Source organism: Methanofollis ethanolicus, from assembly GCF_001571385.1.
In the GTDB taxonomy this organism is placed as follows: domain Archaea; phylum Halobacteriota; class Methanomicrobia; order Methanomicrobiales; family Methanofollaceae; genus Methanofollis; species Methanofollis ethanolicus.
In genome coordinates this window covers 2,590,067-2,702,670 of the sequence record NZ_BCNW01000001.1, presented here as the reverse complement: position 1 = coordinate 2,702,670, position 112,604 = coordinate 2,590,067, and the positions used below count along the sequence as shown (strand labels likewise).

112 protein-coding genes, 5 tRNA genes and 4 rRNA genes (2 of these 121 running past the window's edge) are annotated in these 112,604 nt (G+C 59.4%); 42 read left to right on the top strand and 79 right to left on the bottom strand.

Annotated elements, in window-relative coordinates; all coding sequences use genetic code 11:
* The 3 genes in view from MEFOE_RS13110 to MEFOE_RS13100 are tightly spaced (each overlapping or abutting the next) and all read right to left on the bottom strand, a layout consistent with a single transcriptional unit that may run on beyond the window.
* Positions 1-1,006: the 5' portion of an ABC transporter permease gene (locus MEFOE_RS13110; protein WP_067052781.1), read on the bottom strand. Its footprint begins 194 nt before the window's first position; the window shows 1,006 of its 1,200 coding nt (coding positions 1-1,006); it begins with the start codon at positions 1,004-1,006; the stop codon falls past the left edge of the window.
* Positions 1,003-1,680 carry an ABC transporter ATP-binding protein gene (locus tag MEFOE_RS13105; RefSeq protein ID WP_067052780.1) on the bottom strand — a complete coding sequence of 226 codons (678 nt, stop codon included), beginning with the start codon at positions 1,678-1,680 and terminating at the stop codon, positions 1,003-1,005. The genes MEFOE_RS13110 and MEFOE_RS13105 overlap by 4 nt, the downstream gene beginning before the upstream one ends.
* Positions 1,673-2,833: an ABC transporter permease gene (locus MEFOE_RS13100; protein WP_067052778.1), complete on the bottom strand. Its 1,161-nt coding sequence runs from the start codon at positions 2,831-2,833 to the stop codon at positions 1,673-1,675. The genes MEFOE_RS13105 and MEFOE_RS13100 overlap by 8 nt, the downstream gene beginning before the upstream one ends.
* A 99-nt stretch (positions 2,834-2,932) precedes the next feature.
* Here MEFOE_RS13100 and MEFOE_RS13095 point away from each other — a divergent pair, with 99 nt between their 5' ends.
* The gene (locus tag MEFOE_RS13095; protein ID WP_067052776.1) at positions 2,933-3,775 is read left to right on the top strand and encodes a deoxyribonuclease IV; all 843 of its coding nucleotides are present in this window, start codon (positions 2,933-2,935) and stop codon (positions 3,773-3,775) included.
* 366 nt (positions 3,776-4,141) lie between these two features.
* Entirely contained in the window at positions 4,142-5,272 is a 1,131-nt protein-coding gene (locus tag MEFOE_RS13090; protein WP_067052774.1) for a CPBP family intramembrane glutamic endopeptidase, read from the top strand.
* Positions 5,273-6,013: 741 nt separating this feature from the next.
* Here MEFOE_RS13090 and MEFOE_RS13085 read toward each other — a convergent pair.
* Positions 6,014-6,781: a V4R domain-containing protein gene (locus tag MEFOE_RS13085; protein ID WP_067052772.1), complete on the bottom strand. Its 768-nt coding sequence runs from the start codon at positions 6,779-6,781 to the stop codon at positions 6,014-6,016.
* An 88-nt stretch (positions 6,782-6,869) separates the two neighbouring features.
* Between MEFOE_RS13085 and MEFOE_RS13080 the strand changes: the two genes are divergently transcribed.
* Both MEFOE_RS13080 and MEFOE_RS13075 read left to right on the top strand, forming a co-directional pair.
* On the top strand, positions 6,870-8,087 hold the full coding sequence (locus MEFOE_RS13080) for an FprA family A-type flavoprotein (protein WP_067052770.1): 1,218 nt from the start codon (positions 6,870-6,872) through the stop codon (positions 8,085-8,087).
* A gap of 104 nt (positions 8,088-8,191) precedes the next feature.
* On the top strand, positions 8,192-8,815 hold the full coding sequence (locus MEFOE_RS13075) for a hypothetical protein (protein WP_067052768.1): 624 nt from the start codon (positions 8,192-8,194) through the stop codon (positions 8,813-8,815).
* An 837-nt stretch (positions 8,816-9,652) separates the two neighbouring features.
* Here the strand turns inward: MEFOE_RS13075 and MEFOE_RS13070 are convergent.
* The 5 genes from MEFOE_RS13070 to MEFOE_RS13050 form a co-directional block, all read right to left on the bottom strand.
* A complete protein-coding gene (locus MEFOE_RS13070) occupies positions 9,653-10,561 on the bottom strand; it encodes a metallophosphoesterase (protein WP_067052766.1) in 909 nt (302 codons plus the stop codon).
* A 307-nt stretch (positions 10,562-10,868) separates the two neighbouring features.
* Entirely contained in the window at positions 10,869-11,444 is a 576-nt protein-coding gene (locus MEFOE_RS13065; protein WP_067052764.1) for a DUF7504 family protein, read from the bottom strand.
* Positions 11,441-12,190, bottom strand: coding sequence for a PAS domain-containing protein (locus MEFOE_RS13060; RefSeq protein ID WP_067052762.1), 750 nt, complete (start codon positions 12,188-12,190; stop codon positions 11,441-11,443). Before MEFOE_RS13060 ends, MEFOE_RS13065 begins: the two co-directional genes overlap by 4 nt.
* Before the next feature lie 4 nt (positions 12,191-12,194).
* Positions 12,195-12,797, bottom strand: coding sequence for a chemotaxis protein CheX (locus MEFOE_RS13055; RefSeq protein ID WP_067052760.1), 603 nt, complete (start codon positions 12,795-12,797; stop codon positions 12,195-12,197).
* A complete protein-coding gene (locus MEFOE_RS13050) occupies positions 12,797-13,165 on the bottom strand; it encodes a response regulator (RefSeq protein WP_067052758.1) in 369 nt (122 codons plus the stop codon). The genes MEFOE_RS13055 and MEFOE_RS13050 overlap by 1 nt, the downstream gene beginning before the upstream one ends.
* Positions 13,166-13,411: 246 nt before the next feature.
* Here MEFOE_RS13050 and endA point away from each other — a divergent pair, with 246 nt between their 5' ends.
* From endA to pheT, 4 genes are read left to right on the top strand one after another with little or no spacing between them, the layout of a single operon-like run.
* Positions 13,412-14,416, top strand: a complete 1,005-nt coding sequence (gene endA / locus MEFOE_RS13045) for a tRNA-intron lyase (protein WP_067052756.1) — start codon at positions 13,412-13,414, stop codon at positions 14,414-14,416.
* Positions 14,417-14,426: 10 nt separating this feature from the next.
* Entirely contained in the window at positions 14,427-15,680 is a 1,254-nt protein-coding gene (locus MEFOE_RS13040; RefSeq protein WP_067052753.1) for a tryptophan--tRNA ligase, read from the top strand.
* The gene (gene pheS / locus MEFOE_RS13035; RefSeq protein WP_067052751.1) at positions 15,680-17,113 is read left to right on the top strand and encodes a phenylalanine--tRNA ligase subunit alpha; all 1,434 of its coding nucleotides are present in this window, start codon (positions 15,680-15,682) and stop codon (positions 17,111-17,113) included. Before MEFOE_RS13040 ends, pheS begins: the two co-directional genes overlap by 1 nt.
* Positions 17,114-17,116: 3 nt before the next feature.
* Entirely contained in the window at positions 17,117-18,829 is a 1,713-nt protein-coding gene (gene pheT / locus MEFOE_RS13030) for a phenylalanine--tRNA ligase subunit beta (RefSeq protein WP_067052749.1), read from the top strand.
* On the opposite strand, the gene hisF is transcribed toward pheT, so the two are convergent.
* On the bottom strand, positions 18,786-19,592 hold the full coding sequence (gene hisF, locus MEFOE_RS13025; RefSeq protein WP_067052747.1) for an imidazole glycerol phosphate synthase subunit HisF: 807 nt from the start codon (positions 19,590-19,592) through the stop codon (positions 18,786-18,788). The genes pheT and hisF overlap by 44 nt on opposite strands.
* A gap of 114 nt (positions 19,593-19,706) precedes the next feature.
* Here hisF and MEFOE_RS13020 point away from each other — a divergent pair, with 114 nt between their 5' ends.
* Positions 19,707-20,933 (top strand): adenosylhomocysteinase, encoded by a 1,227-nt coding sequence (locus MEFOE_RS13020; protein WP_067052746.1) that lies wholly within the window; start codon positions 19,707-19,709, stop codon positions 20,931-20,933.
* A 377-nt stretch (positions 20,934-21,310) separates the two neighbouring features.
* Here the strand turns inward: MEFOE_RS13020 and MEFOE_RS13015 are convergent, their stop codons facing one another.
* The gene (locus MEFOE_RS13015) at positions 21,311-21,814 is read right to left on the bottom strand and encodes a hypothetical protein (RefSeq protein ID WP_067052744.1); all 504 of its coding nucleotides are present in this window, start codon (positions 21,812-21,814) and stop codon (positions 21,311-21,313) included.
* Positions 21,815-22,249: 435 nt separating this feature from the next.
* Positions 22,250-22,768, bottom strand: a complete 519-nt coding sequence (locus MEFOE_RS13010) for a winged helix-turn-helix domain-containing protein (RefSeq protein WP_067052742.1) — start codon at positions 22,766-22,768, stop codon at positions 22,250-22,252.
* 187 nt (positions 22,769-22,955) lie between these two features.
* Between MEFOE_RS13010 and MEFOE_RS13005 the strand changes: the two genes are divergently transcribed.
* The gene (locus tag MEFOE_RS13005) at positions 22,956-23,360 is read left to right on the top strand and encodes a hypothetical protein (protein ID WP_067052740.1); all 405 of its coding nucleotides are present in this window, start codon (positions 22,956-22,958) and stop codon (positions 23,358-23,360) included.
* Between the two features lie 46 nt (positions 23,361-23,406).
* Positions 23,407-24,300, top strand: a complete 894-nt coding sequence (locus tag MEFOE_RS13000; protein WP_067052738.1) for a metallophosphoesterase — start codon at positions 23,407-23,409, stop codon at positions 24,298-24,300.
* On the opposite strand, the gene MEFOE_RS12995 is transcribed toward MEFOE_RS13000, so the two are convergent.
* Positions 24,276-25,130 (bottom strand): DNA-3-methyladenine glycosylase family protein, encoded by an 855-nt coding sequence (locus MEFOE_RS12995; protein ID WP_067052736.1) that lies wholly within the window; start codon positions 25,128-25,130, stop codon positions 24,276-24,278. The two genes, MEFOE_RS13000 and MEFOE_RS12995, sit on opposite strands and share 25 nt — an antisense overlap.
* A gap of 15 nt (positions 25,131-25,145) precedes the next feature.
* Positions 25,146-26,060, bottom strand: a complete 915-nt coding sequence (gene nifB / locus MEFOE_RS12990; RefSeq protein ID WP_067052734.1) for a nitrogenase cofactor biosynthesis protein NifB — start codon at positions 26,058-26,060, stop codon at positions 25,146-25,148.
* 96 nt (positions 26,061-26,156) lie between these two features.
* On the opposite strand from nifB, the gene MEFOE_RS12985 reads away from it, so the two are divergent.
* A complete protein-coding gene (locus tag MEFOE_RS12985; protein ID WP_067052732.1) occupies positions 26,157-26,666 on the top strand; it encodes a hypothetical protein in 510 nt (169 codons plus the stop codon).
* A 12-nt stretch (positions 26,667-26,678) separates the two neighbouring features.
* Here MEFOE_RS12985 and MEFOE_RS12980 read toward each other — a convergent pair whose 3' ends face one another.
* Positions 26,679-26,951, bottom strand: a complete 273-nt coding sequence (locus tag MEFOE_RS12980; protein WP_067052730.1) for a hypothetical protein — start codon at positions 26,949-26,951, stop codon at positions 26,679-26,681.
* 166 nt (positions 26,952-27,117) lie between these two features.
* Between MEFOE_RS12980 and MEFOE_RS12975 the strand changes: the two genes are divergently transcribed.
* Genes MEFOE_RS12975 through MEFOE_RS12965 form a run of 3 tightly spaced genes read left to right on the top strand, consistent with a single transcriptional unit; the run spans position 27,118 to position 29,909 of the window.
* Positions 27,118-28,086, top strand: a complete 969-nt coding sequence (locus MEFOE_RS12975; protein WP_067052727.1) for a substrate-binding domain-containing protein — start codon at positions 27,118-27,120, stop codon at positions 28,084-28,086.
* Between the two features lie 59 nt (positions 28,087-28,145).
* Complete coding sequence (locus tag MEFOE_RS12970; RefSeq protein WP_067052725.1) at positions 28,146-28,832, top strand: ABC transporter permease; 687 nt, start codon at positions 28,146-28,148, stop codon at positions 28,830-28,832.
* A gap of 3 nt (positions 28,833-28,835) precedes the next feature.
* Positions 28,836-29,909: an ABC transporter ATP-binding protein gene (locus MEFOE_RS12965; RefSeq protein WP_067052723.1), complete on the top strand. Its 1,074-nt coding sequence runs from the start codon at positions 28,836-28,838 to the stop codon at positions 29,907-29,909.
* On the opposite strand, the gene MEFOE_RS12960 is transcribed toward MEFOE_RS12965, so the two are convergent.
* Positions 29,906-31,045, bottom strand: a complete 1,140-nt coding sequence (locus tag MEFOE_RS12960) for a putative sulfate/molybdate transporter (RefSeq protein WP_067053343.1) — start codon at positions 31,043-31,045, stop codon at positions 29,906-29,908. The genes MEFOE_RS12965 and MEFOE_RS12960 overlap by 4 nt on opposite strands.
* A gap of 105 nt (positions 31,046-31,150) precedes the next feature.
* Between MEFOE_RS12960 and tsaA the strand changes: the two genes are divergently transcribed.
* Positions 31,151-31,705, top strand: a complete 555-nt coding sequence (gene tsaA, locus MEFOE_RS12955; RefSeq protein ID WP_067052722.1) for a tRNA (N6-threonylcarbamoyladenosine(37)-N6)-methyltransferase TrmO — start codon at positions 31,151-31,153, stop codon at positions 31,703-31,705.
* Here the strand turns inward: tsaA and MEFOE_RS12950 are convergent.
* Together MEFOE_RS12950 and MEFOE_RS12945 are read right to left on the bottom strand one after the other, a co-directional pair.
* Positions 31,683-32,030 carry a hypothetical protein gene (locus tag MEFOE_RS12950; protein WP_067052720.1) on the bottom strand — a complete coding sequence of 116 codons (348 nt, stop codon included), beginning with the start codon at positions 32,028-32,030 and terminating at the stop codon, positions 31,683-31,685. The two genes, tsaA and MEFOE_RS12950, sit on opposite strands and share 23 nt — an antisense overlap.
* Positions 32,031-32,046: 16 nt before the next feature.
* A complete protein-coding gene (locus MEFOE_RS12945; protein WP_067052718.1) occupies positions 32,047-32,271 on the bottom strand; it encodes a hypothetical protein in 225 nt (74 codons plus the stop codon).
* Between the two features lie 88 nt (positions 32,272-32,359).
* Between MEFOE_RS12945 and MEFOE_RS12940 the strand changes: the two genes are divergently transcribed.
* On the top strand, positions 32,360-33,172 hold the full coding sequence (locus tag MEFOE_RS12940) for an amino acid kinase family protein (RefSeq protein WP_153015983.1): 813 nt from the start codon (positions 32,360-32,362) through the stop codon (positions 33,170-33,172).
* 20 nt (positions 33,173-33,192) lie between these two features.
* On the opposite strand, the gene MEFOE_RS12935 is transcribed toward MEFOE_RS12940, so the two are convergent.
* Positions 33,193-33,426: a hypothetical protein gene (locus MEFOE_RS12935; protein WP_067052713.1), complete on the bottom strand. Its 234-nt coding sequence runs from the start codon at positions 33,424-33,426 to the stop codon at positions 33,193-33,195.
* Between the two features lie 83 nt (positions 33,427-33,509).
* On the opposite strand from MEFOE_RS12935, the gene MEFOE_RS12930 reads away from it, so the two are divergent.
* Positions 33,510-34,322, top strand: coding sequence for an amino acid kinase family protein (locus MEFOE_RS12930; RefSeq protein WP_067052711.1), 813 nt, complete (start codon positions 33,510-33,512; stop codon positions 34,320-34,322).
* Positions 34,323-34,390: 68 nt separating this feature from the next.
* Complete coding sequence (locus MEFOE_RS12925) at positions 34,391-35,086, top strand: ABC transporter substrate-binding protein (protein WP_067052709.1); 696 nt, start codon at positions 34,391-34,393, stop codon at positions 35,084-35,086.
* On the opposite strand, the gene MEFOE_RS12920 is transcribed toward MEFOE_RS12925, so the two are convergent.
* Complete coding sequence (locus tag MEFOE_RS12920) at positions 35,062-36,465, bottom strand: P-loop domain-containing protein (protein ID WP_083523476.1); 1,404 nt, start codon at positions 36,463-36,465, stop codon at positions 35,062-35,064. The two genes, MEFOE_RS12925 and MEFOE_RS12920, sit on opposite strands and share 25 nt — an antisense overlap.
* A gap of 94 nt (positions 36,466-36,559) precedes the next feature.
* On the opposite strand from MEFOE_RS12920, the gene MEFOE_RS12915 reads away from it, so the two are divergent.
* Positions 36,560-37,333 (top strand): MBL fold metallo-hydrolase, encoded by a 774-nt coding sequence (locus MEFOE_RS12915; protein WP_067052708.1) that lies wholly within the window; start codon positions 36,560-36,562, stop codon positions 37,331-37,333.
* Positions 37,333-38,970, top strand: coding sequence for an ATP-dependent DNA ligase (locus MEFOE_RS12910; protein WP_067052706.1), 1,638 nt, complete (start codon positions 37,333-37,335; stop codon positions 38,968-38,970). Before MEFOE_RS12915 ends, MEFOE_RS12910 begins: the two co-directional genes overlap by 1 nt.
* Here the strand turns inward: MEFOE_RS12910 and MEFOE_RS12905 are convergent.
* From MEFOE_RS12905 to MEFOE_RS12820, 19 genes are all read right to left on the bottom strand, one after another.
* On the bottom strand, positions 38,957-39,745 hold the full coding sequence (locus MEFOE_RS12905; protein ID WP_067052704.1) for a hypothetical protein: 789 nt from the start codon (positions 39,743-39,745) through the stop codon (positions 38,957-38,959). The genes MEFOE_RS12910 and MEFOE_RS12905 overlap by 14 nt on opposite strands.
* Before the next feature lie 56 nt (positions 39,746-39,801).
* On the bottom strand, positions 39,802-40,956 hold the full coding sequence (locus tag MEFOE_RS12900) for an Nre family DNA repair protein (RefSeq protein ID WP_083523475.1): 1,155 nt from the start codon (positions 40,954-40,956) through the stop codon (positions 39,802-39,804).
* Entirely contained in the window at positions 40,953-41,990 is a 1,038-nt protein-coding gene (locus MEFOE_RS12895) for a DUF2117 domain-containing protein (RefSeq protein ID WP_067052702.1), read from the bottom strand. The genes MEFOE_RS12900 and MEFOE_RS12895 overlap by 4 nt, the downstream gene beginning before the upstream one ends.
* Before the next feature lie 41 nt (positions 41,991-42,031).
* Positions 42,032-43,867, bottom strand: coding sequence for a YgiQ family radical SAM protein (locus MEFOE_RS12890; RefSeq protein WP_067052700.1), 1,836 nt, complete (start codon positions 43,865-43,867; stop codon positions 42,032-42,034).
* 37 nt (positions 43,868-43,904) lie between these two features.
* A complete protein-coding gene (locus tag MEFOE_RS12885) occupies positions 43,905-44,381 on the bottom strand; it encodes a hypothetical protein (protein ID WP_067052697.1) in 477 nt (158 codons plus the stop codon).
* A 160-nt stretch (positions 44,382-44,541) separates the two neighbouring features.
* Positions 44,542-45,159 carry an energy-coupling factor transporter transmembrane component T family protein gene (locus MEFOE_RS12880; RefSeq protein WP_067052695.1) on the bottom strand — a complete coding sequence of 206 codons (618 nt, stop codon included), beginning with the start codon at positions 45,157-45,159 and terminating at the stop codon, positions 44,542-44,544.
* The gene (locus MEFOE_RS13885; RefSeq protein ID WP_067052693.1) at positions 45,108-46,523 is read right to left on the bottom strand and encodes an ABC transporter ATP-binding protein; all 1,416 of its coding nucleotides are present in this window, start codon (positions 46,521-46,523) and stop codon (positions 45,108-45,110) included. The genes MEFOE_RS12880 and MEFOE_RS13885 overlap by 52 nt, the downstream gene beginning before the upstream one ends.
* Positions 46,520-47,047, bottom strand: coding sequence for a hypothetical protein (locus MEFOE_RS14590; protein ID WP_067052692.1), 528 nt, complete (start codon positions 47,045-47,047; stop codon positions 46,520-46,522). The genes MEFOE_RS13885 and MEFOE_RS14590 overlap by 4 nt, the downstream gene beginning before the upstream one ends.
* A 592-nt stretch (positions 47,048-47,639) precedes the next feature.
* A complete protein-coding gene (locus tag MEFOE_RS12865) occupies positions 47,640-47,966 on the bottom strand; it encodes a MazG-like family protein (RefSeq protein WP_067053338.1) in 327 nt (108 codons plus the stop codon).
* 117 nt (positions 47,967-48,083) lie between these two features.
* Positions 48,084-48,704 carry a hypothetical protein gene (locus MEFOE_RS12860; RefSeq protein ID WP_067052690.1) on the bottom strand — a complete coding sequence of 207 codons (621 nt, stop codon included), beginning with the start codon at positions 48,702-48,704 and terminating at the stop codon, positions 48,084-48,086.
* A gap of 20 nt (positions 48,705-48,724) precedes the next feature.
* Entirely contained in the window at positions 48,725-49,513 is a 789-nt protein-coding gene (locus MEFOE_RS12855; protein ID WP_067052688.1) for a hypothetical protein, read from the bottom strand.
* A 116-nt stretch (positions 49,514-49,629) separates the two neighbouring features.
* Positions 49,630-50,103: a hypothetical protein gene (locus MEFOE_RS12850; protein ID WP_067052685.1), complete on the bottom strand. Its 474-nt coding sequence runs from the start codon at positions 50,101-50,103 to the stop codon at positions 49,630-49,632.
* Between the two features lie 108 nt (positions 50,104-50,211).
* On the bottom strand, positions 50,212-50,622 hold the full coding sequence (locus MEFOE_RS12845; RefSeq protein WP_153015982.1) for a hypothetical protein: 411 nt from the start codon (positions 50,620-50,622) through the stop codon (positions 50,212-50,214).
* A gap of 222 nt (positions 50,623-50,844) precedes the next feature.
* Positions 50,845-51,261 (bottom strand): hypothetical protein, encoded by a 417-nt coding sequence (locus MEFOE_RS12840; RefSeq protein WP_067052680.1) that lies wholly within the window; start codon positions 51,259-51,261, stop codon positions 50,845-50,847.
* A 6-nt stretch (positions 51,262-51,267) separates the two neighbouring features.
* Positions 51,268-52,968, bottom strand: coding sequence for a PEGA domain-containing protein (locus tag MEFOE_RS12835; RefSeq protein ID WP_067052678.1), 1,701 nt, complete (start codon positions 52,966-52,968; stop codon positions 51,268-51,270).
* Positions 52,969-53,066: 98 nt separating this feature from the next.
* The gene (locus MEFOE_RS12830) at positions 53,067-53,534 is read right to left on the bottom strand and encodes a hypothetical protein (protein WP_067052676.1); all 468 of its coding nucleotides are present in this window, start codon (positions 53,532-53,534) and stop codon (positions 53,067-53,069) included.
* Between the two features lie 5 nt (positions 53,535-53,539).
* Positions 53,540-53,737, bottom strand: a complete 198-nt coding sequence (locus MEFOE_RS13880) for a hypothetical protein (protein ID WP_153015981.1) — start codon at positions 53,735-53,737, stop codon at positions 53,540-53,542.
* Between the two features lie 40 nt (positions 53,738-53,777).
* Positions 53,778-54,233 (bottom strand): hypothetical protein, encoded by a 456-nt coding sequence (locus MEFOE_RS12825; protein ID WP_153015980.1) that lies wholly within the window; start codon positions 54,231-54,233, stop codon positions 53,778-53,780.
* A gap of 30 nt (positions 54,234-54,263) precedes the next feature.
* The gene (locus MEFOE_RS12820) at positions 54,264-58,769 is read right to left on the bottom strand and encodes a PEGA domain-containing protein (RefSeq protein ID WP_153015979.1); all 4,506 of its coding nucleotides are present in this window, start codon (positions 58,767-58,769) and stop codon (positions 54,264-54,266) included.
* 219 nt (positions 58,770-58,988) lie between these two features.
* On the opposite strand from MEFOE_RS12820, the gene MEFOE_RS12815 reads away from it, so the two are divergent.
* Positions 58,989-59,783 carry a hypothetical protein gene (locus tag MEFOE_RS12815; RefSeq protein ID WP_160329550.1) on the top strand — a complete coding sequence of 265 codons (795 nt, stop codon included), beginning with the start codon at positions 58,989-58,991 and terminating at the stop codon, positions 59,781-59,783.
* A gap of 282 nt (positions 59,784-60,065) precedes the next feature.
* Here the strand turns inward: MEFOE_RS12815 and MEFOE_RS12810 are convergent.
* Both MEFOE_RS12810 and serA read right to left on the bottom strand, forming a co-directional pair.
* A tRNA-Val gene (locus MEFOE_RS12810) sits at positions 60,066-60,139 on the bottom strand.
* A gap of 130 nt (positions 60,140-60,269) precedes the next feature.
* Positions 60,270-61,865 carry a phosphoglycerate dehydrogenase gene (gene serA / locus MEFOE_RS12805; protein WP_083523473.1) on the bottom strand — a complete coding sequence of 532 codons (1,596 nt, stop codon included), beginning with the start codon at positions 61,863-61,865 and terminating at the stop codon, positions 60,270-60,272.
* A 182-nt stretch (positions 61,866-62,047) separates the two neighbouring features.
* Here serA and ppsA point away from each other — a divergent pair, with 182 nt between their 5' ends.
* From ppsA to MEFOE_RS12770, 7 genes are read left to right on the top strand one after another with little or no spacing between them, the layout of a single operon-like run.
* On the top strand, positions 62,048-64,342 hold the full coding sequence (gene ppsA / locus MEFOE_RS12800; protein WP_067052668.1) for a phosphoenolpyruvate synthase: 2,295 nt from the start codon (positions 62,048-62,050) through the stop codon (positions 64,340-64,342).
* A complete protein-coding gene (gene mfnA, locus MEFOE_RS12795; protein WP_067052666.1) occupies positions 64,335-65,432 on the top strand; it encodes a tyrosine decarboxylase MfnA in 1,098 nt (365 codons plus the stop codon). The genes ppsA and mfnA overlap by 8 nt, the downstream gene beginning before the upstream one ends.
* A complete protein-coding gene (gene hpt / locus MEFOE_RS12790) occupies positions 65,425-65,976 on the top strand; it encodes a hypoxanthine/guanine phosphoribosyltransferase (RefSeq protein WP_067052664.1) in 552 nt (183 codons plus the stop codon). The genes mfnA and hpt overlap by 8 nt, the downstream gene beginning before the upstream one ends.
* Positions 65,945-66,907 (top strand): diphthamide biosynthesis enzyme Dph2, encoded by a 963-nt coding sequence (gene dph2 / locus MEFOE_RS12785; RefSeq protein WP_083523472.1) that lies wholly within the window; start codon positions 65,945-65,947, stop codon positions 66,905-66,907. Before hpt ends, dph2 begins: the two co-directional genes overlap by 32 nt.
* A 38-nt stretch (positions 66,908-66,945) precedes the next feature.
* On the top strand, positions 66,946-67,425 hold the full coding sequence (locus MEFOE_RS12780; protein WP_067052660.1) for a hypothetical protein: 480 nt from the start codon (positions 66,946-66,948) through the stop codon (positions 67,423-67,425).
* Positions 67,422-68,009, top strand: a complete 588-nt coding sequence (locus tag MEFOE_RS12775; protein ID WP_328585455.1) for an METTL5 family protein — start codon at positions 67,422-67,424, stop codon at positions 68,007-68,009. The genes MEFOE_RS12780 and MEFOE_RS12775 overlap by 4 nt, the downstream gene beginning before the upstream one ends.
* 1 nt (position 68,010) lies before the next feature.
* A complete protein-coding gene (locus MEFOE_RS12770) occupies positions 68,011-69,192 on the top strand; it encodes an MFS transporter (RefSeq protein ID WP_067052655.1) in 1,182 nt (393 codons plus the stop codon).
* Between the two features lie 423 nt (positions 69,193-69,615).
* On the opposite strand, the gene MEFOE_RS12765 is transcribed toward MEFOE_RS12770, so the two are convergent.
* The 5 genes from MEFOE_RS12765 to cofG form a co-directional block, all read right to left on the bottom strand.
* Positions 69,616-69,909 carry a ferredoxin-thioredoxin reductase catalytic domain-containing protein gene (locus MEFOE_RS12765; protein WP_067052653.1) on the bottom strand — a complete coding sequence of 98 codons (294 nt, stop codon included), beginning with the start codon at positions 69,907-69,909 and terminating at the stop codon, positions 69,616-69,618.
* A gap of 64 nt (positions 69,910-69,973) precedes the next feature.
* Positions 69,974-70,675, bottom strand: a complete 702-nt coding sequence (purQ, locus tag MEFOE_RS12760) for a phosphoribosylformylglycinamidine synthase I (RefSeq protein ID WP_067052651.1) — start codon at positions 70,673-70,675, stop codon at positions 69,974-69,976.
* A complete protein-coding gene (gene purS, locus MEFOE_RS12755; protein ID WP_067052649.1) occupies positions 70,672-70,917 on the bottom strand; it encodes a phosphoribosylformylglycinamidine synthase subunit PurS in 246 nt (81 codons plus the stop codon). The genes purQ and purS overlap by 4 nt, the downstream gene beginning before the upstream one ends.
* 4 nt (positions 70,918-70,921) lie before the next feature.
* A complete protein-coding gene (gene purC / locus MEFOE_RS12750) occupies positions 70,922-71,629 on the bottom strand; it encodes a phosphoribosylaminoimidazolesuccinocarboxamide synthase (protein WP_067052647.1) in 708 nt (235 codons plus the stop codon).
* Complete coding sequence (gene cofG / locus MEFOE_RS12745; protein WP_067052645.1) at positions 71,626-72,609, bottom strand: 7,8-didemethyl-8-hydroxy-5-deazariboflavin synthase subunit CofG; 984 nt, start codon at positions 72,607-72,609, stop codon at positions 71,626-71,628. The genes purC and cofG overlap by 4 nt, the downstream gene beginning before the upstream one ends.
* A gap of 181 nt (positions 72,610-72,790) precedes the next feature.
* Here cofG and cofC point away from each other — a divergent pair, with 181 nt between their 5' ends.
* Positions 72,791-73,432 (top strand): 2-phospho-L-lactate guanylyltransferase, encoded by a 642-nt coding sequence (cofC, locus tag MEFOE_RS12740; protein ID WP_067052643.1) that lies wholly within the window; start codon positions 72,791-72,793, stop codon positions 73,430-73,432.
* Here cofC and cofE read toward each other — a convergent pair.
* The 4 genes from cofE to glyA are packed head-to-tail and all read right to left on the bottom strand — an operon-like array spanning position 73,358 to position 77,035.
* Positions 73,358-74,161: a coenzyme F420-0:L-glutamate ligase gene (gene cofE, locus MEFOE_RS12735; RefSeq protein WP_067052641.1), complete on the bottom strand. Its 804-nt coding sequence runs from the start codon at positions 74,159-74,161 to the stop codon at positions 73,358-73,360. The two genes, cofC and cofE, sit on opposite strands and share 75 nt — an antisense overlap.
* On the bottom strand, positions 74,158-74,910 hold the full coding sequence (folP, locus tag MEFOE_RS12730; protein ID WP_328585464.1) for a dihydropteroate synthase: 753 nt from the start codon (positions 74,908-74,910) through the stop codon (positions 74,158-74,160). The genes cofE and folP overlap by 4 nt, the downstream gene beginning before the upstream one ends.
* Positions 74,911-74,948: 38 nt before the next feature.
* Positions 74,949-75,794 (bottom strand): bifunctional methylenetetrahydrofolate dehydrogenase/methenyltetrahydrofolate cyclohydrolase FolD, encoded by an 846-nt coding sequence (folD, locus tag MEFOE_RS12725; protein WP_067052637.1) that lies wholly within the window; start codon positions 75,792-75,794, stop codon positions 74,949-74,951.
* Positions 75,791-77,035 (bottom strand): serine hydroxymethyltransferase, encoded by a 1,245-nt coding sequence (gene glyA / locus MEFOE_RS12720; protein WP_067052635.1) that lies wholly within the window; start codon positions 77,033-77,035, stop codon positions 75,791-75,793. The genes folD and glyA overlap by 4 nt, the downstream gene beginning before the upstream one ends.
* 280 nt (positions 77,036-77,315) lie before the next feature.
* Between glyA and MEFOE_RS12715 the strand changes: the two genes are divergently transcribed.
* The 10 genes from MEFOE_RS12715 to rrf (MEFOE_RS12665) all read left to right on the top strand — a co-directional run bounded on the left by MEFOE_RS12715 (position 77,316) and on the right by rrf (MEFOE_RS12665) (position 88,699).
* Positions 77,316-77,906: a hypothetical protein gene (locus MEFOE_RS12715; protein ID WP_067052633.1), complete on the top strand. Its 591-nt coding sequence runs from the start codon at positions 77,316-77,318 to the stop codon at positions 77,904-77,906.
* Between the two features lie 11 nt (positions 77,907-77,917).
* Positions 77,918-81,358, top strand: a complete 3,441-nt coding sequence (gene smc / locus MEFOE_RS12710) for a chromosome segregation protein SMC (RefSeq protein ID WP_067052631.1) — start codon at positions 77,918-77,920, stop codon at positions 81,356-81,358.
* The gene (locus MEFOE_RS12705) at positions 81,351-82,070 is read left to right on the top strand and encodes a segregation and condensation protein A (RefSeq protein WP_067052629.1); all 720 of its coding nucleotides are present in this window, start codon (positions 81,351-81,353) and stop codon (positions 82,068-82,070) included. The genes smc and MEFOE_RS12705 overlap by 8 nt, the downstream gene beginning before the upstream one ends.
* Positions 82,048-82,530 carry an SMC-Scp complex subunit ScpB gene (gene scpB, locus MEFOE_RS12700; RefSeq protein ID WP_067052627.1) on the top strand — a complete coding sequence of 161 codons (483 nt, stop codon included), beginning with the start codon at positions 82,048-82,050 and terminating at the stop codon, positions 82,528-82,530. Before MEFOE_RS12705 ends, scpB begins: the two co-directional genes overlap by 23 nt.
* Positions 82,531-83,442: 912 nt before the next feature.
* Positions 83,443-84,909, top strand: a 16S ribosomal RNA gene (locus tag MEFOE_RS12690).
* A 63-nt stretch (positions 84,910-84,972) separates the two neighbouring features.
* Positions 84,973-85,044: transfer RNA gene (locus MEFOE_RS12685), tRNA-Ala, on the top strand.
* Positions 85,045-85,153: 109 nt separating this feature from the next.
* A 23S ribosomal RNA gene (locus MEFOE_RS12680) occupies positions 85,154-88,072 on the top strand.
* 72 nt (positions 88,073-88,144) lie between these two features.
* Positions 88,145-88,216, top strand: a tRNA-Cys gene (locus MEFOE_RS12675).
* Between the two features lie 5 nt (positions 88,217-88,221).
* Positions 88,222-88,343, top strand: a 5S ribosomal RNA gene (gene rrf / locus MEFOE_RS12670).
* 234 nt (positions 88,344-88,577) lie between these two features.
* Positions 88,578-88,699: ribosomal RNA gene (gene rrf / locus MEFOE_RS12665) — 5S ribosomal RNA — on the top strand.
* Together the 16S, 23S and 5S rRNA genes with 2 tRNA genes alongside form the textbook arrangement of a ribosomal RNA operon.
* Before the next feature lie 94 nt (positions 88,700-88,793).
* On the opposite strand, the gene MEFOE_RS13875 is transcribed toward rrf (MEFOE_RS12665), so the two are convergent.
* Positions 88,794-89,108 (bottom strand): hypothetical protein, encoded by a 315-nt coding sequence (locus MEFOE_RS13875; RefSeq protein ID WP_153015977.1) that lies wholly within the window; start codon positions 89,106-89,108, stop codon positions 88,794-88,796.
* A gap of 235 nt (positions 89,109-89,343) precedes the next feature.
* Between MEFOE_RS13875 and ppcA the strand changes: the two genes are divergently transcribed.
* Together ppcA and MEFOE_RS12655 are read left to right on the top strand one after the other, a co-directional pair.
* Positions 89,344-90,810 carry a phosphoenolpyruvate carboxylase gene (gene ppcA, locus MEFOE_RS12660; RefSeq protein ID WP_067053332.1) on the top strand — a complete coding sequence of 489 codons (1,467 nt, stop codon included), beginning with the start codon at positions 89,344-89,346 and terminating at the stop codon, positions 90,808-90,810.
* Between the two features lie 226 nt (positions 90,811-91,036).
* Positions 91,037-91,357 carry a hypothetical protein gene (locus MEFOE_RS12655; protein ID WP_067052623.1) on the top strand — a complete coding sequence of 107 codons (321 nt, stop codon included), beginning with the start codon at positions 91,037-91,039 and terminating at the stop codon, positions 91,355-91,357.
* A 7-nt stretch (positions 91,358-91,364) separates the two neighbouring features.
* Here the strand turns inward: MEFOE_RS12655 and MEFOE_RS12650 are convergent, their stop codons facing one another.
* From MEFOE_RS12650 to MEFOE_RS12510, 28 genes are all read right to left on the bottom strand, one after another.
* On the bottom strand, positions 91,365-91,646 hold the full coding sequence (locus MEFOE_RS12650; RefSeq protein WP_067052621.1) for a DUF5671 domain-containing protein: 282 nt from the start codon (positions 91,644-91,646) through the stop codon (positions 91,365-91,367).
* Positions 91,643-92,644 carry a DUF7490 domain-containing protein gene (locus MEFOE_RS12645; RefSeq protein ID WP_067053329.1) on the bottom strand — a complete coding sequence of 334 codons (1,002 nt, stop codon included), beginning with the start codon at positions 92,642-92,644 and terminating at the stop codon, positions 91,643-91,645. Before MEFOE_RS12645 ends, MEFOE_RS12650 begins: the two co-directional genes overlap by 4 nt.
* A gap of 105 nt (positions 92,645-92,749) precedes the next feature.
* Positions 92,750-94,042, bottom strand: a complete 1,293-nt coding sequence (locus tag MEFOE_RS12640) for an outer membrane protein assembly factor BamB family protein (RefSeq protein WP_067052619.1) — start codon at positions 94,040-94,042, stop codon at positions 92,750-92,752.
* Positions 94,043-94,068: 26 nt separating this feature from the next.
* Positions 94,069-94,599, bottom strand: a complete 531-nt coding sequence (locus MEFOE_RS12635) for a hypothetical protein (RefSeq protein WP_067052618.1) — start codon at positions 94,597-94,599, stop codon at positions 94,069-94,071.
* Positions 94,600-95,114: 515 nt separating this feature from the next.
* On the bottom strand, positions 95,115-96,794 hold the full coding sequence (locus tag MEFOE_RS12630) for a glutamate--tRNA ligase (RefSeq protein ID WP_067052616.1): 1,680 nt from the start codon (positions 96,792-96,794) through the stop codon (positions 95,115-95,117).
* A gap of 1 nt (position 96,795) precedes the next feature.
* The gene (locus tag MEFOE_RS12625) at positions 96,796-97,764 is read right to left on the bottom strand and encodes a polyprenyl synthetase family protein (RefSeq protein ID WP_067052614.1); all 969 of its coding nucleotides are present in this window, start codon (positions 97,762-97,764) and stop codon (positions 96,796-96,798) included.
* A gap of 13 nt (positions 97,765-97,777) precedes the next feature.
* A complete protein-coding gene (locus MEFOE_RS12620) occupies positions 97,778-99,115 on the bottom strand; it encodes an RNase J family beta-CASP ribonuclease (RefSeq protein ID WP_067052612.1) in 1,338 nt (445 codons plus the stop codon).
* Between the two features lie 20 nt (positions 99,116-99,135).
* On the bottom strand, positions 99,136-100,179 hold the full coding sequence (gene fni / locus MEFOE_RS12615; RefSeq protein ID WP_067052610.1) for a type 2 isopentenyl-diphosphate Delta-isomerase: 1,044 nt from the start codon (positions 100,177-100,179) through the stop codon (positions 99,136-99,138).
* Between the two features lie 51 nt (positions 100,180-100,230).
* Positions 100,231-100,986: an isopentenyl phosphate kinase gene (locus MEFOE_RS12610; RefSeq protein WP_067052608.1), complete on the bottom strand. Its 756-nt coding sequence runs from the start codon at positions 100,984-100,986 to the stop codon at positions 100,231-100,233.
* The gene (gene mvk / locus MEFOE_RS12605; protein WP_067052606.1) at positions 100,979-101,848 is read right to left on the bottom strand and encodes a mevalonate kinase; all 870 of its coding nucleotides are present in this window, start codon (positions 101,846-101,848) and stop codon (positions 100,979-100,981) included. Before mvk ends, MEFOE_RS12610 begins: the two co-directional genes overlap by 8 nt.
* 1 nt (position 101,849) lies before the next feature.
* Positions 101,850-102,638 (bottom strand): AmmeMemoRadiSam system protein B, encoded by a 789-nt coding sequence (gene amrB / locus MEFOE_RS12600; protein WP_067052604.1) that lies wholly within the window; start codon positions 102,636-102,638, stop codon positions 101,850-101,852.
* 12 nt (positions 102,639-102,650) lie between these two features.
* Positions 102,651-103,262: a 30S ribosomal protein S2 gene (rpsB, locus tag MEFOE_RS12595; RefSeq protein WP_067052602.1), complete on the bottom strand. Its 612-nt coding sequence runs from the start codon at positions 103,260-103,262 to the stop codon at positions 102,651-102,653.
* Between the two features lie 2 nt (positions 103,263-103,264).
* Complete coding sequence (eno, locus tag MEFOE_RS12590; RefSeq protein ID WP_067052599.1) at positions 103,265-104,452, bottom strand: phosphopyruvate hydratase; 1,188 nt, start codon at positions 104,450-104,452, stop codon at positions 103,265-103,267.
* A gap of 4 nt (positions 104,453-104,456) precedes the next feature.
* Entirely contained in the window at positions 104,457-104,627 is a 171-nt protein-coding gene (locus MEFOE_RS12585; protein WP_067052597.1) for a DNA-directed RNA polymerase subunit K, read from the bottom strand.
* A gap of 29 nt (positions 104,628-104,656) precedes the next feature.
* Positions 104,657-104,731: transfer RNA gene (locus MEFOE_RS12580), tRNA-Pro, on the bottom strand.
* Positions 104,732-104,920, bottom strand: a complete 189-nt coding sequence (locus tag MEFOE_RS12575) for a DNA-directed RNA polymerase subunit N (protein ID WP_067053326.1) — start codon at positions 104,918-104,920, stop codon at positions 104,732-104,734.
* Positions 104,921-104,952: 32 nt separating this feature from the next.
* A complete protein-coding gene (locus tag MEFOE_RS12570) occupies positions 104,953-105,354 on the bottom strand; it encodes a 30S ribosomal protein S9 (protein WP_067053321.1) in 402 nt (133 codons plus the stop codon).
* Positions 105,355-105,365: 11 nt separating this feature from the next.
* On the bottom strand, positions 105,366-105,794 hold the full coding sequence (locus MEFOE_RS12565) for a 50S ribosomal protein L13 (RefSeq protein WP_083523470.1): 429 nt from the start codon (positions 105,792-105,794) through the stop codon (positions 105,366-105,368).
* A 5-nt stretch (positions 105,795-105,799) separates the two neighbouring features.
* Complete coding sequence (locus tag MEFOE_RS12560; RefSeq protein WP_067052595.1) at positions 105,800-106,168, bottom strand: 50S ribosomal protein L18e; 369 nt, start codon at positions 106,166-106,168, stop codon at positions 105,800-105,802.
* Entirely contained in the window at positions 106,169-106,993 is an 825-nt protein-coding gene (locus MEFOE_RS12555) for a DNA-directed RNA polymerase subunit D (protein WP_067052593.1), read from the bottom strand.
* Complete coding sequence (locus MEFOE_RS12550) at positions 106,993-107,388, bottom strand: 30S ribosomal protein S11 (protein ID WP_067052591.1); 396 nt, start codon at positions 107,386-107,388, stop codon at positions 106,993-106,995. The genes MEFOE_RS12555 and MEFOE_RS12550 overlap by 1 nt, the downstream gene beginning before the upstream one ends.
* Positions 107,389-107,390: 2 nt before the next feature.
* Positions 107,391-107,930, bottom strand: coding sequence for a 30S ribosomal protein S4 (locus MEFOE_RS12545; RefSeq protein WP_067052589.1), 540 nt, complete (start codon positions 107,928-107,930; stop codon positions 107,391-107,393).
* Between the two features lie 16 nt (positions 107,931-107,946).
* Positions 107,947-108,399: a 30S ribosomal protein S13 gene (locus MEFOE_RS12540; RefSeq protein ID WP_067052587.1), complete on the bottom strand. Its 453-nt coding sequence runs from the start codon at positions 108,397-108,399 to the stop codon at positions 107,947-107,949.
* 29 nt (positions 108,400-108,428) lie between these two features.
* Positions 108,429-108,513 (bottom strand) — tRNA-Ser (locus MEFOE_RS12535).
* A gap of 96 nt (positions 108,514-108,609) precedes the next feature.
* Complete coding sequence (locus MEFOE_RS12530) at positions 108,610-109,584, bottom strand: deoxyhypusine synthase (protein ID WP_067052585.1); 975 nt, start codon at positions 109,582-109,584, stop codon at positions 108,610-108,612.
* 494 nt (positions 109,585-110,078) lie between these two features.
* Positions 110,079-110,867: a CBS domain-containing protein gene (locus MEFOE_RS12520; RefSeq protein ID WP_067052581.1), complete on the bottom strand. Its 789-nt coding sequence runs from the start codon at positions 110,865-110,867 to the stop codon at positions 110,079-110,081.
* Positions 110,864-111,703 (bottom strand): CBS domain-containing protein, encoded by an 840-nt coding sequence (locus tag MEFOE_RS12515; RefSeq protein WP_067052579.1) that lies wholly within the window; start codon positions 111,701-111,703, stop codon positions 110,864-110,866. The genes MEFOE_RS12520 and MEFOE_RS12515 overlap by 4 nt, the downstream gene beginning before the upstream one ends.
* A gap of 6 nt (positions 111,704-111,709) precedes the next feature.
* Positions 111,710-112,604, bottom strand: the 3' portion of a protein-coding gene (locus tag MEFOE_RS12510) for a CBS domain-containing protein (RefSeq protein WP_067052576.1). 47 nt of this gene lie beyond the right edge of the window; 895 of the gene's 942 nt are visible here — the last part of the coding sequence; its start codon lies off the right edge, out of view; its stop codon occupies positions 111,710-111,712.

Sequence of the window (112,604 nt, the reverse complement as noted above, 5' to 3'; positions counted from 1 at the left end):
AATACCCCCCGACAAAACTGAAGGCCCCGCCAATGAGACTGCCGGCGATGCCGAGGATGAGGGCCTCGTACAGGAACATCAGGAGTATCTCGCGGCGGAGTGCTCCGATGCTCCGCATCACCCCGATCTCCCGTGTCCGTTCGGTGACCGAGATGATCATCACATTCAGGATCGAGACTGCCGCGATGACCAGGGAGACCGCCCCGATCGCGAGGAGGAACCGTGTCATTGCAGCATAGATCTCGGTCATCTGCCGCAGGGCCTCCCGCGAGTCGGTGATGTCGACGACGTCGTCGCGCCTGTTGAGGAGACTGTCGACCTCCTCCTTGACGCCGTCGATCTCCGCAGGGTCGGCGACCCGGATCACCACATAGTCGTAGCCCTCCCTGTCCGGGAAGAGGTACCGGAACCTCTCCTCCACGATGACGACAGCATAGTCGGGGTTGATGTCGAAGGCAAATCCCCTTTCAGCGATGATGCCGGAGACGATCGTCTGCTCGTCGCCGAGACGGACCCTACTCCCGGCCCGCAGGTCGTACTCCCTGGCCAGGTAGGTGCCGACAAGGGCGCTCCTCGACCCGGTGCGCAGGTCGTTCCCGTCCTCCAGGTCGAGGAGGAAGGGGATGTCGTCGGTCGCGAGCCCGATGACCTGGGCGTACCCTCCTTCGTTCCCGACCGTGATCTCGCTGGCTCCCTGGAGGACGGGGATTACCCTGTTCCCCCCTGCCGCCCTCTCGATACGCTTGACATCGGCGTCAGGGATGGTGGCCGCGACGACAGTCCTCGGGTCGCCGACGAACCCGACGCCGCTGAGGGCGGTGTGCGGCGTGATGACGATCGTGTCCCCGACATCGGCGATGAGAGCGGCGGCAAGGAGGTTGATGGAGTTCCCCATGACGCCGAGGGACGCGATCGCAAAGACACCGATGACGATCCCGAGAGTGGCGAGGACGGACCGCGCCTTGTGGCGCCGCAGGTTCCGCACCGCGAAGGTGAGGAAGATCATGCGATCCTGCCGTCGACGAGGGTGATCCTGCGCCGTGCGTACGCGGCGACGTTCTGGTCGTGGGTGACCATGATGATCGTCCTGCCCCGCCTGTTCATATCGTCCAGAAGTTCCATGATCCCGGTCCCGGTCTTCGTGTCCAAGTTGCCTGTCGGTTCGTCGGCAAGGAGGATCTCGGGGTCGTTGATGAGGGCGCGGGCGATCGCCACTCTCTGCTGCTGCCCGCCCGAGAGTTCCGCGGGCGTGTGGGAAAAGAGTTCCTCTTCAAGGCCGACGGCGGCGAGGACCTCAAGGCAGCGCTCGGTGCACCCCCCTTTCTGTTCCTTCAGGATATGGGGGAACTCCACGTTCTCGATGACATTCAGGAGGGGGATGAGGTTGAACTGCTGGAAGATGAAGCCGATATGGTCCCGCCGGAGACGGGTGAGGTCGTCGTCGGAGAGCGTGCCGATGTCTTTTCCTTTGATGGAGAGGGTGCCGGCGGTCGGGGTGTCCAGGCAGCCCATGAGGTTCAGGAGGGTGGACTTCCCCGACCCCGAGGGGCCCATGATCGCCAGGAACTCGCCGGGCATCACGTCGAGGGAGACATGGTCAAGTGCGACGACGTCGCCTGCCGGCAGGGGGTAGACCTTGGTCACGTCCGTGAATCTGATGATTGGTTCTTCTTCATTCATGCCGCAACGCCTCGATCGGGTTTACATGGGAGGCCTTCCACGCGGGGTAAAGGCCGGAGAGGATGCTTGTGCCGATGCCGAAGGCCATCCCGTACAGGACGTAGACAAGGCTTGAAGGGACAAAGAGGTACGAGGTGTCCTGAAGCATGACGCTGACCGCGAGGTAGCCGCCGACAAAACTCATGAGACCTCCGATGGCGCTCCCGGTCAGGCCGAGGATGAGGGACTCGTACAGGAACATCAGGAGGACCTCTTTCTGCAGGGCGCCGATGGACCTGATCACCCCGATCTCCTTTGTCCTTTCCGTCACTGACATCATCATCACATTGAAGATGGAGACCCCGGCGACGACGAGGGAGATGCCGCCGATGGCCGTGGTGAACGTCGAGATGCTGTTGAAGGTCTCGATGAGGGTTTCCAGGATCGCCTTCGTGTCGAGGACGTTCACCACCTGCTCTCTCCTGTTGAGCTGGTCCTCGATGGCGGCCTTGACCGCGTCGATCTCGTTGAGGTCGCGCACCTTGACGATCACCTGGTCCCATTCGTCCACGTCGTAGAAGTCCTGGTAGAAGGTGTCTGAGACGACGAGGGCGTAGTCGGGGTTGATGTCGAAACCGACGCCCCTTTCGCTGATTATCCCGGCCGTCCTGAGCCTTTCCTCCTGGTCGCCGACCCGGATCCGGCTTCCGACCCTGAGGTCGTACTCTTCGGCGAGTTTCGCGCCGACCATCGTCGTTGTCTGGCCCCGCAGGTAGACGCCGTCGTCAAGGTCGAGGAGTTCGGGTACGTCCTCCTGGCGCATCCCGTAGATGGATGCGGCCCCGACTTCGCCGCCGATGACGATCCGGTCCCCGCCCACGTACAGGGGGACCACGATATTCGACCCGACGGCGCGCTGGATCTCGGTCACCTGCCTGTCTGAGATCCCTTTCGAGGAGGCGCCGGGCGGCCCGTTTCCTCCGCCGGTATGGGGGGTGACGACGATGGTGTCGCCGACGTCGGTGAGGGTGTCGGAGATGGAGAGCACCAGGCTGTTGCCGAGGATGCCCATCGATGCGATGGCGGCGACGCCGATGACGATGCCGATCACCGCAAGGAGGGACCGGAGCCAGTGGAGGCGTACGTTTCGCCTGGCGAACTCAAAAAAGATCATACCGACACTTGCATCCCTGAGCGGTGCGGCAATAAATGTGCCGGTCCGGCGCCTCTCCGGATCGTCACCCTCATCTCTCCTGATGCCCCACGCATCTCCATGCTACGCGTCGGTTGCCATGTCTCCATCGCCGGGTCCCTTGCCGATGTCGTTGGGCGGGCCGGGGAACGGGGGTGCACCACATTCCAGATCTTCTCCCGGAACCCGCGGGGCTGGATGTTCAAGCCTCTCACCGACGGCGAGGCCGCTGCCTTCCGCTCCCGCCTCGCCGCCTCCGGGATCGGCCCGGCCGTCGTCCACATGCCGTACCTCCCGAACCTCGCCTCGCCGAAGGAGGAGGTGTACCAGAAGTCTGTCCAGACCCTTGCCGCCGAACTCGGTCGTTGCGACCGCCTCGGCGTTCCTTTTCTTGTGATGCATCTCGGCAGCCACCTGGGTACCGGGATCGAGGGCGGGCGTCGGCGGCTCATCGACGGCGTCCTGCACGCCTTTGACAAGGCTGGGGGTGATGCAGCCCTCCTCCTCGAAAACACCGCGGGGACGAAGAACAGTCTCGGCGGGACCTTCGAGGAGATCAGGCTGATCCTGGATGCCCTCCCCGAAGAGAGGACTGCTGTCTGCTTCGATACCTGCCATGCCTTTGCGGCGGGCTATGACCTGCGGGAGGAGACTGTCGTCGGGGCGACCATCGACGCCTTCGACGACGCGATCGGACTCGGCCGCCTGCGTGTCATCCACTGCAACGACTGCAAGGGCGCTCTCGGTTCGCACCTCGACCGCCACGAGCACATCGGCCTCGGGGCAATCGGGGAGGAAGGTTTCCGGGCCTTCTTTGCGGTCCCGGCGGTCCGGCGTCTGCCCCTGATCTGCGAGACCCCGGTGGACGATCGGCGGGACGATGTTGGGAACATCGCGATGGTGAGAGAATTCGCTGGCGCATAGGAGCGGGGTCTCCGGCCTCCTGTTTTTCTGACCCGACTGTGTAAATGCTGAAAAAGGGAGCTCTGTAGAAATCTTCATTCTCGGATCGATCTCGCCTCAGAATGATCGGCCCTTTGCCTTCCAGACCCTATCTTCATCCCCCACAGACAGAGGATCGGTGGGGGCGGCGATTGAGCGAGGTCTCTACCTGTTCTTCTATCGTGAAAAGAGGGATCAAGAAACCTTCCACGCCCCGGAGATCTCTTCGAAACTGTTTTCATCCGGTATGCTTGAGGCGTGCGTTTCATGAGCGATTCTGCAAAGCCGAAAAATCGGGTGGAAGGCGGATATTTATGATCCGCGGGCGTACAGTGATCTTCTGATATCATGATGGACAGATCCACCTTCCACCCATTTTTGATCCTGCTTGCCCTCCTTGCCGGAGCGCTTGCCCTCGTCGTTGGTCTCTCCAGCGACCCGCAGGGCGACATCGGCCTCTTCTTCTCGACAGGGGCCGAGGCGGCACCGATCTTTCTGATCGCCCTCCTTGCTTTCCTCTCTTTCGACCGCCCGCGCCTGCGCCCTGTCGTTGCGGCCCTTGCGGTCATGTTCGTCCTGGCGCTTGCGCTTGTCTCCTGGTTCTTCTGCCTGGCGCCCTGGATGTCCCTGCTTGAGGTCGAAGAACCGCCTTTCGAGATGGTCCTCGCCCTCTTCGAGGGTCTGCTCCTCTCCCTGCTTGCGGCCGCAGTCAGCATGATCGGTTTTTTCAGACGGTTCCGTCTCTTCCTTGCGCAGTATATCCCGATCGATCCTGACAACTTCGTCCACACAGTGGCCCTGGTGATGATCACCGCCCTCATGATCATCCCGCCCATCCCCCTCCTGGTCATCGGCCACCCGCCCCTCGTCGACCTGATAGCCAATCCCGAGTTCGCTATCGCGCCGATGTCCCCGGCAGATGCGGCGAAGACTGATGCATATGGTCTTTTCTGGACCATTCTCGGGGCTTTCATCGCCGTCGGTCTCTTCGTGAAACGGTCTCTTCCCGAGGCCATGGACCGCCTCGGTCTCGTGATGCCGACGCTCAGGTCGGTCGCCTTCGCCCTCGGCGTCGGTGTAGCCCTCGTCCTCGTCTTCTCGGTCGTGGACCATGCGATCGCGGCAGTCTGGAATTATTTCGGCTGGTACGTCACCGACGCCGATTATACGGAGGCGCTCTTCGCCTCGTACCTGACGCCCTGTGCCGCCCTCGTTGCGGCTGTCGTCGCGGGCGTGGGCGAAGAACTCGCGATCCGCGGCGTCCTCCAGCCGCGCTTTGGTATCGCGTTCTCGGTCCTCGTCTTCGCCGCCCTCCATGCCTACCAGTACGCGTGGGACGGCCTTCTCTCTGTCCTCCTTGCCGGCCTGGTCTTTGCGTACCTCAGGGTCAGGACGAACACGACCGTCTGCGCTATCACCCATGCCACCTATGACTTCATCCTCTTCTCCCTGATCATTCTCGGGATCGGCGGTGTGTGACCTCTCAATCGGGAGACCGATCCCTTTTTTGGATCTGAGAGTTCATGTCCGTAAGATCGAACCCGGAATGGCAGACCAGAATATCCTGAAAATCTAGTTTTCCGTCCGAAACTGCTTTATTTTTTCCGTGGGCGTAGAGATATTTTGATGTTCTATGCTCCTCTGATGCCCTAATGCCGAAAAAAGTATGATGAGTTGGCTCTGTAGAATCAGGCATGAGTCTCGGGGGACTCAAGCATACGCGATGAAAATTGTTTTTTGTGGTCTGCTGGTCAACATGCCTTCCCCCACGCTCGCGCCGGGGGACTACCTCGAAGACCTTCGGTCTTCTCGTTGCCCCCGGACCCCCGCAGTGCGATAGGGCCGGGAAGGCAGAATGCGGACCTCCCATCTCGAAAAGGGGATGCTCGATGAGAGTCAGAGTCTCGTGCAAACCCGGAGAGACGTTCTCCAAGATCATTTTCATGGTAAACCCTTGCGTGAAAGTACTTCCTGACGTGATAGGGGAAAAAATTCTGTTCAGACGTGCCGGGTCCAGGGGGGCTGCCGCCCCCCATACCCCCTGCCATTACGATAGGGGCAGGGATGGCCTCCTCCTCCAGGACTCCGACCCTTTCTTCCCGGGACCAATCCTCGCGCGGGGGTCCGGGGGCAAAAGTCCCCCGGCGAATGGGAACGGGAAGGCAGAGGATCGGCACGCACTATCAACCGATGGAGGAGGATTTCTCCAAAGCCGATGAGTTATTTTTTGGGCCCGGCTTCCCTGATCACGAACCGGCAGTAGGGATCGCCCGCGGCATAACAGTGCGTCTCGGTGACCTCCATCTCCCTCCCGAACTGTGCGGAGAAGACAGTAGTGAGGATGCCGGTGTCGAAGGAGCAGGCGGGTCGCCCGATCCGCGGGAGGTCAGCGCACTCGAAGCAGTCATAGACGAAGACCTCGAAGGGCGCCGCAGGCCCTGCCTCAACCCGTCCGAGGCGGTGCTCTTCCCAGAAACAGGCGACCTTGCCGAGAAAATCTCCTGCGTTCTGGTCGGTGAGGGCCGGCGCCACCGCCTCGCCGACCTTTCTCCCTGCCTCGAAGAGGACGGGGTCGAGGTTGACGCCGGTCTGCATGAGCATCGTCCTGAGGGTCCGAAACATCAGGCGGTAGAAGGCGAAGGGGTCGCCATCCCCCTCATTGTACTCAACCGCATAACGTGCGAGTTCCTCCGGTATCCGGTCCACGGCCGAGAGCGCACCGAGGTGGTCGGCGGCGATGAAGAAGATCTTCCGCCGTGCATCTGCAGGATCCGGTCGCTCCCCCAGGATCCCCTCCTCCACCATATCTCGCAGGTGGACAGAGACCGTTGACTTCGCCCTCCCGGTCCTCTCCACGATCGTGTCGAAGGGCATCTCCCCGTCCGCGAGCATCTCCAGGATCGCCACCCTGACCGGGCTTTTGACCGCATGAACTCCTCCCCTGCTTGCGAAGAGTTCGATCTGTCCCCCTCTCCCCGTCGTGCCCATCTTTCAGAGATGAGATCGGAAGAATCATATAGTTTTTGTTCGTATACCATAGAATGTTAGTAGCGTTACGAACAAAAGGTGATAACAGATGAAAGCGACAGAACTTGCACAGGGCGTCTACTGGGTCGGCGCCATCGACTGGAACCTCCGCGACTACCACGGCTACACCCTGCCCGGGACGACATACAATGCCTACCTCGTCGTCGGCGAGGAGAAGACCACCCTCATCGACACCTGCTATCCTGGCTTCGAGGACCAGGTGCTCGGCCGGGTGGCCTCGGTCATCGACCCGAAAAAGATTGACGTGATCATTGCAAATCACATCGAGGTGGACCACTCGGGTGGCCTGCCGAAGATCGCAAAGATGCTCCCCGGCGTCCCGATCTACTGCACCGAAGTCGCGGTGAAGGGTTTTGCCCGCCACTACAACACGAAGGACTGGAACCTGAAGGTGGTGAAGACCGGCGAGACGCTCGACCTCGGCAAAAAGACCCTGGTCTTCCTGGAAGCGCCGATGCTCCACTGGCCTGACTCGATGTTCACCTACCTCGCCGAAGAGAAGATCCTCTTCCCGAACGACGCCTTCGGGCAGCATGTCGCCTCCTCCGAACGCTTCGATGACGAACTGGGAAAAGACGTCGCTCTCGGTCACGCGAAGAAGTTCTTTGCGAACCTGATCATCCCCCTCGCCCCGAAGGTGCTGAAAAAACTCGGCGAGGTCGGCGACCTCGGCATCGGGATCAGGATGATCGCCCCCTCCCACGGGGTCATCTGGCGCTCCTATGCCGCCGATATCGTCACCTCCTATGTCGAGTGGTCGAAGGGCGTCTCTAAAGACAAGGTGACGATCGTCTACGACACCATGCACGGTTCGACCGACATGATGGCGAAGGCCCTTGCCGACGGCGCGATGGACGGCGGCCTCGAGGTGAAGGTCTGCCTCCTCAAGGATGGGAGGTACGAAGGCTGCCACCGCTCAGACATCGTTGCCGAGATGCTCGACTCGAAGGCTCTCCTTGTCGGGTCGCCGACCCTGGAGGACGAAGTCCTCCCGACAGTCGCCGGGTTCCTCTCGTACCTCCGCGGTCTCCGGCCCGGACGCCTGGCAGAGAAGAAGGTCGGCTTTGCCTTCGGCTCGCACGGCGGCCACGGCGGTGCGGTGGATCAGATCGCCGGCGACATGAAGAAGGCCGGGATCGAGGTGATCGACGGGAGCATGGAGGTCTACTTCAGGCCCGACGCCGACGAGCGCGAGGCGTGCTACCGGGCCGGCCTTGCCCTTGCCGAGCGGGTAAAACGGGTGTAAATACCGGGGAAAAACTGCACATGCCTAACTTCCGGGCGGGAACCCCCCGCCCTTCTTTTTCCGGGTAGTCTTATATGGCCGGCATCCCATAGGAGCATCATCCCATGGGGCGCCGGCTGAATTTTTCCGGGATCCTCCTTGCCTACGCCGTACAGGGTCTCATCCTCCTCCAGGTCGGGTACAGCTTTGCCAGGGGGGATTATTTCCTGGGCCTCGTCGGTTCATTCGCCTTTTTTCTCACCACCGTCCCGTACCTCGTCAGGAGGAGGTCTGACATCTCGATGCCCTGGGAAGTGAACCTCCTCATCGCCCTTTCCCTTTTCCTCCATGTCGCCGGCCATGTCAGCGATTATTATCTCCTTTTTTCCCCCTACTACGACAAGGTCGCGCACTTCGTCTCCTCGATCACCATCTCGGTCCTGGGCTTCGTCCTCGTCCTCCTGGTCGACCGCTACTCGGGCCTGCAGCTCACCCGGCCGATGATCATCTTCTTCATCGTTATCTTTACGATGGCCCTCGGTGCCTTCTGGGAGATCTACGAGTACCTCTTCGACACCTTCCTCGGGACCGCCCTCCAGCACGGCCTCGACGACACGATGACCGACCTGATCTTCGACCTCTTCGGGGCGGTCATCATCGCTGCTGTCGGGAACTTCTACCTGCGGAGGCTGACGAAGGAGGAGATGGCCCTGTTGTTCATGAACCCTGCTCCAGAAAAGAAGGTATAGGATCTTTGTTGAAATCCTCTCGAAAGTCCTTCCTGAAGCGAGAGGGGGAAAATCCTGTTCTGAAGGGCCTGTTCCGGGGGACTACAGCGAAACCTTCGGTTTCTTGACCTCACTTCGGCCGTCACTCGAAAATCAGAGATTTCTCAAGGTCGCTATCGCTCTCTCCTCCCGGTCGCCCCCACCATTACGATAGGACAGTGGATGGCAGACATCTTCAGGTTGCAGGGTTTATCCGTTCAAGGTCCAATCCTGAGCGGGGTCAGGGGGCTGCGAGCGGAGTGAGCACAAGAAAATCTCTGATTTTCGGTGTAGTCCCCCGCTCTCGATGAAAGGAAAAAGGGTGATCGGCACCTCTCTTCATGGGTGGGAGGAGGCAGTGACTCGATGCATGAGAATTTCGGCTTTGGAGAATTCCTCCTCCATAGGTTGATAATGCGTGCTGATCCTCTGCCTTCCCGTTCTCCGGGGGACTTTTGCCCCCGGACCCCCGCGCGAGGATTGGTCCCGGGAAGAAAGGGTCGGAGTCCTGGAGGAGGAGGCCATCCCTGCCCCTATCGTAATGGCAGGGGGTATGGGGGGCGGCAGCCCCCCTGGACCAGGCACGTCTGAACAGAATTTTTTCCCCTATCACTTCAGGAAGTACTTTCACGCAAGGGTTTCTACAGAGCCAGAATTTCAACAGAGCCTGTATAGGAACATGGGAAAATTTCCCGGGATCCTGCGAGGAGGTAATCCGATGGGGGGCGCGGCACTCGAAATATTCCGCCATCCACGCCATCCTGGCCGGGGCGTAGCCCCCCGGCCAGGGCATTCCTGAACGAAAGTGCTCCAGAGTCTTTAGAGAGTCCCGGCCGGGCCGATCAGGACGATCTCAGGCGGGGCATTGAAACGCAGGTCTGTCCTGAGGTTGGAGGTGCCGATGCCGCGGCTGATGTACACCGGTGCCCCGCCCTTCTGGATGAGACCGGAGAGTTCGATGACGCCCCGGTCGTTCAGGTCCTTGACGCCCGGTATCATGACCTGCCCGCCATGGGTGTGGCCGGCAAGGATGAGGTCGGCGTCCCAGTCGGCCCGGCACTCAGGCTCGTGGATCATGTAGATCGTGAAGGCATCGTCATCCTCCGGCACCGCGGGCGGGTCTGCCATGCCGGCCCAGCCGTCGTCCACGCCGACGATGCGGAGCCTGTTGCCATCGATGTCGAGGGTGACATATTTGTTTCTCAACACCGTGACGCCGTTCTTTTCAAGTTCTGCCTCGACCGAGTCGGCGAATGCGACGTCGGCCGTCCCGTCCCTGAGCGTGCTCATGTCGTAGCCTGCCGCCGTCCGGGTGGTCTCTTTGATGGCTGCGACCCTCTGCAGTCCGCTGAAAGCATCTGTGCCCGACCTGTAATCGTGGTTGCCGAGGACGGCGTACACCGGTGCGTCGATCTCCTGCCAGACCTGCTGGAGGGAGAGGTCCGGGTCTTCGCCATAGACGAAGTCCCCGCCGATGAGCACGACCGAGGGATGGAGGGCGTTGATTTCATCGATCATCTGTCTGGTGTGGTCCATGGTCTCCGCTTTCAGGTGGGGGTCGGCGATGAACACGACCCCCTCGGGGGCGTCGTCGAAGGAGAGGGTGGTGACGGAGGAACTCTGCCCTTCGAGGGCCATGTACCCCAGGGTCGCAGGTGTGCAGACGAGGAGAGCGATGGCGATGAAGGCATATCCGGGGTTTTCCAGGTGAGGTAGTCCGATCCCCATGGTACTCGCGATTTTTGATCTGGTGGATATATAGGGGGTGGGGTGGTGGCATGCCGGAGGGATCCGGACGGAAATGTTTGGGTGCATTGATTGCCGATGCCTCTATTTTAAAACAATTTTTCTGCAAAAAAACTGTTATTATCTATTTTTTCCTCGTCGGAGGCTATCTATATCGGTACCTCTCCCTGATGATCCGCACCGCTCTCCCCGGGCGCGGGGGAGGACCGGTTCGCGGTGGGAATTGATGAAAACATCATCGCCATAGGGCCGCGCATCTCACGTATTCGCAGGGATTAACGGGTTGTGGCTACGAGGATGGAGCTTGTGGGGAAACCGGAGCCTCGATCCTGATCACTTCGCTGGAGAAGGTGAGCAGGTTATCGAGGAGAATGGGGCTGAGACTGTTCTCGGCGGCGAGGAAGACGAGGGGCGTGTCCATGATGCCGAGCTTCGCCGATGCGAAGTGGATGAACTTCGATACGTCCTCTGAGGAGAGGTGGATGAGCATCGTGGTGACCGAGTCGATAAGATAGCATGTCCGCTCTTCCGGGTACATCCTGAGCATCTCGGTGATCGCGATGCTGAGGCTGGTCAGGTCCCGCGGGTTGCTGACAAAGGCCGTGTTTTCCCGGGGTGGCGGTGGTGTCCCGAGTGCGTACTTCGTGATTGCGTCGATAAAGGAGACCCGCGAAGTATCGATGCCGCGGCGTGCATAGACCTGTATGAGTATCTGGGAAGGCTGGCTGACGGTGATGACGACCGCCCTGAACCCCTGTCTCACGATCTCTTCGACAAGGGCGACATTTGCGTCCCTGAGCATCTTCGGACTGGATAGGGCGAGGTAGACCGCAGCGTCTTCAAGACCGGGCAGCGAGATGCTCATGATTCGTATCCCTTTTCCAGCAGGAATTTTCTGAAAATTTCCGGGATATCCCGGCGTCCCCCGGTGGCTGCCTTGATAAGTTCTGCCAGATTCTCTTCGATCGCCCCGATCGTGCCGATCTCCACCTGGAGTTGCATCCTGATCTCCTCCGGACGCCAGTCTCCTGTATCCAGATCGCCGATGATCCCCTCCAGGTCTGCCCTGACAGTTTCTGCCGGGTGCATGACCCGCGACGCGCTCTCGATGAGATACGCGAGGAGTGCCTCCTGGGCAGCCTTCAGTTCTTTTTCTGCTTTTATCCGCTCCTCAAGTTCATGTGTGAGATTGTTTTTCGTCGCCCTGTATGCCACCACCTCGCGGGTCAGGGTGCTCACGTCCTCGCAGACGATCATGACATTTGATCTCCCTTCTTCTTCGCTGGCGACCGGGATCAGGGTGGTGCGCTGGATCCGCATTTTTCCGTCGGGAAGGCATGAGGGGATGAGGTAGTGGTGGATCTGGGAGGAGAAGACGATCGGTGCGCCCCCTTGTAGGACCTGATTGATCCGTTCAGTGATAACCGGCCTTTTCAGGGACGGGAAGCGGACGGTTATCTCCTCTCCCCGTATCTCGTCTGTGGGGATCCCGGTCCACTCCTCCAGGCAGGCATTCCAGTAACAGACCCTGAACTCCGGATCGATGATGCATATGCCGACCGGCAGGAAGTCCATCCCCTGCCATGCGCCGACAGACCCACGCGTCTCCATCCGATCAATCTCCCCTGACAGAGGCGATCCTGTCGAGGAGGACGTCCAGAGATCCGATTTCCAGGATCATTGCGATGACGCCTTCGACATTGATCTCTTCGACGAAGAACCTGGTGTTGGCGAGAAGAACCCTCTCGTCCGGGTCGAAACGTGTTGCCCGGGCGATATTTGCGATCGTGTCCTCGACATAGGTCGGGGGCGTGTAGGTGATCTGCTGCCCGAGGACATTCCCGATCGATCCCATGACCCCGTTGATGAAGATGTTCCCGACCTCCATCAGCGTCTCCGTTCTCAGTGCATCAAGTTCGGGCTGGTCCTCCTCCTCGCCGGTGATCGCCATCACCAGGGCCGCGGCACTTTCGGGAGGAAAGATCAGGGCGGTCGTGCCGGTGAAAAAACCCCTGAAATCTATCTTTACCGTTGCGGCACTTTGCGGGCCGGAAAGCCCGTCAACCCGGTCGAGTTCATCGAGGCCGATCACCTGGAGCGTCGGTACCTGCAGGGTGATATGGGAGCAGGTGATCTCGTTGAGCATCGCCGCCGCTCTGCCGACGCCGATGTTCACGAGTTCCTTTATGGCGTCGATATCTTCGGGGTCGACGTCCATCAGATCCCGCCCTGATCGAGTATATCTCTGATAGTCGCCAGAAGATCGTCTTTTTTCAGCGGTTTGTTGAGGCATGCCCTCGCGCCCATCTTACGGCATGCATCAAGGGTCGACTCCTGGATGTCCGCGGTCAGGATGATGACCGGGGCCGTCAGCCCGCGTTCACGGAGCTGCTTCATCATTTCGAAACCGTCCATCTCAGGCATCAGGAGGTCAAGGACGATCAGATCGGGTGGATTTTCGGCTGCAAGGTCCAGCCCTTCACGTCCGTTCCTGGCGCAGACCGTCTCAAAACCCTCTTTGTCGAGGATGGACGAGATGATCTTTCTCTGAAAGGATGAGTCATCGGTGATTAAAATGCGTGGCATCGTCTTCAGCTCTCTGCCCCGAATAATTTGGTATCAGGTGGTAATAGTCGTTCTGGTGAAGGAAATATTCTTCCACCATGGCTGTTTATTGGGCAGGATCGCCACCCTGAAGATCTATTCCATGATTATCATATTTTTCTCTCATAATCTTGTTATCAGGAGTAATCCTGTCCTGTCACGACAGGCTCCCTGCCCGTGGGGCAGGTCGTCTTCTATATATTCCCTGCCACCCCACGTATCTTTCACGTGAAGGCAACATTCGACGGCAGCAACCTCTATCTGAAACAGGACACCTCGCTCTATGAGAGCGGGGGATACGGGCGACCTGAGAAGGGCGGGCTCCGTCTCTCCCCGGAGGAGGGGCTGTACCTCCTCTGGAGGAAGAGGATCGACCTCGAAGGCTACGATTTCTCCGGCCTCCTTGCAGACCTCTCCCGGGAACCGGGTTTTTTCCGGCGGTACCTCGTCTACCGCGACCTCAGGGAGAGGGGCTACGCCCTCCAGACCGGGCCGCACGACTTCAGGGTCTTCAAACGCGGCGAGAGGCCGGGGAAGGGGCAGTCCCTGTACCTGATCCGGGTGCTCGCCGAACGCGACCTCGTGGACTTCGACCGGGTCGTCGCCGAGGTGGCGACGGCCGGGAACATGCGCAAGCAGTACCTTATAGCGGCGGTGGACGACGAGGGCGAACTCACCTACTATGAGGTGAAGACCAACCACCTCGCCGGTTCGGAGGCCCCCGGTGCGGCCGCGACGGTGAAAGGGGAGGCCTTCGGTGCGGTCGTCCTGGTGAGAGCCGCGGCCGCCCCCTGGCTTGAGACTGAAGGCTATGGCAAACCCCTCGACCCCGAGCTGACCATGCTCTCCCCGGTGGAGGCGCTCTTCCTCATGGATGGGGACAGGCTCACCATCGTGCAGCAGGAGTCCCCTCTCGGTCGGGACGAGTATCATGCCGTCGCCGCTGCGACCGACGGCGAACTTGCAGAGAAGGTCGTCGTCTATACCGACCTGCGCAGGCGCGGCTATGCGCCGAAGACCGGGTACAAGTTCGGCCACCACTTCAGGGTCTATGGCGAAGGGGTCAAGCACTCCCTCATGCTCGCCCATGCTATTCCCTCGGGCACCGCCCTCACCATGGCCGTCATCTCGCGCTCTGTCCGCCTGGCGCACAGTGTCAAAAAGAAGATGTTGTTTGCCTGTGTACATATAAACGGCATCCAGTATATCGAATTTGCACGAATAAAACTGTGAGATCTGACTTATGCAGCAGGGGATCAATCCATGGGCCAGCAGCCAGACGGTCGATGTCGAAAAACTCTTCTCCGATTTTGGCATCGAACCGATCAGCACCGCCACCTCAGGCCTCCCCGAGGTCCCGTCCTTCATGCGGCGGGGGATCGTCGTGGGGCACCGTGACTACGGGAGGATCGCCGACGCGATCCGGACAGGATCGCCATTCAATGTTATGACCGGGTTCATGCCCTCGGGCCACCCGCACCTCGGCCACCTCATGGTGATGAAAGAGGTGGTCTGGCACGTGCAGCATGGGGGCCGGGGCTATATCGGCGTCGCCGACCGCGAGGCCCACGCCGTCCGCGGGATGTCGTGGACGCAGTGCAGGGAGTACGGCCGGGAGTACCTCGCCTGCCTGTACGCCCTCGGCTATGAGGGGACGACCTACTACCAGAGTGAAAACACCCGCCTGAAAGACCTCGCCTTCGAGGCGGCGACGAAGATCAACTTCTCCGAACTCCAGGCGATCTACGGCTTCACGCAGGACACCGCTCTTGCCCATGCGATGAGCGTGGCGACCCAGGTTGGGGACATCCTCTTCCCGCAGCTCGACTGCGGCCCGTCCCCCACCGTCGTCCCTGTCGGGATCGACCAGGACCCCCATATCAGGCTGACCCGCGACGTCGCCTACAAACTCCGGATGTTCCTGGTCGAACGCCGGGACGGCTGCATCAGCGTCCGCTCGAAGAACGCGCCCGAAGCGGCGATCGAGGCCGTCCACCGTGCTTTCCCCGGCTCGAAGAAGTACGAGGGCCACGTGGACATCCCTGGCGCTTCCTGTGAGGCGGTCGAGGAGACGGTGCGGGCGATCGAGATCGAGCAGGGCGGCTTCGGCTTCGTCCTCCCCTCGGCCACCTACCACACCTTCATGCCGGGCCTGCAGGGCGGCAAGATGTCGTCGAGCGTGCCGGAGAGTTTCATCTCCTTCTGGGAGACGGAGAAAGATCTCAAGAAAAAGGTGATGGCCTCCCTCACCGGCGGGCGCATGACCCTCGAAGAGCAGAAGAAACTTGGCGGCGAGCCGGAGAAGTGCTCGGTCTATCTCCTCAACCTCTTCCACATGGCCCCCGACGACGAGGAACTCGCCGAGATCTGCAGGAAGTGCCGTGCCGGCGAGATGATGTGCGGCACCTGCAAGAAGGAGACCTTCGAGAGGACGAAGGAGTACTTAAAGGATCTCAGAGAGAAGATGGACGAAACAGCACATCTGGTGGATGGATAATGGCAGACCTCACCCTGAATGAAAAGCGGCTCCTTGTCGCCCTTGCCCCGATGGGCGAGGGCAGTGCAGCCGCCCTCGCCACGGCACTCGGCACGACCGAGGAGGCGGCCGTCCAGTACGCCCACCTCTGCGCCGACCGCGGCCTTGCCGCGGTGACGCGGACGAGCGCGAAGACCTATTCCCTCACCCCCGAGGGGGCGGAGTACAGGGAGCACGGTCTCCCCGAGAGGCAGATCCTGGACTCCTTCGAGGGCTCCATCTCGATGAAGGACCTCCAGGGCCATCCCCTCTCCAGGATCGGGATCGGCTGGCTCAGGAAGAAGGGCTGGATCGCGATCACGAAGGGCGTCGCGGAGAAAACGGGCGAGGCCGCGCCGGGCGAGGACGAGATCGCCCTTGCAGACCCGAAGGAGGGGATGCCGGGCATCGCCGACCTCCTGAAGAGGAACCTCGTCGAGGAGCACGAGGAGGTGGCCTATACAATCTCGATCACCCCCGAGGGCCGCGCCCTTGTCGCCACCGGCCTCGACCTCGTCGAGGAGACAGGCACCCTGACGCGGGAGCAGATCCTCGACGGTTCCTGGCGGACGGCAAACCTGAGGCGGTACAGCCTCTCGACGCCGCCGAAGCGCATCTGGCCGGGCAAGTCCCATCCGTACCAGCGGATCATCGACGAGGTGAAGAGGATCCTTCTGGACATGGGCTTTGTGGAGATGCAGGGCGAGATCGTCCTCTCCGCCTTCTGGGACTTCGACGCCCTCTTCCAGCCGCAGGACCACCCGGCCCGCGAGATGCAGGACACCTTCTATCTGGACATGAAAGAGCCCCTGCCCGCCGGATATGAGGGCGTGCGCGACATGCACGAGCACGGCGGCACGACCTCCTCGACGGGATGGGGCGGCGTCTGGAGCACCGAAGTCCCGCAGCAATGCGTGCTCCGCACCCACACCACCCCCTTCTCGATCAGGTACCTCATCGACCACCCCGAACCCCCGGTCAAGGCCTTCGCCCTCGGCCGGGTCTACAGGCGCGAGGCGATCGACCCGACCCACACCCCCGAGTTCGAGCAACTCGAAGGGATCGTCATGGACGAGGACGTCTCCTTCCGTCACCTTCTCGGCTACCTCAAGGAGTTCTACGGGCGGATGGGCTTTGAGAACGTCCGCTTCCGCCCCGGCTACTTCCCGTACACCGAGCCGTCGGTCGAGCCCGAGGTCTGGGTGGACGGCCTCGGCTGGGTCGAACTCGGCGGCGCCGGCATCTTCAGGGAGGAGGTCACCGCTCCCTGGGGGATCGAGACGCCTGTCCTTGCCTGGGGCCTTGGCATTTCCCGCGTGGCGATGCTGAAGCTGGGCCTGAAAGACCTTCGCCAGCTGTACCGGAGCGACATCGACTGGATCAGGGAAAGCCCGGTGATCAGGAAGGAGGAGTGAGCCATGGCAATCATATCTCTCAACTATGCATACCTCGAACGCCTCACCGGCACCGACAGGAAGACGATCCTTGAGCGCCTGCCGATGATCGGTTCCGACATCGAGCGGACCTTCGATGACCATGTGGACGTGGAGTTCTTCCCTGACCGGGTGGACCTGTACTCGACCGAGGGCGTGGCGCGGGCGATGCGCGGTTTCCTGGGCATCGAGGAGGGCCTCCCCGCGTACCCGGTCGCCCCTTCAGGCATCTCCTTCTCGGTCGATCCCGCCCTCAGGTCGATCAGGCCCTACTTCGGCACCGCCGTCATCCGGAACGTCTGTCTGGACGAGGCCGGGATCGAGAGCCTGATGGGACTGCAGGAGTCTCTCCACTGGGCGATTGGCCGGGGCCGGAAGAAGGTGGCGATCGGCGTCCACGACCTCGACAAAGTCAGGCCGCCCTTCAGGTATCTCGCCTCGCCCCGCGACCGCCGCTTCGTCCCCCTCGATTTCGAGGACGAACTATCGATGGAGGAGATCCTGGAGCAGCACCCGAAGGGGAGGGACTATGCCCACCTGGTCGATGCCTTCGACCGCTTCCCCCTGATCGTCGATGCCGACGAGAACGTCCTCTCCTTCCCGCCGATCATCAACGGGGAACTGACCAAGGTCACGACGGAGACGAGGAACATCCTCCTGGACTGCACGGGTACAGACCCGAAGTCCGTCCGCATGGCGGCGCACATCATCTGCACCGCCCTCGCCGAGGCAGGGGCGACTATAGAGAGCGTCGATGTCGACGGCACGCCATACCCCGACCTCTCCCCGGCCGAGCGTATCGTGAGCGTCGACGCCTGCCGCCGCCTCATCGGGATCGATATCGATGCCGGGGAGATGGCCGCCCTGCTACGGAAGATGCGCTTCGGTGCCGAACCCATCTCCAGGGGGAAACTGCAGGTGCTGGCCGAATGCTATCGAGCAGGAGCACAACGCCAGCCTCCCGAGTCCCTCTCCGACGAACAGGTGCGGGTGCTCGTGCCCCCGTACCGGGCCGACATCATGCACGACTGGGACATCTTCGAGGACGTGGCCGTCGCCTACGGCTTCGACAATATCGCCGCCGCCCTCCCGCAGACCTTCACCACCGGCAAGGAGCACCCGATCGCGGTCGTCGAGAGAGAGGTCAGGTCCATCCTCGCCGGCCTCGGCTACCTGGAGGTCATGCCCTTCACCCTCACGTCCGAGAGAGTGCTCTACGGGCAGATGCGGCGCGAGGTCTCCCCCGACCTTCTCCGGGTCTCGAAGCCGATCTCAGAGGACCAGAGCGTGGTCAGGACCGATATCCTCCCCCTGCTCATGGAGATCCTGGAGATCAACTGCCACCGCGAACTCCCGCAGCGCCTCTTTGCGACCGGCGACATCATCCGCGGCGTGACGACGATGCAGAGCGTCGCCGCCGTCTCCATCCACCCGGGTGCGGACTTCTCCGAGGCCTATGCGACGATGGACGCTCTCTGCCGCGAGTGCGGCCTCTCCCCGGAGTTCGTCGAGTCAGCGGACCCGGCCTTCCTCGAGGGCAGGCGCGGCGACGTTCTGGTGGACGGGAAAAAAGTGGGGGTCTTCGGCGAGGTCCACCCCGAGGTGCTCGTCGCCTTTTCCCTGGAGCACCCGGTGGCGGCCCTCGAACTCGACCTCAGAGCCGTACCGGGATACCCTGTCCGGCCAGGTACTCCTTGACCTGGCTGACGGTCATCTCCCCGTAGTGGAAGACGCTTGCCGCAAGACAGGCGTCCGCCTTGCCGAGGGCGAACCCCTCTCTGAAGTGCTCCAGCGTCCCGACACCGCCGCTGGCGATGACCGGGATGCCCACGCTCCCGGAGACGGCGCGGGTGACCGGGATATCAAACCCGTTTTTCGTGCCGTCCGTCTCCATGCTCGTGAGCAGGACCTCGCCGGCGCCGCGTTCCTCGACCTCTTTTGCCCACCTGACCGCGTCGATGCCTGTCGGGTGCGACCCGCCCATCGTCATCACCTCGTACCACACGGTCCGGCCGTCCGGGAGGGAGATGGGGGTCACCCCTTCCCGCATCGTCGGGTTGGCCCGCACGTCGATGGCGACGACGACGCACTGGGTTCCGAAGCGCTCCGCGGCCCTGGTGATCAGGGTGGGATCGTCCACTGCGCTCGTGTTGATGGAGACCTTGTCCGCGCCGGCCCTGAGGATCCGGGTGATGTCGTCGAGTGTCCTGATCCCGCCCCCGACGGTGAGGGGGAGGAAGAGTTCGTCGGCAGCACGCTCGATGACCGGGATGATCGTGCCCCTTCCCTCCTTCGAGGCCGTGATATCCAGGAAGACCACCTCGTCCGCTCCCTGCTCATTGTAGCGCGCCGCAAGTTCGACCGGGTCGCCCGCGTCGCGGAGTCCCTCGAAGTGCGTCCCCTTCACCACTCTGCCGTTCTTGATGTCGAGGCAGGGGATGATCCGTTTGGTGAGTGCCATGCGAACTTCTCTGACCGCGGGGATAATCAGCATTTGGGAGGGGGCCGTCAGGCCGGACCGTCACCTTTCAAGTGGATGCGCGTCCACCTATATGGGAAGACGTCAGGTGAGGCTATGAAGACCGGTCAGCAGAAGATGGACTGGGCACGGCAGTACATGCCGGTGCTCGGCAGCATCAGAAAGGAATTCGAGGAGACGAAGCCCCTCGCGGGCGTGACCATCGGGATGGCCCTCCACGTGGAGGCAAAGACCGCCGTCCTTGTCGAGACCCTGGCGGCAGGCGGGGCCGAGGTGTACATCACCGGCTGCAACCCCCTCTCTACCCAGGACGACGTGGCCGCGGCCCTCGGCGAGGTGCCGGGCGTGCACTGCTATGCGAAGAGGGCGTGCTCGAACGAGGAGTACTACGCGGCGATCAACCAGGTCCTCGACGCGCACCCGGTGATCACCATCGACGACGGCATGGACCTGATCTTCGAACTCCACACCCGCCGGCAGGAACTTATCGAGTACGTGATCGGCGGCTGCGAGGAGACGACGACAGGCATCCACCGTCTCCGCTCGATGGCGGCAGAAGGCGCGCTGAAGTTCCCGGTGATCGCGGTGAACGACACCCCGATGAAGCGCCACTTCGACAATGTCCATGGCACAGGCGAGAGTTCGCTCTCCGCGATCATGGCGACCACAAACTGCCTCCTTGCCGGCAAGTTCCTGGTCGTCGCAGGCTACGGCTTCTGCGGCGGCGGTGTGGCGCGGAAGGCCCGCGGTCTCGGCGCACGCGTGGTCGTCACCGAGGTGGACCCGCGCCGCGCCCTTGAGGCGCACATGGACGGCTTCACCGTGATGCCGATGGACGAGGCGGCAAAGATCGGCGAGATCTTCATTACGACGACGGGGAACACCTCGATCCTCACGGAGCGCCACTTTGGCTCGATGCGTGACGGCGTGATCCTCTCCAATGCCGGCCACTTCAATGTCGAGATCGATGTGAAGTGGCTTGAGGAGCACGCGGAGAGGATCGAGCGCCGCGACGGCATCGACACCTACATCTTCGGCGAGAAGAAGATCCACGTCCTTGCCGAGGGCCGCCTGGTGAACCTGGCGACGCCGAAGGGCATGGGCCACCCGATCGAGGTCATGGACCTCTCCTTCGCTCTCCAGGCCCTCTCCGCCCGGTACATGGCGGAGCACGGGAAGGACCTCTCTCCGGGCGTCTACGATGTCCCGAACGTCATCGACGAGGAGGTCGCGGAGAGGAAGCTCGCCTCTCTCGGGATCGCGATCGACGCCCTCACCGACGAGCAGAAGCACTACATGTCAGCCTGGAATATCGGGACATAATATCTCTTTTTTTGGCTCTGGTGTACCGCTCATGAAACGACGTTTCAGGCGGTTCTTTGAAAGTTACCCCGGTGGTTTTCAGGGTACATCCTCATACTGAGGGTATCTCCCGATCCTGGATCGGGACGATTTCCAACCCCTTTCCCTCCACCTCCCCGGCACAGGGAGGGGGCCGGGAGAGGAAGACATTACCTGCAATCATATCGACGACCTGAGGGCGTTGAGTCCTGCCGGATTTCATCCTGTTCTGCCCACAGACCCTGGTATGCCCGGATCGCCGGATCTCCCTGGTATGGCCCTGAACGGGAGGTAGGATCCCCTGTTTGGGGGCAGATCCGGGCGTATTTGACCCGGGCCGTGCCCTGCGGGCCACACCCTCACGCTCTGACATGCGTAGTCTGAAGAGCCTCCTGGCACTCGTTCCAGTGTCTGATACGCTCGTCTGCAACCTCTTCAGAGAGGGAATCATAGAGCGATTCGATGCACGCCGCTCCATAGCGACCTTCTGCTTCAGGGGGCATGTCTTCAGGAACGATATCGAAGGTATGCGCGTCGACAATGATCCGCTCATGCGACTCATTGCCGGGATCGAAGAGTTCGGCCATTGCTCCCATGCGTGAAGGAGCATAATCGACAGGTTTTATTGATGTGATCTTGTAGTCCGGATAGTTTTCATCTGCGAATTTCTTTGCGATTTCCTGTGCCCGGTCGAAGTCCCGGGTATGGGGCTTGAGACTGACCGAAGATACAGGTGACCCGAGTACTTTGCTTGCGGGAACCTCAACATCGCCTATCGGTGTGCCTTTTCGCTCTACCGTGAAGAGGTAATAGAGCTTCAGTCCATTCGGATCGTAGATCGTGATCGGAGACTCATCGATCATGGCACCTACCCATGTATCGTTTCCCTGGAGTGGTCCTTGTGAGACAAAATCGGAGAGAACGCTATTTGCGTTCGTTCTCGCCTGATCGATCGATACATAATTCTTTACAACTCAGCATCGACCGCGGTTACGGGGGCGGTACAACCCCACGAGATCAGCAGGATGCCGATAAAGACAAAGAGGGCTTTTTTCATGAAACACATCCTCCTCTGCCACATGAGGCCCATGGGCAGGCATTGATGAGCACATCTCTGTACTCACCATGTAGTGTAGGGAAATGTCGGAAGAATCTATCAAATATGTTCGACCGTATTCGAACGTGGTATCGTTAGGATCCGTAAGATGGATTCATAGAGTGGTGGTCATCAGAAGAGATGCGGAGAGGAAATGAACCCCTCTGGATATCGTGGTCGGTGCAGTCCTGCCTCTCACATTTTAATCGGTGGCGAGTGTTACCGAGGGTGAGGGTTTCACCCGGGCCTTTTTTTGAAGGATAGCATAGGCCGCAAGAACAGTACCGGCCCCGAGGAGACCGATGCCCCCTACCAGAAAGAGGGGGTCTGGAATATTCCAGAGCGGATGTACATCACCGGTGTACAGGACTGGCCGTGTCAGATAGAATCCGAGAAGAACCATCCCTCCCAGGAATGCGAACGGGATAGAGGTCAGGAGAAGAACAATCCTGGTCCTCTCAGATGGATGCAATATCATGTGCCCCTGAGTCGTCAACTCAAGATAGACCCAGCGATGCCCCTCGTCGATCGCTGCAACAAACCCTGAAGCAATGAGTTTTTCCACGTGGTGATGGACTGTCGACTTGGCGCACTCCATCTCCTCTGACAGTTCGGTTATTGTCATCCGTCTTTTGTCGAGGTGTTTCAGTATCTGCACCCGTTGCTCGGATGAAAGAACTTCAAGTGTTTCTCTTCTGAGTGGGATGGTGTGCGAGAGCATTTATCTGGTATATGGAGAGACAGGACATATAATATTGCTCGATTTATTTTTGGCGGATGATGTACAGATTCTCATATGGTGCGGGAGGGAATGGCATTCAATCCTCCTCGAAGCGAGTCTCTGAATTTTTTTGCTCTGTCCCCTCCACCCCACAACACCTATAACCCCTGCCGCCGAAGACCCGCCCATGCCTTTTGTCACGCGGGCCAGGAACTTCATGTTCGACCAGGGTGTCCTCTGCTCCAGCAGGTACTGCACTCTGATGGTCGAGACCGTCAGGTTCCTCCTCGACCACGCAGTCGGCCTGGAGCACGCGGTGCCGACGGCCGAGATCCTCGCCCACCTCCTCGCAGAGGGCTATGAGATCAGCCATGAGGAGTGGAAGAAGGAAATTCTCGAACCGCTGGATCATGCTGGAGTCTTCTTCGGTGTGACCAGTTCGGACAGGATGTTTCTCATCGCCGCGCCCGACGATGCACAGGCGACGCTCACCTATTACCAGAGCAGGATCCAGGAGCAGACGCAGAGGATGGCCGTCCTGAAGAGATTGCTCGACGAGGCCGGGTGGAGCAAAAAGATCCCGTATAACTGAACTGCGCAGGAAACCGTTATCCCCCTTCCCGGCGACCGCGTGAGGCATGGTGTCCTATGCCCGCCCTCTCGCAGCAGTCCTCTTCGCTCTTCTCCTTCTCCTTGCCGGAGGCCTTGCCTGCGGCGCCGCCGGGGCCGGGGACCTGACCGTCACCCCCCTCACGGTGACAGGGGTGCCCGGCACGATCGTCCTCCTCTCGGACCTCCATATCTCAGAGGGGAACCGTGACCTGATCGAGAGGACTGTCAGGGAGACGAACTCCCTACACCCCTCCCTCGTGCTCATCGCCGGAGACTTTGTCGCGGGATACGGGAGGGACGGGGTGCCTGACCTCTCCCCCCTCGCCGGCATCAGGGCACCGGTGTACGCCGTGCTTGGCAACCACGACTACGGTATCTCCAGCCGCGGTCGGGGAGAGATGTTGAAAGAGGCAGACCTCAGCGTCGAAGGCTACGACCTCTCCCCTCTTGCCGACGGCACGACCGACACCGCCCTTGCCGACGCGGTTTGTGCCCGCCTTGAGGAGGCCGGCGTTGTGGTGCTCAGGAACGAATACGCGACAGAAGAGGTCGGGAACAGTACCGTGCTCGTCGTCGGCCTCGACGACGGCCTGGCAGGGAGGGCGCGGTTCCCTGATGCCCTCCCCGACGCCGACTATCGCATCGTACTCATCCACGAACCCGAGTGCCGGGCCGCCTGGGACGTCGACCTCGTCCTCTGCGGTCATACCCATGGCGGTCAGGTCGACCTTCCCGCCCTCGGAAAACCTGCGGCATGGTTCGGCTACGACCCCTCTGCCGGCCTGATCGAGGAGGGAAAAAGGACCGTCTATGTCAGTCGCGGCATCGGCACCACGCCCCTTCTCGGCATGGACATCCGCCTCAACTGCCCGCCCGAGATCACGGTGATACGGGGTCAGGCCCCGTCCCGCACACAGTAAAGGTATTCCTGCGCCCACCCGGCGTACCTGCCGAAGTGCCCCCATGCAAAGTCCCTGATATCCCTGTACTCCTTTGCGGTCATCGCCCCCTCCTCCCTGAGGTGGGGGAGGTACGAGCGGCGCATGATCCGGCGTATCCACACGTCCACAGGGAAGGCCTCGTACTTCTGGAAGGCGAAGAGGAGGATGCAGTCCGCCGCCTTCGGGCCGACGCCCGGGAAGCGGAGGAGTTCCTCCCTCGCCTCCACGTATGGGAGTTCGGCGGCCCTCTCCGCCCACGCGGGGTCATCCGCGCAGATCGCCGCGGTCCGGCAGACGTACGGCGCCCGGTAGCCCATCACGCACCCCTCCCGCAACGAGCATTCGGTCGACGAGATGAGTTCGTCGGCCGTCGGAAAGGCATGACCGCCGCCGGGGAGGGACCGCCCGTAACTTTCGGCAAGCAGACGCACCCTCTTCCTGATCACCGGAATGTTCGCGTTCGTGGCGCAGATGTATGAAATCAGGGTCTCGAAGGGCTCCTGCCGGAGGAGGCGCAGGCCCAGGCAGCGGTCGATGGCCGCGTGGATCACGGGGTCGCGGTCGACCGAGGCGAGAATGCCGGGGAGGTCGAGGTCGAGGGCAAGGTATCGCCTGATAAATCTCTCGTCGGCGCCGTGGAAGGAGAGCAGAGGTCCGTCCTGCCTGATCCGGACCCCACGGCTGCCTGCGATGCCGTGCCACCACCCGTCGTCCATTTTTTCCCACCTGAAGGCCTGGCCGCACCCCAGGGTGGCGTCGAGGTCGAAGGGTTCGTCGTCGTGCAGAGCGATCCTGCAGAGATCTTTCATCTGAAAAAAGGAGGTTTATTCTTTCTGTTCGCAGGAACAGTTCGAGTAGATACGGGACTGCACGTCCTTGCCGAGTTTCCCGATCGCGTCCGAGCGGCAGCGGGCGCAGTGGCGCATCTGTTTGATATAGGGGGCGCAGGCGTCCTGCATCGCCTTCTTCTCCGCTGGCGTCGGCGGGGTGATCCCGGCGAACTTATACTGCGGGATCAGGGGGATCAGGTTGAAGGAGAATGCCCCCATCTCCCCAACCTTCTTTGCGATCTCGACGATGTGCTCATCGTTGACGCCCGGGATATAGACCGTGTTCACCTTCACGAACATCTTCCTCTCAACGGCCATCCTGATCCCCTCAAGCTGGTTTTTCAGGAGGACCTCGGCCGCCTCGCGGCCGGTGTGGTGCGTGCCGTGGTAGTTGACGAAGGAGTAGATCTTCTCGCCGATCGCGGGATCGACGGCATTGAGGGTGACGGTCACGTTGCCGACGCCATACTCTGCAATTTCGTCGATCTTCTCCGGGAGAAGGAGGCCGTTTGTGGAGATGCACATGATCAGGTGGGGAAAAGCCTCGTGGATAAGGCGGAGAGTCTCGAAGGTCTCCTCGTTTGCGAGGGGTTCCCCTGGCCCCGCGATCCCGATCACCTTGACGTACGGGAACTCTGTGACCACCTTTGTGACCAGGTCCACAGTTTCGGCCGGTTTTACCACGCGGGAAGTCACCCCAGGCCTGCTCTCGTTCACGCAGTCGAAATCACGCACGCAATAATTGCACTGGATATTGCAATGCGGTGCGACCGGCAGGTGGCAGCGCCCGAAGGTGTGGCAGGCGGTGTCCGAGTAGCAGGGGTGCTCCTGGATCTTCCGCAACTGCTCGGGGTCGTAGGGCACCTCCTGATCCCCGACTTTCGCTTTCCGGTATGCTTCGTCGACCATAATAAACAACACAGTATAGTCATCACCTCGCTATATTACCGTTCGGGTCGTGGCCTCTGGCCGAACACTTATATTGTCCCCAGCCGATTCTCGTCCATGAACACAACGTTATCCGTTCTCCTTGCCCTCTGCTGTCTTGCCGTCTCCCTCACGTCCGGGTGTGCGACCGCGCCGGTCGACAGGCAGACCCCGGTGCCAACGACGGTCGTGACACCGACGCCGACCCTCCCCGTGGTGGAAAGCCCGGTGCTCGTCGTCGACCCCCGCCTCTCTGAAATGACGATCGATCTTTCTGCCGTGGAGCGGAGCGATGGCTCCGGCGTCACTCTCAAACTCGCCACAGACCCGGTGGGCGCGGCGATCGCACGGGACGGCGTCGACGTCCTTGTCACATTCTTCGCCTATAACGCCGCGGAAAAACCCGGCTTTGTCCCTTCGTCGGCAGACGAGGTACGAAAGGCAGGCATCCCGTACAAGACCGTCTTCTTCTCCGTCTATGATGCCCCGGTCCGTGTGCAGGCAGAACTGCCCCGCGAGTCGGAACAGAAGAACCTGCAGATCGGGGAACCGTACGTCTATGGTGCGGTCGTCATGGTAAAGGACTAAAAAAGAGGGTTTTCAGGTGTCGCAGCTCGGGGTCTTTGGATTCCTCTCCTGGACAGCCACTCTTCCCTTCGGGGTGATGGCGATCGAGGTGAACGTATAGGGGTCTGACGATGCGCGGAGATGGACGTCGATCACGCCTTCTCTCTGGAGTTCCCGCACCGCCATGCTCACCTCGGCCGGTGCAAGGCCGGTCATCTGGGAGATCTCTTTGCCGGAATACTGGCGCATTTTGCTCCCGGCAAGGGCATACAGGACCTTTTCTGCATTTTTGCTGATCTTTTCCATGTTTCTCCTCTGTGGGATCAGGATGCTCTCAGTAGAGCCCCTTATATGATAAAACCTTCGTATTTCCCGGAATCGCCCCTCTCCGGGAGCAGTTAAACAGATCTCAGTTCCCGTCCTCGAATATGGCAACGTATATAATATGGTGAGTCCTGATAGTAAAATTACCATGAAAAAGAGCATCTTTATGCTTTTTGCAGCAGTCATGATCGTTGCTGCATTTGCATGCGGCTGTACCGGCACCGGGGACGTGACCCCAACGCCGACAGCAACGCCGACCGCGGCGGAAACGACGGCGGCTCCTGCAGAGACGCAGACTCTCCTCATCGCCACGACGACAAGTCTCTATGACACCGGACTCCTCGACGCCCTGAAAACTGATTTCGAGAAGAAGTACAATGCAAAGGTCGACATCATCTCGGCCGGCACCGGCAAGGCCCTCGGCTACGGGGAGAACGGCGACGTAGACGTGATGATGGTCCATGACCGCGCCCGCGAAGACGCGTTCCTTGCTGCAGGCCACGGCATCGACCGCCGCGTCTTCGCCTACAACTTCTTCGTCATCGTCGGCCCTGCATCGGATCCGGCAGGCGTGAAGAACATGACCCCCGAGCAGGCCTTCACCACGATTCGTGAGAAGGGCCTTGCCGACCCGGCGACGGTGAAGTTCGTCTCCCGCGGAGACGACTCTGGCACGCACTCCAAGGAGAAGGCGATCTGGAAGGCCGCAGGCTTCAACTACTCGACCGACATCCAGAAGTCGGGCGAGTGGTACATCGAGGCCGGCACCGGCATGGGTGCGACCCTGGTGATGGCCGACGAGAAGCAGGCCTATACGCTCTCCGACATCGGCACCTACCTTGCGAGCAAGGACAAGATCAGCCTCGTGCCCCTTGTCGAAGAGGGCGATATCCTCCTCAACGTCTACTCCGCGATGCGGATCAACCCGGAGAAGCACCCCGGCGTGAACGCCACCATCTCCAAGGACTGGATCAACTACCTGATCACCCCCGAGACACAGAAGATGATCGAGACCTTCGGCGTGGACACGTACGGCGAACCCCTCTTCTATCCGGCCGCAGGCAACTGGGAGAAGATGGGCGTGAACCAGTCTGAAGTGGAAGACCCGGTGGCATAAAGTCGCAGGGTTTTTCTCTTTCATCTCCCTTTTCTCTCCTATATTCCGGGGAGTGAGTGATGGGCTTTATCATCGACGGCATTCTTGAGGCTGTTCACCTCATCGTCACGCTTGACCCCGACGTCATAGAGATCACCGCCCTTTCCCTCGTCGTCTCCCTGACTGCAACCGTTGCGGCGACGCTCATCGCCGTCCCCTTCGGGGCCTCGGTCACGTTCAACGAATTTCCCGGGAAAAAAATCCTCATCCAACTTATCCAGACCCTGTACTCCCTGCCGACCGTCATCGTCGGTCTGCTGTTGTTCCTCCTCCTCACCCGTCACGGTCCTCTCGGGTTTCTCGGCATTCTCTTCACGCCGCAGGCGATGATCCTTGCCCAGACTATCCTGGTCCTCCCCATCATGACCGGGCTCACGATCACCGCGATCTCGGGCGTGGACGCGACGATCAGGGACACGATCCTCTCCCTCGGGGCGACGCGCCTCCAGTTCCTCAAGCACGTCGTCAGGGAGGCCCGGTTTGCGATCCTCGGGGCGGTCGCCCTCGGCTTCGGCCGGGCGATCTCCGAGGTCGGTGCGGCGATCCTCATCGGCGGGAACATCTACGGTCGGACCCGCGTCCTGACGACGGCGATCACCCTCAACACATCGCAGTGGAATATCGGCACCTCGATCGCCCTCGGGATCATCCTCCTCGGCATCGCCCTCGTCGTGAACACGGTGGTGACTATCTACCAGCAGCGGTGAACCATGATCGAACTCAGTCATGTTGCAAAGAATTTCGGCGAGAAAGTCGTCCTGAAAGACGTGAACGCAGCGATCCGGGACGGCGAGATCTTTGCGATCATCGGCCCCTCGGGGTCGGGCAAGTCCACCCTCCTCCGCCTGATCAACCTCCTGGACACCCCCTCGGGCGGGGAGATCCTCCTCGACGGCGCCGACATCCACGCGGACCGGGGGAGCGCCCTCGGGTTCAGACGGCAGATGGCGATGGTCTTCCAGAAACCGGCGGCCTTCAATGAAACTGTCTATGACAACATTGCGATCGGCCTGCGGATCAGGCATGTCCCCGAGGCCGGGATCAGGGAGAAGATCGCGGCCGCCCTCGAGGTGATCGGGCTTTCCGGCTATGAGAAACGGAAGGCAAAGACCCTCTCGGGCGGGGAGATGCAGAGAGTCGCCATCGCCCGTGCGGTCGTCACCGACCCTGTCGTCCTCCTCCTCGACGAACCGACCGCAAACCTCGACCCTGTGGCAACCGAGGCGATCGAGGACCTGGTCGTGCGTATCAACAGGGAAATGAACCAGACGGTGGTCCTCTCGACGCACGACATGCTCCAGGGCCAGAGGCTCGCCCACAGGATCGGGGTGCTGATGGACGGTGTCTTCGCCCAGATCGGGACGCCGCGTGAGGTCTTTGCGATGCCGAAGAACCGGTATGTGGCGCGGTTTGTCGGGATCGAGAACATCATCGAGGGAGAGGTGCGGGAGAACAGCGATGGCGTCGCCGCCATTGCCGCCGGTTGGGTGACGATCGCCGCGGTCACCCCTCTCGGGCCGGGGACGAAGGTCTGCGCCTGTATCAAACCCGAGGACATCACCATCCACCTTGCCGACGGGACCGGCATCTCGGCGCGAAACGTCCTCTCCGGGAGGGTGACCGGGGTACGGGCCTACGGCCCCCTCAACCACCTCACGGTCGACTGCGGCATCCCTTTCACTGTTCTTGTCACCTGGAAGTCTGCCGAAGAACTCGGCATCAGGGAGGGGATGGCGGTGAAGATCTCCTTCAAGGCCAGTGCTGTCCACGTCGTCGAGGATTAACTCCCTCTTTTTGCTGCCTTGGCCCTCCCGTACCTTTCCAGGGCCCAGGCAAGCATGAGCCCGATGACAAAGCCCACCGTGATGTTCATGAGAACGGAGAGGGCGGCGATGACCACGGTCACAAAGATGGAATCGGTCTTCATGCTGTGTTTGCCGAGTTCGACCGCCGCAAAGATGAGGAGGCCGCCGAAGACCCCTATCGGGATCAGGGCGAGGCTCTCAGGCGAGGCGAAGAAGAGGGCGAAGCCCAGGAAGATGGCCCCGGCGATGATATTCGAGCCTCCTGTCCGTGCGCCGAATCTGTACTGGGCGGCAAGGCCGCCGGCACCGTGACACATCGGAAATCCTCCGAAGGGAACGGAGACGAGGTTCATGACGCCGATCGTCCGGGAAAGGCGGTCGGGGTCGACCTCTGTCCTGAAGAGGTCCCGCGTCAGGAGGGCCGTGGCAAGGATGGCATTGGTGAGGGTCAGGGGGATCTGCGGGGGGACGAGGTACCATGCGGCGAAGAAGACGTCGGCAGGGTTCGGGAGGACGAGCGCGGGCAGAGATATCGCAGAGAGAGACGGGAGGCCCGCGCTGAGCACGCCCGCACAGACCCCGATCCCGAGGACGAGGAGGGCCGAGAGATCTTTAACCTTCCAGCGGAGCGCGGCGAGGAAGAACAGGAGGACGACGCCCACCGAGATCCCGGCGAAGAGGGGGTCGGCGGCGACGAAACCGAAGGAAGTCTTCAGGAGGAGGAGGGCGAGTCCCGCCTGCACGCCGCGGACGACAGAGGTCGGGATACGGTCGCTGAGATAACGCATACCTCCGACGAGGCCGAGAGCAAGGAAGAGGACGCCCATGATCAGTCCGGAGGCGGCGATCTCCCCCGCGGTGAGGCCCTCGGCGATCGCGATCGCCCCGACGGCCTTCAGGGGTTCGACCGGGATGGGCAGGCGGTAGTAGAGGCCGGAGATCACGTACCAGAGGGCGAAGAAGAGGAAGATATACGAGAGGTTCACGTTGCAGACAAGGGCGACGCCGAGCACGATCGGGAGGATGGTACCGAAGTCGCCGACAGATCCTGCGGCCTCGCTGAGATTGAATCGTAGGCCAGATCCTTTTCGTACTTCCTCTCCCGGCCCTGTCACCACACCCCCCTCCTGATCATTGCTGATATCTGAACCCTTTTATCAGTTCTCCAATAATCTTCCTCTCATGTGCGGCCAGGGTACAGGGGCCGCCGGGATAGATATATGGCCGATATTAATGTCAAGAGCACAGACCCCCATGACCTCGCGATCCTGTACAGGCCTATCGGAGTCATCAGGTCTGGTTTTACCGAGCAGGCAGATACTCCGATCCAACCTGTTTTTTCCAGGTCAGATGGTCGTGTGGAGATCTTTCCCGAGTATGCGGAAGGTCTGCTGGATCTCGACGCTTTCTCCCACATCATCCTCCTCTACCATTTTAACCGTGCCGGCGATGTCGAGCTCAGGCGAAAGCCGTTTCTGGACGGTTCACGTGAGAGGGGGATCTTCGCGATCCGCCACTTCAACCGCCCGAATCCAATCGGCCTCTCCATCGTGGGACTGAAGGCTGTGCGCGGGAACGTCCTTGAGATCTCCGGCGTGGACATTCTGGACAACACCCCCCTCCTCGACATCAAGCCATACATCTACCCGTTTGACCACAGGGAAAATGTCCGTTCCGGATGGGTGGACCTGCAAACAGGAGGCCGCACGCCCGAGAAGTGCACGCCTGCGGAATTGTCCGGGCAGGGAGACCTCAGTCGAGGGCCCTCGCCCTGATCGCCCCGAGAAGGTCTGACCCCAGGATCTGCTCGACCTCCCGGGGATACTCTGCAAGGATCTTTGAAAAGAGGACTGCCGTTCCCTGCGCGGTGGTCGAGACACCGACCCTCTCGGTGCGGGTGACCAGTCCGTCCTCCTCCAGGGCGGCGATGACGGGGATGACATAGTAGTGCGGGACAGAGAGGTATTCGGCCAGGCGTCTGGTCTTTGGGAACCTGATGCTGATCTCCCCCTCTGTGCAGAGGAAAGTAATGGCACGGTCCTCAAGAATGAGAATCCGTGCAACAGCAGCGAGTATCTCGCTTGAGGTCAGTGCGGGCATAGCCCAGATATGTGTGTTACTCGTCTTTCTTTTTATGCCGCTCTTCCTCTGGCATCGCTTCGAGCCAGACGATCTCGGCACCCAGGTCGGCGGCGATGAGTTCGATCTCGTTCTTTCGGAAGTGTTTTGCCTCTACCCAGAGCCTCTTTGCGTTGTTTTCACCGGTTACGGCGACGATGCGGAACTTCGGCTGCTGGACCCCGCTGCCGATCTTCTTTCTTTCGCGGACATAGATCTTCATCTGTTTCACCGTATACCAGCTGATATACCAACTGGTATCATCCCTGTTATATCTCCCGGACTATAAACATTATCGTCACGGTGATACCATAACGGCACAACGCTTTGAACTCAACTCCGGCCTCCGCGGCGAGACCATGGTGCGGAAGGGTCTCATGAAGCGGATAGACGAGATCCCGCAGATCAGGATCATGCCGGACCTCAATGTGATCAAGATCGGCGGTCATGGCACGATGGACTTCGGCCGCGAGGTCGTCTTCCCGATCGTCGAGGAGATCGGCGCCCTGAAGGAGGCCGGCGAGAAAGTCCTTGTCGTCACAGGCGGCGGCGTGCGCGTCAGGCATATCATGGACATCGGGATCAACCTCGGGATGCCGACCGGAGTCCTCGCCGAACTCGCCTCCAAGATCAGCGAGCAGAACGCCCTGATGATGTCCCTCCTCCTCTCGAAGTACGGCGGGACCCAGGTGAAATCGGGCGACCTCCTCGAACTCCCGACCCTCGCCGCTCTCGGACTCCTGCCGGTGACTCACGGCACCCCTCCGTACGGCCTCTATGAGCAGCCTGCCGAGATCGGGTCGATCCCGCCGAACCGGACTGATACAGGTGCCGTGCTCATCGCCGAGGTGATGGGTGCGAAGAACTGCATCCTTGCAAAGAACGTCGACGGCCTTTACACCGAGGATCCCCGCATCGATCCGGCGGCCGAGTTGATCCCTGAGATCAGGGCAGACGAACTCCTCGGCAGGGACATGGAGGATATGGTCCTTGAGAAGAAGGCGGTCGAACTCCTCCTCCACACCAAACACGTGAAGGAGATCAGGGTGGTCAACGGCCATGTGCGCGGGAATATCACGAAGGCCGTTCGTGGCGAGAAGGTCGGGACCCTGATCCGGGCCTGACCTCTCTCACGTCATCTTTTTCAGCGGGCGACGCTCTTCATCTCGCCGCGCTTCTCCTCGGGCATCGGTAAGAGATAGATGATCTCGGCCCCGACGTCTTTTGCAATCCCCTCGATCTCGGTCTTCCGAAAGTGCGTCGCCTCGATCTTCAGGTGCGACTCCTCCCCTTTTCCACCGGTGACGGCGACGACCCTGAACTTGGGCTCTTTGACGCCGCTCCCGATCTTCTGTCTTTCTCTGACATAGATCTTCATCTTCAGTCCCCCCTGCCGGACATCTGGCCGGCTATGACACAACTGAAATATAAAACATATTATATATCTCTTGCCGGTGTGCCATGCCAGAAGAACGCTTTGAACTCGAGTCAGGTCTCCGGGGTGAGACACTGGTTCGGAAGGGCCTGATGAAGAGGATCGCCGAGATCCCGCAGATCAGGATCATGCCTGATCTGAATGTGATCAAGATTGGCGGCCACGGGACCATCGACTACGGCCGCGATGTCGTCTTTCCCCTCGTGGAGGAGATCGGCGCGCTGAAGGAGGCTGGTGAGAAGATCCTCCTTGTCACCGGCGGGGGCGGGCGTGTCCGCCATATCATGGACATCGGGATCAACCTGGGGATGCCGACCGGTGTCCTTGCCGAACTTGCGGGCAAGATCAGCGAGCAGAATGCGATCATGATGGCCGTCCTCCTCTCGAAGTACAACGGCGTCAGGATCCACACCGGTGACCTCCTCCAAATCCCCATCCTCACCGCCCTCGGTCTCCTGCCCGTGACCCATGGCACCCCCCCGTACGGCCTCTATGAACAGCCGCCCGAGATCGGTTCCATCCCTCCCAACAGGACAGATACCGGTGCGGTGCTCATCGCCGAGGTGATGGGTGCGAAGAACTGTATCCTTGCGAAGAATGTCGACGGCCTCTATGTCGGGGACCCTCGCATCGACCCCGAGGCCGCCCTGATCCCTGAGATCACGGCAGAAGAACTCCTCGGCAGGGACATGGAGGACATGGTCCTTGAAAAGAAGGCGGTCGAACTTCTCCTCCACACGAGGCATGTGAAGGAGATCAGGGTGGTCAATGGTCATGTGCCGGGCGCCATCACAAAGGCCGTGAGAGGTGAGCGTGTCGGCACAATCATCCGGGCATGATCCCTCTTTTTTATAGATATCTTCATATGTAGTGGTGCCATAGAGATCCCACGTTTTGAGGCATTCCTATGACGATCTATCTCGGCATTGACGACACCAATGCGGATGGCACCCCAGGCACCGGCAAGATCGCCCGTGCCGCCGCCGCCGCCCTTGCCAGGGATTTCCCTGTCCTTGGCGTAACCAGGCACCAGTTGTATCGCCATGACGACATTCCTGCGACGATCCACAATGCAGCCCTCTGCGTGCACCTCGAAGGCTCCGGGAATGCCGCGGGCGGGCAGGTCTTTGCCTATGCAAAGGACTTCGTATCCCGGAGTGCGGCCCCGGGGAGCAATCCTGGCATCTGTGTTGCGTACGATGACCAGATCATCTCCGAGGTTACCGCCTTTGCAGAGGACGCAAAAACCTGCGTGCTCTCCCTGAACGAGGCGCGCACTGTCGCACGCCGCGCCGGCATGCTCGTCGAGGGATTCGGCACCATGCGTGGCCTCATCGGCGCCGTTGCCGCTGTCGGGCTTGCGGCATCGGGAAATGACGGCAGGTACGTGCAGAAAGGGACGCTGCGCGATCTCTCGGGCAGGTGCACTGTCGGTACCGTCCTTGCGGCGGGCGTCGATGAGGTGAGGAGCACTGCAGGAACTGTGATCGCCGATGGGACCGTCACCTTCCAGGAGTTTCCGAAGCCAACTCTGGAAGGGGGGCGTGCCGTCCTGTACGTGGAACCTGACGGCGAGGGTTACAGGGACGTGCGGTCGGGCTGATCCCGTCTTTTTTCTCCGTTTCCCCCCTCCTGTATCTGCCTCATCTGCCCCTCCAGGTACCGGAGGTACCGCGCCCTGAAGGCCGCGGGGTTGACCGCTCCGGCCGTGTGGCCGGAGAGGATGAGGATCCTGTCTGCCTGGGCGATGAGGGGATCGAGGGACGAGGCGGCGAAGACGAAGGCGCACTCCCCGAGGGCGTCCCGCCGCGTCGCAAGGAGGGTGGCGATGGGTGTCACGTCCGCCTCCTGCAGGCAACTTGCGACAAGGAGGTTTGCCGCCGCCCTATCCTCGTCGATGAGGAGGAGGGGCGCGCCTGTCCGCACCGCCTCCTGCACCTGCACCGCCATTGTCATCGATCCGCTCCCCCGCCCGAAGGCGGCCTTCGGCGTCCCTGTCATACCGGGAGGGAGGCGTCCGAAAAAAAGACTCACGTCGGCGCCGTGGAGGTCGGGCCCTCCCGCTTCCGCGGTCCGCGCCCCCCGCACGGAGACGACGAGTTCCCGACCGTCGCCGGGAGCGTGGTCGTCCTCTCCCGAGAGGATTGCCTGGAGGAGAGTCGTTTTTCCCTGGGCGTTCGATCCCGCAACGGCGAAGGCCTCCTTCTCACGGATGCCGAGGCCGGCGACCGTCCTCCCGCTCGCCGGGAGGTCGACCTCGACAGGCCCGAGTTCCTCGGGGCAGACGAAGGGGATATGCACCCCTTCCTTCGGGCCGGCCACGCGGTGGTGCTGCCTGAAGCGGGTGAAGGCCCGTGCCGGGCAGGTACTGTCACCGATGAAGCAGACAAGACCCATTGCCGGGAGTTCTTTCCTGAGAAGTTTCTGGTCGAGAGAGAGCGTCGCCGCGGCGGCGATCTCCGGTGCCGGCACCCTCTGCACCATCTCCCCGATCGCGTCGGCAAGGTCTGCGACCGCCCCGGCGACCTCGCGGGCCGTTGCATCCCCGGGCGGCCCGGGGTACGGAATGGCCCCGTGGACGGTGCAGTGGAGGCCGGCGGTGTCGAGATAGTTCTCCCCGTCCGGTTTCCAGAGGCCGGTGCCTGCCCGTGATGCCGACCTGACAAGGGTGATTGGCTCTGTCCCCCCCGCATATGCCGCGGGCCTCTCGGTGTCAAGGCCGCCGAGGGGGTGCAGCCGTGCGTCCGCGGGAGAGGCGCGTTTCACTTCCTCAAGTACCGCCCAGACCGCACCGTCGGCTCCTCGTGGATCGATCTCCGGCCTGAAGGGAAGGATGAGGGGGACGGAGAACTGGAGGCACGCCCCTTCGGGAGAGCGGACAAAGTATGCGTTCACGCCCTCCCGGACCTTCGGTGCGTCCACCATGTCTCTGCACGCCGCAAGGACTGTCGATGTCGCACCCATCCATCCTCTGCCGCTCATCACGGATCTATCGGGTATCGAGAAAGAAATCCCTGCCGATGGCGGCGCACCCATTCGTTAAGCACTATAACCGAGCAGAGCGTACCACACTGCAATGAAGATCACCATCCTTGCCAGCGGGAGCAAGGGCAATTCCGTCTATGTCGAGGGGGAGGACGGCGCCCTCCTCATCGACGCGGGACTCTCGGCAAAGGAGATCCGCACCCGTCTTGCCGCGGCAGGCGGCGACGAGGAGGCGGTCCGCGCGATCCTCGTCACCCACGAGCACATCGATCATCTCAGGGGTGTGGACGTCCTCGCGCGCCGCTTCGGTGTCCCGGTCGTCGGGACAGGCGGAACCCTCGGTGCGTTCCTGGACAAACGCACCTCCGCAAAACCGGTGGAGACCGTGCGGGCGACGTACGGCGAAACCCTCGCGCTCGGAAATTTTTCGGTCACGCCCTTTGCGACCGTCCATGACGCCTCAGAGCCATGTGGTTTCTGTGTGCGGGAGGATGGTATCGGCTTTGGCTGTTGCCTCGACACCGGCATCGTCACGCCGGGCATCGAGCGCGCCCTCGGCACATGTGACGCCGTCGTCCTGGAGAGCAACCATTGCCCGCAGATGCTCGAAGAGGGGCCGTACCCCTATTATCTCAAGGAGCGCATCCGCTCGAAGCGGGGCCACCTCTCAAACACCGCCGCGGCTACCTGCCTTGGTGACATCGGAGGAAATCTCTCCGCAGTTTTCCTCGCTCACCTCTCCGAGGTGAACAACACTCCTGAAAAGGCGGTCGCCGCCGCAGAAAGTGGCCTCGGCCTGTACCTCGACGACACCGACCTTGTCGTGAGCGGGCAGCACGAGATCTCGAGGCCGGTGATCCTCTGATGGACTTCACGGACTTTTCCTGCATTTGTGAACAGATCGAGGGGATCAGCGGGCGCCTGGAGATGATAGATGTCATCGCCTCCGTCCTCCCCGGTCTCTCGGACGACGAACTTCCGGTCTTTGTCAGGTTCGTGATGGGACGTATCTTCCCTGACTGGAGCCCCCTCAAACTCGGCATCGGCCCGAACCTCCTGTACGAGGCCGTCGGCTATGTCGCGGGGAAGAAGAAGGAGGAGGTCATCGCCGCGGTGAACGAGACCGGGGACGTCGGCCTCGCAGTCGAGCGCCTCCTTGCGACAAAGACTCAGATGTCCTTCTTTGCCGAGTCTCTCACCCTCACCGGCGTCTTTTCCGACTTCACCCGGATCGCAACGACCGACGGCAGCCGCTCGCAGCGTGAGAAGATGAAGATCGTGCGTGGTCTCCTCGGCACTGCCGGCCCCCTTGACGGTCGCTACCTCGCCCGCCTCCTTCTCGAAGAACTGCGGATCGGGGTCGGCGAGGGGAATGTGCGGGACGCCGTTGCAAAGGCTTTTTCCGTCGACCAGACCCTCGTCGCCCATGCCTACCAGGCGATCAACGACCTTGGCAGAGTCGCCCTCCTTGCCCGGCAGGGAGAGACGGCCCTCAGGGATGTCCGCATCGAGCCCTTCCACCCGGTGAAGATGATGCTCGCTCAGCAGGGCACCATCACCGAGATGGTCGGGGACCACGGTGCCGTCGCCGTCGAGTACAAATATGACGGCACCCGCTTCCAGTTCCACAAGGTCGGCGACGACTGCCGCATGTACTCCCGGAAGCTGGAGGAGGTGACAGGAGCGGTACCCGACGTCATCGAGATGCTCTGCGCGGCCACCGGCCACGACGTGATCCTGGACGGCGAGGTGATCGCCGTGAAAGACGGGAAGCCCCGCCCCTTCCAGTTTGTCCTGCGCCGTTTCCGCAGGAAGCACGCGGTGGAGGAGGCGATCGGGCGTGTGGAACTCGTCCCGAACGTCTTCGACATCATGTACCTCGATGGCGAGACCCTCATCGACCGGCCCTTTACCGAGCGCCGCGCCATCCTGGAGACGGTCCTTTCCGGCTACGTCGCCCCGCAGTGGGTGGGCGACGACATCCCTGCCCTGGAGAAGATCTATCAGGAGGCCCTGGACGCCGGTCATGAAGGCGTGATGGTGAAGGTGCCGGGCGCCGCCTATACGCCGGGGGTGCGGGGCAGAAACTGGATCAAGGTCAAGCCCGCAGTGGATACCATCGACCTTGCGGTCGTCGGCGCTGAGTGGGGGGAGGGGCGTCGCGCCCATATCTTTGGCTCCTTCCTCCTTGCCTGCCAGGACGAGGGCGTCCTTCTGCCGGTCGGCAAGGTGGCGACGGGATTTTCCGACGACCAACTCGCAGCGTTCTATGCGGCGCTCAAGGATCTTGTCATCGCCGAAAAAGGGAAGGAGGTCGTCTTCGAACCGGAGATTGTCTTTGAGGTCGGGTACGCCGAGGTTCAGAAGAGCACGAACTATACGAGCGGCTATGCCCTCCGCTTCCCCAGGTTCGTGCGGTTGCGGGAGGACAAGGGCGTGGCCGAGGTGGAAACGGTGGAAGGTATCGCTGCCAGGTACGAAAGGCAGCTCAAATCCTTATGACCCTGTACACCGTCCTGTTTTCATCCCCTTCCACATAGGCGTAATACTCCGAGCCATAACCTTCAACATTGGTGAAGGTGACCTCGCCATTGAAGTCGGTGAACTTTGTGTGGAAGCGCATCCCCTCCCGCTGCCTGAGCATCAACTTTACATCGGGTGCCGGTTCCTGCGTCCGGCGGTTTTCCACTCTGAAAGAGAGTGTCGGGTTGAGGGGTTCGTCGGGCCTGTCTGCTTTGTTCTGAACGACCGATCCGCTCGCTGTCGGCATGGCGACTTTGGCAAAACTCACATCGCCTGTGTTTCGCACGAGAAGAACGGAACCGAGAAGGAACGCGACAAAGCCTGCGGCCGCGGTGATGAGGAGTCCTGCAGTCATCGAGAATTCAGGGGCCCCCGTATATACGGGGATGATGTCAGAGAGGAAATAGGCGAAAAAATCCTCAGTCCATGAGAAAAGAGTGACGCCGCCGAGTTCGGCGAGGAGCACCATCGCTGTGAAGACGATGAAGACGCTCCCGATGGCGACGGCGGTGATGCCGATGAGGATGGCTAATCCTCGCACGATCGGTGGACGGTTGGTGACGTGTCCTCCCCTCTTGAGGATCTGGGCGAGGAAGACGGCAAAGAGGTTCAGGTAGATGATCCCGCCGATGAAGAGGGTGTAGAGGTCCTGGCTGGAGAAGGTCGGTGTGACCATGGCCGCCGGCGTGTTCAGCGCAGAGACCGCGGATACCAGGGTGGCAAGAAGGAGGGGTGCGATCCCGTACCGATACATATTCCTTTTTTATGAGCTGGAAAAATAAATAGTTTTATGTTTAGATTGCAGTGACATTATCCAAAAAATTCAAATAACGACCTCTGCGATAGCATCTCCGGGATGAGTCTGCTCTTCTGCCGCCACCGCGGCGACCTGATCACGTCGTCCACCCGCGCCATCGCCTCCTTGATATCCCCACACCTGACAGGTGCCTGTTCCATCGCCTTTCTGGTCGCCTCCCTGATCACCCAGGACCCGAGGGGCGCCCAGTAGTCGCTGCCCGCGTACCGCACCACGACAACTCGCGCCGATCTCCCTGTGCGTGCGAGGTGCTCGGCGACGGCGAGACGGGCCGCGTAATAGGCCCCGCCGATGGGGGAGTAGCCGCTCCTCTTCTTCCCCTCGATGTCCTGGACGATCGTCTCCTCCTCTCCCGACCAGAGAGAGTGCTTCCCCCAGATCTCGATCATCTCGAACTTCCAGTCGCCGGGGACGAGGATGACAGCCATCGTGTTCCCGTATGCCGTGGCGGCGAAGAATTCGATCTCGCTCGCAGGCTGGAATCGGGCGATCCGCCTCTTCAACCCGGTGCCGACGGTGTCGTCGACGGCGGTGATCGACCACCGAGTCGGGACGATGCGGCGTTGCCTGCCAAGGAGCCCTGCACTCATCATCTGTGCGATCTGGTAGACGTCGACTCCTTCAGAGCCGAGGGTCACGCAGGCCTCGGTCGCCGTGAGGTCACTGTCTGAGGTGACCCGGTCGACGACCCTTTCGACACGTGCATTGTCCAGCACGTCGAGTTTCCTGATGCTCCCGGAGAGTCCGACCGGCGTGACCGTGCCGTCGAAGCGGAGGTCGAAGCTGACCGGGCGCTCGAAGGACGCCTCGATGTCGAGGGGCCGGGAGGAGAGTGCGATCTCCTGGATCTGGTCGGAAATCGCGTCCGGCCGTGCGGTGCCCCGGATCGTCCGCGCCCTGATGCCGACGATGTCGTCGATGGAGAGGCCCTGCGCCATCCAGAGGGGTGGGAGGTCGGGGTCGTTGACCATCAATGGCCCTGCCGAGACCGCCGGGTATCCGGCCGAACCGACGAAGACAGACGGGGCTGATCCCATATAACTCGTGCCCCGGGCGGCGGTCCGCACCTGTGCATGGAACCTGCTCATGATCGGGCACTTCGGGAGCCCGCAAAGGAGTTTTCCCTTGCACTCGGCGCATATCATCATGATTGTCGCCTCTGGTCGAGGACGATCTCAGCCCTGCCCTCTACCATTCTGAGGGCTCCGGCAATCCATTTGTCCCAGTCTGTTTTTCCATCAGGAACTGTCCCGGCGATATCGAGGCCGACTTCGTCGTCTCGCCCTGTGGTCACGGCGAGCACGACCGAACTTTTCGGGAAGGCCCCGTTGACCACGCCGTCTCTGTCGCCATCGGTGATGCCGAGCACGGGGATGCCGAGGTGACCGGCGATGTGCCCGGCCACGGCTGTGGTGTCGTCGCCGATGGCGAGCACGCCGCAGGTGTCAGGGGCGAGCAGGTCATAGAAACGGTGGCCGCAGTGGTCGAGGACGATCACCCGCCCCTCCCCCTGCACCCGTTTACCGCCGGTCGGCGGTCGTTGCCTGATCTGCCCGCTCTTGCACCATGCATGGGCAAGGGAGACCGGCCCTGAGCGGGCGAGTTTCTCAAGGCCGTGGGGCTTGACCAGAAGCCCGGAGACAGCCTCGACTGCGCCGTACCTCTCGCGCAGCACGACGGTCCCGGTCGTCGCCCTCCCGATGACGACCCCGTTGACAAAGACCGGTTCTCCCGGGACGCACCCCCTGACCTCCCGCACAGAACCGCTGTCCGGTGGTTCGGCCCTGCCCTCCTCGACCGTGTAGCCGAGGACTGAGGCGAGGCATGCTGCAAGGGCGTTGTCCCCGTCGTTCCAGCAGAAGACCGTCCCGGGCGTGCATTCGATGTGAACAAGGCCGCGCCCGAGTCGGCCGGCGACGATCCCGCCGAAGACACGGCCTGATTCGGGGGTCTTCCCGCGGTTGAGGAGGAAGGCCGGGCCGTCGATGTGGGCGAGCACCTGGCTCGGGGGGACGCCGCAGTATTCACAGGGGAGGCCCGACTCCTCCGCGGCGGTGCGGCCCATCACTCCGGCGACGATGATGCGCACATCGCCGAGGGATGCAAGGAGTCTCCCGACGTCCCCGCAGTCGAAGGGGTCGGGGCCGTGGACGATCATGGCGAGCGTTTCCCCGGTATCCATACCTGAATGTGTGGGCCTTCCCTGACAAAAATCCACTGGCGTCATCGCCTGCGCCCGCTCCATCTCTGTGTCGCCGCCCTCTCCCTCTCAGGCTTATCATGCCGTGCCGGGATGAGGCAGGCCCAGCCGCTGCCGATGAGGTCTTCCCGCCCGGCCTGCCGCAGTCCTTCCGCGACAAGGCCGCGGTTCTTCGGGTCCCTGTACTGGAGGAGCGCCCGCTGGATCTCCTTCTCCCGCCCTGCCGGGACATGGACCCGTTCCATCGTCATGGGGTCGATGCCGGTGGCGTACATGCAGGTCGAGCGGGTCATCGGCGTCGGGGTAAAGTCCTGCACCTGCTCGGTGTACAGGCGTTTGTCCCTGATGTACTCGGCGAGTTCGATACTGTCCTTGATGGTGCAGCCCGGGTGGCCTGACATGAGGTACGGGAGGAGGTACTGTTCTTTTCCTGCCTTTCTGCTCGCCGCTGCAAAACGCTCCCTGAAGCGGTCGAAGACTTCCCTGCCCGGTTTGTTCATGAGGGTGGTCACCTGTTTTGCAATGTGCTCGGGGGCGACCTTGAGGTGGCCGGAGACATGGTGAGCGGCGATCTCGTCGATGTACGCGGGGTCGGCAAGGGCGAGGTCGTACCTGATCCCTGACTGGATGTGCACCTGCCGCACCCCTGAAAGTGTCCGCAACCGGCGCAGGAGGTCTACCTGGGCGGCATGCGAGGTCGCAAGGTTCGGGCAGTCCGGGCTGCACCGCCTGTCCGGGCAGGCGCCATGCTTCTCCCACTGCGAGCAGAAGATGCCGTACATGTCCGCGGTCGGCCCGCCGACGTCCTGGACCACGCCTTTGAACTCGCGCATTGTTGCGAGGCGCCGCGCTTCGGCGAGGATCGAGGCAGGGCTCCGGCTCTGGATGATCCGGCCCTGGTGGTGGGTGAGGGCGCAGAAGGAGCAAGAGCCGAAGCAACCGCGGTGTGTGGTGATGGAGAACTGTACCGGTTCAAGGGCAGGGACCGGTTCCCTGTACGACGGATGCGCGGCCCGGGTGTACGGGAGTTCGTAGACATGGTCGAGCACGGCGGTGTCCAGGGGGAGGGCCGGAGGGTACTGGACGACCACGGTCTTCGGGTGAGACTGGACGACCGTCCTGCCGCGGACCGGGTCCTGCTCCCGTGCATGGAGGGCGAAGGCCCGGGCATAGGCCTCCGGGCTCTCGCGCACCTCCGGGTAACCGGGGATGACGACCATCCCCGCCGGGTCTGTCTCCCGCCACTCAGCGACCGGGATCGTTACCGCGGTCCCCCTGATCTCCCTCAGATCCTTTCCTGCGGCAAGGCGTCCGGCGATCTCGACGACCTGCCTCTCCCCCATCCCGTAGACGAGGGCGTCCGCGGGGGCGTCGGCAAGGATCGCCTGGCGGACCGAGTCAGACCAGTGGTCGTAGTGAGCGAAGCGGCGCAGACTTGCTTCAATGCCCCCGAGGACGATCGGGGTGCCCGGGAAGAGAGACCTGACCCTGTTCGCGTAGACGATCACCGCCCTGTCCGGGCGGCGGGGCCGCCCGCCCGGGGAGTAGGCGTCTGTGCTCCGCCGCTTCTTCCGCGGCGTGAAGGCGTTGACCATCGAGTCCACGTTTCCCGAGGAGATGCTGAAAAAGAGCCTGGGCCTGCCGAGACGGAGGAAATCATCCGGCTTTTTCCAGTCCGGTTGCGCGATGACGCCGACTGTGTAGCCCGCGTCCCAGAGCACTCTCCCGATGATCGCGGTCCCGAAGGATGGGTGGTCGACATAGGCGTCGCCTGTAATGAGGATGACGTCGAACTCCCCGATGCCGAGTGCGTCGGCTTCCTCGCGGGTCATGGGCAGGAATGGTGGCTGCGGGATCATGCCTGCAGATATCCTCTCCTGCGGAGAAAAACCTGTGTTATGGAGACCTCGTGTACGTCCGGGCGGTTCCGAGGCCGTTTCTGGAGAGGGTGTCGGTCCTGTTCCTGAGGTAGAGGATGGATTCGGTATTGCCGAGGACGGTGAGGTGGTACGCGCGCATTCCCTCGACTCTGATAGCCGTGTCCTCCTCCCAGACCCCCGTATGCATGCGTGCCTCCTCTGTGAGGTTCTCGGGGACGGTCGTGAGGGTGCCGGTGCCGTCAGGGCGGAGGACGAGTTCCTCGTGATACGGCGGGTCGGAGACCCATCTACCGGTGACAGGATCGGCAGCTTCCCCTTTCGGGGTGTATGTAGGCAGGGGTGCTGATGTCTGTGCCGGTGTCACCGCCGCCGCGCCGGTGTCTGTCGTGGGGACGGTCGTCTCTCCGCCTGCCCCGCTGGTGGCGAGGAGGAAGACGAGGATGAAGAGAAATGTCAGAACTGTGATGATACCCAGGGCTGTTTCCCCTTTCATGGTGAGGGTATCGCCCGCAGTCCGTTTTATATCTGCCTGTTCGGCCCTACGGGAAATAATCTCTTTAAATCGAGCAGAGATCAAAACTGTGGGATATTTTTCTCGATTCTCTCGATCCCGGGCAGGTCTCGGGGCGCACCTGATATCAACCTGTCCGGGATCAGAGGTGTTCCCGCAGCCTCCGCAGGTCGATGGTCAGTCCGATCACCTCGGCCTTCCCGAGGGCGTTGGCGATGAGGGGCACGAGCACCGGTAGGGCCTTCCTGACCATGCCCCTGACGCCTGTCCCGGGCGAGAAACCCCGTGCCGCCTGCGCCTCACTGATCTTCGTCCCCTCGATCTGGAGGTGGGGGACGAACCGCAGGGCGACGAGTGCCATCAGGGCGTAGTCCGCGGGAAAGCCGATCCTCCGCAGGGCCCTGACAAGGGCGGTCGGCATGGTCGTGGCCACCAGGATCTGGAAGGCGAAGACCATGGCGCAGAAGCGGAGGGCAAGGGCAAGGCCGAAGGAGAGGCCGATCTCCGGGACGGTGAGGACGGTGACGGCGACAAGGAACCCGCCGAGGAAGATGAGGAGCGGGACCTGTTGCGCCAGGTCTTTTCCTGTGCCTGCAGCAACTCCGAGAGCCGCGAGGCCAAGGACCATGCCGCCGAGGACGAGCGGGTCGCTCGTGAGGACGGCGAGGATGACGACCGCCGCGACGCCGCCGATCTTCGCGACCGGGTTCATGCGGTGGAGGACGCCTGTGCCGTTCCTGTACTGGAAGATCTCCTGCATGTCTCCCCTCCGTGTGTGGTGTCTTCGACGACCTGTCCTTTTTCCATCCTGATGGTCCGGCCGGCATACCGCGCCGCAAGTCCATGGTCGTGGGTGACCATGACGACGGCTTTCCCCTCCCTGCAGAGGCGCTGCAGGTGGTCCATGACGATGCCCGCCTCCTCGGGCGCAAGCCCGGTGGTCGGTTCGTCGAGGACGATCACCGCCGGGTCCATCGCAAGGACGCAGGCGACGGCGAGGCGCTGCCTTTCGCCGCGGCTGAGGTGGCGGGGGTAGGCGTCCTTCCGCGCGAGGAGGCCGACGGCGGCGAGGGCGGCCCTTACCGCCCCTGCCGGGTCGGGGACGCCGGTGTTCCGCGCCCCGAAGAGGACCTCGCGCTCTGTCGTCTCCTCGAAGAGCATGGTGTCCGGGTTCTGGAAGACGAGGCCGACCTTCCGGGCGAGGGTGGCGATCGGGTGCTGTTTCGTGTCCATGTCGCAGACCTCGACCGTTCCCTTCTCTGGGAGGAGGAGGCCGTTCAGGTGCCTGATCAGGGTGGTCTTCCCTGACCCGTTCTCGCCGGTGATCGCCACGCACTCCCCTGCCCTGACGACAAGGTCGATGGGGCCGAGGGAAAAACCGCTGCCATAAGAGTGGGCGAGGCCTGCGATCCTGATTGCGGGCTCTCCGGCCGGTGCGGCCTCTGCCCGCCTCCCGGCCGGAACCGCTGACGGGCCTGCCCTGGCGGTGACCCGCCCCTCTTCGAGCCTGACGACGCGGTCGGCGATCGCGGCGAAGGGGCCGGGCGTGTTCTCAGCAAGGAGGATCGCGGTGCCCTTCTCCTTCAGGGCGGCAAGGATCCCGGCCACTCGTTCTGCATGGGCCGGGTCGAGTTCGGCCGCGGGTTCGTCAAGGATCAGTACGGGCCTTCCGCCTGCGATAGCCGCGCCGAGGACGGCCCGCTGTTTTTCCCCGCCGGAGAGGGTGTGCGGCGCCCTCTCCCTGAGGTGGAGGAGTCCCATCATTAGAAGGATCCCGGCGGTGTCCGTCCCTTCTCCGCAGGCCGATCCGATCTCCTCTTCGACGGTGGAGAGGATGAGCTGGGCGTCGGCATCGTCGAAGGTCATACCGACGACAGAGGCGACATCCTCCATACCCTGGTAGTCAGCTGCGTCCTTCCCTGCGATCCTGACCGTTCCCTCCATGGTGCCGCCGTAACCGTGGGCGAGGACGCCGCCCGCGGCGCGGCAGAGCGTGGTCTTCCCGGCCCCGGTCGGGCCGGTGAGGAGGACGAGTTCGCCTGCCCCGACCGTGAGGTCGACGCCCTTCAGGGACGGGGCGTCTGCGCCCGGATAGGTGTAGGTGAGGCCGTCTAGCCGGATCACAGGTCTTTCCCCCGTGTGAGGGCGCGGGATGCGGGGATGAAGAGCGCCTGAGCGATTCCGGCATTCACGACCGCGGTCAGGACGACGATCGGTGCTGTCACCAGGACGAAGGCCCCGATCGAGGGGAACTTCGTCAGGATCGTCGGGGCGATGGCAAGGGCGGCAACGATGACGAAGGTCGCCCCCGAGGCAAGGGTCGCAACGAGGGTGGCGATGCCGGGTGCCATGCCGACCCGCCCTTTCAGCGCTGTATAGGCGATGAGACAGATGGCCGCACCGATGGGTTCTGAGATGAGGTTTGCGGGCGGGAAGATCGAGTGGCTGACGAGAGCGCAGACGATCCCGGCGACGACGCCGATACCGACGGCCTCGCCGAAGGCCGGGACGATGAGGATGATCGCAAGGCAGTAGAAGGCGATGACCAGGTTCGAGACGATCGGGCCCGGGATCACCAGGGAGATATAGCGCATGATCGCGCCGGTGGCAAGCAGGATACCTGCAATGGCAATGTCGCGTGACTTCATGATATCGAGGTTGTGTAATATTCGGCTGGCTGTGCTCGGGAGATGAAAAGAGTGCGGCGGTCACCAGCGCCAGGGTGATGCCGGGGTGGCGGGTCTGCACCCCGCGGGGAGCGAGGTATGTTTCATCAGATACATCGTTGTATGTAATTGTGCATTGAAGTATATAATGGGTGCGGCGGAGAAGGGAACGTAACAGCGGCACCATGCGCCGCGGCGAAAAAAGATATGAGGGATCCGGCCCGGGGGCCGGGTCGGGCCAGGGGTTCAGGCCCGTTGTCCGGGGATATACTCTTCACCGTCTCTTTCTTTTCTTGCCCCCGAAGTCTTCGGGGTCGAACTCCTCACCGAACTCGTCATACGACTGTTTCCGATCTCTGCCCATGTCTCTATCATTCATCTGGTTTCTGATCATTTTTGTCCCAGATCTGGACATAATTTCAGGTGATATGTACTGATGTATAAATCTAATTGTTCGGCGCTGCAGGGTTTATATCTGATATGAGGGATAGGGTGATGCTCGATAGTGGCCGGACCCCTGGGCGGCTGGAGACGCCTGAATGGTCTGTCCGGCTGAAAGATGGAGTGTGGAAATTTATTTTTCCAGAAGAGGATATTTATCCCGGTTTTTTTCAATCTTGGCATTGACTGCCACCCTGAGGTCGATCTCCGCATCATGGGTGAAGATCAGGGCATAGATCACGATGTCGGCAAGTTCGTCTGCGATATCTGACATCCTTTCCCGGTCGATCTCCCCGAACTCCTCTCTCCCTTTCCACAGGAACATCTCCTCCAGCTCGGCCGCCTCGATAGAGATCGCGGCGGCCAGATTCTTCGGGTCATTGAGCGTCTTGAATCCCCTCTCGTCTCTGAATGCAACCGCTTTCCGCACGCACTCTGAGAGATCCCAGCTGTTGTGCATGGTCTCTTCCCTCCAGGATTTTTTTTCAGGAGGGGCGTTGAAAAGGTTTGCGTCGTGACTCCGTGTCAAGGAGGTAGGGATCGGTGGCGGTTGCCGAAGATGTCGGGAAAAAAGAATTCAGGAATTGTTTTCCATCGCCTGCTTTTCTTTCAAGAGTTTCAGGGGGTGTTTCCACCAGAAACTTTCAGGAGAGTACGGATCTTCTGCGTCAAAATAACTCTCAAGAATTTCCTCGATATTTTGCAGATATTTGCGTTTTAATTCCTCATCGAGGGTGGAAACTTTCACTTTCATCTCTGTAAGATCATAGTCTCTTTCTAATTCCCTCAGGTATATTTCGATAGCAGTACGGGTGGATAAATCATTTGGAATCTCAAGTTCATATGGTTCCAGTTCGGCAAATGAATGTAGCATCACAGGATAAAAATCGACATCGTCTTTCAATCTATCGAGTAATTTTTCACGATAGTCCCGCCCTCTTTTCCGCTCCAGTGCTTCCAATTTTCTGGTTATTCTCTCATACTCTTTTCGAAAGCCTTCGCAGTCGGCTCCGTTCTCTTCGAGCAGACGTATCCAAAAAGGGATAAGGTGCTTGTATGAATAGGGCGCACTGGCAGAGTATCTGTCATATCTTCCTCCTAGTTCATCGTAGTGATCGTCAGTCTCTTTGATGCTTTTTTCATAGGTGAGCAGACTCCTTGTTATTCTATCGAGGAGTCTTTCCCTTAGATCATTCATTTAATTCCGTCTCCACATGCTTAGTTCAATCTGATCAACCTGTTTGCGATTGTTACATCAACGTAGTGAGGATCAATCCTCGGTTTAAAGAACGTCGTGATCACCCCTTCTTTCGTGACGCTCACGAATTCATCGACACTGCGATCATAGACGACCAGCGTACCGATGCCTATCTGGTAATACAACTCGACGTTGCCGTCTCTCCGGTTGGCAAGGGTTGTTGCCTTATCGAGGTACACCGATTTTGTAAAGGTCTCACCCCACTCGAATTGATCGAGTACGTGCTCTGTGTAATGTTTGTCCAGGTTTCCGGAAGCCGTGAGTTTTTTGGTCGGTGCCCATCCTCCTTCACAGACGTTTTCGAGCATCTTCCCGACACGGAAGAGGTTGACATCTCTCTTGTAGAGTTGAACGAGTGTTGAATCTGTCGCTCCGTGCGTCCTGAGCACACTGAGAACGTCGTCGCCGTAACTTGCCTTGAGCACGGTCAACGCTTCGGTCGTCTCGTCGGAGTACTTGGTCACTCCGGCCATCAACCCCACGGCAAGTTTGGCCAGATGTGGATGCTTCACCACGAATTTCCCGACGACGACCGCGACCTTCGCCGCGTCCCCGTAACCCGGGATCAGCGCAGCGAGGTTGAGGCCTGTGCCGACAAGGTCGCCCCGCGAGATCGTCGTTGCGATGTCCCTGACGTCGCCGAGGACGATGACCCCGCTTGCGATCCACCCGCCCAGGTAGTAGATGTTGTCATGGTCGTCGGCGCCCCACTCCCCGAGGACGGCGCCGAGGAGGAACTCGCGGCCCATTTCCAGGGGGCCGTAGCGCTCCGCGTAGACGAGGGGATCGTAGTCGGGATATTTGGTCTTCAGCGGAGTGCCACAACAACGTGCGAAAAAATGGATGAAATCGATATCCTTGGGATCTAACTCTCTTTAAGATATCCTGCTTTCTGGAGTAGATTTTCGGAGGTCTGATAATCTTCGATGAGTTTTGATACTGGAATCATAAAGTACGCTTCTGTATCGGCCTGCATTTGCCGGATTACGTCTAGAGTTACCTCCTGCACCACTCGAAACCATTCTTCCAGAGGGGCCGTAAATTCTTTTCTGGGCTCAAACCATTCTATAACTTCGGTCTCGAAGATGATGGTGACCATATCGCCCCTGGGGACAAAAATCAGGGTATGGGGATCGTCAAGGAGATCGATCTTGCAGGTCTCTCCTCGAAGGAGTTTTGGGATGCACTCCTGATTGATTGCCGCTATTAGATAGTCGCAAAAATCCGAGATCTCATCAATTCTAATATTGCCCTTTTCACCATGAGTCAGAGACGTTCCCATATATGAAAGATGAAATTCTCCATCCTTAATCCAAAAATTAATTTTTTCTGAATCCATGGAAATCACACCGATGGCAATTTATTCACCATATATGCCGATACAATCGCCCTGTTGGGGGAGGTTATAAGCCCGATATACTCTCACCGGGTAAAGGAACAGGAGCCCTCAGATAATTATCACAATTGACCCTTCAACCTTGATCGTCTTTTCGCAGAGATCAATCAGTTGATGAAGGCTCAATATTACTCCATTCCAGCGATCTTTGGGAGTTGTAGCGAGTCTATCCATCTCTCGCCTCTGTCGTTGCTCTTCCGTTTCGGTCAGCAAGCTAATGCCCTTTCGATCCAGTTCCTCAACCAGGTCCAGCAGTTCTCGATAAAAATGAAAGATTTTCTGAACATCATCCTGTTGAATCACCCATTCTTCTTCTAACCCAGAATATTCAGTGATCCTCTCATACTCATCCATATCGAGTCCCGCAATCTTCCCTACACGACTAATGTCACCAAATGAACCATAACTCATCATGGTAACGTACTCACGAGTACCATTCGGCTTCTGGATTTCAAAGTCCATTCCCATGATATCTCATCCTGTGATTGTTCTGTAAAGTTCATGCAGTTCGCGATTCGTGTAATCGATGACGTGATCGAACCCATTGCCGTCTTTTGGACCTACGGTAACTGTATCCAGTTCAACAACTCTAAACTGTGCGGGTGTAAGGTCAGGTTTATCTGTGGAAATAAACCGATACCGTTCATTGATGAAAGTCACGTTTTAGATGGAATAATAAAGCATTCAAATAATCATGATAATTGATCCTCCAACCTTGATCGCCTTCTCGCAGAGATCGATCAGTTCACGAAGGCTCGACATTACCTTTTTCCAGCGATCTTGAGGAGTTGTGCGCATCCCTGCCAATTCTCGTTTCCGTCGTTGTTCTTCGGTTTCGGTCAGCAAGCTAACACCCTTTCGGTCCAGTTCTTCAATCAGGTCCAGCAGATTTTGGTAAAAGAGGAAAATTTTCCGAACATCCTCCAGTTGAATTACCCATTCGTCCTCTAATCCTGAATAGTCCGTAATCCGATCATATTCATCTAGATCGACTCCTGCTGCCTTTCCGACACGGATAATGTCACTAAACGAGCCATAACTCATCATCGTGACGTACTTGCGCGTGCCGTCCGGCTTCTGAATTTCAAAACTCATTCCCATGATTTTTCATCCCCTGATTGTTTTGTAAATCTCATGCAGTTCGCGATTCGTGTAATCGACGACGTGATCGAACTCACTGCTATCCTTTGGCCCTACGGTGATGGTATCCAGTTCAACAAACCTGAACTTTGCGGGTGTAAGGTCAGGTTTGTTCGTAGTATAAAACCTGAACCGGTCGTCAATAACACGAATGTTATCGTTGATTTGACGCTTTGCATCCTTGGCTGCTGCTACCGTTCGACCCATTTTTGTCTGTACAATCGCTACGACATGATCCTCCCTCACGACAACAGTGTCGATTTCACCGAGTTTTCTGCCGTATACATTTTTCAACTCCACATCGGAGTAAAAAGAATACGCAGACGACGGATACAGTGTTTTCAATATAGTCTCCTCAGCGATAATCTCCGCAACATCTCCATCTCTATCAGGCACCCGCGAAGATCCCCGAACAATCTCCAGTGCATCGGCATGCCGCGCCAGATGAATTCCATCGATCTTACCGACTTCGAGTATCCGCGCCATCGGGACATTGAGACCTCGCAACGCCGTTGCACCGCCTTCAAAGCAGTGATCCAGTACAAACAACTGGAGAGACTCGCTCGGAATCCTCTGAACAACATCCTGTTTTAGGAGATATCGTCCCAGATCCGCAGCCCTACCAGGATATTTGGTGACAACCTTTCTCAGGGCATTTGCCGATCGTTCGCCATCTCCTGCAAGGGGGACGATACCGAGCGCGTTTAAACCCGCTCCTACGGTGTCACCTTGATACAACGCCTCAAGAGTATCTCGGAGATCACCTACTGCAAAATAGCCCGATGCCATCCATCCTATGAAATAAGCAGGAGAAGATGCGACATCATCTCCTACTATCCAATTCATCGATCCACCGGTGATGCCAGTTTCTCCAAAAACTGAACCCAAAGTTGCGTTTCTTTTTTCAATTAACTTATTCAGAGGAACAGAGATGTAGACCGGTGTTAAAGGAGCATCATCTACACCATCAATAATGGAATCAAAATCTGTATCTCTATTTAGTGGATCTGTCCCTAAATAATCCTCATCCCAGTCATCCAACCCGTCCCCATCGGTATCCGCCTTCGTCGGGTCGCTGCGCTGCTTGTGGTAGGTCTTGCCGTCGATGATAATTGAGGGGCCAGCCTCGTAGCCGTCGGAAAGCCCGTCGCCGTCGGTGTCGAGGAGGTCGGGATCGGTTGTGTGGCGGTTGCCGAAGCCGTCGAGGAACCCGTTCGTCTCGTCGTGGTCGAGCAGCCCGTCCCCTTCCAGGTCGTCGTTGTTCAGGGTTGCGGTGAGGGAGGTCGTCCGGTCCTTTTCGATCGTCACGGTGGCGGTGAAGGGAGCGTAGCCGTCCTTGAGGACCTTGACCTGCCGGCTGCCGACCCTGACATTCGAGAGAGTAAGACTGCCCGTGGTCTCTGAGGTGGTCCCGTACTCGGCGCCGTCGATGAAGACCCGTGCGCCGGGCGGCGACGACGTCACCTGGAGGGTGCCCGTCTCGGCGGTGAGGTCGAACGAGACCTCGGTCGTCTGACCCTCGGAGACCTGCACCGTCCTGGAGGCCGGACGATACCCGTTCTTTGTGACCTCGACGGTGTGGCTGCCGGCCAGGAGATCGGGGATCTCCGCATTCGTCCAGCCGCTGAAAATGCCGTCAACAGAGATGCTGGCCCGACGGTGTTCCACTCCTCCCCATCGAGGAGCCCATCACCCCTGGCATTTTAGTTTTCAGCTGAGCGCCGTAATAACGTACGAAAAAGGATGAAAATTTTTATTCTCTGGATCTAACTTTCTATAAGATATCCTGCATTCTGGAGACGTTTTTTGGTAGTCTGATAGTCTTCGATGAGTGTTGATATCGGAATCATAACATACGTTTCTTCTTTATCTGCCTGCATTTGCTGGATTAGGTCTAGAGTGACCTCCTGCACCACTCGAAACCATTCTTCCAGAGGGGCTGTAAATTCTTTTCTGGGCTCAAACCACTCTGTAACCTCAGTCTCAAAGATTATGGTGACCATGTTCCCTTTGGGAACAAAAGTCAGGGTGTGAGGATCGTCAAGGAGATCGATTTTGCAGGTCTCTCCTCGAAGGAGTTTTGGAACGCACTCCTGGTGGATCGCCGCAATTAGATAGTCACAGAAATCCATGATTCGATCAATTCCACTTTTTCTCCGTGTGAGAGATACAGCACCATACGAGAGATGGAAACGCCCCTCCTTAATCCAAAAATTAATCTTTTCTGACTCCATGGAAATCACACCGATGGCAATTTATTCACCATATATGCCGATATGATCTTCCCCTCAGGGTTCGTTACAACCCTGATGTACTTGCCGTTTGGCGGAACCATATCGTGGTAGTGTAGAAGGTTGCTATTCTTCATACTTATTTCAGACACGCACGGGTTTCGAAGAGTTTCAAATATGAGATTTTTCACGTCTGTTTCAGTCATCGAACTCGGGAACAATTTGGACTAGATCTCACTGAGCCAATTATTCATCATATACAGCAAATAAATCTAGTCGACCTGGTTTGATACTCACATAATCGCCGTTATTATATTCCCCAAACAAAACTCTTTCATCCCAACAGAGATCCACTACAATAATATCCACACCAATATCAACAAAAATATCTTGTTCATTCTTGTTGATATCGATGATTTCGCCAAAAAAAGTGATTGGCTCCTTAGATGCACGCACTGTATCATCAGATGATTGATATTGAGATTCAACACCTTTTTTTGGGGCTGACAATTTTTCAACACGAGAAATAAACGCTCGTATTCCCAATGTTTTGACCTTACCGACCATCTTGTCTGTACTTATCATATCTGGATCGAATAAGTATAGTATCGAACCATTTGAGAGTTCAATAAAGACGATCTGATCATATACTCTGTCTTCATCAAACGTTACCGGATCGTTTCTTAGGATCTTTCCTTTCACTTTTGACTCTCCCATAAGTGACACCACCTTTTATAATATTTTCTGGATGCATTCTGGGAGTTCTACTATCTTTCGTGGATATGCCGTACGAAGATATCCATTACTCCCTATAATAATCTTGACTGCCATTTTGTCATTGATTTTTTTATAATATGCCACAGGATCATTTGGATCTAGTTTCCCTGTTGTAACACAGTCTATTATCAATTCTTTTATCTTGTTTTTGTCCTTATATTCTGAGCCAAATGCTAATTCATACTGATTCCCTGATGGGTTATCAATGTGATTATTCACGATATGAGCCCAACCACTGCCTCCTTTATCATAAACCCATTCTGCTGCATCCTTCGCCGTACCTAATTTCCCTTCCTCCAGCCAGACGACTGTTCCATCTCCCCGCTTGATGACCGCCAGCGTCTTCACTAGGTTTCCGTTGCTTTTTACGACTACCTTCAGTTCGTCCTCGGTGATTCCGTCTTTCAGCAGCCGATCGATCGCCTCGTCGCCGTGGGCCTTTCGCAGAGCGTTGATCGTCTCCGCGGCCTCGTCCGCATGCGGTGCGAAGCCGACCATCAGCACCATCGCGGGCTTCAAGAGCTCCGGATGCTTCCCCACAAACTTCCCGACGACGACCGCGACCTTCGCCGCATCACCGTAAGCAGGGATCAGTGCGGCGAGGTTGAGGCCGGTGCCGACGAGGTCTCCCCGCGAGATCGTCGTTGCGATGTCCCTGACATCGCCGAGGACGATGACCCCGCTTGCGATCCACCCGCCCAGGTAGTAGATGTTGTCGTGATCGTCGGCACCCCACTCCCCGAGGACTGCGCCGAGGAGGAACTCGCGGCCCATCTCCAGAGGACCGTAGCGCTCCTCGTAGACGAGGGGATCGTAGTCGGGATCGTTGTACTCTTCATAATCGGAATGGCCGTCTTCGTCGGTGTCGGCAGACATGAGGTCGGTGCCGATCTCCCACTCCAGCGAATCGGAGAGACCGTCGCCGTCGGTGTCCGCACAGAGCGGATCGCTCTCGATCGCATCCTCCAGGTAGTCGTCGAGTCCGTCCCCATCGGTATCCGCCTTCGTCGGATCGCTCCTCTGCTTGCGGAAGGTCTTGCCGTTCTCGGTGACCGGCTCTCCGGCCTCGTAGCCGTCGGAGAGGCCGTCGCCGTCGGTGTCGAGGAGGTCGGGATCGGTGGTGTGGTGGTTGCCGAAGCCGTCGATGAAGCCGTTTGTCTCGTCGTGGTCGAGCAGGCCGTCCCCTTCCAGGTCGTCGTTGTTCAGGGTCGCGGAAAGGGTGGTCGTCTGGTCCTTCTCGATCGTCACGGTGGCGGTGAACGGGGCATAGCCGTCCTTGAGGACTTTCACCTGCCGGGTGCCGACCCTGACATTCGAGAGAGTGAGGCTGCCCGTGGTCTCCGAGGTGGTCCCGTACTCGGCGCCGTCGATGAAGACCCTGGCGCCGGGCGGCGACGACGTCACCAGGAGGGTGCCCGTCTCGGCGGTCAGATCGAATGCGACGTTGGTCGTCTGGCCGCTGGAGACATGCACCGTCCGGGAGGCCGGACGATACCCGTCCTTCGTGACCTCGACAGTGTGACTGCCGGCCAGGAGATCGGGGATCTCCGCATTCGTCCAGCCGCTGAAGATGCCATCAACAGAGATGCTGGCCATACTCGGGGTTGACGTTACACGAATACCTCCCGTGGGTGCTGATTCTTTGTTGATTACTACATAGTTGATCTTTGACTCGCCGAGGGTCACCTTTATGAGACCTTCATGGGTCTTATACCCATGATCTTCGACCGTGTATCCATAGACCCCGTTGGCGTTCAGGAAGAAGTCGTTTGTATACCCGCTTGAGTCTGTACGCTTGACCTCATTGTTGCAGCAGACCACTGCCGCTTCAACCCCTTCGTTCGTCTGCGAGTCGCGGACAAAGAACCGTACGCTGGCTGTATCCGGTGCTGCCGGTTCCTGCACCGACCAGGCACTGACATCATCGATGAGGAACTGAACGTCAGAATATCCGTTACTGCTTGACACTCCGAAGCCATACCACAGATACCCCGTGAACGAGATGGTGTGCATCCCGGTGTACCCGCTGACATCGATCGACTGAGAATACCACTGCCCTATCTGACCTGATTTGGGATATGCGGTGTAATACGGAAAGACGAATTTCTCGTCGTCATCGATCTGGAACTTCAATCTCGCCTCTGTAAGGCCATTCCCCTTCTCGAAAAGCAGACAGTTGTATTTGAACGTAAGAGTATCGACACCTGTCAGGTCGACATTGGCATGCATCACCCTATAGTTATAATAATCCTGTACTCGACCGTTGTTCCACAAACGTATACCCAAACAGTGGGGTGGCGAGGCGCAATCCGCATCATTGGTGTCGATTTCATGGCCGCGATCTCCCCTGTCGTCGTACGCCCTGCTGCCCGGAGACCATCCGGCCATACCCTTGAAGAAATCGCCATTTGAAACGGCCTGATACCGCACCTCATCTGGGGAGAGGGTCATGGGCTCTTCAGAGCCGACGCACTCCGTGCTTTCGAAGTCTCCTGTTTCAAACAGGATCTCGGTTTCGTTCCATGCGATTGTTTTGTTAGATAGAATGACGCCATAATCAATACCTTCGACAAGTTCGACTTCCTGAAGCGTCTTAATTGGATGCCGCTCATCGACAGCCGGGAAATAATGGTCTTCGTCGAGATATTCCTCTTCGGAGAGAGTGTCTCCAGACCCGCTCAGGCCTGCTGTCCGGGCTGCATGCGATTCAACCCCGGGATCTTTAAAGAGGGCGTCCCATCTCAGTGAATGCAAGACGGCATATTTCGAGGAATTTGTTGCATTGCAGGAGACAACCGTATTCGATGCATCGACGACCGACTGAACCGGCACGAATGTCCCGATCTCGGAATCAAACCGATATATCGAGAGATTGTCGGAGGTATCCACATGTGTAGGGTTGTATGTGATCTTCAACTCGCCGGAACGTACGTTCTGGCCGAACGCGATATCATAGACCTTGCTGACGAGGATCTCGTTGCTGATCAGATGGGTGTAATTCACCTCAGAAACCGTGACATTTCCGATCGCGTATCCTTTGCCAAAAACAGTCAGATCAAGCGTGTTCTCTATAAATGAACCCTGAGCATTGTAGTTCTCATCGCCGTCCAGGATCCCGTTGCCGTTCGAGTCGGCGTTCCGCGGGTTGGTTCCGAGTTTCAATTCGCAGTCGTCGCTGAGCCCGTCGTCGTCTGAATCGGCAGAGAGCGGGTCGGTTCCGCTTTCGATCTCTTCCGCATCTGAAAGACCGTCGTCGTCTGAATCGGCTTTGAGTGGATCGGTCCCGTAGGTCTGTTCCTGAAGGTTCGAGAGGCCGTCGCCATCGGGGTCGTCGGTCGTGCCGCTGCTGACGCGGAACGAACCTGCCGCAGAGCCCGACATCAACAATGAGGGAGCAGGCTGCGAGGAGCCGCCGGGGATGATACCCAGTTTCGTCAGTTCGAACTCATCGGTAAGGCCGTTCCCATCGGTATCTGCATTAAACGGATCCGCACCGACTTTCACTTTCGCAAAGACCGGCAGGTTGCCATCCAGGAGTTCATAGCCGTCGGCGATCCCATTTTCTGCCTCGATCTCTTCGGTTCTGCTACAATCTGAATCGGGATTCAGGGGGTCGAAGCCGAGTTCTCTCTCATCTTCGTCCCAGAGATGGTCGCCGTCGAGCAGGATCTCTTTAGAATAGACAATACCATTCTCGGTAACGTAGATCGAGATGGTATTGACGTCTGCAAGGTCGAGTTCGGCACTGAAATTGGAACTGGATACGGGAGCAGTGAAATCGTTTCCATTATGGTGGATCTGAACCACATCAGCACCTGAATTTTCAAGATGACCCGCAAGAACAATTGTTTCATTTGCATAATTGTCTTCTCTTGGCGAAATTATCTCGATTCTCGGTTTGGACAGGATATCTTCGTCGATGACAGTCTCATTCTCGACAAACACCCATCCGCCTTTGCCCGGCGAGAGAAGCCGGGTTTCCACATAATTTCCGCTGTCAAATGAGAGCGAGGGGCACTCTGTGACCTGATTCGGGATCTCGGAGAGATCAAAGGTAACGGTCGGCCCATACCCCCCGATCATGTTCCAACCGGGTTTCAGATCTTTTGTTATGCCCACGATCTTCGAACCCTGGATCTCAATCGAGCGCGGATGATCGGTATAGACGAAATAACCGGTCAAAGGCTCGATTGTATCAACCGATACGAACTCTTTACCGTTCCAGAACAGGACGAGGTGTTCATCCCGTGTCTCAACCTCACCAAAGATGCCCTCGACAGAAGTGTTCGATGCCATGAGGGGAACTGAGACAAGGTTCCACCCGGCATTCAGGTGCAGAGTAAATGCATTGTTCTCAGAACTCCTCGGAGATGCCAAAACTGCCGCAAGGCACGGCTGCACCGTTGCAAGCACTATGGCGGTCACGAAAAAGATGCTCAAGAACGCTTGTTTTCGAATCAATGAAATTCCTCCATAGATAGTATCCACTATACCGAATTGATGTCCAATTAAAGCCGTTTAATTGGCTTAATAGTAATTCTGATATGTTTAAACCAATATAAATGTTATTATTAAACGATCTGCTCATAATCTATTTATTGTATAATTTGCAAGCATCTAATAATTGGAACCGGAGAAGATAAATTGAAATCAGAAAATCGGACGCATTTCTGGTGTGAGATGAAATATCTCGCATTGTTCATCTGTATGATCATGCTGCCCGCAGCAGCCTCCGCAGCATGGAATGTTGGAATCACAGCAGAAAACCAGTTGGAACCGATATACTTCGGGTATTATGAAAACGGCGTCGATAATGGGACTGGAAGTAACGACACCTACGCTGCCGCACCACGCATTGACAAAACAGTGATGCATCTTGATGATCTGTACTCCCATAAGGTGAAAAACCAGGATCTGAGATGGAATCTATCGATCGCTGTTCCAGACGAGAATGGGGCGGAGATAACATGGGACACCGCGTCGGTACCCTCATCGGTCGGTTCTCTGACCCTCTCCATAAACAATAGTATCATCGATATGCAGAGGGTTTCGGCATATCGACTGTCAAAAGGATGGTACCCCGGCACCATCTGTGTTGGAGGTACACGTTGGCTTGACAATATTGTCAACTATAGTCTTGGTGGCGATGGATCAGCAGAATCACTGCAGAATATGCTCGGCAATGTCTCCGACACACACACCGTAATCGGAGGATATGGCTATGTCGAGGCATCGTGGGATTCGATAGATCTTAACAACGTCTCGAAGGTTACTGTTTATGAACGAACTACACTATGGTATCAGGTCTCTCTCAATCCAAATGATTACATATATCCAAAAGAGTATTCCTGGCCAGCAAGGTACATCGATAGATACGCGATATCATTTAAATACCCAAACATCATCCGTATCCGGGTGACTAATGATGGAAATGGTTATGGTAACATATGCCGTGTAGGAGCAGAAATGAAATAATCACATCTTAATTTGTAGAATTTTTCCATTTTTGAACGTTTTCAGTTCTGATCACCACAGATCGAGAACTTTCCAAATTTGATCAAATAGAAATCATTATTTGTCGTTTTAAATCCTTATCCCGTACTATATGTCCGGGCTATTTGCCTTTCATCTGAACAAGTAATATCATATCACCTTGAAATGGAGAGTACGCATCTGGTATCAATGGTGATCGTACATGAAGATTTTATTCCAAATCAGAATCGTGGTCGATCCGTTCCGACCTTGTGAAAAGAAGTATGGGCCCGCTGAGATTCGAACTCAGGACCTCCGCCATGTCAAGGCGACGTCATAGCCAGCTAGACCACGAGCCCTTGTGCGCCGGATAATCCGACTCTCTATAGATTGAATGTGGTTTGATATAAACTTTGTTGAAGCCGGTATAGTCTGGAAAGGTGAAGAGCGGGGACGAACCGCCCCCGCGCATGCACCTCCCGGTCACTTTCAGAGCTTTGCAAACTTTGCGGAGAAGATCCCGACCTTGGCGCGCATCTCGTCCATGACCGCCGCCGGGACATCGGAGTCGACGTTGAGGACCATGATCGCCTCTTCGCCCGGCTTCTTCCTGCCCACCTGCATACCGGCGATGTTGATCTCTGCAGCGCCCAGGATCGTCGAAGCCCTGCCGATCACGCCTGGCTTGTCGAGGTGGCGAGAGATAATGACCGAGCCCTCGGGGACCATGTCCATCGTGTAGCCGCCGATGGAGGTGATCCTGATCCTGTCCTTCGAGAAGACCGAACCCGAGACCGTCTCTTCGCCCACATCTGTCTTCACCGTCAGGGTGATCAGGTTCTTGAATCCCGAGGACGCCTCGGTCTTCGTCTCCGCCACCTTGATGCCCCGCTCCTTCGTCACGTATTCGGCGTTGACGAAGTTCACAGGCTCGCGGAGGACCGGGTCCAGAATCCCCTTGAGGACGGCGCGGGTGATGTACCTGGTGAAGCGGTTCCCGGCGAGGTCGCCACCGTACGTGATGTTGATCTCCCCGATCCTGCCCTCGACGAGCTGGGTGGCGAGCTTGCCCATCCTCTCCCCGAGGTAGGCGAAGGGCTCCATCAGGTCCTGCTGGTCTGGCGGAACCATCGGCACATTCACCGCGTACTTTGCAGGCTCGCCGGCAAAGACGGCAAGGCACTGCTTCGCGACCGAGACCGCCACATTCTTCTGCGCCTCGACCGTGCTTGCCCCGAGGTGCGGGGTGACGATCACGCTGTCGAGGGTGAGGAGAGGCGACTCGAAGGGAGGTTCGCTCTCGAAGACATCGAGGGCAGCGCCGGCGATCTTCCCGGATACAAGCCCGTCGTACATCGCTTTCTCATCGATGATGCCGCCGCGGGCGCAGTTGATCAACCTGACGCCGTCCTTCATCGTGGCGATGCGCTCGGCATTGATCAGGTGCTTCGTCTCGGGCGTCAGGGGCGTGTGCACCGTGATGAAGTCCGCGACCTTCACCAGGTCGTCGATACCCATCAACTCGACGCCCATCTGCGCCGCGTTCTCCTTCGTGATGAAGGGGTCGTAGCCGACGACCTTCATGTCCATCGCGATGACGCGCTTTGCGATCTCACGGCCGATCCGACCGAGACCGACGATGCCGAGAGTCTTCTCGTTCACCTCGACTCCCATGAACTTCGAGCGCTTCCACTCCTTCTTTTTCAGGGATGCGGTTGCCTGCGGGATGTTGCGTGCAAGGGAGAGCATCATCGCAATCGTGTGCTCGGTCGCCGCGAGGGTGTTGCCCATCGGAGCGTTCGCAACCGGGATGCCGCGGCGCGTCGCTGCTTCGGTATCGATATTGTCGACGCCGGCCCCTGCGCGCCCGATGTACTTCAGGTTTGTCCCGGCCTCGATCACTGCTGCCGTGACCTCGGTTCCGCTCCGCACGAGAATTGCATCGTAGTCTTTGATCGCCTCGATCAACTGCTCTTCGGTCAGGTTCGTGCGGACATCGACGTCGCACGTCTCCTTTAATATTTCAATGCCTTCTTCAGCCAGCGGGTCGCTGACAAGGACTCTGAATTTCAATGTAAACCCCATTATGTATGATGCCCTGATGGTATTCATGTCTTTTTCTCTCAGGGATGGGGATGCCCGGGGGCTATCGTTGGAAAGAGGTCGGGTCTCATTTTTTCACATCTCCTGCCCCGCGCAGGTGGCGAAAAGTGAGGGGAGGGAGAATCTATATGATTCGTCAGACCCACCATATATGTGGTGCGATAATGACCGAAATGCCCAACATTTTGTGGCTCTCAGAGATATCAAAGGACGATATCCCGTTCGTCGGGGGAAAGGGTGCATCCCTCGGTGAAATGACCTCTGTCGGGCTGCCCGTCCCCGATGCATTTGTGGTAACGGCCCAGGCATTCAGAAAGTTTCTCATTGACACCGGGCTTGAAGACTCCCTTTTTGACCTGCTTGTTGACCTCGATGTTGAAAACAGCGACGAACTCGAGGAAGTCTCGCAGAACGTCAAGGCGATGGTCATCGGTGCGAAGATGCCCGAAGACATCAGGGAAGAGATCCTTGTAGCCTATGATAAGATGGGTGACGGTGAGATGGTTGTCGCCGTCAGGTCCAGTGCTACTGCAGAGGACCTGCCTGATGCAAGTTTCGCCGGTCAGCAGGAGACATACCTGAACATCAAGGGAGAGGTTGCGGTCATCGAGGCGGTTCAGCAGTGCTGGGCCTCCCTGTACGGTGCCCGCGCCATCTACTACCGCGCAAAGCAGGGCTTCGACGACAGGACCGTCAACATCGCCGTCGTCGTCCAGCAACTTGTCAGGTCGGAGAAGGCGGGCGTCATGTTCTCGTCGCACCCTGTCACCGGCGAACCCCTCACCATCATCGAAGGATCATGGGGTCTTGGCGAGGCCGTGGTCTCGGGGAGTGTCTCTCCGGACAAATATGTCTATGACAGGCGTCTGAAGCGGATCGTGGACCGGCTCATCTCGAACAAGGAATATATGATCGTCCCGACAGGGGACCACGGGACCGAACTGGTGACCATCCCGAAGGACCGCCAGGACATGCCCGTCCTCTCCGGCGCCGAGGTAGAGGCTCTTGCTGAATACGCCCGGATCTCCGAGGAACACTACGGCGTCCCGGAGGATCTCGAGTGGGGGATCGTCGGGGACACTATCTATATCCTCCAGTCCCGTCCGATCACCACCATCAAGGCCGATGAAAAGAAGGCCGCAGCAGAAACCGGCGATCTTGGCAAGGTCCTCCTTGAGGGGAACGGCGCCTCGCCGGGTGTCGCCAGTGGCCGTGTGATCATCGTCCACGATGTCAAGGACCTCGGCAAGGTCAGGGAAGGCGACATCCTTGTTGCCAAGATGACAAACCCCGACATGGTCCCGGCGATGCGCAAGGTCGGCGGCATCGTCACCGATGAGGGCGGGATGACCTGCCACGCGGCGATCGTCTCCAGAGAACTCGGCACCCCTGCGGTCGTCGGGACGAAGAAGGCTACAAAGACCCTGAAAGATGGGCAGATGATCACCCTCGACGGTGAGAAGGGCCTTGTCTTTGAAGGCGCTATCGCAACTGCTCCGGCAACCCCGACAGTCCCCGCCGCCCCCACAGCGGTCGCCGCCCTCCTGGCACAGGCTCAGGTCATCACCGCGACGAGCATCAAGGTTAACGTCTCCCTCCCCGAAGCCGCAGCGCGGGCCGCTGCCACCGGCGCCGATGGCGTCGGGCTCCTCAGGATCGAGCACCTCATCCTCGGCCTGAACAAGACCCCGGGCTGGTTCATCTCCCAGGGCAAGGAAGAGGAGTTCATCAACGAGCTCTACAAAGGTATCAAGGTCGTCCTCGACGCCTTCCCGGGCAAACCTGTCTGGGTCCGAACCCTCGACGCCCCCACCGACGAGTTCCGCAACATGCTCGGCGGCGAGGAAGAACCTGACGAGCACAACCCGATGCTCGGTTGGCGCGGTCTCCGCCGCGACCTCCAGAGCCCGGCACAGTTCAGGATGCAGATCGAGGCCTTCAAGCGGCTCTGGGACGCGGGCTACGACAACCTCGGCCTGATGTTCCCCCTCGTCTCCCACCCGGACCAGTTTGTCCGGGCAAAGGATCTCATTGCCTCCTGGGGCGTGAAGGTGGACGAGATCGCTCTCGGCATCATGATCGAGATCCCGGCCTGCGCGATCCTCATCGAGGACTTCTGCAAGGCCGGCGTTTCCTTCGCCTCCTTCGGCACGAACGACCTGATCCAGTACACCATCGCCATCGACCGGAACAACGAACTCGTTGCCCCGATGTACAACCCCCGGCACCCGGCCGTTCTCAAATTGATCAAGGATGCCATCGCCGTCTGCCGGCAGTACGATGTCGAGTGCTCAATCTGCGGCCAGGCCGGTTCTGAACCCGCAATGGTCCAGTGGCTCATCGAGAATGGTATCACGAGCGTTTCGGCAAATATCGACGCTGTCCCGAAGATCCGCGAGACTGCAGCGCGGACCGAGAAGCGGATGATCCTCGACTCTGTGAGACTCAAGAATGCATGAAACAGGCATATCAGAGGAAGAACTCTTTTCCTTCCTCTCTTTGAAGAAGAGAGAGGATTCCAATTATCACCATGTACTCAGCTCGATGTGCACGGTCCCCCATCCGGTTGCGGTGCGTGCACACCAGATGTTCATTGAGGCAAACCTTGGTGACCCGGGCTTATTCAAGGGGACGGCGTCTATCGAGGAACTCCTGGTGGAGCGTATCGGCGCCCTCTTCCACCACGCCGGTGCCGGAGGCTATGCGACCTCCGGGGGGACCGAGTCAAACCTCCAGGCTCTCAGGATCTACGCGAAGATGAAGGAGTCGCGCCGCCCGAATGTGATCGTCCCTGAGTCGGCGCATTTCTCCTTTGAGAAGGCCTGCGACATCCTCCACCTCGAGATGCGGACCGTGCCCTGCGACGAGACCTTCAGGATGGACACCGGGGCCATGCAGGAGCGTATCGACGGGAACACCTGTTGCATCGTCGGGATCGCCGGGACGACCGAGTACGGCGTCGTCGATCCTATCCGGGAGGTCGCGGGCATCGCCCATGACGGGGGCGTTCCCCTCCATGTGGACGCCGCTTTCGGCGGCCTTGTCATCCCCTTCCTGAAGAAACCCATGCCCTTCGACTTTGCCCTTCCCGGCGTAGCAAGCATCGCCGTCGACCCCCACAAGATGGGGATGAGCACGATCCCGTGCGGCTGCCTTGTTGTCAGGGACCCTGCATGGTTCAACCTCCTCAACGTGGAGACTCCCTATCTCACCGTGAAGCAGGAGTGCACCCTTGCCGGGACGCGTTCTGGCGGTGCGGTCGTCGGGGCCTTTGCCGTCCTCGAGTATCTCGGGATGAGCGGCATGAAGGCGGTCGTCGAGGGGTGCATGAAGAATACTGTGCGGCTCATCGAGGGGATGGAGACCCTCGGATACCGGCGTGCCGTCACTCCGGACCTGAATGTGGCGACCTTCGAGGCCGGCGCGGTTCCACCGGGTTGGCGTGTCTCATGGACCCGGCGCGGGCACATGCGCACGGTCATGATGCCCCATGTCCACAGGGACGTGATCGAAGAATTTCTCAGAGATGTAGGTGAAATGAATGCTTGAAAGGCTGAAATCATCGCTTGAGTCCTGCCCCATCGTTCGGCGGGGAGACTACAACTACTTCATCCACCCGATCACGGACGGCGTGCCTCTCCTCGACCCCTGCCTCCTCCGCGAGGTGGCGTGTGCGATGGTCAGCGTCATGGACCTCCGCGACGTCGACAAGATCGTCACCGCCGAGGCGATGGGCATCCACATCGGGACCGCCCTCTCCCTGGTGACCGATATACCCCTGAACATCATCAGGAAGCGTCAGTACAGCCTCCCGGGCGAGGTTGCCGTCCACCAGTCGACCGGCTACTCGAGCGGGCAACTCTACCTGAACGGGATCGAGAAGGGCGACCGCGTCGTCATCATCGACGACGTGATCTCCACGGGCGGCACGCTCAAGGCGGTCATTGCCGCCCTGGAGAGTGCCGGTGCGGAGATCGAGGATATCTGTGTCGTGATCCGCCGCGGGAACCCCTCTCTCGACCGCCCGTTCACCACGCTCGTCACCATCGACGTCGACGAACATGGGGTTCATGTCACCGATTCGTGCCGCTGATATTGCGGCGCGGGTGAAGGCAGAGGGCGCGCGGCGTGTCGTCCTCCAGCTCCCCGACGGGCTGAAACGCCATGCCGCGCCCCTGGCGCGGGCCCTCGCAGCCGAAGGTATAGAGGTGACGGCGGTGGCCGGCGACCCCTGCTATGGTGCGTGCGACCTTGCCCTTGACGCCGTCGCCCTGACAGGTGCCGACCTCCTCGTCCATATCGGCCACGCCCCTGTGGAGGAGCGGCCGGGCGTCGTCTACGAGTATCTCCCCTTCGACTTTGACCCTGCGGTCGTCTCGGCCGCCCTCCCCCTCCTCTCCGGGACGGAGGTGGGCCTCGTCACGACGGTCCAGCACGTCCACCTCCTGCCGGACATCGCCGCCGCCCTCGCCGCGCACGGCATCGCGGCCGAGGTCGCACCCGGCGGCGGGCGCACCCCCCTGCCCGGCCAGGTGCTCGGCTGTAGTTATGCGAATGCCCGCGCCCTTGCGGCCCCTGAGATCCTCTTTGTGGGGACAGGGGTCTTCCATGCGATCGGCGTCCAGATGGCGACAGGGAAGAGGGTCGTCGCCCTCGACCCCTATACCAGAGAGACGCAGGAGGTCTCCGCCGACCGTCTTCTCCGGCGGCGCTTCGCCCTCATCGAGAAGGCGCGGTCCGCGGAGAGCATCGGCATCCTTCTCTCGACAAAGAGCGGACAGGCACGGCCCGCGCTCGCCGCCCGCCTCGCTGCCCTCTCGGAGAAGGCGGTCGTGATCACGATGCGCGAGGTCTCGGCCGCGGAGATGACCAACTTCGGGTGCGGTGCCTATGTGAACACCGCCTGCCCCCGCCTCGCGTATGATGATCAGGTCCGCTTCCCTGTCCCCCTCCTCACCCCCCAGGAGTTTGAGATCCTGGTCGCCGTGCGTGAATGGGATGACTACGTCATCGACGAGATCTGAAGAGGAAGATATTTCGATCACCGGGGAGAGGGTCTATCATGCGCCCGCTCCTCAGGTACGCCCTCCTCTTTCTCGTTGCCTTCACTCTCTTCTCTACCCTCTTCTTCCTCCCAATGGTCGCAGGGACGCCGGAGCATGTGATCGCCGCTCCCTGCTCCCCTCCGTCCGTGAGTTCCTCCGTCGTCATCCACCTCACCGAAGAGGACTTCGCCGCCCACCCCGCCCTGTACGACCTTATCGTCGAGGGGAAGAAGGTGCGGCGTCCCACCCCTCTCTTCTTCCTCCCGCCGCCCGGAGACGACTGGAGTGCAATCGTCCTCAACAGAGATGAGGACCTGGCTCTCTCGTGGGACTATATGCAGGCGCGCTCGGTGAACGGCACTGTGGTCTCTGCGGTTATCGAGTACAATGGACTTATTACCGTCTGGCACCCTCCCAGGGCTGACCCCCTCCGGCACGTTCATCCCCCTCTCTTTCCAAGTAGTATGCAGATATGCGCCTGCGGCACCTTGAGATGACACTCCAGAAACTCTCCGGATTTCCCGCGCCAAAGCCGGCGCTTGAACAGTACGCCACGCCGGCGACTGTCGCCGCTCGCCTCCTCCACCATGCCGCGGGGGAGGATGCGGTCGAGGGGAAACGTGTCCTTGACCTCGGCTGCGGTACCGGGATGCTCGCCTGCGGCGCCTCCCTCATCGGGGCCGGAGAGGTCGTCGGGGTCGACGTCGACAGGGCGGCCCTGCGGACCGCGCAGGCAAATGCCGCCCTTGTTGGGGCGGAGGTCGACCTCGTCTGCGGGGAGATCGGCCTCGCCTTCCCGATCCGGCCACAGACCTTCGACACCGTCGTCATGAACCCCCCTTTCGGCGCCCAGAAAAAACACGCCGACCGCCCCTTCATCGACTGCGCCCTTGCCTCGGCTGGCGTCGTCTACGGCATCTTCAACGCCGGGTCCCGCCCCTTTATCGAGAGTTATATCGCCGGCCGCGGCAGGATCACCGGCGCGGTTGGGGGCTCCTTCACCCTCCCGCGGACCTTCGCCTTCCACCGGCGCGACCGCCTCGATATCCCGGTCGAAATCCTGCGGATCGAGAGGTGTTGAGGTGCTCAAGGAACTGAAGTCGGTCCTCTCCCTCTCCTTCGGCCACCTCGTCATCGACATCTACTCGCCGGTCATCCCGGCCGTCCTCCCCCTCCTCATCGCCACGCACGGTTGGTCGTACTTCTTTGCCGGCCTCATCGTCGCCGCGTTCAACATCACCTCCTCTCTCCTCCAGCCTGCCATCGGCTACCTCTCTGATAGACGGGGATTTTCCGTTCCCTTTGCCGTTCCCTTCCTCATCGCCTCCCTCTGCATTGGAGCCTTCGGTCTTGTCGACGACTACGCCCTCCTCCTCATCTGCGCCGCCCTTGCCGCCTTCGGCGCCGCGACCTTCCACCCCCTCGCCCTCCTGGCAGTAAACAGGGCCAGCAGAACCGATAACCGCGGGAGGCTCACCTCCATCTTCGTTATCGGTGGCAACCTCGGCTTCGCCCTCGGCCCGGTCCTTGCCGGACTTGCGGTGAGCGCCCTCGGCCTCCCTGGCCTCCTTGTCCTCGCCGTCATCGGTGTCGTCACCGCCCTCCTCTCGCCGCTGATCTTCCCCCGCGAGAGTGTCGAAGCCGGACATACCGTCAGTCCCGCGGTGCGTGAGGCCCCAGCCTCCTACCGGCCGATTGCCCTGATCGTCGCCGTGGGGGCGCTGCGCTCCTGGGCGATCTTCTCGGCCATCGCCTACCTGCCGACCTACTTCCACGTCCACCTCGGCGTCGGCCTCCTCACCGCCAACACCCTCGTCTCCCTGATGCTCGTCGCTGGCGTTGTCGGGCAGTATGTCGGCGGTGTCCTCTCCGACACCTATGGGAGGAAGGAGTGGACCGTCTTCGGCCTTGCCGCCTCCATCCCCTTCTTCGTCCTCTTCCTCGCCACTTCGGGGTCGGTCTCCTACGTTGCCCTCCTCATCTTCGGCTTCTTCCTCTGGTCCACCTTCTCGGTCACGGTGGCGATGGCGCAGGAGGTGATGCCCGGCAATGTCGGGCTTGCCTCAGGATTGATGCTCGGCCTTGCCGTTGGGGCGGGCGGGATTGGCGTCGCCGTCTCCGGTGCGATAGCCGACGCCTCCTCCCTCGGGACCGCCCTTGCCACCCTCCCCCTCCCGGTCGTCGCGGCCCTCCTCCTCGTTTTCGCCGTCCCGTACCCCTGGAAAGCGCTGGCAGGGAGGAGGGTGGCGGGGGAGCGGGGATGAGGTGGCCCTTAATCCTCATTTCAGGTTGATGTCTCTCTCCCTTTCCTGAGAGGAGACGCGGATCCCCCGCCTTCCCCATACTGCCTGCCGGGGGTTTCACCCCCGGACCCCCCATTGCGATTGGCCCCAGGAAGAGCGAACAGGATCTTCTGAGGAGGGAGATTGTCGTATCCCTGTCAATCCTGAGTGGGGGTCCGGGGGCGTAGTCCCCCGGCGCAGGCACACCAGAAAAGGTTTTAACAGAGCCGATTTTTCAGAACAGAATGTGAGTCATTTCACCTGCGTGACTGAGGATTCGGATCAGTTCTGGGATAACTTCGAGGTGTGCTTGAGCCCGGCGTTCATGCCGAATTCTACAGAATCTGTTCCTGAAAAAAAGAGAGGCGGCCTCCCAACCGCCTCTTTGTTTCAAGGTATGGTCTTTTACGCGTCTGTCTTCTGGAAATAGAGACGACAGTGGCACTGCCCCTCGTTCTCCACCTCGTCCCGGTGGTAGATGCAGGGACAGACGATCTTTTTGTCCTCCTCGGCATCGCCGCTCCGCAGACGACAGGGGCAGTACTGCTCGCCGAACCGGATAGTGTTTCGTGCAAGCCCCCTGATCACGGTCTGCAACTGTTTGTCATCCGGGTTGAGCGTCCATCCGTTTTTCCGGGCGTAATCCTCTGCCCACTTCAGGATCTGCTCTTCGAGTTCTTCCTGTGCGATATCTGTCATCGTGAGACTATCGGCTGGAGGAGATAAATTCTTTCGCGGGGCGGCCCCGCGTGAAAAAAAGGGATCAGTTCCCTTCCTCGATCGTCCTGACCATGGAAAGGAAGATCTTCTTGCCGTCGGCAGAGCCGAGCACCTCTTCTGAGGCGCGCTCCGGGTGCGGCATCATGCAGAGGACGTTCCTCGCATTGCCACCGATGATGCCGGTGATATTCTCCGCTGCGCCGTTCGGGTTCACCGCCGGTGTGACATTCCCGGCCTCGTCGCAGAACCTGAACGCGACCCTGTCCTCCGCGTTGAGGCCTGCGAGGGTCTCAGGGGCCGCGACATACCGCCCCTCCTTGTGGGCGATCGGGATCCTGACCACCTCGCCCTTCTTATACAGGCGGGTGAAGGGCGAGTCGGCGGTCTCGACCCTGAGGCAGACAGGCTGGCAGATGAACTTCGGCGTGGCATTGGTCGTGAAGGTGCCGGGAACCATCCCGCTCTCCGCCCCGATCTGAGCGCCGTTGCAGATCCCGAGGACAAGCCTGCCTGCATCGGCGTGCCGGCGGATCGCGTCCATCACCGGCGTCCGTGCGGCGATCGCCCCTGCCCGCAGGTAGTCGCCGTAACTGAAGCCACCTGGAATGACGATCGCGTCATAGTCCTGCTTCAGCCCGTCCTTGTACCAGACGAGGTCGCAGTCCACGCCGCAGACGTCGGCGAGGACATACCGGACATCGCGGTCGCAGTTGCTCCCCCCGAACTGGACCACCGCGAACTTCATGCTGCGACCTCGACCTCGTAGCGGTGGATGACCGGGTTCGCGAGCAGGCGCTCACACATCTTCTCGGCCTCGGCCTGTGCGGCGTCGGCGCTTGCAGCATCGAGGGTGACGAAGAAGACCCTCGCGGTGGAGAGGGACTCAGTCGTGAATCCGAGGTTCGCGAGGGCGTGCTGGATCGCACGCGCCTCGGGGTTGAGCATCCCGTCTTTCAGGGCAATCGTGATCTTGGCAGTGTACTTCATTATTTCACTCTCCGGTGAGGCGCCGTACGACCTCGGCATAGGTGGCCATGACGTCACCCTTGTCGAAACGGTAAACGTCTTTGTCCATCGAAGCATGGCTCTTCTTGTCCCACAGGCGCATCGAGTCCATGGAGATCTCGTCGCCGAGGAGGATCTCATCCCCGTGGCGGCCGAACTCCAGCTTGAAATCGACAAGGTCAAGGCCGATTTTATCGATCTTCTCCTTGAGAAGGTCGTTGATCTTCAGGGCGGCCTTTTTGACCTCTGCGATCTCCCCGGTGGTCATGAAGCCGAGGGCGACGATGATCTCGTCGTTGATCATGGGGTCGTGGCGTGCGTCGTCCTTATAGTCGAGGACGATCACCGGCGGGTTCAGGGGTGCGCCCTCCTCGAAGGGGTAGTTCCTGACAAGGGAACCCGCAGCGATGTTCCTGACGATCACTTCGACCGGGATCATCTTCAGGGGCCGCACGATCATCGTCGTTTCGTCCTCCATCCGGACGAAGTGCGTCGAAACGCCGTTCTCCTCCAGGTACCTGAAGAGATACGCCGAGACCCGGGCATTGTATGCGCCCTTCCGTGCGAGTTCGTCCTTCTTCGCACCGTCAAAGGCGGTGATATCATCCCTGAACTTCACGATCAGTTCGTCAGGGTTGTCAGAGCGGAATACGGACTTTGCCTTTCCGCGGTAGATGGGTTCCTGTTCAGTCACAAAGACCTCTCCTCAATATCTTTCTGGAGTGTGTGGATCAACGGCGCCAGCCTCTCCGCATACCATCCCTTCTCGATGAAGCGGCGGTAGATGCAGAGGCGCTCCTGCAACGTTGCGTCCCCGACGAGGCTCTTGAGCTCCTGGACCTGCGGCCAGGGGTGCTCGGGGTTGACATAGTCGATGGTCAGGGGGGAGACCCCGCCGAGGTCGTCGATCCCGCACGCAAGGAGCGAGGCGGCATCGGCGAGGTTTGGCGGGATCTGGACGGCGACCTCTTCGGGCAGGACCTCTCGGGCGAGCCTGATCGTCTCGGCCATCACGTCGGTCGTCACCGGGGTGGTTTCGGCCATCCCTGTCCCTTCCTTCGGGCAGAAGTTCTGGACAATGACCTCCTGAATGTGGCCGTAGCGCCGGTGCAACCCTGCGATCACTTCGAGGGACTCTTCCCTGTCCGCGGCCGTCTCCCCGATCCCGACGAGGATGCCGGTCGTGAAAGGTATCCTGAGCCGCCCTGCATTCTCGATCATCTCGATCCTGACGAGAGGGTCTTTCCCGGGTGAGTTCCGGTGTGCAGGGACATCGGCCGTCGTCTCAAGCATCAGCCCCATGCTGGCATTCACGTCTTGAAGACGTGCGAGTTCGTCGTAGGTCAGGATGCCGGCATTGGTGTGCGGCAGGACCCCGGCCCCGACCGCATACGCGCAGAGGTCATAGCAGTAGTCGAGGATATCGGCATAACCGATCGCGGCGAGGTGATCGTTGAAACCCCGCACCTCGCCCGGCCTCTCGCCGAAGGTGAATAGTGCCTCGGTACAGCCGAGTCGCGCCCCCCCGTCGATCGTCCTGTGCACCTCTCCGGGCGGCATGACGCACCCTTCGGCGACGTCTCTCCTGAAACAGCAGTAACTACAGGCGTTCGCGCAGACTGTGGTGAGCGGGAGGAAGATGTTCCGTGAAAAGGTGATCACCCGGCGGTGCATGCAGGTACCATTCCCCTTCCACCTTCATCTAACCTTCGCGTCGGTGGCGGCAGGGGATTTCCATCACTCTGTCGGGGGCCTGTCCGGAGAGGCGAGGCGCGAGATCGACTGCATGGGCCGACATGCGCGGTCGGGGCAAATCCGATTGTTTTTTCGGGGTATCGGGCTAAAGTCTTTTGAAATGCCAGTTGATGCTGTCATCCCTTTCAAGCCGAAGAACCCCAAGACCCGTCTCTCCTGCGTGATGGACCAGGAGGAGAGGGAAGCGTTTGCACGGGCGATGCTCTCCGATGTCATCCGTGCCGTGCGCATGGGGGGGTGCGCCCCTCTCCTCCTCTGCACCGCGCCCTTCGAGCACCCCGACGCCCCGGTGACTGTCGATCCGGCCGGGCTCAACGAGTCCCTGGACCGTGTCCTTGCCTCGGCAGGGGGCCCCCTGCTCATCATCATGGCCGACCTCCCCCTTGCCGACGGTGCGGCGATCGCGCGGATGATCGCGACGTCAGCCGACATTGCCATCATGCCCGGCCGCGGCGGGGGGACGAACGCGATCTTCGTGCGGGAACCGTCCCGGTATCATGTCGACTATTATGGGGCGAGTTTCCTGAAACACGCGGCGATTGCGGCTGATGCCGGCCTCTCCTGCGAAGTCGTCGATTCATTCAGGCTCCATACCGACGTGGACGAAAAAGAGGATCTGGTCGAGGTCCTGATCCACGGGGCCGGTGCGGCCCGCAGGTACCTCGAGTCACTCGGTTTTGCCCTTTCTATTGAAAAGGGCAGGGTCGGCGTGGAGCGCCGCACCCATAAAGAGACAGTCTGAGGCGTCGATCGTCGGGATCCCGACATCGTCGGTGATCCCGATGCCGCTGCCCCTGAAGAGCACGGCCGGGACGCACTCGTCGGCCTCCCCCATGAGAAGTTCGGCCGCCGAGGCGAGACAATCGCCGACCGCCCTTTTCGTTACTTCGAGTTCCCTGCCATAAAGGTCGAGCCTTCCGGCCTCGTCGACAACCGCGCGGATGCCGGCACATCCGATGGCGACACCGCTGCACCCGAGGCGCATCGCGTGGGTGCGGGAGTCGATGACAAGCACGCCGATGTCTGCCCCCAGTCTCTCCCTGATCGCAGTTCTCATCTGTGCGGCGCTTCTGTCCGGGTCGGCCGGGAGGGGCACGACGGCGCCGTCCGGTGCATTTGAGTGGTCCACCCCTGCGTTCGGGAGGAGGGTGCCGTTCTTGAGGGTGAGAAGGTAGCCCGGTATCCCGCCGACCACGCAGTCTGACTCGCGCAGGACGACCTCCGCGATCCTCGGCTCAAGGTGGTAGCGCTCTGCAAGGGTGAGTGCCTCCGCAGAGGGGGCGACAGAATCCAGTCTGACGACCCTTCCTTCGGCCGTCGCCACCGCCGATTCGGCGAGGAGGAGAATGTCCCCGTCCTGCACTCCCTGGCAGGGGGCGACGCCTGCCGCCGCGAGGACCTTTCCGGTCAGGTCGTCGCCGTCATGGATAAGCCCGGTATGCAGGGCATAGACACTGAACCATCCGCTCATAGTGATTGCTCCATATGTTCGATGACACGGACTGCATCGCGCGTCGCCGCCACGTCGTGGGTCCGCACCATATCCGCGTCCGTGAGGAGTCTCGCCGTCAGGGCGAGGGTGGCCGCGAGGCGCTCCTCCGATGGCCGGCCGATCAGGTCGCCGATGAAGGACTTGCGCGAGATCGCAAGGAGGATCGGGTACCCTGCTGCTTTAAACCTGCCGAAGTTGCGGCAGAGTTCCCAGTCATCTGCATAGGTTCGTTCCGGTGTCCACCGACCGACAGCGGGGTCGAGGATCAGGCCCTCGATCCCGGCGGCGCGAGCACGCTCTATCACCTGACCGAGGACGGCGCGAGTCGCCTCCGTCCCTTTCGGGTCGCCGGGGAGGCGACCGGTCGCCATGGCCACGACCGGCAGGTCGGAATCTGCCGCGAGGCGTGCGTACGCCGGGTTCGAGAGGCCGCTGATGTCGTTGATCAAATGGATGTCGTGGCGCAGGCAGGCATCAAGCACCTCGGGGTACATCGTGTCTACCGAAACCGCGACACCGCTCCCGTCGAGTTCGGCAAGGGCTATTTCAATCCTCTCGATCTCTTCAGCAACCGTGATCGGTACCGATCCGGGTGCGGTGGACCGCGCACCGACATCGACGATATCCGCGCCCTCGTCGATCATCGCGAAGGCACGGTCACGGACGGCGCATCCCGGGACATAAGATCCGGAAAAAAAAGATTCGGGGCTGCAATTGATGATTCCCATGATGCGGACGGGTGCCCCGCCGCCGACTGTCATGCCCTTTACAGTACAGGATTGCATGACCTCGCCTGTTCGGCCTTGAAGGTGTTTTCCATGAGGGTTGCAATGGTCATGGGCCCGACGCCGCCCGGCACCGGGGTGATGGCCGAAGCCTTCTCCGCGACAGAATCGAAGTCGACATCGCCGCAGAGTTTCCCGTTTTCATCATGGTTGATGCCGACGTCAATGACAACCGCTCCCTCTTTCACCATCTCGGCCTTCACGAACCTGGCCCTGCCAATCGCGGAGACCAGGATGTCAGATCTTTGCACGATTGCGGGGAGATCCACCGTCTTCGAGTGGCAGATCGTCACCGTTGCGTCGGCGTTGAGGAGCAGGGCGGCCATCGGCCTCCCGACGTCCACGCTCCTCCCGACAACGACGGCGTTCCTGCCGGCGATCGGGATCCCGTACTCGGAGAGCATCGTCATGATGCCCCCTGGTGTGCAGGGCACGAACTGCGGCTGACCGGCGAAGAGTTTCCCGGCATTCACCGGGTGGAAGCCGTCGACGTCCTTCTCCGGGAGGACGGCGTTGATCACCCTCTCCGTGTCCACCTGCCGCGGCAGGGGGAGTTGCACCAGGATCCCTGAGATCTCGGGGTCGTTGTTGAGGCGTTCGACCGCCTGGAGGACTTCCTGCGTCGTCGCCGTCTCAGGGAGTTCGATGCGGACCGATCCGATACCGACCCGTTCGCAGGCCCGGTGCTTCATCCGGACATACATCTGCGAGGCCGGGTCGCTGCCCACCAGAACCGTGGCGAGGTGGGGGTAGAGCCCCGACTCCTCGATCTTTTCCCTGAGGAGTTCGAGCCTCTTCTCCGATAGGGCCTTGCCGTCGAGAATCATTCGATTACCGCGTAGATGGGGAATTTGCTCGCAAGTGTCTCGACGTCCTTCCTCACCCCTGCGATCTTCTCCTTGTTTTCGATATCGTTGAGGATGGTGGCGATGAAGTGCCCGATCTGCTTCATCTCTTCTTCTTTCATGCCGCGGGAGGTGACGGCCGGGGTGCCGATCCGCAGACCGCTGGTCACGAAGGGGGAGAGGGTCTCGCGCGGGATCGTGTTCTTGTTCACGGTGATCCCGGCGTCATGGAGGGCGTTCTCGGCCTGCAGGCCGGTCAGGCCCTTGTCAGAGAGATCGAGGAGCATGAGGTGATTGTCGGTGCCGCCGGAGACAAGGCGCAGCCCTTCGGAGTCGAGGGTAGCGGCGAGAGTCTTGGCGTTCCTGACGACCTGTTTGCAGTAGTCCTTGTAGGCCGGGGTGAGCGCTTCCTTGAAGCAGACTGCCTTGGCAGCGATGATGTGCATCAGGGGGCCGCCCTGCAGGCCGGGGAAGACCGCCTTGTCGATGGCCTGTGCGTCTTCTTTGCGGCACATGATCGCGCCGCCGCGGGGGCCGCGGAGGGTCTTGTGAGTGGTCGTCGTGGTGAAGGGGAGGACGTCCAGCGGGGAGTTGTGGAGGCCGGTGGCGACAAGGCCTGCGATGTGGGCGATGTCGGCCATACAGGAGGCCCCGACGTCCTCGGCGATCTCGCCGAAGGCCTTGAAGTCGATCTCGCGCGGGTATGCCGAGGCGCCGCAGACGATCATCTGCGGCTTCTCCTTCCGTGCCATGTCGGCGAGGGTCGCGTAGTCGATGACCTCGGTTTCATGGTCCACGCCGTACTGGACGACATTGTACATCTTGCCGGAGAAGCTCACCGGCGAACCGTGGGAGAGATGGCCGCCCTCGGAGAGCTTCATGGACATGATCTTGTCGCCGTACTTGATGGTGGCGAAGTAGACGGCCATGTTGGCCCCAGAGCCCGAGTGGGGCTGGACGTTTGCATGCTCCGCGCCGAAGAGCTGGCAAAGACGGTCCCGTGCGAGGTTCTCGATCATGTCATAGTATTCGCAGCCGCCGTAATACCGCTTCCCGGGGTATCCTTCGGCGTACTTGTTGGTCAGGATCGAGCCTGCGGCTTCGATGACGGCCTTCGATACGACATTTTCCGATGCGATAAGTTCAAGGCCGTTTGTCTGCCTGAGGCGCTCTTTTTCGATAATTTCCGTGAGTTCTGGATCAGTACTGGCAAGACTAGACATGTACAAAAACATCGCCGTGATCAGTATTATGTCTTCGGCCGTTGCCAGTGCAGAATGCCGCCATGTCCCGGGCATTGTTCTCCCGGGCGGCAGGATCCCGGTTATTTCTCGTTCGTCCTCTTTCCCCCGCGGGGTCAGACTCCCCTGTCTCGCCCTCCCTGTCAGGGTGTCCGGGCGTCAGTCTGGTATTCTGCCCTTTATTATTCTGTCTCCGGATCGGCGGAGAATAAGAGCACAATCATTATAGGTCAATAGCATCATCTTAATCTTGAGGGACAATATGCTCAATAAAGATGCCAAAGTGAAATTCCTTGAGCATCAACTTGAAGAGAGGGAGAGGGAGATTGTGTCGATGCGGGACTCGGAGAAGACTTTTGCGTCGCCGGAAGACGAGCGGATCTACCGGCTTGAACAGCGGTTGAAGGAGATGGAGGCCCTTGTCAAGGGACTGACCGATGAGGTACTCGACCTCAAGACGGTGACGATGCGGCTCAACCGCGCCTTTGAGGCGAAGGCAGAGGTTGAACGGGCGGAACGTATGAAGCCGAAGGTCTTTATCGAAGAGGTGCCCGAAATGAAGGAAGACGTCGTCCGCAGGCCCGCGGCCGCCCCTGCCCCGCAGAAGGTTGTCATCCCTGCCCCCGCCCCTGCCCCCGAGGAGGACGAGAGCGGCATGGACCTCATCATGCAGACCGACGGGACACTCAAGAAGGAACGGCGAAAACATTCCGATTACATCGTTGCCCCCACAAACCAGGCCCCTGCCTGTCTCACCTCTGAGCGGCGGTCCGGCTCTCGCAGGAACACGGAGAGACGGTCCGGCGCCATCATCTTTGCAGAGGAAGAGGACGACACGAGTATCAGGAAATAAGGGGCTGCCTGGTGTACATCACCGGAATTGAGATCGACAATTTCAAGTCTTTTGCAAAAAAGACCTCTATTCCATTTTTAGAGGGTTTCACCGTTGTGTCTGGCCCGAATGGGTCCGGAAAGAGCAATATCATCGACAGCCTGCTCTTCGCCCTCGCCCTTGCGAGCGCCCGCGGTCTCCGGGCCGAGAAACTGACAGATCTCATCAACCTCAACTCGGGCAAAAATACCGCCGAGGTAGCGATCACCTTTTCTGACGGCACCGAGATCAGGCGGCGGATCAAGAGGACGACCTCTAACTACTATTCCTATAATTATCTCAATGGCAGGCTCGTCAAACAGAACGATATTATCGAGGTCCTCGCAAAGATCGGGATCAGGCCCGAGGGCTACAATGTGGTGATGCAGGGCGACATCACCAGGATCATGGAGATGAGCGACGGAGATCGGCGCAGGATCATCGACGAGATCGCCGGCGTCTCCGAGTTCGAAGGGAAGAAGGCCCGTGCCCTCGACGAACTCGAAGTGGTGCGCGAACGGATCGAGCGCGAGGAGGTGGTGCTCTTCGAGCTCAACGCCCGCCTGGACGCGTTGAAGCAGGAGCGGGAACAGGCGCTGGCGTACCAGCACTGGAAGGAGCGGCTTGAGCATTTCCAGCGCTGCCGGGCCGTAGCACGCGTGCGCGAGATGCGTGCCGAGCATGTTTCCCTCACCACCCAGATCGCGGACCAGGACCTTGCCCTTGAGCGCGCCCTTGCCGACCTCGGGATCGAGGAGAACGACCTGGCGTACCTGAGGGGTGACCTTGCCGATGCAGATGCCGAGATCAACGAGAAGAGCGGCACCGAATACCTCAAACTGATCGCTGCTCTTGAAGAGGCGAAGGGACGGATCAAGGTTGCAGAAGGGGCGATCGCCCGCCTGAAAAAGGAGAAGGATGAGAACCTGGAGGGTATCAACAGGGCCTTCCTCGATGAGAAGCGGGCCGCAGAACGGGTGACGGCCTGCACCGAGCAGGTCCGGGCCCTCTCCATCGACAGGGCGAACCTTGCGATGGAGTGCGCCGCCGCGAAGGCGAATACCGAGAACCTCGAAGCGGAGATCTCGCAGGGCGGGAAGGAGGCCGAGGGCCTGAAGCAGCAACTCTTCTCTCTGATGGAGGCGGCCGGCGCGAAGAAGAACAGGCGTTCCGAGCTCCTGCACGAACAGGACCTGCTGATCGAGAAGAGCAGGATGCGGACCTCGGAGATCGAGCGGCTGGAGGCGCGCCTTGCCGAGGCGCGTGCGGGGTACGGCACCCTGGAGGCCGGGATAGGGGAGGCAAGAAAGGCAACTGAGGTGGCTGCGGCGGAGAAGGCGGCCCTCGACCGCCGGCTCTCCGAGACGGAAAGCACCCTCTTTGCCAGGCGGTCGTCCCTCGAACGTCTCAGAAAGGAGATCCAGACAGACGAACGGGATATGATGCGGCTGGAAGCGCAGCAGCAGTCGAGGGACGGGGCCGGCGGCCCCGCCCTTGAGGCGGTGCTCGCGATGGACGGCGTCTATGGGACGGTCGCCCAACTCGGCCGGGCCCCTCCCGAGTACGCCACCGCCCTCGATGTGGCGGCCGGGGGTAAGCTCCGCTATGTCGTGGCCGGGGATGACACTATCGCCGCGGGTGCGATCCAGTACCTCAAGGAAGGGAGGCTTGGCAGGCTCACCTTCCTCCCCCTCAATAAGATGAAGCCGCGGGAGTACCCGCCTGTGCGCGATCCCGGCGTGATCGACTATGCGGTCAACCTGCTTTCCTTCGACCGCCGGTATGACCTTGCCTTCCAGCAGGTCTTCGGCTCGACTGTGGTGGTGGACACTCTGGAGAATGCGCGCCGCCTCCTCGGGAAGTACAGGATGGTCACTCTCGACGGTGAACTCCTGGAGAAGTCTGGGGCGATGACCGGTGGTTTCCTGAAGAAGAAGCAGGGGGGAGGCTTCGGTGCGGCTGTCGAAGACGAGATCGCGAAGGTCTCCCATGCTCTTGCCGGAAAGCAGGAGGAGGCGGCCGGGTTCGAACGGTCCATCTCCCGCCTCACCGCGGAGGTGGACGAGGGTCGGCAGAAGCGCGCCGGGATCGAGCAAGGCCTCGCGCGCTATGGCCTTGTCACCGAGGAGTACGGCCGGCGTCTGGCGTCTCAGAAGGCTGAGGAGGAGAGGGTTGGCAGGGATCTTGCTGCCCTGAAGGGCGAGGTGGAAGAGAGCGCCACCGCCCTTGCAGCTGTCGAAACCGAGTTAGACGGGGTTGGAGACGCCCTTGCGGGACTGAATGGACAGATCGACGAGTTGAAGAAGAAACTGGACGACACCGAGATCCCGCGCCTTACCGAGGAACTGGAACGGGCGCGGCGGGAGTATGAGGGTGTTGAGCGGAGGCTGCGGAACAAGGAGGCCGACATCACCGATGCCCAGCGCGAGAGGCAGTACTTCGAGAAGAGGGTGCAGGAACTCTCTGCCGAGCGCGACCGTCTGACCGGGAAGAACCGCGGGATCGACGGCGAGGTCGCCGCGGCCGGAGAGGAGATCGCATCGGCGCGTACCGAGATCGCAGACCTTGAGGGGCGGCAGCAGTCCTTCTCCGCCGAGATCACTGCTCTGCGCACAAAACGCGATGAGATCGCTGCAAAGATCGCCGCCGCCGAGAAGCGGTGCGCCGGGTTGAACGCGCAGGCCGACCGCATCCGTCTTCTGGTCATGACGCTCACCGAGAAGGCCGATGCACTTATGGTCGAGATCGAGTCCCTGCAGGTGGACGGGGGGGAGGAGACTGACCTCTCCCTGGCCGAGATCGATGAGGGGATCACGGAGGCCGATCGATCCCTGCGCGCGCTCGGGGCGGTGAACATGCTCGCCATCGAGGAGTACGGGAAAGTCGCGGAGAGGATTGAGGAACGGACCCGGAAAAAGGGGGTCCTCTCGGCCGAGAGGACTTCCATCATCGAGCGGATCGAGCACTTCGACAAGATGAAATACGACTCTTTCATGACGGCTTTCAGGGCGATAGACGCGAACTTCAGGGAGATCTTTGCGCGGCTCACCGCCGGGAGCGGTCACCTTGCGCTGGATGATGAGGAGGATCCCTTCGCCGGCGGTCTCACCTTTGCAGTCCAGCCGCGCGGGAAGAAGGTGCAACTTCTCTCCGCTCTCTCCGGAGGAGAGAAGTCCCTGACAACTCTCGCTTTCCTCTTCTCGATCCAGAAATATCTCCCTGCTCCGTTCTATGCGTTCGATGAGGTGGACATGTTCCTCGACGGTTCGAATGTGGAGCAGGTTGCTGCCATGATCCGGGAACTTTCTCGGAATGCACAGTTCATCACGGTCTCCCTCCGCAAACCGATGATCGAGTGCGCGGACAGGATCATGGGCGTGACGATCCGCCCGGACAAGAGTACACTTGTCACTGGTGTCGAGAATCATGCATGAGGAGCCTGTTGAGATCCTGGCGCGCCTCGCGGAGCGTGGGGAGATCGATCCCTGGAATATTGATATTGTCGAGGTGACCGATCGCTTTCTCTCCGAACTGGAACGGTGCCAGGAACTTGATCTTGCTGTTTCGGGGAGGACTCTCTTCTACGCGGCGACTCTCCTGCGGATGAAGTCAGAATACCTTTCTGCTGATCCCGATGAGGAACAGGTGGAGGGCGATGTCGATGCGGGGGAGGAGGATGACGACTTTGGTGGGCCCGAGATCGGAGAACCGATCGAGAACCTCGAACGGGAAATCCGGCGCAGGATTGGTCGGAAGAAGGTACGACACAGGCCTGTCACCCTTTATGAACTGATCACGGAACTGAAGGCGGCTGAGAAAGAGGAGCGTCGCCGTCAACGCCAGCGTCAGAGTCCCCGTCCCCCGGGAGATGACCTGATCCGCGCTTCAGATGTCGTCTCGGTGGCCCATGATGAAGACTATGGGGGGGCGGCGGCGGCGGTGATGGCGTGCTATGGCAGACTGGCCCCTGAGGGTTCTGCGGTGACGATGCGCTCTCTCTGCTCCTCTCTCGGGCGCGGGACGATAGATGTCTATATCCCGCTCCTCTTTCTCATGCTCGAGGGGACAGTCGAGATCTGGCAGGAAGAGTATTTTGGCGACGTGTATGTGAGGAGGAAAGAGAATGGACAGAGTAGCGATGCTTGAGGCGGTTCTTTTTGTGGCCGACGCGCCGGTGGAGTATCGGGATCTGGAGCGTATGCTTGGTGTGCGGCACGAGGATGTGCCTGCGCTTGCGGCGGAACTTTCCGGGCGCCTTCTGGAGCGCGCATCTCCTCTTGAGGTACTGGACTCAGGGGAGAGTGTGTTTATGGTCCTGAAAGAGGAGTTCAGCGATCTGGTCTATCCTCTGGTCCGCCCGGAGATCTCGCGTGCGGTGCTGCGCACCCTTTCGGTGGTCGCCTATAGGCAGCCGATTCTGCAGAGTGATCTGGTGGAGATCCGGGGGAGCGGCTCGTACGCCCATGTGGACGAGCTGGTGGGGCGGAATCTGGTGGCGCGCCAGCGCGAGGGGAGGAGTTATGTCCTCCAGACGACGCCGGAATTCTCACGCTACTTCAAGACCGCTGATCTCGCGGGTGGCCAGGAGCGCCTGGATACAGATTAGGTTTATATGGAAGAGGCGACAACATATTGGGGTCGTGTCTGAGACGACTCACAGGGGTGAATGCTCCTGTGGATATATCTATTTCTCGGGTCTTCCGGGAAAGAAAGGGTATATATACGTCAAAGACCAAGTTTGTTATCACACAAGGTAACTCTCATGGGTTGCTCTGCAATCTGTGGGGATTGGTGCTCCGGGATGTGGATCTTCCTTTAACGCCCTTCGGGGTGACTGCGAAGGTTTATATCCTGTGGGATACAATGTTGTTACCTCGCAAGATGACCGGGGTCGATGAATCCGACGAGATCGGAATCGACTCTCATGGGACTGAGGTAACGGGGATGTGGATCTTCCTTTAACGCCCTTCGGGGTGACTGCGAAGGTTTATATTCTCCGAACTCCAATGGTGTTATCTCACACTCTAATGTGGTGTGCCGGGATGTCTGCCTTTCGCCCCTCAAAGGGGGCTACGAAGGTTTATATCCTCCACGGTGCAACATAGTAGAGCACGATGACTGGTGCTGATGACCCCGGCAAGTCCGGAATCAGCCACTGGGATTCAGTCTTCTGAGGTAAGATCTTTGCAACTCTTCACGGGGTACAAAGTATTATATGCTCTGAAGTCGTAGATTGTTACCTCGCACAGTGACTCTGAATCGGTCTCTCTGGTTCAGAAGGTTGGCCACAAAGGTTTATATCCCTTGGTGTCCAATACTGTAATCCCACGAAGTCACTCGGGAACGACACTCAAAGTCGCTCCCAAAAAGGGACACAGAACTTGATTCTGTGTTTTGATGGAGAATCAAAATCACCGATTGGTCGGTGTTGATTCTGACGTTGGCATTGGCAATGCGGAAATCTGTTTAGTAACCGCTAATCCCTTTAAGAAAAATTGATAGTGTGCCTATACTTCAAATTCTGGTTGATCCTGCCAGAGGTCACTGCTATCGGGGTTCGATTAAGCCATGCGAGTCGAGAGGGTTCGGCCCTCGGCGCATTGCTCAGTAACACGTGGACAACCTGCCCTGAGGAGGGGGATAACTCCGGAAAACTGGAGATAATACCCCATAGCCTATGAATGCTGGAATGCTTTGTAGGTAAAAGGTCCGCCGCCTCAGGATGGGTCTGCGGCCGATTAGGTTGTTGTTGGGGTAACGGCCCAACAAGCCTGTAATCGGTACGGGTTGTGGGAGCAAGAGCCCGGAGATGGATTCTGAGACACGAATCCAGGCCCTACGGGGCGCAGCAGGCGCGAAAACTTTACAATGCAGGAAACTGTGATAAGGGAACCCCGAGTGCCTGTATGGACAGGCTGTTCAGGTGCGCAAAAAACACTTGGAGAAAGGGCCGGGCAAGACCGGTGCCAGCCGCCGCGGTAATACCGGCGGCTCGAGTGGTGGCCACTATTACTGGGCTTAAAGCGTCCGTAGCTGGGTAGTTAAGTCTCTGGGGAAATCTTCCGGCTCAACCGGAAGGCGTCTCAGGGATACTGGTTACCTTGGGATCGGGAGAGGTGAGAGGTACTCTGGGGGTAGGAGTGAAATCCTGTTATCCTCAGGGGACCACCTGTGGCGAAGGCGTCTCACCAGAACGACTCCGACAGTGAGGGACGAAAGCTGGGGGAGCAAACCGGATTAGATACCCGGGTAGTCCCAGCCGTAAACTATGCGCGTTAGGTGTATCAGTGGCCACGAGCTACTGAGGTGCCGAAGGGAAACCGTGAAACGCGCCGCCTGGGAAGTACGGTCGCAAGGCTGAAACTTAAAGGAATTGGCGGGGGAGCACCACAACGGGTGGAGCCTGCGGTTTAATTGGACTCAACGCCGGACAGCTCACCGGGTAGGACAGCGATATGATAGCCGGGCTGAAGACCTTGCTTGATCAGCTGAGAGGAGGTGCATGGCCGTCGTCAGTTCGTACTGTGAAGCATCCTGTTAAGTCAGGCAACGAGCGAGACCCACGCCAACAGTTGCCAGCATGTTCTCTGGAATGATGGGGACACTGTTGGGACCGCCTCTGCTAAAGAGGAGGAAGGAATGGGCAACGGTAGGTCAGCATGCCCCGAATTACCCGGGCTACACGCGGGCTACAATGGACAGGACAATGGGTATCGACACCGAAAGGTGAAGGCAATCTCCTAAACCTGCCCTTAGTTCGGATTGTGGGCTGTAACTCGCCCACATGAAGCTGGAATCCGTAGTAATCGCGTTTCAAAATAGCGCGGTGAATCTGTCCCTGCTCCTTGCACACACCGCCCGTCAAACCACCCGAGTGGGGTTTGGATGAGGCTGCGGTTGTTGCCGTAGTCGAATCTAGGTTCCGCAAGGGGGGTTAAGTCGTAACAAGGTAGCCGTAGGGGAATCTGCGGCTGGATCACCTCCTAACGAAATCGGGAAGCGGTTGCTAAACAGACCGTAAAGTTGCCAATGCCAATGAAAGGGAAGAGGGCTCATAGATCAGTGGTAGATCGCCGCCTTTGCGAGGCGGAGGCCGAGGGTTCAAGTCCCCCTGAGTCCACTTTCAATGCACCTGGAGATGTGAATCACCAGGGAAGGGCCGAAGGTCAAATCAATGACCTGTCGAGGCCGTGTATAGGTATGCACAACGGGCGTCAAATGGGTTCAGCGGAAAGCTGGACAAAAACCTGTCAGTGAATGGCTCGGTTCGAGTGCCGATGAAGGGCGTGCCAAGCTGCGATAAGCTCCGGGGAGAGGCATGGAATCTACGATCCGGAGATACCCTAATAGGACATCCTAACACTTCGGTGTTGATCCGTAAGGATCGGGAACGCCCCGAATTGAAACATCTTAGTAGGGGCAGGAAAAGAAATCAACCGAGATGTCGTGAGTAAAGGCGATCGAAAGCGACAGAGTTCAAACTGAATCCCGCAAGGGAGATGTGGTGTGGTAGGCCTGCCGTCTGGTTGTTGCGACGAAGTGGAGGTCCTCTGGAATGAGGCACCAAAGAGGGTGATAGTCCCGTACACGTATGTCAATGCATCCTGGTAGTGTCCTGAGTACCGTGGGTTGGAATTCTCGCGGGAATCTAGGGGTCATCAACCTCTAAAACTAAATACAACTCGAAACCGATAGCGTATTAGTAGCGTGAGCGAAAGCTGAAAAGTAACCCTGATAAGGTGGTTAAAAGTGCCTGAAATTGACAGGTTATAGAGTGTTACGGCGCGAAAGGATCTTCCACATGAAGGAACCCGTCGCGAGGCGGTAGTACGGGTGTGGTTGCCAGTGTCGTAACTTACGTTTTGAAGAACGGGCCAGAGAGTTTATCTTGTTGGCGAAGGTTAACCGTAGAGGGGAGCCGAAGCGAAAGCAACATGTCCGTAGCCTTCGGGTGTGGGACGACGTATTAAAAGTGCGTGGAGTCAATGGGATAAGACCCGAAGCCGGGTGATCTATGCGCGGGCAGGTTGAAGCGTGACGAAAGTTGCGTGGAGGACCGCCTGAGGTTTTGATATGCAAATCATTCTCGTGACCTGCGTATAGGAGTGAAAGATTAATCGAACCCGGCATCCGCTGGTTCCTTCCGAAACATGCCGTAGCATGACCTGGCTGGAGATAGTCGGTGAGGTAGAGCACTGATTGGGGATCCCGGGGAAGAAATTCCTCGCTCCCCTGTCAAACTCCAAATTCCCCGACGTCGTAGAAGGCTGGTAGTCCGCATTACGGGGTAAGCTTGTAATGCGTAAGGGAGACAACCCAGACCGTGGTTAATGTCCCTCAATGTAGGCTAAGTGTCAACACTGAAAGGCGTCCTAGGCCAAAAACAACTGGGAGGTGAGCTCAGAAGCAGCTATCCTTCAAAAAGTGCGTAACAGCTTACCAGTCTAGGTTTAGGGCACTGAAAATGGACGGGGCTAAAGCCTACTACAGAGACCACGGAGCACCGAAAGGTGATCTAGTAGGAAGGCGTTCTGCATGGGCAGAAGCAGGGGTGTAAGTTCCTGTGGACCGTGCAGGAATGAGAATTCTGGCAGTAGTAGAAGCATAGATGGGTGAGAATCCCATCCGCCGAAGGGGCTAGGTTTCCTCGGCAATGTTCGTCAGCCGAGGGTTAGTCGGTCCTAAGTTGCACCGTAATTCGAGTGTAGCGAAAGGGAAACAGGTTAATATTCCTGTACCATTTGATCTTTGCGAAAGCGCTGACGCTTTGGGATACGCTGAGCGAGGTTGTCGCCTCGTCTAAGCACCGAAGTCCGGGGAGTACCGTTATGGTGAGAACCGGGTGAATGTGTGATGGGGTAACTCGGCCGCGTCCTGGAGCCCATGAAAAGGTGATCAAATGTCCGTACCGAGAACTGACACAGGTGCCCCTAGCTGAATAGGCTAAGGCGTGTCGGAGTTAATCGTGTTTAGGGAACTCGGCAAATTGGCCCCGTAACTTCGGAAGAAGGGGTGCCTGCCTGGTGATCAGGCAGGTCGCAGTGACCAGGGGGCTCTAACTGTCTAATAACAACATAGCTGACTGCAACTCCGTAAGGACTAGTATAGTCGGTGATTCCTGCCCAGTGCGAGTATCTGAACACCGGTTTCAACCGGACGAAGGACTCGTAAACGGCGGGGGTAACTATGACCCTCTTAAGGTAGCGTAGTACCTTGTCGCTTAATTGGCGACTTGCATGAATGGATTAATGAGAGCCCTACTGTCCCAAACACGAGTCCGTTGAACCTTTTATCCTGGTGCAGAGGCCAGGGACCCCAAATGGGAAGTGAAGACCCCGTGGAGCTTTACTGCAGCCTGTCGCTGTGTTACGGTTTTCCTTGCGCAGTGTAGATGGGAGATGTTAATCCGTCCCTTGCGGGGGGCGGGGAGTCAACGATGAGACACCATCCTTGGTTGACTGTAACACTAACTCGTCTGAGGACAACGATAGGTAGGCAGTTTGGGTGGGGCGCCACACCCTCGAAAAAATATCAAGGGTGCCCCAAGGTCAACTCATGTGAGTCAGAAACTCACAGAAGAGTGTCAAGAGCAAAAGTTGGCCTGACGCGATTATGAATAGCAAATAATCGCGAGAGGAAACTCGGGTCTAACGAACCAATACGCCTTTTTGGTGAGGGCTATTGACGACAGAAAAGCTACCCCGGGGATAACAGAGTCGTCGCCGGCAAGAGCACATATCGACCCGGCGGCTTGCTACCTCGATGTCGGTTCTTTCCATCCTGGCTGTGCAGCAGCAGCCAAGGGTGAGGTTGTTCGCCTATTAAAGGGGATCGTGAGCTGGGTTTAGACCGTCGTGAGACAGGTCGGTTACTATCTATTTGGGGTGTTTGGAGTCTGAGGGTAAGAAAGAAATAGTACGAGAGGAACTTTCTTTCGTCGCCTCTGGTCGATCGGTTGTCCGACAGGGCAATGCCGAGCAGCTACGCGGCAAGGGATAAAAGCTGAAAGCATCTAAGCTTGAAACCCGGCCCAAAAAGAGACTCCGCTGAGGACATGGGTAAAAGACCCGCTTGATAGGCTTGGGATGTACGCATGAAGACCACGACATGTTCAGTCCGCAAGTACTAACGTCCAAATCCAACTATCCGTTGAACCCAGACGAAACCCGTTGTGCATACCTTTAAACACTATAATGTGTTACATTATAGAGGACACGGCTGCCAAGGTGGCGGAGAGGCTACGCGGTTGACTGCAGATCAACTACATCCCGGTTCGATTCCGGGCCTTGGCTTGGGTGATAGCGGCCATAGCAGTGGGGAAACACCTGGACTCTTTCCGAACCCAGAAGTTAAGCCCACTCACGTATTACCGTGTACTGAGTTGCGCGAGCACTTGGGAAAAGTAATTCGCTGCTATCCCCTTCCTTATGAATTGTGACTGTTCTTAGGTTATCTTGTTTGTATTCCAGTGTTTTCTGTGCGATTCTTCTGAATCGTAGGTCTACTTTGTTTCTTGATTCTTACCATTGATATAACGTCAAGTCATTCTGACCGCCTTTTCTGCTCTCTATTATTTCTCTCCTGAATCAGTTTCTGTCTTTCTATTCCGCCCGCGTGCATATCCTTATATCCCATCATGCTGATTCTATAGTGTATAGCGGCCATAGCAGCGGGGAAACACCCGGACTCTTTCCGAACCCGGCAGTTAAGCCCGTTCACGTATTACCGTGTACTGAGTTGCGCGAGCACTTGGGAAAAGTAATTCGCTGCTATATTTCTTCTATGCCGCGAACGAATGTCTGTTTGTTGTTTTTGTATTCCCGGAGAATTTTCTCGTATTGTCCTCAATATGATCCTGGCATAGCCTCATCATTGCAACCCTGAGAACAATTCGTCGACCTGAGCGAATACCAAAGTGCCGGTGTTGGCATGGGATCTTATCTTTGTTGTTGTCCGGGTCATTCTTGGTGGCTTTATCCTGGGGAAAAATCCTCTTGAACCAGTCTTTGTGATTGGTTGGATGATCCGTGCCATTTGTTTTTCCCTGTGCAACCACTGTATCCCCACTGCTAGAGGTACTTCTTTCCTGTGCGCCGCAGTCAGTCCTGGTAACTGCTGATCATCAACCACCGTCCTGAAGTGTTTACCTGTGCCATTCCTCTCATCGCCTGATACAATACTCATCTTCGACGGCGATCGTTTCGATCCCGACGATTTGTTTGTCCTCACCCCTACGGGACTGAGGGATCACACAGGTCGTTGCCTCTGCCGGCACCTGATCGTATCCCTCTTCTTGAGAGGCACCATTATCTGGTATATCCTCACATATCATCTGGCACGCTGTCCATGTGACCAGTGTGACCGCATCCCAGCCCCCTTTACGGGCTTTGTCCCACTTCCAGGATGTATGGTGATAGAGATGGCAGATATTCCACGAATTTCACGGTGCATGAGCACCCAGCACCCGGACAATGTCCACCTTCCGTTCTTTGCCGAGAACTCTGAACTCGGTGGCGACGACGAAGTGCAGGAGGCGTACTACAGTTACTCCCATCTTGGATGCAGGGAACAGATGTGGGACTGTGAGGGAAAGGAAGTCGACAACTTCGTCGTCAAAAAACTTCTCTCCAGGTATGAATCCTTTTTCCGGGACAACCAGCTCGGAAAAGATCTCTTTCTCACCCTGCGCGTCCCGAACCCTGAGGTCGAACGCGCCGAAGCGAAGATCCTCCTCGAAACCCTGGAGAGCATCCCGCGCTCCTTCGATGTAGCCCGCCTCTTCTCCGGGAATGACGTCCCTCCGATCTATGAGGTGATCCTCCCGATGACATCGTCGCACGTCGCCGTCGACAACATCTACCAGTACTACTGCGACTTCGTCGTCGGACAGCAGCACAAGCGCCTCGGTGGGAGGGACATGACCATCGCCGAATGGATCGGTCCTTTCTCTCCGCAGAAGATCAATGTCATCCCTCTCTTCGAGGACGCGCCGAGTATGCTCAACGCCGCCGGGATTGTCGGGCGGTACATGCAGGACAAAGACCTCACCTACCAGCGGGTCTTCCTCGCGCGTTCTGACCCGGCCATGAACTATGGCATGATCCCGGCGATCCTTCTCAACAAGATAGCCCTCTTCCGCCTCCACCTCCTTGCCGAGGAGACGGGAGTTCCGATATACCCGATCATCGGCGTCGGTTCCGCGCCCTTCCGGGGAAACCTCCGTCCTGACACAGTCGAGCGCTGCGTTGCCGAGTATCCCGGCGTGCATACCTTCACCATCCAGTCGGCCTTCAAGTACGACTATCCCCTGGACATGGTCCACCGGGCAGTCGCTGATCTCGAAGGGCAGAACACTACCATGCCACCCGAGATCGACGAGGAGGACGCAGTCGCCCTCATCCAGAAGTACACCGGCGCCTACATGCAGGCGATCACCGGCCTCTCCGACCTCATCAACCGGGTCGCCACTTTCGTCCCGAGCAGGAGAAAGAGGAAACTCCATATCGGCCTCTTCGGCTACTCACGGAGCGCCGGTGGCATCTCCCTCCCGCGGGCGATCACCTTCACCTCCGCGCTGTACTCGGTCGGCCTCCCTCCCGAACTCCTCGGCCTCGACGCCCTCGACTCCGACGAGATCGAGTTCCTCCGCAAGGTCTATGTCAATTTCGATGCCGACCTTGCCGATGCCGCCCGGTACTTCGACCCTGAATCTGAGTATGTGTTACCGTCCCTTGCAAAGGCTGTCCTCGATCTCGTCGATGTCGAACCCGATGCAGAGCACCGGGAGATCGCGGCCTCTATCCGCGGGGCCCTGAAGGAGAACCGGACTGCAGACGTCAGGTCAGGGATCCTGCGGGCAGCAAATGTCAGGAAATTCCTCGGATAACCTCTCTTTTTTTCTTCGCAGGATCTCATCCCCGCGGTGTGCGCGAGCAGGGAATAGAGGCGTTTTTTTCTTCTGATCCCGGTGTTCCGGGTCTGGTTTCCTGCCTCAAAAGATCAGTGTTATAGGCATAGGGCAGGTAAATTACCTGGTTCTGCTCACTCACCTTACCAGCATCGCCTGTATCCTTGCCTATATTGGTGGCTATGCGTTCGGCACCGTTGTTGGGATGAACCTTGAACAGAGGATCAAGGTGGGGAATGTCATGGTCCGGACCATCGTGCGCGACGACGCCGATGTCGTCGTCGCCGAACTGCGGGAACAGGGTTTCGGCATCAGCCGCGTCGACGGAACTGGCTGTTGTGGTTCACGTGTGGCGGTGCTTTTCACCATCGTCCCGCGTTCTGTTCTCCAGGATCTTCTTGACACACTGAAGGCCTGCCATCCCCAGAACATCTTTGCCATCGGAGATGTCAGAACCGTCAAGGAAGGCATGCACCTCTATCATAAACCAGACCAGAAGGGTATTCTTGCGTGGTTTCAGCGGTGAGATCTGCTCAGGGAGGGGAATATCCCTCCTCTTCTGCCCCTTTTTTTCCGTCTTTCCTGAGCACCTGCCAGTGGTAGACCCAGACTGCAAAGCCGACGAGGAGCATAGCCGCTGCTCTGGGGAGGCCGGCATAATAAGGGGGCGGTTGCGGATACGGTGCCGGTTGTGGGTAAACGAAGACCTCCAGCAGGACCGTACAGACGTCGACCGCCCCGATGACCATCACCAGGAGGGAGAGGAAGGTGACGGCATAGAGGTACATCCTCCATGCGGTGATCCCGCCCTTCATCCCTCGCGCCTCTCCCGTCGGACAACATACGCGGCTGCACCGAGGGCCAGAAGAGCAAGTACTGCCGCAAAACCCGGTTGGGTCGGCCCGACCCGTCCGCCCTCCACGACCCTGAACTGCCCCACCTGCACCTCCCCGGGTATAGGCGTCGGCGCGGCGGTGACGGTCATGGTGGGCGGTTTTGTCACCTTTCCTGTCTCCCCGCTTTTTGAGTCGCCCTGTGGAGGGGCCAGGGTCACGCGGCCGGTACCACCCGTGATGAGGGCGCCGTTTTCAAAGACTTCGATCCCGATCTCGTAGTCATAGCCATTTGGAACAGTGAGGCGGATACTCCTTTCCGTGGACGCATTCCCGGCGAGGGTCCCGAGGGTCGCCGACTCCCGTGCCGCCGTGATCCCTTTCTGCAGGTTGTAGGCCTTCACCTTCGCCGCGACCTGGCCCGAGGGAGAGAGCCCGATATTCTCCAGGCCAAGGAAGATATCCAGGGTGATGGGGTCGGCCTCCAGGTCCGGGGTCATCACGTCGATGGCCGTGACGGCAAGGAGGGAACGGGCGATCGTTTTCGCATGGGCGGTGCGGTCAGGGAGGGCGACGGCGACCGACCCTGTCACCTGTCTCCTCCCGTCCTGCCAGATCGAGGCCCAGATGTCGTAGTTATGCCCGTTTTCGAGTTTCATCGGGATTACCTCCCTGTGTGTCTTCCCTTCCTCTAGGCTCAGGCCTGAGACGCGCCGCTCGGTGACGACGACGTCTGTGCCGGCATATTTCGCGCTCACCAGGACATCGACCTTCTCCAGGTCGCCGTATAGGGCTTCGATATAGGGGATGACTTCGATCGCGGTGGTGTTCGAGGGGGGCTGGCCCTGGGGAATAACGATATCCATGTCGGCGATGGTGACATAACCGCGTGTCTGCGACTGTGGCGGGGCGGTGCACCCGGCCGTGCATGCAAGACAGAGGAGTATGATGATGAAGATCCCGGTCTTATATCGTTTCATTTCGATCATATTGTTGTCTCTGGACCTGCGATCTTTAAATGATATTCTATTATATCACCGACATTATTCCCTGGAAATTCCCCGGGGAAAAGAAAAGAGGATGGTTTATTGTCTTCTCATCATGAGGAGAACGACAGCGATACCGACCCCTGCAAGGGCGGTCAGCGGCAGGGCGGCGGCGCGGGTCGGTGTCGTCGTCGCTGGCGTTGTCGACGGCACCAGGGTGGCATTCACCGTGGCCGTGACTCCTGCCTCGACAGAGAAGGTCCCGCTCCACGTATCGTGGTCGCGGAGTTCAAGGAGGACGGTGTGATTGCCAGCCTCGATGTTGGGCACGGTGACCGGCGTCCTGCCCACATAGAGGTTGTCGATGTGGACGGCCGCGCCCGCCGGCACCGAGGAGATTGCAAGCGATCCGGTCATACGTGCGGTCGGCGTCGGGGTGGTGACGGTAGTGGTCGGCGTCGGGGTGGGCTCCGGCGCGGTGGTGTAGCGACTGACCTCACCACCTGATGTTGCAATGGCGAAAGTGGTACCATCTGGGGTGAGGGCCACTCCCCGCACCGCCGACCCGATCACTTTGCTCAGGATCGCCGAGCCTGTCCTGTCCAGGATATAGATATTCTGGTCGAGAGACCCTGCGGCGATCTTCTCCCCGCGCTCGCTTGCCGAGACGGCCGTGACCGACCCCGTCATCGGTACGCTCCAGAGGAGTGTGCCGTTTGCATCGAAGAGGATGACACGCGTATCGGCCGATCCCGCTGCTACAAAGGTTTCGTCAGGCGATATCGAGACCCCGAGCACGTCCGCGCGGGCCACCTGGGACCAGAGGAGTGAACCGTCCCGCTCGAAGAGGTAGACTGTGTCGTCCTGCGATCCCGCTGCGATAAGAGTCCCGTTCGGTGTCACGGAGACCCCGAAGACATCACCTTTTGTCTGGTATGACCAGAGGGTGTTGCCTTCTTCATCGAAGAGATAGACCCTGTCGTCCGAACACCCGGCTGCGACATATTCCCCGCCGTCTGCGACCGCAACGGCGTAGGCGCGACCGGGCAGCACTGTGCTCCACCTGAGGTTGCCTGACCTGTTGTAGAGATAGACCCTGTTGTCCGAGGACGCGGCGCCGACCGCTGTCCCGTCAGGTGCGATAGAGACACTGTTTACGGTTGCCTGTGCACTCCTCTGCCATACGACGCTGCCAGAAGCATCACGCAGGGTGACCTTTGCGTCGTCACCGCCAGCGACAACGGCAGAACCGTCTGCGGAGATGGAGACGCCCCGCAGGATCCCCTGGGTCGTGTAGGTCCAGTCAGGGGACTCCTCGGCCGCCGCTGTCCCGCAGAGGAGACAGAGAAAGGTTGCCAGGAGGAGCGCCCCGGTTATATTCTCTTTTTTCATGGATGGAGATATCGGGTTTTGTCTATTTAAGAACGGCGTATCCACAACGCAGCCGCCAGGCCGAGGACGACCCCGGCGGCACTCCATGGTGCCTGCGTCGGTGTCGGTGTCGTAGCGGCCGGGACCGGCGTCGTCGCCGGAGGTGGTACGGTCGTCGCGGCCGTCGTGACGTCGCTCACTGTCTCGTTGGTGATCGTGAAGGTCCCGCTTGCCGTGGCGTCCCCTTCCACCCACGCGACAGTGATGGTATAGGTCTCGGGCGGGAGCACCTCGAAGATGTAGGACCAGGTGTTGTATGGGTCCCCGGCCTCCACCGTCACGGTGCCGCTTGACCCGTAGAATGCACCCCCCGTCTCCTTCGTGGTCGGCTTGAAACCCGAAGAGACGATATCGACAAGAAGTTCATTGCCCGGTGCGATGTTCGTCGTCCCGCGGACGGTGAGGGTTTCGTCAGGGTTTTTCTCGACCTCCCCGATCTCCAGAGTGGCCGCCGCCGCTGCCGCCTGGACGAGGAGGAGTGCGGACACCGCGATGAGGATGAGGGTTAGAGTTCGCATGCGGGTGCATGGGAGATGAGGGTATATATGATGTGCGGGGGTGTGAACCATGGAACAAAGAATCGATCCTCCTGCGGGGAATAATCGCAAGTCTTATGGCTTTCTCGATATTGCCGATGCTCGCCCCTCTCAAAACTCGAAAAAATTGGCTTTGTAGAAAGCCTATTCTGGAGTGCCTCTGCCGGGGGGCTGCGCCCCCCGGCCCCTCGAAAACCTCCGGTTTTCTCATGCTCACTTCGTTCGCCCCCTGCCATTAGGATAAAAATGCAGGATTTCACCCAACCGAGGTCCAATCGTGAGCGGGGAACGAGCTTCAGCGAGTTCGAGAAGACCGCCAGGTCTTCGCTGTCCGGGGGCGTAGTCCCCCGGTCTTGATTGAAGACGGTGGATCGGCGTCTCGTCTTAGGATTCTGCTGTCCCCTGCCCAGGACAAAATCCCGGGGTCCATAGAGTGGCCTCCTCTCACAGAACAAAAAAAATTCTTCCGAGCCCAAAAAAAAGAAAAAGAGATCTCTTCACCGGTGGGAGAAGTACCCGACGACGCCCGTTTCGTCGGCCCTGTCAATCCTGACAAAGCCAACTCTCTCGAACTGGACGGTCTTCCCCGCATAGCGAGCGACCGCGGCCTCGCAGAGTCCGGTGAGCGTGCCCTCCGGGGTGAGGACGGTGCAGGGGATGCCCGCTCCCTCGGGGAGCCACTGGACGATCGGGGCCTTCGCCGCCCGCGCCGCCGCCAGGTCGTCGCCGGCATAGACTGCCTGCCCCTCGCCTCTCATCTCGATATTGAAGAGATCCTTCAGCCGGATCATCCCGGCCCCCGCGACCTCGACCTTTGGCAGGACGACTACACTCTCAAAGGCAAGTTTCCGCACACCCCGCGCCTCGTTGCCCGGGTACAGGGGCACTTCAGCCGTCTGTGCCGGCGCATCCTCGACAGTCACCCGCACAGGTTCGGGGACAAAGAAGAAGCGGTCTGATGACGGGTCGACGATCGCCTTGTTCTTCGCGTACAGGTTTTCCCAGGAGAAGGAGATGTCGGTCTCGCCGATACCGATATCGAGGACCGCCTCCTTCACCGCTTCGGGCTCGATGCCCCGGCGTGCGATCGCTCTCAGGGTGCCGAGGTGGATATCATCCCAGCCCGTGTACGTTCCGGCGTTGATACCCTCGCGCATCGACGAGGTCGAGAGGACGACCCCCTCGATACCCATCCTGCCGTAGTGGCGGTACACCGGCGCCTTCCAGCCGAAGTAGTCGTAGATGTACTGCTGGCGGCGGGTGTTCGCGATATGGTCCTTGCCCCGGATCACGTGGGTGATGCCGAGGAGGTGGTCGTCGGCCACGACCGAGAAGTTCATCAGGGGATAGACGCGGGCGTCGATCCGCGGGTGGGCCGGGCTGTCGACGATCCTGAAGATGGAGAAATCGCGCATCGCCGGGTCGGGATGTGTCAGGTCGGTCTTCACCCGCACTGTCACCTGCCCCTCGGCAAACTTCTCGGCGAGCATCTGGTCCCAGAGATCGAGGTTCTCCTCGACAGTGTGGGACCGGCACGGACAGGCCGTCTTCGCGATTTTCAGTTCCCTGAACCTCTCCGCGTCGCAGGTGCAGACATATGCCCCGCCGAGTTCGATGAGTTGCCGGCAGAGGTCGTAGTAAATCTCCATCCTGTCGCTCTGGTAGACGATATCGGTAATGCCAAGGCCCAGATTCCTGATGTCTTCCTGGACCATCTCATAGGCCTCGGGGTCTACCCGCCGCGGGTCGGTGTCCTCGATCCGCAGGACATATCTCCCGCCGTACCTCTTCACATAGGCATCGTTCAGGAAGGCCGCCCTGGCGTGCCCCAGGTGCAGGGGCCCGGAGGGGTTGGGCGCAAACCGCATCACGACGCCGTTTTCGGCACCTTCGAGGGGCGGGAGCTCCTTCTTTGTCTCCTTCCTGACCTCGTTCATCTCGGCCACAAGTTCGGGAGCGATCTCCTGGAGTTTTGCCTGCCATGACTCTGCCGGCAGGTCCGCGACCTCGTCGAGCACGCCCGCGAGGAGGGCCGGGATATCCTTTGCATGCGGGCGGAGTTCTGGGTGGGCGCCGAGCACCTTCCCCATCACTGCCTTTGCATTCGGCACATTGCCGTGTTTTACCGCGTTCTGGAGCGCGTAGATGTACAGGACTCTCCTGATCTCTGTCTCCATCTTAGAAACTCCGTGTCAGGAAGTAATCCGCGATTTCCTCAAGATATGTGCGTTCCATCGATTCGGGCAGGACAGAGAGCGCGCGCTTTGCCGTCGCGACCCTCTCCTCCGCGGCCCGCCGCACCTCGTCTACCACGCCCGCCCCTTCGAGCTCGGCGATCGCCGCGTCGATCTCGGTGGTGGTGAGGGTATGGCGGTACTTCGAGAGGTCGAGGTCCTTCTCCCGTGCGATGATGGCGATAAGGGTCTGCTTCCCCTCGCGGAGGTCGGAGGCCCTGTCCTTTCCGCTCGTCTCCGGGGGGGCCAGAAGGTCGATGAGGTCGTCCTGGATCTGGAAGGCGATCCCGGCATTCATGCCGTACTGGTAGAGGGCATCGACCTGCATGGCATTCCCGCCGGCAAGAGTCCCGCCGATCGCTGCCGCCGCTGCATAGAGGGCACCAGTTTTCTTCCCGGCCATCTCGATGTAGTCGGCCTCCTCGACTTCGGCGCCCTTCTGCTCGAAGGCCATATCCTGGTGCTGTCCCTCGCAGATCTCCGTGCAGGTCCGGGCAAGGAGGGTCACCGCCTTCACCCGCGCCCTGTCCTCGGCGAGGGCATGGGTGATGTACTCGAAGGACTTCGCATACAGCACGTCGCCCGCCAGGATCGCCGTCGGTTCGTCCCACTTCGTGTGGACCGTCGGCACGCCCCGCCTTGTCACGTCCCCGTCCATGATGTCGTCATGGATAAGGGTGAAGGTGTGAGTCATCTCGACCGCGATCGCCGCGGTGATCAGGTCGTCGGCACGACCCGGTTTCACGGCGTTGGCTGCAAGGAGCAGCACCGCCGGGCGCAGGCGCTTGCCGCCCGCGAGCAGGAGATGGGCGCTCGCCTTATAGAGGTCGCCGAATACGTCTCCAAAATTCCGCTCGAGCGCGATGTCGACCTGCTCGGCGGTTTTCTCAAGATAAGTCTTCAGATCACTCATGACAAAACCTCGTTTATTTCAACAGGACCCTCTGCCCGTTTCTGAGCAGGTGGACGTCGTTGTTCAGGGTGTAACCGCACTCCTCGGCAAACCGCATGTACTCACCGGTCATGTCGATGTTCCCGTGGGACGGAATGATGTGCTGGGGGTTTAAGAGATGGAGCAGTTCGTAGTGGTCTTCACGGTACGCGTGGCCGCTCACGTGGATTTCATCGAAGATCCTGGCGCCCTTCATCTTCAGGAGAGTCTCGACGAGGTGGCGCTGCCCGAAGTTCATGGGGTTCGGGATCACCTTGGCCGAGAAGAGGATCTTGTCGCCTTTCTCGACCTTGTACGGCGTGTCGCCATGGGCAATCCGCGTCAGGATGGCGCCGCTCTCGCCCTGGTGACCGGTGACGATCGGGAGGAACTTGTCCTTCCCGGTCTTCATCATATGCCGCAGGGTGCGGTCCACCGTCCGCCTGTTCCCGAAGACCGAGAGGCTCTGGGGGAATGCGACCAGTTTGAGCTGTTCGGCCGCCGTCGAATACCGTTCCATCGAGCGGCCGAGAAGGACCGGTTTTCTCCCGATCTCATGGGCGCACTCGGCGATTGTCTTGATACGTGAAATGTGTGAAGAGAAGGTCGAGACAATGATCGCGTTCTTGTCGTCCTCGTAACTGGTGATCGTGTCCCTGACAAGGTCGCGGGCGATCCGTTCGCTCGGACACCTGCCCTTCTTCTCGATGTTCGTGCTCTCGACGATGAGGGCGAGCACCCCTTCCTTCCCTATCTGACGGAGGCGGGCGAAGTCGGGCGGTTCGCCGATCACAGGCGTCCGGTCGAGCTTGAAGTCGTTCGCATAGACGACGGCACCGTCTTTCGTGTGGAGCACCGCCATCACCGTGTCGATGATCGAGTGCTGCATCTTGACGAACTCAAGGGTGAGGTTCGGGGAGATCCGGTACCGGTTGCCCGCCTTCAGCACCTGGATTTTGTTGGTGACCCCGAACTTCTGTTCGCCCTGGATCTGCTGTTTGATCAGTTCGACCGTGTACGGCGTCCCGATAATGGGTGCGTTGTACCGGTGCGCGAGTTTCGGGATCGCCCCGATATGGTCGAGGTGGCCGTGCGTGCAGACGATCGCCTTCACGCTCCCTTCCACCGTGTTCATCATGGTGTCGTCGGGGATGGCCTTCATCTCGATCAGATCGAGGGAGTGCATATTCTCGATCTCCGCGTCCTCGTGGATCATGATCTGGTCGAGCCTGATGCCCATATCGAAGATGACGATCTCTTTTCCACACCGGACGGCGGTCATGTTCCGGCCGACTTCGTTATAGCCGCCCACTGCAACAATTTCTGTATCCATTTTTTGTCTCCGTATGAATCCTATTCTTCGAGCATCTGCCGGGTCGTACCGGTAATATAAGCCCGTGTTTTCCTGAGATCGGCAACGCTGCCAGATCCGGTGAGGAACATGGCGGCCCGCAGTTCCTGCAGGACTGTAGATACGACCGCCGTAAGCGCCTCTTCTCCGTCCATCGCGGGTTTCAGCAGGGGCAGGGCCATCCCGCCGAGGTCGGCCCCGAGTGCGAGGGCCTTCGCGATGTCTATTCCATTCCTCACGCCTCCGGTGGCGATCACCGGGCCGCTTCCCGCCACCTCGTGGAGACTCACCACGGTCGGGATGCCCCAGTCGAGGAACGCCTTCCCGAGCGCGCGCAGACGATCTTCTTTGGCCCTCTCGACTTCGACCGCCGCCCACGAGGTGCCACCGAAACCGCCGAGGTCGATCGCTGCGGCGCCTGCGCCCCAGATCAGGCCGGCCGTCTCTTTCGAGATGCCTGCTCCGGTCTCCTTGACGATCACCGGCGTCTTGAAGTTCTCGCAGAGGTCGGCGATGGCGGCAAGGCAGCCACGGGCATTGTGGTCGCCCTCGGGCTGGATCGCCTCCTGCAGGAAGTTCAGGTGGACGCAGAGGGCGTCGGCCCCGATCATCTCCACCGCGCGCTCGGCCCACTCTGTCCCGTGCTCCCGTAATTGCACTGCGCCGAGGTTGGCACAGATGAAGGCATGAGGCGCCTCGTCGCGCACGACCGAGAAACTCTCTGCAAGATCCCGGTGTTCGAGGGCCGCGCGTTGCGACCCGACACCCATAGCAAGGCCGAAACTCTCCGCGACCCGTGCAAGTCGCCTGTTGACCTCGGTCGTTGCAGGGTGGCCGCCTGTCATGGCGGCGATGAAGAGCGGCGCCGCAAGACGTGCGCCGAGAAACCTGGTCTCCAGCCTGATCGCATCAAGGTCACATTCTGGAAGGGCGGTATGCACCAGTTTGACGTCTTCAAAGCCTGCGCTGCCGACTTCAACCTGCTTCTCGCAGCAGATCCGCAGGTGGTCCAGCTTCCGCGAGGACGTCTGTGTACTCTCTTTGATATGAATTCCTCCTGTTCTCTGGTGTGCCTGTCCCTGTCCTTCTTTTTTCTTTCACTTTCTGACTATCGTGCCGCCGTGACCCTTCCCGTCAAGGAATGCGGCCGTCCGGGAGACATGGAATATGTGCGATTCGATACCCTCGTCTGCGAGTGCGAGGAGTTCCGTGATCTTCCCTTTCATCCCGCCAGTCACGTCGGTGTTCCCTGAACACCCGATAGACAGACGTCCGACTGTGTCCCTTGTGATCACCGGTACCACCGCACCGTTGTCAAGGACGCCGGGCACGTCGGTCGCAAGACCGACGCGGGCCGCCCCAAGGGCTACGGCAAGGTACCGGATGATCTGATCGCCTGAAATGATGCAGGCACCACGACTCGCGTCCATCACCACGTCTCCATGAAGAACCGGGGTAATGCCGAGCCGCACCAGTTGTACAATAGGTAGGTGCTCACAGGATATGAGATGTCGGTTGTCGGCACGGCATCCGGCCAGGGGGTGGATGCCGACGGCGTCCACACCGTGCTCACGCAGCGCGGTCACGACTGCCCTGTTGAGACCGGCGACCGCCTCATGGGTGACGGCTATCCCTTCTTTGTTTGCGGGGCCGACTCCCTCCTGGAGATGGTATCGGGCGGCTTCAGGGTGGCCGCATGACCCGGCCCCGTGGACCAGAACAAGCCTGAGGCCGGGCCGTTGTGCGATCTCTCCGGCAAGCGCGGCAAGGCGGGCATGATCGACGGCGCCGGTTCCAGCCTTGTCGGTAATGATACTTCCGCCGAATTTTAGCAGAATAATCTTTTCATCCATCTTTCTCTTTGCGTATGCCGGTCGTGTCGATGGTGGTGATGATCGACTTTGCGCCTGTGGCGTCCATCGCCCCTGCGACCCAGTTCTTTGCGTGTTTCGGGCAGAGCGCTACCATGCACCCTCCTCCGCCGGCACCGGTGACCTTCGCGCCGAAGGCCCCGGCCGCACGGGCGGTCAGGACAAGTTTGGAGAGAGCGGGGTGGCCGACGCCGAGTGCCTCAAGGAGGGCGTTGTTGACGTCCATGCAGTGACCGAGCTGCTGCGGTTTGTTCATGCACTTGATCGCCTGGGTGGTCACCGCCCCGATCGAGTCCATGATCGGGTTGACGATGGCGGGGTGTTTCTGGTGCATCTGTGCCACGTGCTCCACCATTTTTGCGGTCGAATGGGGGACGAGGGTGTTGCCGATGACGAGGTGGAGGCTCTGCGGCGGCAGGCGTCGTTTCGATCCTTTCGTGATCAGCACGATCCCGCCGAAGGTCGTTACATAGGTATCGGTCGGGCTCGCTCTTCCGTTCTGGACTTTCTTCTCGATCGCAAAGGCGCGCTCTGCGATCTCGTCCTTTGTAAAGCCGAGGCCGAACTCGTCTGAGATGGCGGCGAGGGTGGCGGTGGTCACCGCCGCTGAGGACCCGAGCCCTGACGAACTCGGGAGTTGCGACCTGATATAAACGCTCCCCTGTACCCCGGTCGAACGGAAACACTCGTCTATATAGGGAGAACGGACTGGTGCGGGGTTTTTTACCCTCCTCACCGTCACCGCCACGCGCGGCCTGATCGCCATCGCCACGCCTGGTTTCCCATAGACAACAGCGTGCTCTCCAAAAAGAAATACCTTACCGGGGGCGCTCCAGGTCGCCACTCTACACCACCGCTATGGCAGCATATCCGACGACAAGGGGGTCGCCGGTCACCTCTCCGCTCGTGGTATAGGTGAGCAACCTCCCTTCGGTCGCGCCGAATGCCTTGCAGGCAAGGACCATCGTCGCGATCGGGCCGTACCCGCATGCGCTGACGTCGAGATACTCGATCTTCCGGTAGAACTCCGGGACGTCGAGAGTCTTCAATGCCTCGATCGCCTGCAGGTCCACATGGTGCGCGAGGTCCTCCGGGATATAATGGGAGAAGTCGCTGGAGGCGACGATCCGCACCTTGCGGCCGGTCTTCCTGACTGCGGCTACGATTGCCTTTGCAAGTTTCTCCGCGCTCCTGAGGCTCTGGTCGCCCATCATGATCGGTGCGATCCTGGCCCGCGGAAAGTGGTACTTGATGAAAGGCACCTGGACCTCGATTGAGTGTTCGGTGGCGTGTGCATCGTCGTCGATCGGCACGCCGATCGCCTGCACGAGGTCGGCGTCGACGTCCACGATGCCAAGGGGAGTCTCCCATGGTATCGCCGAGGCGGAGGTCGTAAAACCGTGGTGGCTTGGCCCGATGATGATGAATGTCCCGTCAAAAGAGGGTGGTATGGCGGCATAAGCCCGGGCCGCCACGGCACCTGAATATGGATAACCTGCATGGGGTGCGACGATACCGAGGGCGTCAGGCATGTCGGTCACCGGTTCAGGGGTGACCATGCCGAGGAACTGCTCGAGATGAGCGGGGTCTCCCGGATAGAACATGCCTGCGACGGTGCATGCCCTCGTCTGCATCTCTCTTCCTCCTTACAGTTCGGTCTCGAAGTCCTCGAGGGTATAGGAGGTGGAAACACCGCGGAGATGGAGGATCTCTCTGGTGAGGAGGTAGTAGACGAGGGAGAGTGCCTTTCTGCCCTTGTTGTTTGTCGGGATGACCATGTCGAGGTTGCTGGTCATGTTGTTCGTGTCGCAGAGGCCGATGACTGGTATCCCGTTCTGGATCGCTTCCTTGATCGCCTGAGCGTCGCCCATCGGGTCGGTGACGACGACGACTTCGGGCTCCACGTAGCCGTGGAAGTTCGGATTGGTCATGAGACCGGGGATGTACCGCCCGATAGCCGCGGTGCCTCCGATGGCGTCGGCGAACTTCTTTGCCGGGTACTGGGCGTACTGGCGGGAAGCGACGATGAGGACCTTCGGGGCGTCGTAACCGGAAAGGAACTTCGCCGCGGTCTTGATGCGCTCGTCGGTTGCTCTGATGTCAAGGATGTACAGTCCGTCCCCGCGCACGCGGTAGATGAACTTCATCATGTCCTGGCTCTTCTGCTGCGTGCCGATGTGGACTCCTGCGGCGAGGTACTCTTCCACCGGAACGAGGGGCTCGTTCAGCACAATTTCCATCTCAGTCTCTTCAACCATGTTTAGATCAGCTCCTCAATACGTATCAGTTCATTCAGTTTTGCGATTCTTTCTCCGCCCACGACCCCCGATTTCAGCAACCTGCATTCGAATGCGGTGGCAAGATGGGCGATAGTTTCGTCGGTCGTTTCTCCGGACCGGTGACTCATCACCGTGTCCATGCTGTGGGATTTTGCCAGGTGGACAGCCTCGAAGGTGTCGGTCAGCGTCCCGATCTGGTTGGGCTTGATCAGCACGCAGTTCGAGGCATCTGTCTCGATCCCGCGCATGATCCGCTCGGCATTGGTGACATAGAGGTCGTCGCCGCAGATCAGGCACCGGTCTCCGACCTGTCTGTTGATTCTGGCAAAGCCCTCGAAGTCCTCCTCGACGAGGGGGTCTTCCACATAGGCGAGGTTGTAACGGTCTACCAGTTCGGTGATATAGGCGACCTGGTCTTCGGTCGTCCTCTTCATGTCACTGTACACATAGGTGTTTCCGTTCCACATCTCGCTGGATGCGACGTCGATACCCATGTCGATCGCGAAGTTCAGTTCGTCGGAGACGGCTCCGATAGCCTGGTTCAGGAATTCGAACGCTTCTGCGTCGGAGATCCTCGGTGCCCACGCGCCTTCGTCGCCCTTGCCACAGCCCTTGCCCGCCTTGACGAGCAAATCCTTCACCTTTTTGTGGACGGCGGCATTTGCAAAGACTGCTTCGTCTGCACAGGAGGCGCCGGTCGGGATGACCAGGAACTCCTGGATGTCGGTGGCGTTCGTGGCATGCGCCCCGCCGCCGATGACATTGCCAAGGGGTAAGGGAGTCTTCCGGGCGAAGGCCCCGCCAAGGTACCGGAAGAGCGGGATGCCGAACGAATTCGCCGCAGCCTTCGCGCATGCGAGGGAGAGTGCAACGGTCACGTTTGCGCCGATGTTCGAAAAGTCCGCAGTCCCGTCGGCCTCGTGAAGGGCCCTGTCAAAACCTGCCTGATCCGCGGTGTCGAGCCCGACGAGCGTGGGGACGAGGTGTTCGCGTGCGGCGGGAACCGCCTCGCGTGGTGACCTGACCTTTGCCTCCCATGTCCCGGTGGATGCGCCGCTCGGTGCGGCTGCCCGGCCGAACCCGCAACAGGTGTAGATCTCTGCCTCGACGGTCGGGTTCCCTCTGCTGTCCAGAATAGTCCTCAGTACGATCTGTTCAATATCGGTCATCAGATCACGCCTTTTTCTTTACCGTAATGGGGATCCGATCGTCCTCGAATTCTTCAAGTGCGATGTTGAGGGGATCAACATTGCTCGTCTGGATCAGGACCGGGGCACCCATCGAGATCTGGAGCGCTCTGGCTCCTACGATCCGTGCTTTCTCATAGCGAGTATATTGGTCCATGATGCATCCTCAAAACACATAATAGATAATGGGGTCGCTGAGATTCGAACTCAGGTCAGAGCGTCCCGAACGCCCTAGGATAGTCCAGGCTACCCCACGACCCCTCACTGGTACGGGTTGATGTCGTCCACAATCTCCTTGTGTGTGAGCAGCATCCGTCTGCAGCAGTAGCGTTCTAAACCGAGATCGTCGAGGATCTTTTTGGGATCCTCGCCTGCATCCCGCCGCTTTTTGAACTCCACCCATGTAGAGGAGATCACTTTGCCGCATGTAAAGCATCTGACCGGGATCATATCTCGATTTTCCTCTATGGTGTTTGTCTGGCTCACCGATAAGACTTTTGGAACTTCGCGCGTGCGCCACGGCCGTGCGGCTTCTTGGCTTCCTTCTGCCTCGAGTCATTGACGAGGAGAGTGCGGTCATAGGTGATGAAGGTGTCTTTGACCTTGGGATCGTTGGTCCATTCGAGGATGCCGCGAGCAAGCGCGGTCCTGACAGCCTCGGCCTGACCCATCATCCCACCCCCGCTCACTTCGATGGAGACGTCAACGCTATCGATGGTATTCGGGATAAGGTGGAGCGGTTCGGAGATCTTCATGCGCACCAGTTCGGTCGCGTAGATCTCGAGAGGTACGGAGTTGATCCGTATCTGCCCGTTTCCTTCCTTGAGGGTTGCCCGTGCGATTGCGGTCTTTCTCTTACCGCTTGTATTTACGACCTTTGCCATCTTACTCACCTTCAGTACTTGGCCCCGAGCGTGGTGCTGATCTCACCGAGGGTGACATATCTCGGGTTGTTCAACCGCTCAATCCCTGCCTGTTCGATGGTCTCAAATTCGGCTTCCCTGCCCTGGAACTCGACCGGGACTCCGACATAGGCCATGACGTTCCTGAATGCCTCGGCTCCCCGCTGGCGCTTGTACGGGAGCATGCCGCGAACTGTCCGCCTCATGATGTGGTCCGGTCTTCTCGGGAAGAACGGGCCGCCTTCGCGCGAGCCGCGCTGACGCTTGTGGTGGTAGTTGCCGAGCACCATGGCACGGTGGCCGGAAACGATGACCTTCTCGACGTTCACGATGGCGAACTTCTCACCCTGAAGTGAGCGCCGTGCGACGTTGCTTGCAAGCCGCCCAAGGAGCAGTCCTTCTGCATTGATGATCGTCACCATGATTCTCACCTCAGTATCCTCACGCCTGTACCCTTCGGGTTCTGTGCGACCAGTTCTTCAATGGTCATGCACGAGCCGTCAAGGCCGGTGATCTTGCCGATCGCGGACTCGGAGAAGTTGAGTGCCGCAACCGAGACCTTCTGGTTCAGCACGCCGCTCCCGAGCACCTTGCCGGGGACCAGGATCGTTTCGCCGTCCTGGGCGTACCGGTTGATCTTTCCGATGTTGACCTCAGCATAGTTGTTGCTGGGTGCTTCCAGATTTTGTGCGATGACCCGCCAGACCTTCGCGTCGTTTTCCCGTGCCGTCTCTTTGAGCAGCGCAACGAGATACGAAAGACGGGGGTTCGTCTTCTGGTATGTTCCCTTTGCCATCTAATTCACTCCGGCTATCTCGACCAACGTCTCTGAGAGATCCGTTGATTGCTTTCTGATGTATTCAAGTCCTTTTTCGATGATTGTCAGAACAGGCAACGAACCATCGCTTTCCACGACAAAGATGAACTTTGAAATGTCAGACTTGATGGTGATCGCAGGCTCGGTGCCGATACCGGTGGTCAGGCACGCTTTCTCGCAGAGTTTACAGAGGGAGCATGCCTCACGTTTTCCATCGACCACGTGTGCCTGTCTATCCTTGATCTCAAGCACGCCGCGAGGGCACTCGTCGATGCACATGCCGCACCCGTCACAGTTCTCACCGATGGTGATAACCGGGTAGTTCTTGTACCCGCAGGCGGTGGTCGGTTCCCACTTGGCATGTACTCTCCCTGTGTTCAGGGTGGCGCGCGCTTCGAGCACGATCTTCTGGCCCTCGAAGAGCTTGACGATCGGGACGTTGTCGAGGACTGGTCGGGTTTCAGGGTCGTCCGAGATGAGGTCGCTGGAATATACCATTCCCGGGCCTTCAACACTCATGGTGAAGGTCACCGAGCAGAGCGGGCACCCGGCACCCTCGCACGAGCAGTCCTCTTGCTTGACAAATCTTGAAAGATCGGTCTTTATTGGGATTAGTCCGAGCCTGTGTGCCAGAATCTCATCGAAGAGCACGCTAGAGTTATCATAGATCTTTACGTCTTCGATGGCGAGCGTGGGCACCTCACCGATCATGGTGCGGCGCAGGGCATTCGCGAACGCTGGGGTGGCGCCGCTGAGGACGAACCTCGCGGCGTCATCATCAATTCTGGCAAATTCGATCTGCATCAGACTCTCCTTCCGCGTCTCCCGCCTTTCTGGCGAATTGAGTCGTGCGGGACCGGGGTGACGTCCTCGATCTTACCGATGCGGATGCCGGCACGGGCAAGGGCGCGGATGGCCGCCTGGGCGCCGGGGCCTGGGCTGCGCTGCTTACCCTGACCGGGTGCGCGGACCTTCACGTGAAGGCCGATGAGGCCCTTTTCTCTGACGGAGTTGGCGACGTTCATTGCCATCTGCATCGCAGCATAGGGCGAACTTTCATTGCGGTCCTGCTTGACAACCATGCCGCCGCTGCTCTTGGTGATCGTCTCGGCCCCGGAGAGGTCGGTGACGGTGATGATGGTGTTGTTGAACGAGGCAAAGATGTGTGCAATGCCCCACTTTTCCTTATCGGCTGCCATGTTTACCTCCCGGTGATCCTGCTGCGTTCAGCGTGCGACTCGGCGGCGAGCGGCGAGTGGGCGTAGTAACCGATGGACGCCTCTTCGCTCCTCGGGACGAGGTAGCCGGGGATGGTGACCCGGTGGCCGCTCACGATGATGTGGCCGTGGGTGATGAGCTGTCTGGCCTGCTTCGGTGAGCGGGCGAGGCCCTTTCTGTACACGAGGGTCTGGAGACGGCGTTCGAGTGCCTGCTCGCTCTTCAGCGCGAGGATGTCCTCGATGTCGCTTTCGCCTGACAGAAGGCCGTAGCGTTCAAGGTGGTTGAGGAGCTGCGCCTTCTTGGCCTCGGCCTGCTTCAGGTCGGTACCGGCGGAACGAAGGGCAAGAATCTCACGGGTGGCCTTGCGGTACTTCCTGAGGGCGCTTTCGGCCTTCCAGAGTTCACGCTTGTTCCGGAGACCAAATTCAATGACGATCTTTGCCTCCTCTTCAAGGCGCGTCTTCTCGAAGCGGCGCTTTGGTGTGGAGTACTGCTTGTGGTTCTTTCCTGGATATCCCATGATCGTGCCTCCTCACTCAGTCCTTCTTTCTCTTTACGCCGACGGTCGTGCCGGTTCTGCCGGTGGACTTGGTGCGCTGGCCTCTGACCTTCTGGCCGGTCTCGTGGCGGATACCGCTGTAACTGCGGATCTTGCGCATCGTGTTGATGTCTTCCTCAAGCGTCAGGTCGACCTCGCTTGCAAGGAGGTGCCGGGGCTTGCCCGAAAGAACATCGATGGGCCGGTTCAGCATCCACGAGGGGACGCTTTCCGCGAATTCGTCGACTGCTGTACGGAGCTTCTCAACGTCCTCGTCCGACATCTTGCCGAGAAGGGCGTGCGAGTCGACCTGTGCCTTGTTGACAATATAGGTCGCGGCATGCCTTCCGACTCCCTTGATGCCGGTGAGTGCGATGAGGGCCATTTTTGTGCCGTCGAGATCAGTGTCTCTGATCCTGACGAAGTACTTTATTTCTTCTTCCTGATCCATCCAATCGCCTCAATTAGATGTGGTCAAAGCGCTGAGGGAGGGATTTGAACCCTCGAGTCCCAGGGGGACACAGGTTTAGCAAACCTGCGCCATACCAGGCTTGGCTACCTCAACTTGTCAATGTCGCATCCGTGGATACTCGCAACGCACAGCGCTGCTCCATGAATGATGTTCAGTTATATTAGGTTGAGAGAGTAATAAGGATTGTGGTCAGTCCTCCGGGGCGTATGGCCGCACAAGGCCGCTGCCGATAAGGGCGGAAACGGCGATCGGGAGTGCAATGGTGGCGTCGCAGAAGCACTGGACTCTTTTTGTCTCGACCGACTCCTTCCCCCAGGAGATCGCTTCCTCGAAGGTGCACCCGGAGAGTCCGCCCCAGTGCGGGGCGTCGGTGGTGTACTGGACGGCGTAGGCGTGGCCGCCGAGGTCGCGGTCGTGCATGGAGGCGATCACCTGTGTCTGCTGGATGAAGTTTTTCGGGACGCCGCCGCCGATATAGACGACCCCTGTTTTTTTTGACGTCTCAACGATCCGGGTGAGTTCGTCGGCGTCGGCGATCTGGTCGATGGCGATCTTCACTCCTCTCCTCCTGGCGACGGTGAGGGCGATGCCGAGGGAGGAGTCGCCGAGGGCCGGGACGAAGACCGGCACCCCCATCTGTGTGCAGGTGGCGAGGATCGAGCGCCCGTGGGGGGCGACTTCTGTGATGTGATGACCGAGGCGGCTGAGGAAGTCGGCCGAGGAAGCGTGGTAGGGGGCGAGTTCCGCGGCAAACTTTGCGACGCTCCGGTCAACGCTCCGAAACTCATCTTCATAGGCGAAGACGTCGTATATGCGGTCGATCCCCTGCCTGTACAGGGACTCGTCGTCGACATGGTGGTGGCCGAGATAGTGGTTGATGCCGAGGTGTTCGGCGATGTCATGGAAGATGTTGGCCCCTGTCGAGACGATAGCATCGACGTACCTGTGCCTGACCAGTTCGATGAGGCATTCCTGCATGCCGGCAGGCACCATGGCGCCGGAGAGGCCGAGGAGGATGGTGCAGTCGGGGTCCTGGATCATCTCTGACCAGACCCTGACGGACTCCCCGAGTTTTCTTCCCTGAAAACCGGATTCGCTCATTGCGGCAACAAGTGATGGTACATCTGTCGTCGGACAGACGGAACGGCGTGGGTTCATGTCCATGGCTGTTCTCCTGAGGTATAATCGGAATTCTATCAGATTAATCCATTGGTTTGGGTCAGATGGAGGAAAGAAGGGTGTATTCCTGACAGGATATGGAGGGGTATGGGGGCGAGGGATGGCAGGAATATTCTCGCCTCTCTTCGGTCGTCCCTCCACGTTAAGATAGATCATCATGATCTCGTCTCTCCTTCCCGACCCGATCCTGAGATGGTACCTCTCTGTTCCGCTCCCCCTTGACGTCCCTCACAGTCCGTCCCTGCGCGCTGTGTCCGGCCCTCTCTATAAGATTCTCCTGTGGGAGGTCGTGTTTGGCATCAGGCTGCCGTCGGTATCCCTGAGACGATCTTTTGCGTGCCGCATGTCCGGGATCGTATCCTGCTTCCCGGTCTCTCTGTGAGGAAGGCGGGGATCCGCGCCTCCCTCCCCGCGACCATGGGGAGACATCACCCCCGGGATAGGGATTTCAACAGAGCCAAAAAAAGTGGAAATGAGGTTCAGAGTGCCTGGATCAGGGATGTGCGGGTCACGATGCCTGCAATGTGGCCGTTCCCGTCGGTGATGGGCAGGGAACTGATCTTTTTGGTGAGCATCGTGTCGATCACCTCGCCGACCGGCATGCTGGTGTTCACTGAGATGAGGGGTGCGGACATGATATCGCGGACAAGCAGGTTCCGGATCCGGTGGTCCTGATACTTCCCCTCCACAACCTCCCTGAAGGCGACCATCGCGCGGGCGACGTCGGTCTCGGTGACGATCCCGATCGGCGCTCCATTCTCGTCGGTGACGAGGAACCTGGCAATATCCTCGTCCATCATCCGGCGGCGGAGGTGGACGACCCGCTCCTCGACATTGATGGTGGAGGCCGGCTCCAGGATCTCCTTCACCTGTTTCGAGGGCTGCACCACCTTCAGCAGGTCTCCGTAACTGACCTGGCCGATGAGTTTGTGGTCTTCGTCGAAGACCACGACGATCTTTGCGTGCTGCAGGAGGGTGGGCAGGATCTCGATCCCCTGGTCGGGGTATGCCGCGGTAAACTCTCCCTCCACGGTGTTTGCGACATGGATCTGTGTCGGGGGGATGGTGGCATTCCTCTTCTTGCCGATCGCCTCGGCGATCGCCTGCCGGGAGATGGTGCCGACGACGGTCCCGTTGTCGGTGACGATCAGGGGATCGATATTCTCGTCAAGCATCTTGTCAAGGGCGTCAGTGATGGGCGCTGATTTCGAGATTGTTACCGGCTTTGCCATTATGTCCTTGATGTGGATGTATAGCTCTTCGCTCATTTTGCCACTTCCTGTAATATATTGTCCCTTTTCACGATCCCGAGAACCTCTGGTCCTCGAACAATGACCACGCTGTTGATGCGGCGGTCGATCATCATCTGCACCGCGTCCGCGGTGCTTGTCTCAGGGGGTGCGGTCAGAACGGGGTGCGTCATCACGTCCTCGGCGACTGTGGAGACCTCCTGGACATACCTGTATGCCTTTCTTCCACCAGATGCTTCTTTTCTCAGCATCTTTATATCTCTTTCCGGGATGCCGCCGGACTCGTTCCGGTAAATGAAGAACGCGAGGTTCGTTTCGGTAATGATCCCGGCAAGAGTCCCGTCATTGTTGGCGACGATGAGTTTTTCGTCCCTTTCGGAGAGGAGGTCGATGATATGGTCGAGGGAGTGGTACCGGCTCACCGTCACCGGGTTCTCCATCAGGGCTGAGATCGGTTCCGTCAGCGAGCGTGCCGCTGCCGACCTGAGGATGTCCGACTTGGTGACGATGCCGATCACCTCCCCGTCGTTTACGACCGGGATGCCGCTGATGGACCGGTCGAGCATGAGGGCGGCGATCTCCCGCATGGGCGTGTCCGGGCCGACGGCCACGGGCTCCGGCGTCATCAGGACAGATACAGGAATACGGTCAATCGGCCGTCTCCGCCAGATCGGTTCGGTTTGCCTGAGGCGATAGGCGATGTCCTTTTTCGTGAAGATCCCGGCGAGTTTCCCGCTGTCCATCACCAGCACGCGGGAGATCCTGTGTTTGATCATCTGGTTTCTCGCATAGGCGACGGTATCCTCGGGCGAAACCACCCTGACCGGGGACGACATCACATCCTCTGCCTTCATCTCCTTTCACTCCTCATAAAACGCTTTCACAAGGTCGAACTCGGTTATCAGGCCGATCAACTTCCCTTCTTCGATGACAGGGAGGGCGCCGACCCCTTTCTGCAGCATCTTCAGCGCTGCATCATTGATGTTCGTGGTCGGGGCCGTGGTATACAACTCCGCCCCGGTGAGGGTGCGCACAGGCAGACCCATCACCTCGGCCACGTCTCCGGTCGAGAGGCGGGTAAAGATCTCCCCTGACCCGAGGTACTTCATGATGTCGGACGCCGAGATGATCCCGAAGAGCACGTCGTCCGAGACCAGGGGCAGGCGCCTGAAACCGTGGGCGATCATCTCTCTCGTGACCGACCCGATGGGAGTGTCAGGGCCGGTCACCCTGAGGCCCGTGCTCATGACCTCCTCCACAGTCACGTCCGTGTCCTCGGTGGCGAGGGCCTTCATCACGTCTCTCTCGGTGACGATCCCGGCGAGGGCATCCTCATCGTCCACGATCGGGAGGCCGCCGATCTTCTTCGTGACGATGATCTCGGCGGCCCCGGCGATCGTGGCGGTGTGCGGCATTGTCGTCACCCGCTGCGTCATGATCTCCCGCACACTCTCATTGATCGCCGAGAGGAGGTTGCCGCCGTGCTTGACCCGTACAAGGTTGAAGCGGTCGCCGCCGCCGAGGAAGTCGATGATGTCCCGTGCGGTCATGATGCCGCGAAGACGGTGCGTGCCTGCATCGGTGATGGGAAGACGGCGGAAACCATAGGCCGTCATCGTCTCCACAGCACCGATGATGGTCATCGTCTGGGGGACCGAGATGACGCCGCGGGTTGCAATCCCCATCACCTCGCCCTCGCTCCCGGCGATCCGCGACTTGAACTCGATCGGGCCGCGGTCGAGTTTACCGGGCATT

Bases quoted from the DNA above. Each gene is read 5' to 3' on its own strand.
- MEFOE_RS13005 (WP_067052740.1), top strand. From the start codon at position 22,956: ATGCCTTTTGTCACGCGGGCCAGGAACTTCATGTTCGACCAGGGTGTC.
- MEFOE_RS12880 (WP_067052695.1), bottom strand. From the start codon at position 45,159: ATGCAGGAGATCTTCCAGTACAGGAACGGCACAGGCGTCCTCCACCGC.
- amrB (WP_067052604.1), bottom strand. From the start codon at position 102,638: ATGCAGACGAGGGCATGCACCGTCGCAGGCATGTTCTATCCGGGAGAC.
- scpB (WP_067052627.1), top strand. From the start codon at position 82,048: ATGGACAGAGTAGCGATGCTTGAGGCGGTTCTTTTTGTGGCCGACGCG.
- MEFOE_RS12545 (WP_067052589.1), bottom strand. From the start codon at position 107,930: ATGGGATATCCAGGAAAGAACCACAAGCAGTACTCCACACCAAAGCGC.
- MEFOE_RS12950 (WP_067052720.1), bottom strand. From the start codon at position 32,030: ATGCCCGCACTGACCTCAAGCGAGATACTCGCTGCTGTTGCACGGATT.
- MEFOE_RS13875 (WP_153015977.1), bottom strand. From the start codon at position 89,108: ATGAGTATTGTATCAGGCGATGAGAGGAATGGCACAGGTAAACACTTC.
- MEFOE_RS12945 (WP_067052718.1), bottom strand. From the start codon at position 32,271: ATGAAGATCTATGTCCGCGAAAGAAAGAAGATCGGCAGCGGGGTCCAG.
- MEFOE_RS12895 (WP_067052702.1), bottom strand. From the start codon at position 41,990: ATGGATACCGGGGAAACGCTCGCCATGATCGTCCACGGCCCCGACCCC.
- MEFOE_RS12515 (WP_067052579.1), bottom strand. From the start codon at position 111,703: ATGAAGGCAGAGGATGTGATGTCGTCCCCGGTCAGGGTGGTTTCGCCC.
- pheT (WP_067052749.1), top strand. From the start codon at position 17,117: ATGGCAATCATATCTCTCAACTATGCATACCTCGAACGCCTCACCGGC.
- MEFOE_RS13040 (WP_067052753.1), top strand. From the start codon at position 14,427: ATGCAGCAGGGGATCAATCCATGGGCCAGCAGCCAGACGGTCGATGTC.
- purS (WP_067052649.1), bottom strand. From the start codon at position 70,917: ATGAAGTACACTGCCAAGATCACGATTGCCCTGAAAGACGGGATGCTC.
- MEFOE_RS12965 (WP_067052723.1), top strand. From the start codon at position 28,836: ATGATCGAACTCAGTCATGTTGCAAAGAATTTCGGCGAGAAAGTCGTC.
- MEFOE_RS12530 (WP_067052585.1), bottom strand. From the start codon at position 109,584: ATGGACATGAACCCACGCCGTTCCGTCTGTCCGACGACAGATGTACCA.
- MEFOE_RS12540 (WP_067052587.1), bottom strand. From the start codon at position 108,399: ATGGATCAGGAAGAAGAAATAAAGTACTTCGTCAGGATCAGAGACACT.
- MEFOE_RS12570 (WP_067053321.1), bottom strand. From the start codon at position 105,354: ATGGCAAAGGTCGTAAATACAAGCGGTAAGAGAAAGACCGCAATCGCA.
- MEFOE_RS12765 (WP_067052653.1), bottom strand. From the start codon at position 69,909: ATGACAGATATCGCACAGGAAGAACTCGAAGAGCAGATCCTGAAGTGG.
- folP (WP_328585464.1), bottom strand. From the start codon at position 74,910: ATGGGAATCATCAATTGCAGCCCCGAATCTTTTTTTTCCGGATCTTAT.
- MEFOE_RS12985 (WP_067052732.1), top strand. From the start codon at position 26,157: ATGAACACAACGTTATCCGTTCTCCTTGCCCTCTGCTGTCTTGCCGTC.
- MEFOE_RS12900 (WP_083523475.1), bottom strand. From the start codon at position 40,956: ATGATGATATGCGCCGAGTGCAAGGGAAAACTCCTTTGCGGGCTCCCG.
- MEFOE_RS13010 (WP_067052742.1), bottom strand. From the start codon at position 22,768: ATGCTCTCGCACACCATCCCACTCAGAAGAGAAACACTTGAAGTTCTT.
- MEFOE_RS12850 (WP_067052685.1), bottom strand. From the start codon at position 50,103: ATGGATTCAGAAAAAATTAATTTTTGGATTAAGGATGGAGAATTTCAT.
- MEFOE_RS12630 (WP_067052616.1), bottom strand. From the start codon at position 96,794: ATGGAGACAGAGATCAGGAGAGTCCTGTACATCTACGCGCTCCAGAAC.
- MEFOE_RS12910 (WP_067052706.1), top strand. From the start codon at position 37,333: ATGGACTTCACGGACTTTTCCTGCATTTGTGAACAGATCGAGGGGATC.
- MEFOE_RS12845 (WP_153015982.1), bottom strand. From the start codon at position 50,622: ATGGACTTTGAAATCCAGAAGCCGAATGGTACTCGTGAGTACGTTACC.
- MEFOE_RS12625 (WP_067052614.1), bottom strand. From the start codon at position 97,764: ATGAGTGATCTGAAGACTTATCTTGAGAAAACCGCCGAGCAGGTCGAC.
- dph2 (WP_083523472.1), top strand. From the start codon at position 65,945: ATGGGGTTCATGTCACCGATTCGTGCCGCTGATATTGCGGCGCGGGTG.
- MEFOE_RS13075 (WP_067052768.1), top strand. From the start codon at position 8,192: ATGGGGCGCCGGCTGAATTTTTCCGGGATCCTCCTTGCCTACGCCGTA.
- MEFOE_RS13050 (WP_067052758.1), bottom strand. From the start codon at position 13,165: ATGCCACGCATTTTAATCACCGATGACTCATCCTTTCAGAGAAAGATC.
- MEFOE_RS12905 (WP_067052704.1), bottom strand. From the start codon at position 39,745: ATGTATCGGTACGGGATCGCACCCCTCCTTCTTGCCACCCTGGTATCC.
- MEFOE_RS12855 (WP_067052688.1), bottom strand. From the start codon at position 49,513: ATGGGCCGCGAGTTCCTCCTCGGCGCCGTCCTCGGGGAGTGGGGCGCC.
- MEFOE_RS13085 (WP_067052772.1), bottom strand. From the start codon at position 6,781: ATGGGCACGACGGGGAGAGGGGGACAGATCGAACTCTTCGCAAGCAGG.
- MEFOE_RS12705 (WP_067052629.1), top strand. From the start codon at position 81,351: ATGCATGAGGAGCCTGTTGAGATCCTGGCGCGCCTCGCGGAGCGTGGG.
- eno (WP_067052599.1), bottom strand. From the start codon at position 104,452: ATGACCGATATTGAACAGATCGTACTGAGGACTATTCTGGACAGCAGA.
- pheS (WP_067052751.1), top strand. From the start codon at position 15,680: ATGGCAGACCTCACCCTGAATGAAAAGCGGCTCCTTGTCGCCCTTGCC.
- MEFOE_RS13065 (WP_067052764.1), bottom strand. From the start codon at position 11,444: ATGAGCATCTCGCTGCCCGGTCTTGAAGACGCTGCGGTCTACCTCGCC.
- MEFOE_RS12935 (WP_067052713.1), bottom strand. From the start codon at position 33,426: ATGAAGATCTATGTCAGAGAAAGACAGAAGATCGGGAGCGGCGTCAAA.
- MEFOE_RS13060 (WP_067052762.1), bottom strand. From the start codon at position 12,190: ATGGAGACGCGTGGGTCTGTCGGCGCATGGCAGGGGATGGACTTCCTG.
- MEFOE_RS12565 (WP_083523470.1), bottom strand. From the start codon at position 105,794: ATGGTGACGATCATCAATGCAGAAGGACTGCTCCTTGGGCGGCTTGCA.
- MEFOE_RS13055 (WP_067052760.1), bottom strand. From the start codon at position 12,797: ATGGACGTCGACCCCGAAGATATCGACGCCATAAAGGAACTCGTGAAC.
- MEFOE_RS12585 (WP_067052597.1), bottom strand. From the start codon at position 104,627: ATGGACCAATATACTCGCTATGAGAAAGCACGGATCGTAGGAGCCAGA.
- MEFOE_RS12620 (WP_067052612.1), bottom strand. From the start codon at position 99,115: ATGGATACAGAAATTGTTGCAGTGGGCGGCTATAACGAAGTCGGCCGG.
- MEFOE_RS12645 (WP_067053329.1), bottom strand. From the start codon at position 92,644: ATGAAACGATATAAGACCGGGATCTTCATCATCATACTCCTCTGTCTT.
- MEFOE_RS12840 (WP_067052680.1), bottom strand. From the start codon at position 51,261: ATGGGAATGAGTTTTGAAATTCAGAAGCCGGACGGCACGCGCAAGTAC.
- cofC (WP_067052643.1), top strand. From the start codon at position 72,791: ATGCCAGTTGATGCTGTCATCCCTTTCAAGCCGAAGAACCCCAAGACC.
- MEFOE_RS12915 (WP_067052708.1), top strand. From the start codon at position 36,560: ATGAAGATCACCATCCTTGCCAGCGGGAGCAAGGGCAATTCCGTCTAT.
- MEFOE_RS13080 (WP_067052770.1), top strand. From the start codon at position 6,870: ATGAAAGCGACAGAACTTGCACAGGGCGTCTACTGGGTCGGCGCCATC.
- ppcA (WP_067053332.1), top strand. From the start codon at position 89,344: ATGGCAGATATTCCACGAATTTCACGGTGCATGAGCACCCAGCACCCG.
- MEFOE_RS13070 (WP_067052766.1), bottom strand. From the start codon at position 10,561: ATGGGGATCGGACTACCTCACCTGGAAAACCCCGGATATGCCTTCATC.
- MEFOE_RS12555 (WP_067052593.1), bottom strand. From the start codon at position 106,993: ATGCAGATCGAATTTGCCAGAATTGATGATGACGCCGCGAGGTTCGTC.
- folD (WP_067052637.1), bottom strand. From the start codon at position 75,794: ATGATTCTCGACGGCAAGGCCCTATCGGAGAAGAGGCTCGAACTCCTC.
- MEFOE_RS12520 (WP_067052581.1), bottom strand. From the start codon at position 110,867: ATGAGCGAAGAGCTATACATCCACATCAAGGACATAATGGCAAAGCCG.
- hisF (WP_067052747.1), bottom strand. From the start codon at position 19,592: ATGGCACTCACCAAACGGATCATCCCCTGCCTCGACATCAAGAACGGC.
- MEFOE_RS13100 (WP_067052778.1), bottom strand. From the start codon at position 2,833: ATGATCTTTTTTGAGTTCGCCAGGCGAAACGTACGCCTCCACTGGCTC.
- MEFOE_RS12715 (WP_067052633.1), top strand. From the start codon at position 77,316: ATGCTCAATAAAGATGCCAAAGTGAAATTCCTTGAGCATCAACTTGAA.
- tsaA (WP_067052722.1), top strand. From the start codon at position 31,151: ATGGCCGATATTAATGTCAAGAGCACAGACCCCCATGACCTCGCGATC.
- nifB (WP_067052734.1), bottom strand. From the start codon at position 26,060: ATGGTCGACGAAGCATACCGGAAAGCGAAAGTCGGGGATCAGGAGGTG.
- mfnA (WP_067052666.1), top strand. From the start codon at position 64,335: ATGCATGAAACAGGCATATCAGAGGAAGAACTCTTTTCCTTCCTCTCT.
- ppsA (WP_067052668.1), top strand. From the start codon at position 62,048: ATGACCGAAATGCCCAACATTTTGTGGCTCTCAGAGATATCAAAGGAC.
- MEFOE_RS13020 (WP_067052746.1), top strand. From the start codon at position 19,707: ATGAAGACCGGTCAGCAGAAGATGGACTGGGCACGGCAGTACATGCCG.
- MEFOE_RS12560 (WP_067052595.1), bottom strand. From the start codon at position 106,168: ATGGCAAAGGGAACATACCAGAAGACGAACCCCCGTCTTTCGTATCTC.
- MEFOE_RS12925 (WP_067052709.1), top strand. From the start codon at position 34,391: ATGACGATCTATCTCGGCATTGACGACACCAATGCGGATGGCACCCCA.
- MEFOE_RS12635 (WP_067052618.1), bottom strand. From the start codon at position 94,599: ATGCGAACTCTAACCCTCATCCTCATCGCGGTGTCCGCACTCCTCCTC.
- cofE (WP_067052641.1), bottom strand. From the start codon at position 74,161: ATGAGCGGATGGTTCAGTGTCTATGCCCTGCATACCGGGCTTATCCAT.
- MEFOE_RS13880 (WP_153015981.1), bottom strand. From the start codon at position 53,737: ATGACTGAAACAGACGTGAAAAATCTCATATTTGAAACTCTTCGAAAC.
- MEFOE_RS12575 (WP_067053326.1), bottom strand. From the start codon at position 104,920: ATGATCCCGGTCAGATGCTTTACATGCGGCAAAGTGATCTCCTCTACA.
- MEFOE_RS12920 (WP_083523476.1), bottom strand. From the start codon at position 36,465: ATGAGCGGCAGAGGATGGATGGGTGCGACATCGACAGTCCTTGCGGCG.
- cofG (WP_067052645.1), bottom strand. From the start codon at position 72,609: ATGCACCGCCGGGTGATCACCTTTTCACGGAACATCTTCCTCCCGCTC.
- MEFOE_RS13105 (WP_067052780.1), bottom strand. From the start codon at position 1,680: ATGAATGAAGAAGAACCAATCATCAGATTCACGGACGTGACCAAGGTC.
- MEFOE_RS12830 (WP_067052676.1), bottom strand. From the start codon at position 53,534: ATGGAGTCAGAAAAGATTAATTTTTGGATTAAGGAGGGGCGTTTCCAT.
- MEFOE_RS12650 (WP_067052621.1), bottom strand. From the start codon at position 91,646: ATGAAGGGCGGGATCACCGCATGGAGGATGTACCTCTATGCCGTCACC.
- MEFOE_RS12655 (WP_067052623.1), top strand. From the start codon at position 91,037: ATGAACCTTGAACAGAGGATCAAGGTGGGGAATGTCATGGTCCGGACC.
- MEFOE_RS12775 (WP_328585455.1), top strand. From the start codon at position 67,422: ATGACACTCCAGAAACTCTCCGGATTTCCCGCGCCAAAGCCGGCGCTT.
- MEFOE_RS12975 (WP_067052727.1), top strand. From the start codon at position 27,118: ATGAAAAAGAGCATCTTTATGCTTTTTGCAGCAGTCATGATCGTTGCT.
- MEFOE_RS12890 (WP_067052700.1), bottom strand. From the start codon at position 43,867: ATGATCCCGCAGCCACCATTCCTGCCCATGACCCGCGAGGAAGCCGAC.
- MEFOE_RS12815 (WP_160329550.1), top strand. From the start codon at position 58,989: ATGAAATATCTCGCATTGTTCATCTGTATGATCATGCTGCCCGCAGCA.
- glyA (WP_067052635.1), bottom strand. From the start codon at position 77,035: ATGTCTAGTCTTGCCAGTACTGATCCAGAACTCACGGAAATTATCGAA.
- serA (WP_083523473.1), bottom strand. From the start codon at position 61,865: ATGGGGTTTACATTGAAATTCAGAGTCCTTGTCAGCGACCCGCTGGCT.
- rpsB (WP_067052602.1), bottom strand. From the start codon at position 103,262: ATGGTTGAAGAGACTGAGATGGAAATTGTGCTGAACGAGCCCCTCGTT.
- MEFOE_RS12860 (WP_067052690.1), bottom strand. From the start codon at position 48,704: ATGAATGATCTAAGGGAAAGACTCCTCGATAGAATAACAAGGAGTCTG.
- MEFOE_RS12610 (WP_067052608.1), bottom strand. From the start codon at position 100,986: ATGGATGAAAAGATTATTCTGCTAAAATTCGGCGGAAGTATCATTACC.
- MEFOE_RS12970 (WP_067052725.1), top strand. From the start codon at position 28,146: ATGGGCTTTATCATCGACGGCATTCTTGAGGCTGTTCACCTCATCGTC.
- MEFOE_RS12640 (WP_067052619.1), bottom strand. From the start codon at position 94,042: ATGAAAAAAGAGAATATAACCGGGGCGCTCCTCCTGGCAACCTTTCTC.
- MEFOE_RS12980 (WP_067052730.1), bottom strand. From the start codon at position 26,951: ATGGAAAAGATCAGCAAAAATGCAGAAAAGGTCCTGTATGCCCTTGCC.
- MEFOE_RS13000 (WP_067052738.1), top strand. From the start codon at position 23,407: ATGGTGTCCTATGCCCGCCCTCTCGCAGCAGTCCTCTTCGCTCTTCTC.
- MEFOE_RS12995 (WP_067052736.1), bottom strand. From the start codon at position 25,130: ATGAAAGATCTCTGCAGGATCGCTCTGCACGACGACGAACCCTTCGAC.
- MEFOE_RS14590 (WP_067052692.1), bottom strand. From the start codon at position 47,047: ATGAAGTCACGCGACATTGCCATTGCAGGTATCCTGCTTGCCACCGGC.
- MEFOE_RS13090 (WP_067052774.1), top strand. From the start codon at position 4,142: ATGATGGACAGATCCACCTTCCACCCATTTTTGATCCTGCTTGCCCTC.
- MEFOE_RS12930 (WP_067052711.1), top strand. From the start codon at position 33,510: ATGCCAGAAGAACGCTTTGAACTCGAGTCAGGTCTCCGGGGTGAGACA.
- MEFOE_RS12865 (WP_067053338.1), bottom strand. From the start codon at position 47,966: ATGCACAACAGCTGGGATCTCTCAGAGTGCGTGCGGAAAGCGGTTGCA.
- MEFOE_RS13095 (WP_067052776.1), top strand. From the start codon at position 2,933: ATGCTACGCGTCGGTTGCCATGTCTCCATCGCCGGGTCCCTTGCCGAT.
- MEFOE_RS12885 (WP_067052697.1), bottom strand. From the start codon at position 44,381: ATGAAAGGGGAAACAGCCCTGGGTATCATCACAGTTCTGACATTTCTC.
- hpt (WP_067052664.1), top strand. From the start codon at position 65,425: ATGCTTGAAAGGCTGAAATCATCGCTTGAGTCCTGCCCCATCGTTCGG.
- MEFOE_RS12550 (WP_067052591.1), bottom strand. From the start codon at position 107,388: ATGGCAGCCGATAAGGAAAAGTGGGGCATTGCACACATCTTTGCCTCG.
- MEFOE_RS12780 (WP_067052660.1), top strand. From the start codon at position 66,946: ATGCGCCCGCTCCTCAGGTACGCCCTCCTCTTTCTCGTTGCCTTCACT.
- purQ (WP_067052651.1), bottom strand. From the start codon at position 70,675: ATGAAGTTCGCGGTGGTCCAGTTCGGGGGGAGCAACTGCGACCGCGAT.
- MEFOE_RS13015 (WP_067052744.1), bottom strand. From the start codon at position 21,814: ATGATCGATGAGTCTCCGATCACGATCTACGATCCGAATGGACTGAAG.